Raw genomic sequence first — 94,560 nt, 5'->3', positions numbered from 1 at the left:
CGGTGGAATTTGCCGAGGGCAGTCTACCCGGTGCCCTCAATCTGCCGCTGATGGATGACGAGGAGCGCCACCTGGTCGGTATCTGTTACAAGCATCATGGCCAGCAGGCGGCCATCGAGCTTGGCAATCGTCTGGTGACTGGCGGTCTCAAGGCGTCCCGAGTAACGGCTTGGCAGCGCGCCATCGAAAAGCAACCAGGCGCGGCAATCTACTGCTTTCGCGGCGGACTGCGTTCAAAGATCGCTCAGCAATGGCTGCTTAAAGAAGGCATTGAGTTGCCCCGTATTCGCGGCGGTTGGAAGGCCATGCGTAGGGCACTGTGCGAGCGTATCGATGCGGCTGCGGAAAAGCCCATGCTTATCGTTGGTGGCCTGACCGGCTGTGCCAAGACCGAGCTGATACAGCGTCTGGAAAGCGGCGTCGACCTGGAAGGCTGTGCGCGACACAAAGGATCGGCTTTTGGCCGCCATCCGCTTCCGGCACCTTCGCAAATCGATTTCGAGCATGCATTAGCACATCAACTCATGGAGGTTTCAGGTGGCTGTGTGCTGGAGGATGAGTCGCGGCATATCGGAGTCGCCAATATTCCACTGACGTTCTGGCAGGCAATGGAGCAGGCACCTCGAATACGGGTGGAGATGCCGTTGGACTGGCGGCTGTCGCGGATCCACAAGGACTATATCGAGGATCTGTGGATGATCTATCGCCGCCAGTACGGTGAATGGCTGGGCTGGGCGCTAATGCGTAAACAGCTGAGTAATGCCCTTGGTCGCCTCAAAAAGCGTCTAGGTAGCGCCCGTCTGGCGCGGTTGTCACGACTACAGCAGTTGGCCTTTCGCGAGCATGAGCAAGGCAATACCCAGGCCCATGAAGCTTGGCTTGCGCCGCTGCTGACCGAGTACTACGACCCGCTGTATCGACATCAGCTTGAAAAACATGCTCGCACCTATCTGCATGTTGGCGACTGGGAAAGCTGCTTGTCGTTTGCAAGGGATTGGCAAGATCACCAGTAATACAAGCGGGCGCTACGCGGTGCTTGTTACCCAGCGCAGCAATACCCGATCGAGTAATGCGGCAAGACGATCAAACCGCCTAGAATCGGCAAATATTTCTTCCCGGCTCTGCACGAAGGACCCCTCTGCTTCGAATGCTTCAGGCATGTGTGCCAGTAGCGCTTCCACGCTGGCATGAGTGACCTCCAGACGACACTGAAGCCCGACCACTCTGCCTTGATCCCAGACAAAACCTTGTACTGGGCTTGCCGAGCTTGCGCCTAGCGGTAGCGCATCCTCGGGCAGGCCGAAGATATCGCGATGCCAGTGAAAAGCCTCGAACTGCTCGGGTAAATCAAAAGGGCTTTCTGGCGCCAGCGTGACCGGATGCCAGCCTATCTCGGCGTAGGTGCCTCGAGAGACGATAGCGCCTAGTCCTGCGGCGATTAGCTGCGCACCCAGACCAATGCCCAGCACCGGCTTGCCACTCTTCAAGGCGCGAGTGATCAGCTTTTTTTCTCGCTTGAGCCAAGGAAAGCGCTCCTCATCATCGAGATCCTGGGGGCCATCAAGCACGATTAGCCCGTCGCAATCCTCGAGTCGGGGCGGTGCTTCGTCAGCATAAAGATGACTGATGTTATGGCTATGCCCCATGCCGACGAGCCAGTCGGCCAGTCGTGCGGGGCCGTCGTAGGCGGCGTGCTGGAGAAAATAGATATGCATGATGAGCTCATGATGGATAAAGCGTCTGTTCCTGTCTAGCCAGTATTGGCTCAAGCGAAGATCGGTACGCTGCTTTTCACCATCGAGTGGACGAAAACGAAGATAGCGCCGGCCATTGTTGATTTTTGTCAAGTGAAGCTGGGCATGCGTCGCTTACTATTTGCTTGCTAAACGCAGCGTCGCTTGGCAACACGGCTGCGTCCAGCCTGCTCTACTCATAAGCATACAAGGCCTTTTCCATGTCCAATTTCGCTTACCGCCCACCGCTAATCTTTTTTGCCAGTGTCTCCTGCTTACTGCTGGCCGCAAGCGCTCAAGCCATCGATTTCGACGTCGAAAACACCAAGGTTACCCTCTACGGCTTCGCCAAGTTGAACATGATTTACGATGCCGACGCGGATTTGGGTAATGCGGGCAATAATCGCGCTATTCGATTGGACGACCAGAAAGGTTCAGATGGGCATACCACCATCCATGCCTATCATAGCCGTCTTGGCTTCACGACGGCGACACCGGTACAGGGCAGCACGCTGAAGACCCGCATGGAAATCGACTGGTTCGATGAAGGCGGTGGCGATGCGCGGCTACGCCATTTCTACGGCGAATGGAACAACATACTGGCGGGCAAGACCTGGACCAACTTCGGTACCGTGGAGACCGGCCCCAAAATCATCAACGTGCGACCGGCACCGGGTCAGAGCAAGGTGGGCCGCAAGGCACAGCTACGCTATAGCTGGAACAACTGGCACGTGGCGCTGGAAACACCGGATCCGGAATATTACACCGACGAGGTTGCGGTAGGCTTCAATGCAAACAGCGGTGGCTATCAAACCAGCAGCGATTACAAGGAAGGGCTACCGGATTTGACCTTGCGTTACCAGAATGCCTGGAACGGTTTTTCCTATGCTGTATCGGGCATGGTGCGTCAGCTGGAAGTCGACGATGGCGGCGCCAACGACGACAGCGCCGTTGGTTGGGGTTTGAACCTGGCCGCGAAATATGCGCTCGGAGAGCGAGTGACGCTGCGTGCCGAACTCTCCCACGGCGATGGCATCGGGGAATACATGCAGGGTAACCCGAGTGCCCCTGCCTACTACGATGGTGACAAGGTCGAAACCATCAAGGCCACCGGTGGTATTCTGGGCACCAGTGTCGCAATCGGCCCGGGGGAGGCGCATCTTGCCTACTCGATCACCAATGCGGATCTCGACGATCTCAAGAAAACCGATCTACCCAACGTCGACGCCGCCAACAAGCGTTTCGAGAACGTCTATTTGAACTATATCTGGACCCCGGTCAAGAATATCGATTACGGCCTGGAAACCAGCTACCAGACTCGTAAAGTAGCGGATGGGCGCGACGGCGACGCTCTGCGTTTTCAAGGCATGGTGCGCTATCGTTTCTAGACGCTCTGTTCTCAATCGTCGCTGTGGCCGGTCTTTCCTTGGAGATTCAGAAAGGCGAGAATTCCAGTTCGAACTCAAACAGTGCAGGATCGAGAGACAATGAGAAGCGAGCTGCGCGAGCAGATCTATACCATCGTCGCGCAGATTCCCCCCGGGCGAGTGACTACCTATGGGCGTATCGCCAAAATGACCGATGGTGCAACGGCCCGTGCGGTCGGCAGTGCCATGGGCCACCTGCCCAGCGGCCATGAGTTGCCCTGGCATCGGGTGATCAATGCGGGGCTTAAGGTCACCGAACATGGCGGCGCCGTGCGCCAGCGGGAGAAGCTGCGCGCCGAGGGTGTTGTCTTCGATGCCAAGGGCTGTATCAATTCTGAACTGCTGTGGCCATGAAGAAAGCTGAAGTAACACCCGATGAGCGAAGGAGCCCATGAGTCAAGTATCCCCTTTAGGTTTCAAGACACGACTGCGCCAGCTGAATCGGCGTCAGCAGTTGGCGTTCATGGCCGCCCTCTGTGAACGGCTGCTGCCTAACTACGCGCTCTATGTTCAGATGACGGGGCAGGGTGACGTGCAGGGGCTGCGGGTCATTCTGGATCTAGTGTGGGAAGCGTTGCAGGTGCGGGACGCACGCATCGATTTTGCCCGTCAGGCGGAGAAGCTAGCGGGATTCGAGCCGCCGGACGATGATGACAGTTTCGGCGCCCGCCGAGCCACGGAGGCCGTCGTGGCGCTGTCGGCGATACTTGATGCTCTGCAGGGCGACGCCCCGGAGGCGCCCTTGGAAGTCAGCCAGGTGTCCCGTAACGGTGTGCAGGCCTTTATCGAAATGACCGAAGGCAGTGACGACGACGACGCCGAGCGCAATGCTGCCCGGCTGCGGGATCATCCATTGATGGATGAAGAACATGACTTTCAGGCAATGGTGTTGGAGCACGCGGAGACAACGCTGGATCGTGAGGCGCTCAAGTCTCTACGCCGCCAAGGGCATAATGAAGGTGTCAGTAATTTGGGTTTGGGCCTGGAATGATTTCCTGAAACGTCTAGCTAAAAACTTATGCCACCAGTAAACATCATTCCGGCAGTTCCGAAGACGATCAAATCTCCCTCCAGGCGTTTCCAGCTTAATCCTATGGTCGGCAGTATGGCCGGCGCGATGCCCAGATGATTGAGAGGAATGTTGTCGCGTTTATCACCATCGTAGCCGCGCAGTAGGCCGGCGGTGAGTTTGGCGCGGACATTGACGTCATGGCTGAGCTGCCATAGCGGAATTTCACGCCCGGCATAGAAATACCAAGTGGGCTGATCAAAGGAGTTCTTGAACCAGGCGGTGCCGGCGAACCAGCGCTGGGGGTTGTGCAGCTCGATGCCGATCAGATTTTGCTGCTCGTCGTAGTCCGAGTCCGAGCGGAAATGCTCAGTAAAGAGGCTGGTTTGCACCAGGCCGTGATCATAGCGCCAAAAGGACGAGGCCGTTTCGGCGTGAGCAGAGCTGACAGCTGTCAACAGCACGGTTAGAGTCAGTGTAGCGGCCTTGTGCATACAACCCTCATAAACGCATTTCGATACCGTGTTCGGCTAAGTAGCGCTTGGCGTGAGGAATACTGTATTCGCCGAAGTGGAAAATGCTGGCGGCCAGCACCGCGTCGGCGCCCCCTTTAGTAATGCCCTCTACCAAATGATCGAGATTGCCTACGCCCCCGGAGGCGATCACTGGTACCGGTACCGCCTCAACAATCGCCCGGGTCAATGCTAGATCGAAGCCAACCCGAGTGCCATCCCGGTCCATGCTGGTCAATAGAAGTTCGCCGGCACCCATATCCACCATCTTGCGCGCCCACTCCACCGCATCCAGCCCGGTGGGCCTGCGTCCGCCATGAGTGAATATTTCCCAACGAGGCGTTTCATCTTCCGCGGATACGCGTTTGGCATCGATAGCCACTACGATGCACTGATTGCCAAAACGTTCCGCCGCTTCACGTACAAAATCAGGATTGGTCACGGCGGCGGTGTTAATCGAGACCTTGTCCGCCCCGGCGTTTAGCATGGTGCGGATGTCGTCGCAGGTGCGAATGCCGCCGCGACGGTCAAGGGAATGAACACCTCGCCGGCAATATGACTGACCATTTCTACCGTGGTGGCGCGGTCCTCGTGACTGGCGGTGATATCAAGAAAGGTGATTTCATCGGCGCCCTGCTGATTGTAGCGTTTGGCAACCTCCACCGGATCGCCCGCATCCCGGATGCCGACGAAGTTGACCCCCTTGACCACCCGCCCGGCATCGACGTCCAGGCAGGGAATGATGCGTTTGGCCAGTCCCATGATCAGCCCTCCCGTAAAGCAGTAGAATTGAACTCGTCGCACAGGCGCTGTGCCTCGGCGACATCGAGACTGCCTTCATAGATGGCGCGCCCGGTAATGGCGCCCAGGATGCCTTGGCCGGCGACTTCGGCGAGCTCTCGAATGTCATCGAGATCGGTCACACCGCCGGAGGCGATCACCGGCAACCCGCCTTGCCGGGCCATTTCCAGGGTGGCCTCGATATTGACACCCTGCATCATGCCGTCCCGGGCAATATCGGTGTAAACGATCGAAGAAACGCCGGCGTCAGCGAAACGCTTGGCCAATTCGGTGGCCTTCACGCTCGAAACCTCTGCCCAGCCATCGGTTGCCACGAAGCCGTCCCGAGCATCCAGGCCGACGATCACATGGCCCTCGAACAGGCGACACATCTCGCTGACGAAGGCAGGCTCCTTGACCGCCTGGGTGCCGATGATCACATAGGTTACCCCGGCTGCCAGGTAGTGTTCGATGGTGGCCGCCGAGCGGATGCCGCCGCCGATCTGAATGGGCAGATTCGGGTAGGCACGGGCAATGGCGGTAACCGCTTCACCATTGACCGGCTTGCCTTCGAAGGCACCGTTGAGATCCACCAGATGCAAACGGCGGGCGCCGGCTTCGACCCAGCGCGCCGCCATGGCCACCGGATCATCGCCGTAGTCCGTGGCGTCATCCATGCGCCCCTGCTTTAAGCGGACGCAGTGACCATCCTTTAGATCGATGGCGGGAATAACCAGCATGTCGTGTCCTCGTCAGTGCGGGATCCTGGAGATCGTCGCTTGGATATTCTTGGCAGCCTGTCGCGAACTTGGTCTCAGGGCGCCCAGTTCACGAAGTTCTCAAGCAGTCTCAGGCCGCTGCTGGCGCTTTTCTCAGGGTGAAACTGTACCGCGAAAACCGCATCGCGTCCTGTCGCCACATGAGCGTCGACACCGGCGTAGTGCGTAGTGCCAAAAACGTCGCGGTCGTGCTCGGTATCGACATAGTAGCTATGCACGAAATAGAAACGCGTGCCGTCCTCGATGCTTTCCCAAAGGGGGTGATCCTGGCACTGGCTCACCTGATTCCAGCCCATGTGAGGCACCTTGAGACGTTCGCCATCCTTGCTCAACAGGTTCTGACCGAAATAGCGTACCTTCCCTGTCAGAAAGCCCAGGCAAGCCGTGCCGCCATTCTCTTCACTTTCGTCCATCAGCATCTGCTGGCCGACACAGATGCCCAGCAGCGGCTTGGACTGAGCAGCGAGTAACTCTTGTACCAGGCCCTTCAATTCCGTGCGTTCAAGCTCCCCCATGCAATCGCGAATAGCGCCTTGACCCGGCAGCACTAGTCGAGTCGCGCCACCGATGACCCTTGGGTCACGCGTGATCACCACATGCTCATGGGTCACGTGTTCCAGTGCCTTGGCAACGGAGTGCAAATTGCCCATGCCATAATCAATGACGGCGATCGTCATGCTCGCTCCTTGAAGGTAAAGGTCAGAGGCTGCCTTTGGTAGAGGGCATCTGCCCGGCCATGCGGGTATCGCGCTCCACCGCCATGCGCAGTGCCCGACCGAAGGCCTTGAAGATGGTTTCGATCTGGTGATGGGCGTTAAAGCCTTTCAGGTTGTCGATATGTAGCGTCGCCTGGGCGTGATTAACGAACCCCTGAAAGAACTCCCGAAATAGCTGGGTGTCCAGGCGTCCGATGGCGGCGCGGGTGAATTCGACGTCCATGAACAGGCCCGGCGCCGGAAAGTCGATCACCACTCTCGAGAGTGCCTCATCCAACGGTACATAGGCGTGGCCATAGCGACGAATGCCGCGTTTATCGATGAGCGCCTTGGCAAAAGCCTGACCCAGAGTAATACCGATATCCTCGACGGTGTGATGTTCGTCGATATGCAGATCGCCCTTGGCGTTAATGTCCAGATCAATCAGACCGTGGCGGGCAATCTGTTCGAGCATGTGATCGAGAAACGCCACGCCGGTCTCGGCAACAAAACGACCCTGGCCATCCAGGTTCACACTGACCGTGATCTGAGTTTCCAAGGTGTCGCGGGATACCGTAGCAATACGCTCGGCCACATCCGAGCTATCCAGCCGGGCTGATTCCATCGGGGTCTCCATCCGGATACTCACGCAAGGCAAATGGTGAATGATTGTGAATTGGAACAGGAACAAGTGCTTCGAAAGAACGCTTCTTTAGCCTGACCTGTCATTATAGAGAATCGCCATGGCCATCCGCTACAATGCGGGTCAGGAACCTCAGGGCGATAGCGGCATCAAGGAGATAGAGCATGGCGGTAACGCTCACGGAAGTCGATCATGGGTGTTGGGAAGCCAATGATCAGATGAAAGTCGATCTTTCACACATTTATCATGATGCGCCTAGTGAGCGTTTGCCCCAGAATGCTAATACGTTCGTTCAATCGCATCTAAGCGGCGGCGGCGTATTCTGTTGTGCGCTGTTTGATGATCGACTATTGGCGGCGGTTAGCGTGCAGAAGGAAACAGACGCTTGGTGGCTTGCCTATTTCTGTGTGCGCAAGAGCATGCGTCGGCGCGGTATCGGTTCGCGGCTAATGGCGCTCATTGCTGAGGCGGCGCGTGAGCAGGGCAAGGCGCTGCGCGTCGAGGCGACGCAGTTGCAGTTGGAAGATCAGCTGTTGTTAACCCGTCTGGGCTATCGTCCGAAGGCCGACGGTGTCTATTTCGAACTCAATCCGTTGGCTGCAGGAGGCTATTGATGAAAAGGTTGGTGCGGACACTATTGGCCGTCGTTGGCATATTGGGGCTGATAGTGGTGGCCGCCGTGGTCTATATGACCACATTCTTCGATCCCAACGACTTGAAGCCTAGGCTGGTTGAGGCAGTGCGCGAGCAAAGCGGTTTAGAGCTTGCCCTGGAAGGCCCCCTTAGCTGGTCATTCTATCCGCGGTTGGGAGTCAGCGTTGAAGATGCTCGTGCCTGGCTGCCCAAGCAATCCCAGGAAGATACGCCTTTCGCAGCTATCGATAGCGCCGAAGTCAGCCTGGCATTCGCGCCTCTGCTCTCGGGTGATATCGCCATCGATGGATTGATGCTAGACGGCATGCGCCTTGATCTCGTGCGCGATGAGCAAGGTCGCGGCAACTGGGAAACGTTATTGGAGCGCCTGCAGGATGAAAAGACCGAAAAAGCCCTGGCACCTGCGTCCGCAGGGCCGGCCATGAAGCAGGACGGCCCGGATGTAGCCCTTGATATTGCCAGTGTCGAAATAAACAACAGTCAGGTCAGCTATGCCGACCGGCGCAGCGATCTGGATGTTACGGTACGCGATCTCTCGATCAGCAGCAGTAACGTCAACCCTGAGAAAGCGTTCCCGATCAAGAGTCACTTCCTTATAGATAGCGTGGCACCACAGCTTTCCAGCAAGGTCGATCTCAAAAGTAAGGTGCGCCTTGGCCTTGACGATGGACGCTATGTGCTCGAGGGCTTGAGTCTCGATTCTCAAACTGAAATGGCACAGTGGCCAGATCGCAAACAGACACTTTCGCTAAAGGCCAAGCAGGTGCTGGGCGAGATCAATAGTGGAGACTATCGACTCGAAGGTGCTGAACTCAAAGCCAACCTTGCTCATCCCACGCTGGGGGAAAAACCACTGCCACTGAATCTGACCTTCGAAGGTGAGGCGAATACCGAGCAGCAAACCGCCCAGATACATGATCTGCTGTTGACCAGTGAGAAGGGGCTCAAGCTTACGGGGACACTATCGTTCACCGAGCTTTTGAGTTCGCCAAACTACACCGGGCAAATCAAGCTGGCGCCACTATCGCTAAGACCCTGGCTCGAGCGCTTCGGTAGCAAATTGAACACCGCCGACGACAAGGCTATGTCCCAGGTAGCGCTTACGAGCCCGATAAAAGGCGATATGCAGAAAGCCAATCTGACCAATCTGACCCTGGTGATGGACGATAATACCTTCGGCGGACAGTTGGGAGTCGGTCTGGATGGCAAGGCGTATACATTCGATCTCGAGGGCGAACGCCTGAATCTTGATGACTATCTACCTCCGGTTGAGAAGGATGCCGCCAAAGAGAGTGCGGCTTTTTTTGGGCCGCTGGGGATCGACTCCGCCTATGCTCAGGAAGAAACGAATGAGCTGGTGCCGGTCGAAGCATTGCGGGATCTGACGGTGGACGGCAAGCTTTCCCTAACAGAGCTCAAGATCAAGAACCTGACGCTATCTCAACCCTCTTTGAGTTTAAAGGGCGATGACGGGCGTCTAGCACTGGAACGCTTTGACGCCAGGCTCTACGACGGCACTCTCAACGTCGGGGCCAAGTTGAACGTTCGAGAGCCCCCTATTCGTTGGGCATTCGCGCCGCAGTTGAAAGATGTGCAGATCGTACCCCTGGTCGAGGATTACAGCGGCGAGCCATCGCCTTTGCGTGGACGCCTCAATCTTGACGGCGACTTCACGTCTCGGACCAACTCCTCGGATACCCTGATCAGCAATCTCAACGGCAATGCCAATTTCCAGGTGGCGGATGGGGCGGTGTTCGATGTCAATGTCTCTCAAGAGCTGTGTACCGCAGTCGCTATGCTCGAGGGCGAAAGCACGACTCGGGACTGGAGCAAAGACACCCAGTTCGAACGCTTGTCCGGCAGCATTCGAGTGATCAATGGTGTCGCTCATAACGATGATCTCAAGATCGTCATTCCCGGTATCGAGCTTACAGGAGACGGCCGGCTGAACCTGCCCACCCAGCGTTTTGATTACGATGCCAGGGCGCGTTTTGTCGATACAGTAGATGCCGCCTGCAAGGTCAACCCTCGCCTTGAGCGTGTGCCGCTTCCCTTGCACTGTGAAGGTGCCCTTGAAGGTGAGCCAAAGCAGTGGTGTGGCTTTGATCGCCAGGCCTTCCAGCAATCCCTGACCGAGCTTGCGCGAGACGAAGTCAAGCGCAAGGCCAGCGAGAAGATTAGCAAGAAAATCGAAGAGCGACTGGGAAAAGATGCCAGCGAGGAACTTGGTGATGCGCTACGTGGTCTATTCAACTGAGCATCACTAGCAAGCCAGTTGTTGCGCCGACTAATGAGTCGGCGCTTTTTTATGCCGTTTTCACGTTCGGGAGCCATGAGCCAATCACATTCTATTGATCTGACGGCGAATACGTTTCAAGCGCGTCTGTTCGAGTGGTTCGAACGTCATGGTCGCAAGACATTGCCCTGGCAGCAGAACAAGACGCCTTATCGGGTCTGGATTTCCGAGATCATGCTGCAGCAGACTCAGGTCGCGACCGTCATTCCCTATTATGAGCGCTTCATGGCGCGCTTTCCGCGAGTCGAGGACTTGGCCGAGGCTGCCCAGGACGAGGTGCTGCATCTATGGACCGGACTTGGCTATTACGCCCGGGCACGCAATCTGCATCGTGCGGCCCAGGTTGTCGTAGCAGAACACGACGCTGAGTTTCCGGTGCATAGCCTGGAGGCCATGATGGCGCTTCCCGGTATTGGTCGCTCTACCGCCGGGGCCATCATAAGCATCAGCACCGGACGCCGCGCAGTGATTCTCGATGGCAACGTCAAGCGCGTGCTGAGTCGCCTGCATGCGGTCGAGGGTTGGCCAGGCCGACCCGTAGTGGAACGTAAGCTGTGGCAGCTTGCGGAGCACTACACGCCTGACACGCGCCTTTCTGACTATACCCAGGCGATGATGGATCTGGGGGCAACGCTTTGCACTCGCGGCAGACCCAGCTGCCTGCTCTGTCCCTTTGTGGACGTCTGTCAGGCACATGCCCGGGGCGAAGAAAAGCGTTTTCCAGAAAGCAAGCCGCGCAAGACGCTGCCTGAGCGCAGCACCCAGATGCTGTTGCTGCAGGACGCCAAGGGGCATGTGCTGCTGGAGCAGCGACCGCCCAGCGGTATTTGGGGCGGTCTATGGTGTTTTCCGCAGTTCGACGACGAGCGGGCGCTGCAGGAATGGCTCGATCAGAATGCGCCCACAGCAAGGCTCGAGCCTTCTTGGAATGCATTCACCCATACCTTCAGCCATTTTCATCTGAAGATTCAGCCTCGGCCAGCAACGCTGGATACCGAGCCGGATGCCGTTGGCGAGACCGCTAGGCACTGGTATAACCCGCACGCACCTGCCAGCATTGGGCTTGCCGCACCGGTCAAGGCGCTACTCGAACGCTTGACACAACTGACCACCTACGCTGAGGAGAACGACCGTTGAGCCAGACCGTATTTTGTCGCAAGTATCAGCAGGAACTCGAAGCCTTGCCGTTTCCTCCGTTGCCAGGAGAAAAGGGTCAAGAGATCCAGCGCACCGTCTCGAAAAAGGCCTGGGACGAATGGCAGGCCCAGCAGACCCGTTTGATCAACGAAAAGCATCTCAATCTGCTAGAGCCTCAGACCCGGGAATACCTGATGGAGCAAATGGAGCGTTTTCTTGATAATCGTGACACCGATCAGGCCGAAGGGTATGTACCGCCTTCAGCATGAACACGCCGTTATCTCGGGCTTGGCATCTTTCTGGAATGGAAGGCTTGACCACTCTAAGGCTTTACGTTTAAATACGTCCCCGTTGGCAGCGGCCAGATAGCTCAGTCGGTAGAGCAGAGGATTGAAAATCCTCGTGTCGGCGGTTCGATTCCGTCTCTGGCCACCACACTGCTGGGGTATAGCCAAGTGGTAAGGCACCGGTTTTTGGTATCGGCATTCCCAGGTTCGAGTCCTGGTACCCCAGCCACGCCAACGCTTCGTTAGGCGCTGGCATAGCTCAGTTGGTAGAGCAACTGACTTGTAATCAGTAGGTCCCGGGTTCGACTCCTGGTGCCAGCACCACAACGAAGTTAGCAAGATCAAGCGTTTTGTTATTCGAAAAGTCGCCTAAAGGGCGGCTTTTTTGTTGTTTATGGAAAACGCTACGTAAGAATTTTGTCTCTTCTCATGCTCCTTACTGACACAACGCCCTCAGTCCAGCTTAAAATCAGGAGCTGTCCGATTATCCGCTAGCCAGTCGGAAAAGCGCTCATCATAATACTTTCGTAATGGCAAGTTTACGTTTGACTTTGGTAAGCGTTCGTTTGGCCTTGCTACTGCGGAAACTGGGGATCTTGTCATTGTAGCGTGTCGCGACGATGAGCTGGTTTTCGGCCTCGGCAAGTCTACGTTTTGTACCGGCAAGGAACATGGCAAGTTCATCACGCTCTCGACGTGCTCGGGAAAGCTCGATCTGCAGGCGGTGCACTGTGTCGTTGAGGCATGCAACCTCTTGTTCGTAATAGCTCATCTTGCGCCTCCAAACCGATGGCTAGTGATAGCACACACCTTTGGTAGACGTAGCAATGATCGATTCTCTGATCTCAAGGCTATGATGTCCATGCTTCGCTTCCTTCAAGAGTCGTATTCTTATTCGGCCAATGTCGAAGCTAAAGCGCATGAAGAGCCGCACCAAGTTTGGTTCGTTCCACGCAAACACCATGTTCTGGCCTCCTCGTGAAACCTGGTAATGCTCGACCCTGGCAGCATAGCGATCTAACGCTTGTCACCAGTCAACGCTAATACAACATTTTCGTAATATGTGACGATTCGGCCCCAATGGCGTTCCATGCGAATTCTCATCTTCCAAAATACAAAACCCCCAATGCACCGCATTGAGCGTTTCGATACCTATTGGTCCTAAAGTCGGCTATCTAGCAGCAAGACTTCTCCTATTGATCCAGATCAAGAAGCTTTCTTTGAATTACGCTAGATTGAATGATGAAGAACTCGCAATTGTTCATTTCGATTGATCCGGAGGCTCTATGTACAAGTCGATTCTTGTTCCCATCGATGGCTCAACTCAATCCCATAAGGCACTGACACTGGCCACCAATCTGCTCGATCCTGAGCAAGGCATGCTCTACATTCTCAGTGTTCAGGAAGCGCCCCTTGCCAAAGACGCACTTGGACGTTCCGCCGGCGTTCCAGCAACTAATGCCGAAGCGCTCGTGCAAGAATCTGGGCAGGCGCTCATCAAGCAGGCGTGCCAGGCAGCAAAGGTCGAGAGTGAACGCGTTAAGCACATCGTGCGTGCCGGTCAACCCGCCACCGGTATTCTTGCCGAGGCCAACCAGCTAGGCGTCGACGCCATCGTCATGGGGAGTCGTGGCAACAGCAACATAAAAAGTCTGGTGATAGGCAGTGTTTCTCACCGAGTGCTACATGTTGCCACCTGTGCCGTAGTCATCGTGCGTTAAGCAATACCTCCACACCTCTCCAAAGAGCATCCTTATCCGAATGCTCTTCTCTATGTTCTCTTGAGGTACGAGCCACCGATCGATATTTGACGTCCTATGGGTTCCCACCCATAGTTTCATTGCGCCTGGTGGAAATGCCTGAGCATCGACCTCTAGTCCTCACGACGCATCTTCGATGTGTAGTCCCCGTCTGCCGGCGGGATACATTTTCCCAGCCAGGACAACAATAAAATGCGCGATTATCGACGCTCCGACGGCGAGACCCTGTATTGGCCCCTTGGGCCTTTCAAACTGCGTTTGCCTTTTCTGCACTATCGCTTCGAATGGCCCGACTACTTTCAAGGGCTGCTCATGTGTGCAGTGGACTTGGCCGCCATTCCACTGATGACAGAACTTCTGGGAATGCCCTTCGAGGCGGCGCTGGCGGTCGTGCTACTCAATGGGTTCCTTTATCTCGCTCACCATTTGCTGGGCGACCCTGTGGTGCCAGGCTGGATCACCCCGGCTATTCCGCTGCTAATTGCGTATTGCACGACCTTCCCGGAGGGACCGGATCGTGTTCATGCCTTGATTGCTTTTCAGCTGATGCTAGGGCTGTTCTGTATCGCGCTGGGCTTGTCGGGCCTGTCCCGACGAGTGGTCAGTCTGGTGCCACCCGCCATCAAGGCCGGCATTATCATGGGCGCCGGTATTGCCGCGGTCATTACCGTTTTTGAAGTGGGCGGACGCTTCGAGAGTTTTCCCTGGACCATTTCGATCGCCATCGGTATCGCTTTTTATCTCATCTTTTCCCGGCATTTCAATACGCTGAAAACGCGCAACACGTTCTGGGCCACTCTGGGCAAGCTAGGGATCTTTCCTATCATCGCCTTGGCGATCGTGCTGGCTCCGCTGTTCGGTGAGGCGCCTTGGCCGACCATCGAATGGGGTATCACCTCGCCGGACTTCGTGACCTTATGGACCGAATACACCGTGTTCGGGCTGGGGTTGCCGTCTCCCGGCATGTTTCTGCAGGCCATCCCCACGGTGCTGGCGGCCTATATCGTGCTGTTCGGCGATGTGCTTCAGGGCAAGGCGCTGCTACGGGAAGCAGATGAGAGCCGACCGGATGAGGACGTAGACTACAACCCTGATCGCGCCCACATGATATTCGGCGGGCGTAACGCCACCATGAGCATCATCGGACCGGATGTGGCCATGTGCGGCCCGCTATGGGCGGCCATGCACGTGGTGATCGTCGAGCGCTTCAAGGAAGGACGCAAGGCCATGGACTCGATCTTCGGCGGCGCCGGTTCTTTTCGCTGGGGCACGAATACCGGGCTGCTGCTGATGCCCATTGTCAGCCTGGTGGAGCCGATCCTTGGCGTCGCCTTGGCCTTGACCCTGCTGATTCAGGGTTATGTGAGCGTGCGGATCGGCATCATGCAGGCACGCAGCCAGCGTGATCTGGGCATTGCAGGCGTCACTGCGGCAGTGCTCGCGGCGCAAGGGGCTACCTGGGCATTCGCCGTAGGAGTAGGCCTGTGTCTTTTGATCTACGGTCGCCACTTCTTTGGTGGTGAAAACGACGAGACGTTTACCAAGGATGCCGACCACTGAACATGTCCGAACTCAAAGCCGAAACCAGAAGCGACAGGAGGCGTTGTCATGAAAACCCGCGCAGCAGTACTCAGAGAAATGGGCACTCGAACGCCCTACAAAGATTCCCGGCCCCTGAAGATCGAAGAGGTGGAACTCGACGCACCGGGCAGCGGTGAGACTCTAGTGCGCGTTCATGCGGCGGGACTTTGTCACTCGGATCTATCGGTCATCGATGGCAATCGGCCTCGACCGCTTCCCATGGCGCTGGGCCATGAGGCCGCCGGGGAGATCCTCGAGATTGGCCCCGGGGTCAGCGATCTGGCGGTGGGCGATCATGTGGTTTTCTCCTTCGTGCCCAGCTGTGGCACCTGCGATTACTGTCTTGCAGGGCGTGCAGCACTCTGTGCCCCTGGCGCCAAGGCCAATAACGAAGGGGTGCTGCTAGGCGGCGACCATCGCCTGTACAAGGATGACGAGACGATCAATCATCATCTGGGCGTTTCGGGCTTTGCCGAACATGTGGTGACCTCACGCCGCTCTGCGGTCAAGATCGACAAGAATCTGCCTTTCGATATCGCCGCGGTATTTGGCTGCGCCGTGCTTACCGGTGTAGGCGCTGTCGTGCATACCGCAAAGCTGCGGGCCGGTCAGTCCGTGCTGGTGGTGGGGCTGGGTGGCGTTGGCCTGTCTGCCGTGCTGGGTGCCATTGCCGGCGGCGCTCGCCAGGTGATTGCAGCAGATATCGCTCAGGACAAACTGGACATGGCGAAACAGCTCGGCGCCACCCATGTCGTCAATTCGGCCGATGAGGACGCTTTGGAGCAGGTGCAATCATTCAGTGATGGAGGCGTGGATATTGCGGCAGAGTTCGCTGGCGTAGCATCGGCGCTCGAGTTTGCTCTGGCCGCCACGGGCAAAGGGGGCACAACCGTCACCGCTGGATTGCCGCATCCGGATACACGCCTGGAGCTCAGTCCCACCAAGATGGTGGCGGAAGAGCGCCGTTTCATGGGCTCCTATCTGGGCGGGCACGTCCCTGCACTGGATATCCCGGAATACATTGCACTGTACATGGCGGGCCGCCTGCCGGTGGATAAGCTGCTCACCCATCGCATCAAGCTCGATGACATCAATGAAGGGTTTGATCGTCTTGCCAACGGCGTGGCGATCAGACAGGTAATCCTGTTCGATTAGTGTTTAAAGACGAGAAAACGGGCACAGCATGACCGAAAAAGAGAAGATGCTCGCAGGTGCGCTTTATGATCCAGGGGATGAAGAGCTGGCCGGAGACAGCAACCGTGCACAACTGTTCGCACATCGCTACAACCAGACCACGGTGGAAAATCGTGGTTTGCGGCGAGAGTTGCTCGAGGCATGTCTGGGTAGTTTTGGTACACGTAGCGTTATCAGACCGCCTTTTTTCATCGACTATGGGTACAACCTCTTCATTGGCGATGGCGTATTCCTGAACTACGGCTGTGTGCTGCTCGACGTTTGCGCCATTCGCATCGGCGACAAGACACAGATCGGCCCCGGTGTGCAGATCTATGCGGCGGATCATCCTCGGGATGCGGCCAGTCGCGACAAGGGGCTGGAGTGTGGGCGCCCGGTGGTTATCGGCCGAAACGTCTGGATTGGCGGCCATGCGATCATCTTACCCGGCGTTACCATAGGAGACGATGCCATCGTAGGCGCGGGCAGCGTGGTCACGCGAGATGTTCCCGTAGGCACCACGGTGACGGGTAATCCTGCCAAGCCGTGCTGAAAAACTGGGATAAAGTGAATTTGACCAACATTTTTTTGCATTGTTTTACATTCCTGGTGCAATTTCCTGACCAGAGGCAAAGCCTTGTCATGGCATGGTTTGCTAGACTACTCATGCTCGCCATGAGAGATGGCATCCCCCAGTGGACATTACGGAGATCGGGTAGGAATGACTGAGCTTGAGTTGGAAGAGGCACGTCTTGCGGATTGCGATGCCGAAGCATACCTGAGGTTAGCAAACGCCATGAAAGAGGCGGGCATTGCTTCCGTGACGCCCGGTTACTTATACAAGCTCGCCGAAAAGATACGCAGTGAAAACTCAGAAGGTGATGATTGATCCTTCTTCGGTATTCCTGAACCGATTTTTTCCCCACATTAGCCAGGCATGCCGGCGTAGCTCAGTCTGGTAGAGCAACGCACTCGTAATGCGTAGGTCGGTGGTTCGAGTCCACTCGCCGGCACCAAAAGGTATAATTATTTCAGTAGGTCGCCAGAATACTTCAAAAGAACCTGTTGTCTATTTTGTCTCTAGGTGACATATAGGTGACACTCGTCTGGGTTTGATAATCCTTACTGCTGATCTGGTTGTTGCCACTTCTCCCGTCCTGCCAGCAGCTTGAGAAACAACAACGCAAACTGTAGTCCGCCGTCCTCGCCCTCTAGCAGCGGCAGTGAAAGCTTCTCGTGTTCACTCAGGACGTCTTGTAACGCATCGGTGGCCTTTTCTTCTTAAAAATAGGCAGTGCATCACCTATCCACCGTCGCGACTGCATATCTGGGCCGTTACCGCTTCGTCGCGCTCGGTGCAGTAGACGGTGCCGTTGGCGAAGTACAGCTTGTAGTCGTCGCTGACCTCGGCGCCGTAGAGGTTGTTGAGCCGGTCTATGATCTTGGCCAGGCGTTTCTCCTAACGCTTGGTGAGGCGGCAGTTAGCCAACCTGGGTTCGCTGATATCACTGCGCTCTCTTGATGTAGGTCGTGGTTGTGCGGGGAATGGCGATATGGAACAGCCCTTGACTGGCCAGGTAAGCATTAGCAGTTGGCGATCATATTCCTTGATCTATAGGTAGCATGTAGTATGTCCCCGCTGAGCCTGCTGCGGCCTACCGAGGCTGCGATCATGGCTTTTCTAACCTCTAGGACGTAACTAGACAGGACCTAAATACCTGTTGTCAGCCTTAGCGAAGCAGTGTGTCCTGTTTGGTTCGCATGGCAGTCACTATTCAGCAACTCGCTCAGCGACCCTGCATCGGTTAAGGAAGATATCGGATGACATCCAGCAAGCAAGGCGCCAACAATCACGAACTTGGCGTTGACCCCGAATCCCTCTGGCAAACTGCCGACAAGTTACGCGGTTCTATCGATGCCGCCGAATATAAGCACGTAGTCCTCGGCTTGATCTTCCTCAAGTACATCTCGGATGCCTTCCAGGCACGCCGGACGAAGCTGACGGAGGAGCTCGCTGAGGACGGCATCGAGGGTAAACAGGCGGAAGACCTGCTGGAACAGCGCGACGAATACACCGCCGAGGGCGTGTTCTGGGTGCCCCAAGAGGCGCGCTGGGAACAGATCCAGGCAAAGGGCAAGACGCCCAACATTGGCAAGCTGATCGACGATGCCATGTATGCCATCGAGCACGACAACCCCAAGCTCAAGGGCAAACTGCCGCGCGACTATGCCCGACGCGGCATCGCCCCACAGCGACTAGGCGGACTGATTGACCTGATCGGCTCAATGACTATCGGCAGCGACGAAGCCCGCGCCAAGGATGTGTTGGGCCGGGTCTACGAATATTTTCTCGGCAAGTTCGCTGCTGCCGAGGGCAAGCTGGGCGGCGAGTTCTTTACCCCGCGCTCGGTGGTGCGGCTGCTAGTAGAGATGATTGAGCCCTATGAGGGCCGCGTTTACGACCCTTGCTGCGGTTCCGGCGGCATGTTTGTGCAGTCCGAGAAATTCACCCAGGCCCACGGAGGCAACAAGCGCGACATATCCATCTTCGGCCAGGAGTCCAACCCCACCACCTGGCGGCTGGCGCACATGAACCTGGCTATCCGTGGCATCGAGGCCAACCTGGGCGAGCAGCCGGCGGACAGCTTCACCCGTGACTTACATCCGGACGTGAAAGCCGACTACATTCTGGCCAATCCGCCCTTCAACATTTCCGACTGGTCAGGTGAGCTGCTGCGCGAAGACGTGCGCTGGAAGTTCGGCGTGCCACCCACCGGCAATGCCAACTACGCCTGGATTCAGCACTTCATCCACCACCTGGCCCCACCCAACGGACGCGGCGGGGGTATCGCCGGCTTCGTTATGGCCAATGGCTCGTTATCGAGTAACAGCTCAGGTGAGGGCGATATCCGCAAGGCTATCATCGAGGCTGACCTGGTGGACTGCATCGTTGCCATGCCGGCCCAGCTCTTTCTTACCACCGGCATTCCCGTCTGCCTGTGGTTTATTAGCCGCGACAAGACAGGTCGCAACATCAAGCACGGCGGCCGCGATCGCCGCGGTGAGACCTTGTTCATCGACGCCCGCCAGATGGGCACCCTGCAAACTCGCGTGCTGCGCGTGCTCTCCGGCGCCGATGCCGAGGGCAACCCGCCTCCGGAAAGCGACATCGGCCGGATCGTGCGCACCTATCACGCCTGGCGCGGCGAAGAAGGTGTAGGCAAATACTTTGACGAAGCTGGCTTCTGTAAGGCAGCCAGCCTGGGGGAAATTGAAAAGCATGGATATGTGCTCACCCCCGGCCGCTACGTCGGCGCCGCCGCTATCGAGGACGACGGCGAACCCTTCGAGGACAAGATGCAGCGGCTCACCGCCGATTTGCAAGCGCAGTTTGCGGAATCCGATGTGCTGGAAGCGCGTATTAAGACCAATCTGAAGGGGTTAGGTTATGGGGGATGAGTTGCCTAGAGGGTGGCAATCCACTGAACTCGCACAAGCGATGGAAGCTATCATCGATTACCGTGGGAAGTCACCTAAAAAGACCACGAGTGGCATACCGCTTATCACCGCAAAAATAGTCAAGAATGGCCGTATCGAAGATGCGCAAGAATTTATTGCTACCGAAGACTATGACTCTTGGATGCGCCGTGGCCTACCTAAAGTCGGAGATGTGCTTCTTACTACTGAAGCGCCTCTAGGTGAGGTGGCCCAGGTTCGAGATTCAAGAATTGCTCTAGCCCAACGATTAATTGCTCTACGCGGAAATGATAAAACGCTCGACAACAGCTTCCTTAAATATCTGTTGCAGTCGGCTGCCGTACAAAATGAGTTGCTCTCCCGATCCACTGGGACGACGGTAGTGGGTATTAAGCAAAGGGAGCTCCGAAAAATAACTCTCCAGCTTCCTCCGATAGACGAGCAGCGGACAATCGCCGACATTCTCGGCACCCTCGACGATAAGATAGAACTTAACCGCCAGATGAACGGTACTCTAGAGGCCATGGCGCGGGCCATCTTTAAGGCCTGGTTCGTGGATTTTGAGCCAGTTAAAGCCAAGGCCGCTGGCGCCACGGGTTTTCGCGGCATGCCCCAGGCTGTCTTCGACCAGCTCCCCGACCGCTTCACCGACTCCGAACTGGGCCCGGTGCCGGAGGGGTGGGAGTATGCCCCGATTGGTGAGCTCGTTGATGTGATTGGTGGAGGCACGCCCAGCACGAAGAACCCCGATTTCTGGGAGGGCGGTGAACATGCTTTCTGTACTCCTAAAGATATGTCTAGGCTATCGACACCGGTGATTTTAGATACCGACCGTTATATCACCCAGGCAGGCGTTGACAGAATTAGTTCGGGTCAATTGCCGATTGGTACAGTTATTCTTTCGTCGCGTGCGCCGATCGGTTATCTCGCATTAGCGGAAACGCTAGTCTCAGTGAACCAAGGAATTATTGCGATGGTGACCGGCGAAATTCCGAATACTTATATTTTGTTGTGGACGGAAGCAAACATGAAGGCCATCGAATCGAGGGCCGGTGGAAGCACGTTTGCCGAGATTAGCAAGAAGAATTTCAGGCAGATTCCAGCATTACGACCTGATGACACAACTCTTTTCGAATTTGGCAATCTCGCCAATCCTTTTTTTAAACGCATCGCTTCCAACGAGCGAGAAACGCAAACCCTCACTGCCATTCGTGACACCCTGCTCCCTGAACTAATTTCGGGAAAACTACGTGTCCCTGCCGCCGAGAGAGAAGCCAATGGCAGATGAGTACGCCCAAGCTAGTTTCCAGCTCGCCGCATGTCGGGAGTTACTAGAAGCTCATCCCGAATCGCTGCGCATTCGTGAACAAGTGGAAGCGTTGGAGAACGCTATGCCGGATCGACCTGGCATAGTCGTCTCATTCTGCCGCTCGATTATCGAGACTACATGTAAAACGATTCTGAATGATCGTAGCGTCAAGTTAGATAACAATTGGAAAGCACCGAGGTTGGCGTCTGAGACTATAAAGTGTCTCAATGTTTCTACCACCACCGAAATTGATTCCAAGCTTCAAAATGCTACAAAGTCGCTTTTCGCAGGCTTGAGTCAGATTATCGACGGGGTTGTACAGATCCGTAACGCTCACGGCTCTGCAGCCCATGGCGCTGATGCTTACGCGCCTTTGTTGGACAGCCGCTATGCCGAGATTTTGGCGCGTTCCACTGATGCGGTAGTGGGCTTGCTGTTTCGCACCCACCTGCAATCTGCCCACCGCGACCCGTTGACGCGATTTTCCTATGAAGAGCACGCCGATTTTAACGAATACATCGACAATGGCCATAGCATGTTTGAGGTGTTGGAAACGCCGTTGCTTGCCAGTGAGGCTCTTTATCGCACGGATTTTCAAGCCTATCGAGCAGCGCTGGTGCAATTCAAGCAGGAGCAAGCGATGGCGGAGAATGATACCGGCGAGGAGGGGGCATGAACGAAGATATTGTCGAACAAGCGGCCTTGGGCTGGTTCGAAGCCTTGGGTTTCGATACCTCCTGGGGCGCGGACATCTCCCCCGGGGCGGATTTGTCCCTACGCAACAGCTATGAACAGGTGGTTTTGGAGCCACGGCTGCGCTTGGCCTTGCGCAAGATCAATCCCAACCTGCCCTATGATGCCATTGATCAGGTGGTGCAAATTGTGACGCGCCCACCGGAACCGGCGCTTGAACAGAACAACCGCTGGTTTCATCACCTGCTGACCGATGGTGTCGATGTGGAGTACCGCTCTAAAGACGGCGAAATACGCGGTGACAAGGCCTGGCTAGTGGATTTTTCTCACCCTGCGGCCAACAACCGGCTAGCGGTTCAGCAGTTCGCCGTACAATGCGGTAATGCTACGCGGCGACCGGATCTAGTGGTGTACCTCAACGGTTTGCCGCTAGTGGTGATTGAGTTAAAGGATCCCGCCAATGAACAGGCGGACCTATGGGTAGCCTATCGGCAGTTGCAGGATTACAAGAAACAGATCCCGCCGCTATTTGCCTATAACGCGCTACTGGCGGTCAGCGACGGCGATCGAACACGGGTAGGAGCGCTCACCGCCGGCTCCGATCGTTTCGCGCCCTGGCGCAGTCTGGACGATGCAAGGGCGCCAGGGGAGCCGACTCTAGAGGCGTTCATCCGGGGGCTTTTCAAACAGGGTCGGTGGGAAGATTATCTTCGCCACGCCATCGCCTTCGAGGAAGACGAACGTAGCGGCACTATCATTAAAAAGGTGGCCGCCTATCATCAGTTCCGCGCTGTGCTACGGGCTAGGGCAACGGTCAAGAGCGCTCTGAAGGCGCCGGCCGGTCAGGGCGATGGGCGCGGGGGTGTGATCTGGCATACCCAAGGCTCAGGTAAGAGCCTGACCATGTTGATGCTTGCCAGCGCATTAATCGGCGACGAGCAATTCGCTAACCCCACCGTTGTGGTGGTAACTGACCGCAATGATCTGGACGGGCAACTTTTTGGTACCTTCGCAGATGGGCGCGCACTGCTGCGCCAGGATCCGGAGCAGGCCGAAAGTCGGGAAGATCTGGCCGCCCGACTTAACCGAGCCTCTGGCGGAGTGGTGTTTACGACTATCCAGAAGTTCGGCGAGCGCGGCGCGGCGGTCAGTGAACGGGCCAATATCGTGGTGCTGGCGGACGAAGCTCACCGCAGTCAATATGGTTTCCTCGATGGCGGTGCGCGCTGGATGCGTGATGCCATTCCCAATGCCACCTTCGTTGGTTTCACTGGCACACCATTGGAGGGCGATGACAAAAGCACGGAAGCGGTATTCGGAAAGTACGCGGACATTTACGACATTCGCCAGGCGATCTCCGATGAAGCCACGGTGCCGATTTTCTACGAAATGCGTCTGGTCAAGCTGGTGCCCGATGAGCAGGGGGTCCGTGAGGCGGAAGACAAGCTGACAGAGCAAGCCGCTGAGGCCGACAAGGTGGGCCAGCCCGCGAACGACTACGTCCGTGTGGAACTGGAGGCACTGGTTGGTGCCAAGAAACGCCTGGAGTTGGTCGCTCAGCACATTGTCGAGCACTTCGAGCAGCGGCGGCAGGTAATCGAGGGAAAGGGCATGGCGGTGTGCATGAGCCGCAACATCTGTATGAGTCTGTACGACGAGATTGTTGCTCTTCGTCCGGACTGGCACGCGGACGAAGACGACGCTGGCTTTATCAAGGTAGTTATGACCGGCTCGAAAGCTGAGGGCGAGCAGGTCATGCACCACGCGCGCACTAAGGCACGGCGTGAGGCTTTAGCTCGTCGCTACAAAGACCCGGACGACGACCTACGCTTGGTCATTGTGTGTGATATGTGGCTGACCGGCTTCGATTGCCCGCCCATGCACACTATGTATCTGGACAAGCCTCTGGCAGGGCATAACTTGATGCAGGCCATTGCGCGCGTGAACCGTGTCTTCGGTGACAAGCCTGGTGGCGTAGTGGTGGACTTTCTCGGGATTGCCGATCAACTGCGTGATGCCGTTCAGACTTACACCCAAGCCGGCGGGGAAGGTAGCCCGGTAGAGGACATCCAAAACGAGGCTGTTCCTTTGATGGAGCGCCAGTTTGAGGCGCTTCGAGATTTCTTCAACGGCTTGGATTACAGCGGCTTTGCCGGAGGCGATAAGGCGGCACAGATGCGGGCCGTTACTGCGGGCGCCGATTATGTTTTCGAACAGGATGACGGCAAGCGTCGTTTTATGAATATGGTGGCGGGGCTGTCTAAAGCTTTTTCGCTGGCTGTGCCGCGGCCGGAAACTGAGGCCATCCGTGACGACCTGGCTTACTTCCAGTCTGTGCGAGCAGCCATCCGCAAACGTCTAGCAGACGATGGCCCGCCGCCGGCCCCGGACAACAGAGCCGCTGTGCGCCAGGTGCTTTCGGGCGCTATTGCCTCGGATGGTGTGATCGACCTGTTCCAAGCTGCTGGTCTTGGTGGACAGAACGTTGGGATTCTATCCGAAGAATTTCTTGGTCAGTTGGCAGGCATGCCACAAAGAAACTTGGCATTGGAGACACTGCGTAAGCTACTGACCGACCAGATTCGCAGTCGTGAGCGAGTGAACATCGTCCAGTCGCGGAGCTTTCGCGAATCGCTGGAAGCCGTGCTCACGAGTTACACCAATCGCGCTATTACTACTGCTCAGGTAATCGAAGAGCTGATCGGCCTGGCACGCACCATCCGTGAGGCAGTGAATCGCGGCGAAGAAACGGGGTTATCAGAAGACGAACTGGCATTCTATGATGCGCTGGCCAGCAATGAGTCTGCTCGTGAAGTGATCGCCGACGATACGCTACGCAAGATTGCACATGATTTAGCCGAAAAGATTAAGGCTAAAGCAACACTTGACTGGACTCAGCGCGATACCGTACGGGCTGATATGAGGAGAACCGTGCGGCGCCTGTTGGCTAAGTATGGCTATCCACCCGATGCTCAAGAGGCAGCTACCCGGCTGGTTATCCGCCAGGCTGAGCTGATGGCTGGCGGTATTGCTAATTAGTATAGTGAATCGTCCTGGGGTTCGTAGACAGCTCAGCAAATGCTGATATGACAAATAACTTGTCGTTCGATGGCTTACTGGTGGCGATTTGTCAGCGATGGCCGCCAGTGACCAAAATGGAATACTCGGGCCAGTATGATTAGTTCAGCAGCGCCGCCAGTTAAGAGCTTCTTGAGCGTGGTCGAACATCAGGAGGGATATGCGTATGGACCCAACGTCACCACGCGAGCCGTTGGCACCATCAAAGACGTCTACTACCCAACCGCCCGACGACTCGTACCTGCCGCTGCCGACCTTCGTGACGCTGGAGACGCGAAAGATACCCTGGCCCACGAAATTCTCGAACATTACGGGCTCAATACCTTTACGTCTGGCTGAAAGCGTGCGCTCTTGGATACGGTTCTTGCGCTGGAGAACAATGAATCGCCCTTGTTGACCCGGCCGTGGAAGTGCCACGCGACACCTTGATGATCGGCGCTGCATTGGGGAGTACACCATGCAAGAGCCGTCTTATGACCGAAGCCAAGCCACTATCCCGTTGGGAAGGCTGTCTGCTAGGCCTGGCAGTTGGAGATGCCTTGGGAGCGCCGTTGGAGTTTCAGCGGCGCGAACGGATCATCCCAATTACGGGGATGATTGAGGGAGGCAAGTTCCGCATGCGTCGCGGTGAGTGGACAGACGACACGGCGATGGCGCTGTGCCTCGCTGACAGCCTGCTTGCTTGCGATGGCCTTAATGCCGCCGACCAGATGGCCCATTACTGGCGCTGGGCTAACGATGGTGAGAACTCAACACGCCAGCGTGCGTTCGGCATCGGAAAGACCGTCGCTAAAGCCGTAGCACGTTACCAGCGTTCCGGTGAGCCTTGGTGCGGCAGCGATGCCTTGTCCGCTTCTGGAAACGGCTCAATCATGCGTCTTGCACCGGTGGCGATGCGCTATGCCGGTGCTCCTTCGCTGACAGTCCATGCCGAAGCCAGTTCGCGAACGACCCATGCTTCCCCGCTGTGCCTCTCTGCCTGTCGTCTCATGGCCCTGCTGCTTGAGCGAGCGCTGCTGGGTGAGACCACCAAGTCGAGGTGGTTGGATACCGTCGGGCTGGAGAGTGGTGATTACCACAGTATGTTCATGCCATTGCTCGCCGGTGAGTACCGCGACAAGGCTGAGGAGGAAATCCGAGGTAGCGGTTACGTCCTGGAGAGCTTGGAGGCGGCGCTGTGGTGCCTGTGGCACAGCGACAATTTCGCAGATGCGGTGCTCAAGGCCGCCAACCTGGGAGACGATGCCGATACCACAGCAGCCGTTACGGGTCAGCTGGCTGGCGCCTTCTACGGAGTGACTGCCATTCCAGCATTATGGTGTCGTCAGCTGCATGCTTATGATCGTATCCGCGACAGGGCGGTCAAACTGCACGCTGCATGGCAGGGTGACTATCAGGCGTCTTTGAAGAAAACCTAACAGCAGGCGAGCCTGTAGGCCCGCCTGCATGAAATACGCATCAGCTCTCCAAATGCTTCACATGTAACCAAGACTGACTGATAGCTCGCGGATGCGTGCATCCAGTTCTTCGTCGCTGAGGGCGGCTATAGCGTCCTTCGGGCTTTCACCGCGATCATCGTCCAGGCTATACGCCTGACGCTCGCCCTTGACGGCCTTCATCAGGGCATCGATGCCAGTATTCAAGCTGCGCGCGAACCTATCGTGTTCCTCATTAGAAATATCCAATGTGCGAAGATGATCCGCCAGGCGTACGGCAAGATCGCGCCATTGGCCGATAGCCTTGCGATGAATCTCGATAATTGAAGCGGCATCGTTGCTGGCGTCATCGATGATCCGCGCATCGTCCTGCGCGGTTTTGCTGCGCGACCCCTGCGCTAACTTGGCACGCGTCGCCGCCTGAACCTGGCGGGTCAGGTCACGGCTCCAGCCCAAGTTGCGGGCTCTGGTGCGGACCGTTGATTCGGGTACGCCATGATTGGCGGCAAGATGGCGGATGGAGAGCTGACCGGCGCGGTAGTCACGCTCGATAGCTTCCCAGTCGTACTTACTCATTGTGCAATCCTCTTGAAGAAATGGGTTCCTAGAAGTGGCCGGGATGTAGTGTTGATACGCATTGCGGTAATAGATTTAGCCATCTGTCAGTATCTCTATGTATGCAACAGGCCAGCGGCCTCTCGCCGATTGAAGTGCTTCATCCTGGGTGCTGCATAGTGAAAGCATCGTGATGGGCTTGCCGTCGATCTTGATCCGCCAGACGTTCAAATCTCCTCTTGGCTTCAGTTCCAGCAGCAACTGGTTCTTGTGCTGCTGTATCCAGGCGCGGATCTGCGGAGTGATATTGTGCTTGGGCCAGACAGTTATCCGCCCATCGCGTCGTGCTCCGGCGTACAATTCGCGCTCCCTGAGATAGTCGATAGCCGTCATCAGAACACCTCTTCTTCATCTTTCATTGACGCGCGAACGCTTCTGTCGTCTGACAAAGAATTATTCTGAGAGCATGTCCTGGAAGTCTTAATGTCCTGCTGCTGAGTGTCGCTTGTCAGGACATCAGGACGTTCAGGACCTTCATTCTGAGACTTTTCCTGGCCGATATGCCATTTCACTACGCCACCCACTTTTCCGAGGCACTTACATTTGATGCCTAATTGGCGTAGCGCTGGAGCAGCACGGCGCATCGCGTCGCCTAACCCCTTGGCAGATCGCGGCCAGGAATCACGACCTCGGGGCTTGTAATCCTCGAGGATCGAAAGCCACTGCTTTGCGGGCAGTTCTCGTGTTTCGCCGGGGTGAATCTCTGCCCAATCGCGGATGGCGGTAGCTACCGGGCTGGCATCCAGGGTGCGCTCCAATCCGTCCTGACGCGCATCATTGAATTGCCGCATGAAGTCGGCAGGCTCTTTGCCCATCGCCTTGGCCACGGCCATGCCAAGATAGGCGAACTCCACCAAGCGCGGACGCTCGGCATCAGATAGCGTCATCTCGGGCAGGTATTCCAATGCCTTGGCGGCAATATCCAACAAGCCACCGATGATGCTGGCGCGGTTCTCCTTGAACTCGACTTCCAGCTTGTCTTTGGCCTGGGCGCTCTTGATTACCGGCATCTCGATAGTGAGCGTCCGGCTTACAAGGTCTTGCTGCGTCACGGCAGCGGCGATCCCGTTCAGGATGATAGGACGCTTGAGCGTGATAACTGACTCATCGCTATCCGAGTACAGCTTGCGCTTGGCAAAGCCTCCTCCTGTCGCCACGATACACATGGCGTCTTGCAGTGGTGACGGTAGGTGACTGACGTTCTCGATGCTGATGATGTGATTCGCGCCACCAGTCACAAACAGGTCTTCTGCTGACTTGGGTACGCCACGTAGATCGGCGGCGTTGGGGTCGATCAATCGGCGCATCGTTGTCTGCGCGGTAGACTTGGCACTTCCATGTTCGCCTAAAAGCTCTACGATGGGATAAGGCGTGTCGGGACGCAGGCACTCCACCAGCCAGGCCACGATCAGCAGGTGCGATCCCTCGGGCACGTTGGCAATACGCCATAGCAGATCAATGTCGCCGCCGTGTATTGGCTCGGGCAGCGTCTGGCCACTATTGGAACGGCAGAACATCAGGCCAGATTCTTCGATAGTCCAATGGCCAGGGCGTAGGCGAATGGCGCGACTGCTACCGGTCAATCCAAGATCGAGCCAGTAGTCGCCGCCGACACCGCCAGCACGAATATGCACCGGACGATGCTCCTGCATGGCCAACCCTTCCAGGGTCATCTTGGCTTCACGCAGCGACTGGTCACGGACAGCCTTTTCTGTCTGCTCATAGAATGCAGCGGTCAGCCAATTACGAAAGGCACGGCTACTCAACGAGCGGACTTCGCCGGTCTCCCGATTCTGGGCATAGCCATTGTCGTTATCGTCATGGAACAGGTCGTTCCAAGTGCGCACGAAGGCAACGATCTTGTCGGCTTGGGACTCACGCTTATCATCGCCCTCAGCCTGATCCCTCTGGCCGTCATCGGTCTGAGACTCGCGTTTATCTTTACTCTCGGACTGGGCTTCCTGCCCAATACTGCTCTGCCGATTTTTCTGCTGAGCCCGCTCCTCGAGGGACAGGGACGGCTTATGCTGCTTTGGCTGTGACTCGCTCAAGCTGTCCAGCCAGGCGGCACCGCGGTCGATGGCATGTTCACTCATGGCCGCCAACCTCCCTAGCGACGTTGCGCAGCCGGCCGATCGCCAAGGCAAAACGATTCATGTCAGCTTTGGATAGCGCGTTGCCTTGGTAAACCTCTTCAGCCACCAGTAGCACAATCAAGTGCTCACTGGTGAGCGCCGACAGCACGTCACGCGGTATCCAGCGCTGGCTAGGAGAAACAGGCTTGCTCCAACTGTCGCGCTCTCGCTTAGGAAATAGGTCGGACAAATCCATGCCTATGGCAGCCAAAATATCGATAGGTTGGCATCCAGCCCAACACTTCATCAGTAGTTTACCGTCGTCAGCCAGGCGAACGTTTAGGCTCGGATCTCGATCATCATGTGCCGGACAACAGGCTTTCCAAGCATCACTGCGCGTTTGCTTCACGTTATCCAGCCGTGACAACAGGGCGTGAACATCAGCGGGGCCGGTGGTAGTATGCTGAGTAGTTTTAACGCTCGAACTGCTTTGAACTGCCCGGTTGCCGCCGGGCTTTTTCTTACTTTTCATTTGGCCTCTCCACTCCGTGCTACCACTTCAGCAGTGCTACCGTAATCATCAGCATTCTCAAGCCAGTCCAGAACGTCTTTGAGTCTGTAGAAGACGGCACGGTTTCGCTTGACGAAGCGTGGGGCGGGTCTACCAAGCAGAATGCCGGTACAACGAGATTTTCTTCCGGTAGTAGGCGCGGCAGGAATCAGGCCAGGAAATACAGCCTGCTCAGGCAACTCAATTAGCTTTGGGTCATGGCCATCTCGGTAGCGAGATAGGGCTTGAGAAAGCAGGTTGCTGGACAGTTGGTTCTTGGAAGGCATTGCAGGCATCCTTTGTTGCGTATTGGTGCCTGCAATTTTGTTGCAGCAGAATATAGTTGTGGTCCAATTGGACTTACTGTCAGTCCAGCTCAGCCTTCTGGACTGGTGGGAGTTGCGTAAAAAGTCCACCTAGTGTAGAGCGACTAGCTGGCGCCCGGATGCCTTGTTTTCGGCAGTCATCAAGAAACTCGTCCGCCAACGCATAGGGCTCGGTCTGTTCTCCATACTGCAACGCCAAAAGTGACTTTATGATGCGATGATAAGTTTCCTCCCTTCTTGGATGGACATCGACCTCATCACCTTTAGGAGTTGACGCAATATTAAAAGCATCAGGGATATCCGCCTCAGAGACGCCGACCGTTTTTAGCCAGTGAAAAACGTCTTTTCGCAGGAAGATAGCATTCATTTCGTGTCTGCTAGGATCATAGTTACGGAGTGGTGGTGGCCCCAAGTCTCCTCCACAAATCATATTTTGAGTGATCCAGGCTACACCGTCAGTAGTTTGTAACGATCTGTCGATAATTGCGTAAACAATGGCCGTTCGCCATTCATACAAACGTGAAAGCTCGTCTGCACTGAGCGAGGCATTTGAAACTGTTTTTGTATCTATGCCAGCTAATATGCGGGCTGTCTCTTCAAAATTTAGCAACTGAATAATATTTTTTGGTCTTAACGCCATTGCGCAACTCCGTAAGAGCTCCAAATGAATGGGGGGGCAACGCACGGAATACGCCGTACGTTCGGGTATGATCCTTAGACCAGTCGAAGGGTGCGGCAATTGCCTTGCACACTGTGTGATGGTACGTCTGGATACAGTGAGATGCGAGCGTCTACCAGAAGCTACAGAGCGACGTACCGGGCAAATAGGAATGGCGGAATCTGATGAGGCCGACATGAACTGTGCCAACACCATAGTCGTCGGGGCGGAACTGTCGGGCATAACATTAAATAAACCTCATCGGATCGCTGATGTATTTATGGTCCACTAATGACAACCCACTATTTAAATTTCATGTTGCCGGATGTCAGGAGGATGCCTATGGACCCAATGGAATCTAGGGCTTCACCGGAAAGGTCATCAAAGACACCTACTATTCTTCCATCGGACGACTTGTACTTGCCGCTGCCAACCTTCGTGACGAGGGAGACGCGAAATATACTCTGGCCCACGAAGTTCTCGGACACTACGGGCTCAATACCTTTACGCCTGGCGAAAAGCTCGCTCTCCAGGGCGCAATACTGGCACTGGAAAGTGATGTATCGCTCCAACTAGCCGTTGGTTGTGCCGAGTAGAGAGTGCCAAACTCTCGCAGAGTATCGCTGCGAAATTGTGTCAGGCGCCGGGACGCTTCTGGTCACTTCCAGCCTGCGCTATCTAGCAGCAACGCAGCTTCGTAGGTATTCATCGACTATGGCAAAAGTCGGTAAAGCGGCTCACGTCCATTGTGCCGCGCATATAGGTCTGCTTAGCAAACACTTCGACAGCATCGCGGGTGTGGTCGGGGCGTAGGTGGGCATAGTGCGCGATCGTTGTTTGGATATCGCTATGAGCCATCAGCTTGGAAACAGTGAGTAGATCGGTGCCTGCCATTACCAGTTGACTGGCAAAGTTATGGCGCAAGCTGTATAGCAGCAAGTCGTCCGATAGCTGTGCCAGCTGGCGCACTGCAGCCCAAGGCTTTTGCATGGCAGTGGCGCTCATCCGCTGACCGGTCTTCTGGCTCGCGAAAACCAGCCCTGTTTTGGGCTCACCTTGCTGGCGATGCCACGCCGAGAGAATATTAACGACAACTTGAGACATTGGGAAAGCCATCGGCTCAGATCGTTTATGTGCGGTTTTCTCGATCACTTTGCGGATGGTGCGAAAGGTCAGGTTGACGTGTTCCCAGCGCAGTCCGAATAAGTCACCTGGACGAAAGCCGGTGTAGTACATGGTTAGAATCCATGGCGCGACGTGATCCACATAGATCACGTTCTCTAGACTCGGCAGATACGCTTTGCCATGTGCGCGGCTGTGACGCCGCTGATCGCGTTTGCGCTCTTGATAGGCATCTAGACCTGCGAAAAGAGCTTTTACTTCTTCTTCTTCCAAGTAGCGACGACTAGCGGACTGCTTGGCCATTGCCTCATCGGTCATCGTTGGGCGTTGTAACTTGATGCCTTTGAGTGGATGAGCCGGTATCACTTTTCGTTCGGTTGCATGGGAAAGTAGGCCATACAGAGCATCATAGGCGCGTTTATGAGTGCCATAGGTGCAAGGTCTGGTCTTGGCTTCCTGGATTGCTTGCCAACGCTCTACGTCAGCGCGGGATAACTCGCTCATTGGCCTGTCTAGCCATTCAGTAAAGGCATTGCGGATGCGCCGCAGGTTGGCTTGCCCATCTTTCTTGCGATTCTGGAACGCAGTATAGGGACCATCGAGGTAGGCACGTAGCGTTTGCTCTTGCTGGCGCTGGGCTTCGGCTTTGGCGTTTTCCAGTACAGCACGTGGATCACCACCCTGGGCCACGATAGCCAGTGCTTCCTGTGCGCTTTTACGAGCCTGAGCGGCGGTCAGGGCGCCATAGCCGCCAAGGGTCAATAGGCGGCGCTGTCCGGTTTTGGTGCGGTAATAAAGCCGAAAAGTCAGGCCACGCTTACCAGGACGAACGTGATAACCCGCCAACTCGTTATCCCATACATCGACTTCGGGCGGTGCTTTGGCAAGCTGCTCCATCGCTCTAGCGGTCAGCTTCATTTTAGTGGGGACTGACATGATGGCTCGTTTCTAGGTGACAAATAGGTGACAGCAGGAGGGTATAACGAGCTATGCTGAGAAACAATAGAGAACAAGCTTTGTTTATATAAGTATATGATATTAATGGTTTGATTGATTATATTTGTTCTTGGGTGTTTCTGTCCGAATATGGCGTAAACGCACTCGTAATGCGTAGGTCGGTGGTTCGAGTCCACTTGCCGGCACCACCTATCAAGAGGTTTGTAAAAGAGTCTTCTACTTCTTCTATGAAATTTCCCCGGTTTGGTCGTCGATAAACTCGGAAGTAATAGGGTTCATTACCTCGATCGCCTGTTGCTAGTTAATAGGCAAGTTCTTTTCATCCCACTGGATCTTCAGATATCGCTCATCGAATGCTGCGACTTCCTTGAGCCTATCGGCATCAAGAATGGTCAGCTGGAAAAAACGACGCTGTACCAGTCCATCCGCGGCAAATTGACTGAAGATGCGGCTGACGTGCACGGCACTCATACCCAGCGTATCCGCAAGATCCTGCTGGGTCAGTGGTAACAGGAACTCATCTCGATAGATCTCACCAGTTTCAAGCAGTCTTGCGTGGCATTCGCAGACGAAATGAGCCAACTGCTGCTTGGCGCTTCGATGGGTCATGATGATCTGACGTTCGACGAGCATTGCCTGGCGCTGATTTGCAGTGGCAAACAGCAATGCGGCCATCATTGGCGAATCGTTGAACATTCTTAAGAGCAATGAATGGGGTAGTTCGCATACCCAGCCATCGGTCAGCATCACGGCATTGGTACGACGATTTCCCAATGCGAGCTGACACAGCCCGAGAATATCGCCAGGTAAATAGGTTTCAAGTAGTTGTCGGCTACCGTCTTTGTGATAATGAGCCGAATAGGCCCAACCGCTGCGTAAAACAAACAAAGAAGTGGCATTCTCGCCTTCCTGCCACAGCGAGTCTCCTGATCGTAGATAGCGCAGTTCGTCTTCTGGAAGACATTCGAGTAGCGCCGCGACCTCTTGTTCGAGAGTACGGTGAATATCGAAGCGTTTAAAAATGCTATCGAACACGGCTCGATTCACTATAACTCCCCGGCAACAAAGCAATCTTTCCCGGAAAGAAACCATGCGGAGTTAATGTAGCGCTATAACCTAGGTTTACTTTGCCAATTCGAGGTTGCAGCAGGCGCGAGAAACCCGCGAACAGATGATAGGATTCGCCGCTGCCGTGATCTCTATGTGCCCATGTGTCATTTAAACAGGAGGAAGTTGTGTTGATGCGTAAACTGACAGCAAGCGTTGTGTTATCCGTATTGATGACCGTATTCGGGCTTGGCATGGTCTGGGCGGAAGACGACACTACCTACGGCTGGATCGAGAAAGCCGGCATCGGTTCATTAGGCGCGGTTGCCAAGGCCAAGCTCGATAGCGGTGCGCTGACCTCATCGATAAACGCCAAGAATATCGAGCGCTTCGAGCGTGACGGTGATGAGTGGGTACGTTTTACCTTGACGCTAGAGGATCAAAAGACCGAAGAGCGAGTCGCGGAGCGCATGGAGCTGCCGCTTCAACGCAACCTGACGGTGCGCGGTGCCGGGGGCAAGGACGAGCGCCCGGTGGTGCTGTTGAAGATCTGCATGAACGATACAATTTATGAAGAGCAGTTCAGCCTGAGAGATCGCAGCGACATGCTCTATCCGGTACTGCTCGGTCGGCGCACGATTCAGCACCTGGGCAAGCTCGATGTGACACGGACCTTCCTGCACGATCCCAAGTGCAACGCGGACTCCCCGGTCAAATACTTCGACGAGCAAGAGGCGCAAAACGACATCGACGCCTGACTTGAGCGCCCGATCTAGCGGCCTGGCTCAATGAGCTGGGCGCTTTGGGGTGGAAAACTCACTCACCCAATAGGCTTATCTCATCTGTTGATGCGTCGAACGCCTGAGGCGTAATACCGAAAAAGAGACTGTAAAGCACTGGCACTACCCCCAGGGTCATGATGGTCCCTACCAAGAGGCCAAATGCGATGACACTGGCCATGCCGAAGAACAGCGGGTCCCGAGATACGATCAGCGGCAGCAGGCCGAGCACGGTGGTTACCGTGGTCATAAGGATCGGACGCAGTCGGCGCACGGATGCGGATATCACCGCCTCGAAGGCATCGGTGCCTTGCGCGGTAGGTTCCGGATCGGCGCGTTCGAGATCGATACGATCGATCAGCACGATGGCGTTGTTGATGATGATGCCGCCCAGTGAGTAAAGCCCCAGGATGACCATGAAGCCGAAATCCGCCCCCATGACATAGAGTCCGACGGCCGCGCCGGTCACGACTAGGGGCACGGTCAGTAGAATGATTGCCGGGCGTTTGAAGGAGTTGAACTGGGCCACCAGCAGCACGACGATGGCCATCAGACACAGGGGAATATTGGCGGCCAGCGCCGCCTGGCCCTCCGCGGAATCCGTCACCACGCCATCGAATTCGACACTATGGCCCGGGGGTAAACGTTCGTTCAGGGCCTCAAGCCGGGGTGCGACGAAGGGCACCATGTCCTCCGGGGAGAGGCGAGTATTGCGGGCTTCTATCGTCATCGTGCGGGTCATGTCCTCGCGTTCGATGCGAGCGAAGTCGTTGCGCAGCCTGACATCCGCCACTTGAATAAGCGGTACCGAGTTTTCGCTTTGATGGGAATGAATGCTCAGCGTCTCGACCCGGTCGAGACTGCTGCGCTCTGCGTCGTCGGCGCGGGCGACGATCGGGACGATGTCATCACCCTCGCGAAATTCCGAGACGGCGCTGCCGGAAAAATAGCGCGTCATCGAGTCGGCTATATCCGAGGAGGTGACGCCTGCGCGGCGTGCTCGGGCCTGGTCGATCTCCACCACAAGCTTGGATACGCGATTCTCCCAGTCATTCCAGATATCGATGGTGTTGGGCACTCCGGCTAGGATGGCCTCGAGTTCCGCTGCCGCCTGAGTAATGACCTGAGCGTCCGGGCCACGCGCCTGGACTTGAATCACCCCGGGGTCGGTAGGGCCCAGGAACATGCCGGATACCCGAGCGGCAAGACCGGGGAATTCCTGACCCAAGGCGGTGCGCAGTTCGGCGATCGCTTTGCACATGTTGTCGAACTCGTCGATATTGAGCACCAGAAAGCCCTTGTTGGGCGCCGGGTCAATGGGGGTGAGGGAGAGCACGAAGCGTGGGCCGCCGTAACCCACATAGCCTGCAAAATCATCGATATAGGGAAAGCGCTCTTCATCCTTGAGCAGTGCGAATACCTCCCCCAGGCGCGCATCCGTGGTGCGGGTGGTCACCCCTGCGGGCAGGTCGATATAGACGAGCACCTGAGTACGGTCGGAGTTGGGAAAGAACCGGGCCGGGGCGTTGGCGATGGCAAAAATCGACCCGGCGAGAGTCGCCAGCATCACTGCAAGAAACAGCCCCCGTGCGTGCATCACTCGGCGCAGCAGCCATTCGTAGCCGCCGTTCATGCCGGCGAAAAGGCGCTGGGTGATATCACGGCGCTCGCTGTCGCCTGTCTTGTACGGGTCGGGCAACGCGATGAAGCGATGGCAAAGAATGGGTGTAACGGTCAGCGCCAGCAGCCAGGAAACCGACAGGGTGATCAATATCACCAGAGAGATCGCCCGGGTGTACTCCCCGGCCTGATGCTGGGCAAGCATCAAGGGTAGAAAGACTAGGATCGTGGTCAGCGTGGAAGTAAGCAGGGGAATCGCCAGCTCGCCGCCGGTCTGTTTCAGCGCCGTGTCGCGATCTTCTCCCTCTTCCAGGCGGCGCTTGAAGTCCTCGGCGATGACGATGCCGTTGTCGACCAGAAGCCCCAACGCGATCACCAGGGTCGCCAGGCTCATGCGCTGCAGATCCATCTCCGCAAAGCCCATGATCGCCAGGGTGATCAGCATTACCGCAGGCACGATGGCACCCACGATCAAGCCAATGCGCAGACCCAGAAACAGGATGACCACCCCCAGTACGATAGCCAGGGTCTGCAGCACGTTGGCGGTTACGCCATAAACGGCATTCTCGACCTGCTCCGCCTGGTAGGTCACCAGATCGATCGAATACCCCACGGGCAGCGTTCTTTCGATCTCATTCAGGCGCGACTTGATCCGTGGTGCGTAGTCCAGCACGCTCTGGTCATTGAGCATGGCCACGGCGAAGATGATCGCCGGGCGTCCGTTGAAATAGGCCTTGGTCCGGGGCGGGTCGAGATAGCCCCGCGTGATCGTTGCCATGTCCCTGAGCGGTACCAGATCGCTTTCGGAGACCCGAATCAGGGTCTCGCCGATCGCTTCCACGCTCTGGTAATTGCCGCTGGGTTCGATGATGAAACCGCGCTCGCCGGTGTCGATCTCGCCGCCGGGGCGAATGATGTTCTGATCGCGCAGCGCCGCGGTGATGGCGTCCGGAGAAACGCCAAGTTGCGCCAGTCGGGCATTGGACATCTCGATATAGATGCGCTCGTCCTGTACGCCATGCAGATCGACGCGCTTGGTGCCGGCCACTGCGTAGAGTTGATCGCGAACGTGCTTGGCCATGTCGAACAGATCCCGCATGGGGAAGTCATCCGCGGTCAGGGCAGCGGTGACCACGGCGACATCTCCGAAGTCATCGTTGATCTGAGGAGCGCTGGTGCCCTCGGGCAGCTCTGCGGTGTCGGCTTGCACCTTTTCGCGCAGGTCGTCCCAGATCTGATCGAGCTCGAAGTAGCGCGCATAGACCTGGGCATGAATGATGGACACCCCGGCCATGGAGCTAGAGCGAATTTCCTCCACCTCCGGTACCTGACGCACGGCCTCTTCGAGAGTCTTGGTCACCAGTCGCTCCATGCGCTGTGGGGACAGCCCCGGGTAGGAGGTGGTGATGACCGTTTCACGAATGGTGAGTTGCGGATCTTCACGAGCAGGCAACGAGAAGTAGCTGAAGGCGCCATAGATCATCAGCGAAAGCGTCAGCATGGTGACAACCGGACGGAAGCGGAAGGCGATCTGAGTGAGATTCATCATCGCCGTATCCTCAGGGGTTGTAGCGGGTCGGACCGACACCGAGTCGCGTGACTGCCTGGCCGTCCTGCAAAAACGCCAACCCTTTGGTGGCAATGATCTCGCCAGGCGTCAGGCCGTCGCTGACCAAGGCGTGATCATCGGTGAACTCCGCGATCAGAATGTTCCGCTGTGACAGGCGGCCGGTCGCGTCGTCATAAACGAAAGCAGTGGTCTCGTCATCGGTTCCAGAGAGATAGGCCGTGACCGGTATGGTCATGCTGTCGTGTGCCGGGGTGTCGGTAGAAAGGTGCAGGGCAACCTCGGCGGTAAGACCGCTGCGCAACACCCCGGGTGCGTCCTCGAGGCTCAGAGTGACGGGAAAGGCGTTGCCGTCCACTGCCCGAGTGCCGATCTCGCGCAGCGTACCAACAAGATCTATATTCGGGCGCACGGGGAACGCGACAGGATGTTGTGAACCCAGCTCGAGCCGATCCACGAAGGTTTCCGGCACGGAGGCGACCACCTCGAGCCCTCCACCGTTGCCCTGTACCTCGATCGCGGTTTGTCCGGCGGCGATCTGCTGGGATGGCTCGATCAGGCGCCGGGCAACGCTGCCCGCATAGGGCGCTTTGAGTACCGTATCCGCCAAATCGTCTTCGGCAATCGAGACCCGGGCCCGGGCCATGTCGACCCGACTGCGGGCACTGTCCCGGGCTGACAGGGCCTGGTCGAAGGCAGCCTTCGAGACCCAGTCCTTGGCGTAAAGCTTGCGATGTCGCGCGTAATCGCTCTCGGCCTCCGTGAGAGCGGCGAGGGCTTCATTCAGCTCGCCTTTTCGCTCACCCAGAACAAGCTGATAGGTGTTCGATTCCAGGGTGGCCAACACCTCGCCTGGCTCAAAATGCTCGCCGATCTTCATCTGAACCGTCTCGACGCGGCCTCCCACTTCAAACCCCAGCTCGGCGCGCTGTATGGCGCGGAGTACCCCGGGAAGCGTGCGCACGATGGGCCGGTCAGAGCGCTCGACGATCGTCCAGGCAATCGGGCGTGGTGCAGTCTCCTGCGAAGGCACGTTGTCCTGACAGCCTGGGAGCAAGGTTCCGCAAAGAACAGCAGCGCATAGGAACTTCAATGAAGCGGTCATGGCAGGCACCTTCGGCAATCTTTTATGACTGAACCGTTCGGTCATTTGTTTAGTTATAGGCTTCGAATTACATCCATGTCAATATGACTGATGGGTTTACTTTGAATGAAAGGTCAGGTTGGAGCGGCAAATAAAAAGGCCTCAGGGTCGCCCTGAGACCTGTAAAAACATCAGAATTATTTTAAGCCGGTGTCAGAGGGCGAGCGCTTTCCTGCCATTCCCGATCCGCCGCTGCTCCATCGGGGGATTCAATCGATTGCCTGAAAGCGTGCTCCTGAAGCGTTGATGTCTGAGCGGTTTCGTTTTCCAGATGGAAGTAGCCGATGGTCGTCGTTAGATACTGCGCCGCTTCTTCCAGGCGTTCCGCGACTCCTTTTGTGCTGTCGATGGAGCTGGCGGAGAGGGTGAGCGCCTCCTGCATCTCCAGAATACTGGCGTTAAGGGTTTCGATGCCTTGATTCTGCTCGTGGCTGGAAGTGGTGATCTCATTCATGCGGCTAGAGACCTGCTGGAAAGCTTCCACCACCCGCTGCATCAACTCGCCAGTGGTACTTACCTGCTCGACGCCGGATTTTACTTGTTGGTTGGAATGGTCGACCCGTTCGCGGATCGATTGCGCCGTATGCGCCGTGCGCTCGGATAGCCCTCTAACTTCGTTGGCCACTACCGCAAAGCCGCGCCCTTGCTCGCCGGCTCTGGCCGCTTCCACGGAGGCATTCAGCGCCAACAGGTTGGTCTGAAAAGTGATGTTGTCGATCTCACCCAGCAGCTTTGCGATATCGCGAGCGCCTTCGTCGATATGCGACATGGTCTCGCTCAACTTGGCAACGCTCTCCGCACCTTGGCGCACGGTTTCCCCGGTCTTGGAGGCAAGTTGATTGGTACGCTCCGCCTCTGCCGCGTTCTGGCGCGTGGTGGTCGAGAGCTCCTCGGTGCTTGAAGCGGTACGCTCGATCTGCTCCGCGCTACGCTGGGCCTGCTGATGAAGGATCTGCTGCGCCTCGGTGGTCTCGGCGCTCAAAGTGTGTACCGTCACCGCAGTCTGGCGCACCTCCTTGAGCACACTGGTCAGCTTGGCCTGCATGCTGGCGATGGCTTCGATGGCCGGACGACGGCGCTGTTCCTGGGTGAACTCCGCGTCGAGCTTGCCCTGTTCGGCTTCCCGAGCGAAATCTGTGATGCTCAGCCCATCCCCAATGACCTGGCGCAGGGTGTTGCTCAGATAGCCCAGAATGACGGTGTGAACCACGACGGCGCCGGCATGCATCGCCAGACACATGATGAGATGCATGACGTTGCTGGGTGTGACGCCCTGGTAGATATGGACCCAGCCAAGATACTGCAGATAGGTAAAGCCAACGTGATGGGCGGCAATCACCCCGGCCCCAGCCAGAATCACCTGCCAGTCGCAGTAGAGAATCAGCGTCGAGAGCATGATGAAGATGCTGAAATGCGCCTCGATCATGCCCTGAGTCTGATCGATCAGCAGTGCGGCAAAACCCATGAATAGGGCTGCCATGGTCATGCCGCTGAGCAGCGTGCCGGCCCAAGTGCGAGTGATCAAATAGGCCAGCGGCACTGCGGTCAGGGCAAAGCCTGCGACCGTTGGCCAACTGCCGTTGAGCACACCCACCGCCAGACAGATGACGAGATTGAGTAGTGCAAGCGTCCACATCACACGGTCGATGCGCTGCCGATAGCTGCTGGGGATTTGATTCGATGTCGAATGATTCATGCTGTTTCCTGTCGGATAAGCCGGTCTTGTTCACGAGTTGTACGAAGATCTGTTCTAGTAGGATGATCGGCAGCCAGGTATCTAACTTAAGGAAGCAACTACTCATTGCTGTACTTGTTTCAGGTCCATGGAAAAGTAGAGTCATGCATTGGACGAAACTGAAATAAAAAATTGTGCAAACGTTGTACGGTTTGGCAGATGCTGATGCTGTAGCCATGCCTTGAAAGATAAAATGTTTCCCTTGGCGTTAAAGCAGAAAGCGGTCTCGGATAGACTCATGGGAAAGTCATAGCGTCGCTTGACGCTTATCCGATCATGCAGGAGACCCCATGCGCTTCGTTTCCCGTTTCACTGATGGCCGATCCTTCGATCAACCCCTAGGCAAGATCGTCTGCGTGGGGCGCAACTACGCGGAGCACGCCAAGGAACTCAATAATCCGGTGCCCAGCACGCCGCTTCTGTTCATCAAGCCGGCGACCAGTGCCGTGATGCTTGAGGAGCCGATCACGATACCCGCCGAGCGGGGCGAGGTGCATTTCGAGACCGAGCTTGCGCTGTTGATCGACGAGACCTTGACTGGCGCTTCGGCTCAAGAGGCGGAAAAGGCGGTAGCGGGGATTGGTCTGGCGCTGGATCTGACCCGGCGCGACGTTCAGGCCCGGTTGAAAGAGAAAGGCCACCCTTGGGAGATCGCCAAGGCGTTCGATGGAGCCTGCCCGCTGTCGTCTTTTGTGGCGATCGAAAGCGCTCCGGACTGGAACAGCCTGGCATTTAGCCTGGATATCGACGGCGAGCGGCGTCAGAGCGGCTACACCAGCGACATGCTGTTTCAGATACCGACATTGCTAGCGGAAATGAGCCGGCATTTCACTCTGGAACCGGGCGACGTAGTGCTGACCGGCACCCCGGCAGGGGTCGGGCCGCTACCGCCTGGTGCCGAGCTGCACTTCATTTTGGAGGCAGGGGAAAGTCATGCGGGGCTCGATATCAGAACCCATACCGCTGGCTGACGGCCACTTTCATTCAAGATAGGTATACCCCTCGAGCCCCGCGACCAGTTCGGTCATGAAGCTCAAGCGTTCCTCCTGGCTCAGGTGGCTATTGTGCAACTGAGCCTGCAGCCGCTCTTGCAATACCTGGGCATCGAAATCCACGTAGCGCAGCACCTGGGCCACGCTATCGCCCTGACGCAGGGTCGATAGCCGCCAACGGCCTTGGGCATCCAAGGCCACATCCACGGAATCCGTGTCACCGAACAGGTTGTGCAGATCGCCCAGGATTTCCTGATAGGCGCCTACCAGGAACAGGCCCAGCAGCCGATCCTCGCCATTCTGCCACTCCGGCAGCGGCAGAGTGGCTTCGAGCCCCTGGCCGTCCACGTAGCTATCGATACGACCGTCGGAATCGCAGGTGATGTCCTGAATCACCGCTCGCCGGGTCGGTTCCCGGTCGAGTCCGGAGAGCGGCAGCACTGGAAAGACCTGATCGATACCCCAGACGTCCGGCACGGACTGGAACAAGGAGAAGTTGACGAACAGCTTGTCGGCGAGTTTTTCCGCGAGTTCGTCGATGATTTCGCGATGGGCGCGGTTGCGGCTATCGAGCTTGGCTCTCAAGCGCTGACAGGCGGCAAAATAGACCGCTTCGCCTTCGGCCCGCGCCTCGATGCCCGCCAAGCCCAGCACGAAGCGTACCTGCAGCTCGCCTATCGCCTGTACCAGATCATGATAGGCCTCGACCTGGCCCCGAGGCTCGGCTGTCGTTGCCAGTCGATCGAAGACCTCCCATAGCTCCCCGACCTGGACATCCTGCATGGCCAGACGCCGCTCCGGGGGCTTCTCACCGATGCGCTCTTCATCGATCACGTTAGTGATCAGCACCGCATGATGGGCGGTCAGGGCGCGACCGGATTCGGAAATCAAATGGGGATGGGGCGCGCCTTCGGCTTCGCAGGCTTGCCGGAAGGCCCACACCACGTTGCTGGCATACTCACTCATGGAATAGTTGATCGAGCAGAAGCTGCGAGAGCGAGTGCCTTCGTAGTCAATGCCAAGGCCGCCGCCTACATCCACGGTATCCACCGGTGCGCCGAGTTCCCGCAGGCTCTGATAGAACCGCGCGCACTCCCGCAACCCGCGCTGAATGTCGCGAATATTGGCGATCTGAGAGCCAAGATGAAAATGCACCAGCTGCAGGCTATCCAGGGACTTGGCCTGGCAGAGCCGCTCGACCACGTCAAGGATCTGGGTCGCGGTCAGGCCGAACTTGGATTTCTCGCCACCGCTATTTTGCCACTTGCCCTTGCCAACGGAGGCCAGCCGCGCCCGCAGACCAATGCGCGGGCGCACATCCAGGCGCTTGGCCTCCTCCAGGATCAGCGCAAGCTCCGAGAACTTCTCCACCACCAGATAGACCCTGTGGCCGAGTTTCTCGCCCATCAGGGCCAGACGCACGTATTCCCGATCCTTGTAGCCGTTGCATACGATCAAAGAGGATGATCAGAAAGGCTGCCACCGGACAGCGCCAATACCGCCAGCAGTTCCGGTTTGCTGCCGGCTTCAAGCCCGACCCGACCATGGCCGCGCTCCTGGGTGGCGAGTATCTCCTCCACCACTCGGCGCTGCTGATTGACCTTGATCGGATAGACCGCGGTATAACCGCCGGAGTAGGCCGCTTCCCGCATGGCGGCATCGAAGGCCGCACACAGCTGCTCGACCCGGTCGTGAAGAATATCCGTGAAGCGCACCAGCACCGGCAGGCGCAGCCCCGCCTCGCGCAGCTGATCGACCAGGGCGTTCAAGGGCAGGGCAGGGCCTTCGGTCTCGCTGCCCAGCGGCCTGACCACGGTATTGCCCTGATCGTCTACATCGAAATAGCCGCTGCCCCACTGATCGATGTTGTAGGTGCGGCGGGCCTTGGCAGCGGGGGATGTCATGAAGGGGTCTGCTCCGGTAGCGCCAGGGCGCCGTGTTCGATGCGGTGAAGGAGAATGCGGCGAAACTGCTCCGGGTCGTGAGGGGTCAGATCAAAGGCCGGCGGGTCCACATGAACCACCAGCAGCCGAGAAAGCCAGTAACGCAGGGCAGTCATGCGCAGCATCAGCGGCCAGCACTGTCGTTCGGTTTTATCGAGCGGACGGCGCGCCACGTAGGCATTGAGCAGGGCATCGTGGCGTTCCTGGTTCAAGCTGCCATCCGGGTTGCAGGCCCAGTCGTTGACGACGATGGCCAGATCGAACAGCAAATCCCCGGTGCAGCCATTGTAGAAATCGATGAGCCCGCCAAGTGTGTCACCATCGAACAACGTGTTGTCGCGAAACAGATCGCCATGAATGGCGCCTTGGGGCAGCACGTCCTGGCTGTCGAATGCCGCCTGATAAGCCGCGATCTCTTCGCGCATCAGTGCCTGATCCTGGGCTGACAGATAGGGCATCACTCGAGGATGGGTCTCCAGCAGCCAGTTCAGATCCCGCGGGTTGTCACGCTGCCTGGGGAAGTGTTGCGACACATGATGCATGCGCCCAAGTGCATCCCCTAGAGCGCGGCACTGGACCAGATTAGGGGATTTGGGGTGTTTGCCCGGCAGGCGTGGGAACAGCAGCGCTGGCTTATCCGCCAGACTTTGTAACGCAATACCTTGGCGATCGTGGACAGGTCCGGGAACCGGCAGATGATGCTCAGCCAAGTAGTCCAGCAGCTCGACGAAGAACGGCAGCTCATCGTGCTCGCCCTGTTCGAACAAGGTCAGCACCAAGGACGCGCGATCCGTGGTGACAAAGAAGGTGGAGTTTTCGGTGCCGCTGGCGACGCCTTCAAGTATCTCGAGACAGCCTATGTCAAAGCGCTCGAGAAAATTGGCGACCTGAGAATCGCTCAACGGGGTGAATACAGCCATGGTGGTCTCGCGCTGGATGTCGAGGGGGCATTGTAGCGGCTCGACTCTTCATCGTGCAGGGGCCTGCGGTGATTACGCTACCGCAGGCAAAGAGGGATGTTCAGTGAGGCGTTCTGGCAAGAACTTACCAGGAGAACAGTACCCAGCTGGGAACGGCGATACGCTCGTTGTCGCTACGCTGGAAGTCCCCATCGCCATCGTCATCCACCAGAAAATAGGCAGGGCCTACCTTTGGTTCGATTCTGATGGCGTAAAGCTGGCCGTTGACCCGGTATTCCCGAATGGTGCGGTCCTCTTCCTGACGCACGGTGATATCCGGGGCATCGGAATCTTCCTGAGCCGATACCAATGGCGTCGAGCCTAGTAGCACGAGAGCGAGAAGCGCGCTTGGAACAAGACGGTTTAGGATCATAAAGTTCTCCCGAATGGCGAACAGGGCATCTGATGTTCACGTCATAGTACCAGTGTATTCATAATATCGGCGATTGTGCATCTAACTTGATCTGCGGTGGCGCTGTAGTCATTGCGTTCTTCCGCCGAGGATACCTGACGCTTCGAGCGTGCTTGCGTATCATGTTCGCATCGTACGCGCTATCAGGACGCCTTTTTTATGGCCGCAACCCCCATCGTTCTCGTCGACGGTTCTTCTTATCTCTACCGCGCTTTTCATGCGCTGCCACCGCTGACCACGTCAAAGGGCAAGCCCACCGGGGCGGTCAAGGGCGTGATCAACATGCTCAAGAGCCTGATCAAGCAGTATCCAAACAGCCCTATGGCGGTGGTGTTCGACGCCAAGGGCAAGACTTTTCGCGACAAGCTGTTTGATCAGTACAAGGCCCATCGCCCACCGATGCCGGACGATTTGCGCGAGCAGATCGAGCCCCTGCACGCCTGCGTTAAAGCCCTTGGCCTGCCGCTTCTATGCATCGAGGGGGTCGAGGCGGATGACGTCATCGGCACCCTGGCCCGCCATGCCACCGAAGCCGGCCGGGACGCGGTAATCTCCACCGGGGACAAGGACATGGCGCAACTGGTCAACGGCCATGTCACCCTGGTCAACACCATGAAGGGCGAGACCCTGGATGTTGCCGGCGTCGAGAACAAGTTCGGCTTGCCCCCAGAGTTGATCATCGACTTTCTGGCGCTGATGGGGGACAAGGTCGATAACATTCCCGGCGTGCCCGGGGTGGGCGAAAAGACAGCGCTTGGCTTGCTCCAGGGCGTCGGCAGCATGGACGCCATCTATGCGGATCTCGACAAGGTGGCAACCCTGCCCGTGCGCGGCGCCAAGTCCCTGCCCAAGAAGCTCGAGGAGAACAGGGAACAGGCCTATCTTTCCTACCAGCTTGCCACCATCAAGACCGACTGCGACCTGCCCGTGGGGCTCGACGATCTGGATATCGCCCACCCGGATCGGGAAGCGCTTTCAACGCTCTACCGCGAGCTCGAGTTCAAGAGCTGGCTGTCCGAGCTGCTCGAGGGCAGGGACCAGGGCGTCGATGACGTTGAAGGCAAGAATACACGCAGTGACGAAGCGATCGAGGAGGATACTACTCTCACCGCCCCGGAGCGGGATGATCACACTCTCTTGACCCAGGCCGAATTCGACGACTGGCTGGAACGCCTGAAGCAGGCGGAGGAGTTCTGCTTCGATCTGGAAACCACCAGCCTGAACTATATGGACGCGGAGATCGTGGGTATCGGCCTGGCGCTGAAAGCGGGTGAGGCCGCCTATATTCCCGTGGCCCACGACTACCTCGACGTGCCGGATCAGCTTGATCGCGAGGCGGTGCTCAAGGCGCTCAAACCACTGCTGGAAGACCCGAGCAAGACCAAGATCGGCCAGAACCTGAAGTACGATATTTCCGTGCTGGCGCGCTACGATATTCGCGTGGTGGGGCCGCTGACCGATACCATGCTGGAATCCTACGTGCTCAACTCCACCGCCACCCGGCATGACATGGACTCCCTGGCGCTGAAATATCTGGGCCAGAAGACCATCAGCTTCGAGGAGGTGGCCGGCAAGGGGGCCAAGCAGATCACCTTCAATCAGGTGGCCCTCGAACAAGCGGTGCCCTATGCCTGTGAGGACGTGGATATCACCCTGCGCTTGCACCAGGCGCTGCGGCCCAAGGTGGAGGCGGAAGGGCGGCTAAGTGAGGTGCTGGACAGCATCGAACGCCCGATGATTCCGGTGCTGTCGCGCATGGAGCGAAACGGCGTGGCACTTGACGTCACTCGCCTGCACAACCAGAGCCAGGAGCTTGAAACACGCATTCGCGAACAGGAAAAGGAAGCTTTCGAGATCGCCGGCCGGGAGTTCAACCTGGGCTCGCCCAAGCAGCTGAGCGAAATCCTGTTCGACGAGCAAAAGATCCCGGTGATCAAGAAGACGCCCAAGGGCGCGCCCTCCACCGCGGAAGCCGTGCTGGAAGAGCTGGCTCTGGACTATCCGTTGCCCAAGGTGATCATGGCCCATCGCGGGCTTTCCAAGCTCAAGTCCACCTACACGGATAAGCTGCCCAGGCTTATCAACAAGAGCACCGGACGCATTCATACCAGCTATCATCAGGCGGTGACTGCCACCGGGCGGCTGTCGTCATCGGACCCCAACCTGCAGAACATTCCTATCCGCACCGAAGAGGGGCGCAAGATTCGCCAGGCCTTCATCGCCCGGCCCGGCTACAGGATCGTCGCGGCGGATTACTCCCAAATCGAGCTTCGCATCATGGCGCATCTGTCCGAAGACAAGGGGCTGCTGGATGCCTTCGCCAACGACCGGGACATTCACGCCGCCACCGCCGCGGAAGTCTTCGGCGTGGCCCTAAACAAAGTGCTCCCCGACCAACGACGCAGTGCCAAGGCGATCAATTTCGGGCTGATCTATGGCATGAGCGCCTGGGGCCTGGGGCGGCAGCTGCATATCGAACGTGGCCAGGCCCAGACCTACATCGATCGCTACTTCGATCGCTATCCGGGGGTAGCCCGCTTCATGAACAACATCCGCTTCCAGGCCGCGGAAGACGGCTTTGTGGAGACCGTGTTCGGTCGGCGTCTTTATCTACCGGAGATCAACTCTCGCCAGCACGCCCGCCGTCAGGCCGCGGAGCGCACCGCCATCAACGCCCCCATGCAGGGCACCGCCGCGGACATCATCAAACTGGCCATGATCGACGTCGATGCCTGGCTCAATCCTTTAAAGGGCGAGAGCGAGTTCGACGCTTTGATGGTCATGCAGGTCCACGATGAGCTGGTGTTCGAGGTCAAAAACGAACAGGTCGAAGATTTCATTGGCAAGGTGAAGGCGCGCATGCAGAACGCCGCTGAGCTCAAGGTGCCGCTGATCGTCGAAGCGGAGGCGGGGGATAACTGGGACGAAGCGCATTGAGGCAGTGACATGAAGACAGCCCGATAGAGGTCGGGCTGGTAGAGAATCGAGAGCGTAGCGCGAACATTAGGCAGGTTACGTCAACTGACCTTCAAGACACCTTGGTGTGTAGCGTAAAGCCTAATGCTTTCATCACTTTCATGATCGTTGCAAAGCTTGGATTGCCATCGGCGGATAGCGCTTTGTACAGCCCTTCGCGCGTCAGCCCTGTATCGCGAGCCAACTGGGCCATGCCGCGCGCCCGGGCAATGTCGCCTAGCGCCGCTGTTGCTAGTGCCGGATCGTTCTCCTCGAGGCAGGCCTCCAAATAGAGCGCCATGTCTTCTTCGCTATTGAGATGGTCGGTGACGTCCCATTTCCGCAATGTGCTCATAATTCCTCCTTCAGGTCCCGGCTTAGTTGCCGTGCCATATCGATATCCTTGCTCTGGCTGGATTTATCGCCTCCTGCCAGCAGAATGATCAGCTCATGCCCGCGTTGCATAAAGTATAAGCGATAACCTGGCCCGTAATGGATACGCATCTCCGATACGCCCTCGCCGATCGGCTGGCAATCGCCGAAATTACCCAGCTCTGCCCGGCGCACCCGAGCTAGGATTCTCGCCTTGGCTCGCTGGTCACGCAGCATGGCAAACCAGTTCGCGTAGGCTGGTGTCTCACTAATCATTTTCATGATCACTAGTGTAAACCATGGTTAACAAAAGGCAAGGGCAGCTTCAGATGCCAACCCGCCCTTCGACTTGATGTAGCTACAAGGGGCACACCTGAGACGTTCATATCAGCTAATATTGAAAGCGATCAGCCTTGGAAAGGACCATGTCGAGTTATAGATCGGATTGAAAGAGTCAGGAGTGACGATATGGCCAAGCAGCCTGCAAAACCCGCCGTACATATCCCTGGCGGCGACAAGCGTTCAGGGCAGTTCGACTGGCGCGGCGCCGTCGAGGGGGCCGACCTCAACAGCGACGTGACGATTCTTTTCTTCTTCACCGACGAGGTAGGCAAGGGGCCCAGGTGGCACGTGCACCCCTATGACGAGATATTCATCATCAAGCGCGGCAAGGCGCGGTTCAAGATCGGCGAGCAGTACATCGACGCCGAGGAGGGCGACGTGCTCGTCGGCCCCGCCGCCGTGCCCCACAAGTACGAAAATCTCGGGCCCGGGCCGCTGGAAAGCATCGACATCCACCTGAGCCGCGAGTGGATACAGACTGACCTCGAGGACCCCGACGAGTGCGCGAAGTAAGCGCTTCGACGCAGCCCTTCGGGGCCGCTCATCAACTCAGCGTTTTCGACGCCGAGAAGGCTCGGATCGAATCATCTTGACCCGAGCTTTAAATCGAGCCGACGATGATGGATTGGCGCGAGCATTCTTTTTCGGCCCTATTGGACTCTCTACCCAAGCAAAGGTTGGCAGCGAAATGCCCCAATAAATAGCCGCTAGTCGTATGCTCAGGATAATGACAAGAGTCACGCCAATACCGAATATGTTGTTAAGCTCCGATACGAATAGGATGGCGTAGGCGATGCCGCCGGCAATCGAGGCGGTGGCATACACTTCCCGGCGCAACACCATGGGCACCCGGTGCGCCAGCACATCGCGAATCATTCCCCCGGCGACGCCGGTCATCATTCCCATCAATACCGCAACGATACCGAAATGACCCAGCATCAGCGCCTTATGTGCGCCGATTACCGTGAACAGGGCCAGTCCGAAGGCATCCGTCACCGGCAGGAAAGTGCGGGTCAATCGATGAATGTAGTGAAACCCCAGCACTGACAGAAGTACCGTGGCAAGAATGATCCAAAGATAGCTCGGTGCGGTCACCCAAAAAACCGGCACGCCCAGCACCAGGTCCCGCAAGGTGCCGCCACCTATTCCGGTCACCGCGCCCAACACGAACATGCCGAAAGGGTCCATGCGGGATTGACAGGCGACGATCACCCCGGAAAAGGCGAAGACGACGACGCCCGCCAGGTCCAGCCAATAAACCAACTCGCTCATCGAATCCTCCGAATTTATTCGCTACCAGTCTATCTCAGCAGCAACGCGGCATCATCGACCTCTAGAACCTGGCGCACACTGTGAATATCCACGACACCTACAATTGATACATGACATTGAGGAATCGCGAAATATGAACACTCAAGGATCAGTAGAAGTCCTCGCCTTTGACGTCTTCGGCACCGTGGTCGACTGGCATAGCTCGATCGCCCGGGAGGTCGAAGCGTTAGGGCTAGGCGTCGATGGCGGCGAGTTCGCGCTGGCCTGGCGAGCAGGCTACAAGCCGGCCATGCAGCGGGTGATGGCCGGGAAGCAGGGCTGGACATTGCTCGATGACCTGCATCGCGGCATTCTGGATGAGGTGCTGGCCCAGTTCGGCGTGACATCGCTGACGGAAGCGCAGAAGCGCGATCTCAACAAGGCCTGGCATCGCCTGGACCCTTGGCCGGATGCGGTGGAAGGGCTTACGCGCCTCAAGCGTCGCTTCACCCTCTGCACGCTTTCCAACGGTAATCTAGGGCTGCTGGCCAATATGACCAAGCGCGCCGGTCTGCCCTGGGACTGCATCCTCGGCGCGGAGGTATTTCGCCAGTACAAGCCACATCCGGACACCTATCTAGGCGTGGCGCGGGTGTTCGATGTGGCCCCAGAAGCGGTGATGATGGTGGCGGCCCACCAGAACGATCTGGATAGCGCCCGTTCTTTTGGTCTGAAAACGGCTTATATCGAGCGGCCCTTGGAATTCGGCGCTGCCAATCCCAAGGACGTTTCAGCGTCGCCTGCCAACGATCTTCATGCCACATCGCTGTTGGACTTGGCCGACCAGCTACGGTGCTGAAGCGCATGGTCATGTACTTTTATCACGCAGCGGACAACTTCTTGACTTGTAGCTCATGGCGGCGCTGCTCTGCATGCCAGAGCTCATACTGGGATTGCTGATTGAGCCAACTTTCGGCCGAGGTATCAAAAGCGATAGACAGCCGGATAGCCATTTCCGGGCTAATGCCCGCATTTCCGTTGATAACCGCACTTAACGTCTTGCGACTGACACCGAGTGCTTTCGCTGCAGCAGTAACGGAAAGGCCAAGCGGCTCAAGACAGAGTTCTTTTATCACTTCACCAGGATGGGGAGGATTGTGCATCAACATGGCAGTGCCTCAATGGTAGTCTTCGTAGTTCACAACCTCGGCGTCATTACTATCGAAGCGAAATGTCACGCGCCAATTACCACTCACTGTAACTGACCACATGCCCGAGCGATCGCCCTTTAGTTCATGTAGTCGGAGACCAGGCAAATCCATATCCTTGGCGTCTGAAGCGGCATTTAGCCGACCGAGGATGAGCCGAAGCCTCTTGGCGTGAGCGGTCTGAATCCCAGCTGTACTACCGGACTCGAAGAATTTGGCCAAGCCCTTATGTTTGAAGCTTCGTATCATGCCTTAACTGTACCCTGTAACGTGTCAGGTATCAATAAGCGGGGCGGCTGAGCACCTGCAAAAGGTTTCTTCCTTGAGTCCAATCAATAGCGCCGCCTTTACCGGGTTCGATAGGCCACGCCTCACGCCGGCGGTGGGCTGCCGCCATCACGCCATGACCGGCGTCGACGCCACCATGGTCATGCAGGTCCACGACGAGCTGGTGTTCGAGGTCAAGGAAGGATAAGTCGATGATTTTATCGATGCAGTCAAGCAGCGTATGCAGAATGCCGCGATCTCAAGGTGGCGCTGATCGTCGAGGCTGGGGCACGGGTAATTGGGATAAAGCACATTGAGGCAGTGAAAGAAAGACAGCCCGACAGAAGAAGGGCGGTGAAATAAAAACATGTATGCACTTCTGGAAAGCCCACCTCTATTAAAGCATGGGCTATTCTTCGATCTTACAATATGTTTTCTAGTAAAGTAGAAATGGGTTCTGCCTTCTTTCGCTTGACATCTTTAATGTAAGACGCTTTTAATTTTCCACACATAGCGCGGCACCATTTGGAGCTCTTTAGATCACGTTTGTAGTCGAAACCGTCTTCTTCTCGAAGATCTTCGATTTCAGCATTTAGGTCTGCAACTGTAGTGCTTGCAAGAGAAGAAAAAACATCTAGAAATTCTTGTAACTTCCCGTTTTCAACAACCTTATCGATATTTTTAAACACATTTTTCCCAGTGTCATCGCTCTTAATTATCTCCGACACTACATACCCAAGAAAGTAAGTCGTCAATGTGTAGTACCCGAACAGTTTGTCTTCGAACGAGCCAAGTGAGCCGGTAATTACTTCTAACGCTGAATGAAGGGCGATTATTTTTGCTCCGGTAACATCTAATCTACCAAAAATCTTGGAGTAAGAGTCGTCCATAACCTTATACTTTTGATGACAGCTCCACGGCTCGCCTAAGTCCATAGCGAGCAAGGCAAGCCCTACTTTCTCATTGGATATTGCCGTTGTGCCCTTCGTAATTGTTTCGCCTTGTTTGACTTGTAACTCATAATTCCCATTTTTAATATTTGCAACCTCCCTCTTGAGCCTTTGCTGGATGCCATGGTTTGAGCGCATGTCACGAGCTTTGATCGCATTTTGGTTGTTGCTATTTTGCGTGATCTTGTCGGTCAACATTTCATCTCCACCAAGCGCAATAACTTTTACCAATATTTTTAGGTCAGCTGAAATCTTGGCTTTTGCGTTGACTAGCGAGGTTAAACTCTGAGCGCCGTTAACAACCATATAGCGTGAAATTTCTAATTTATCTTCACTGGGGGCATTCATGTGGTCGCAAAGTATGGTTATGCCATTATGATATAAAGGGAAGTTTTTGTGTTCCCTCGTATCTCTAATACTGGAAATTAAGCTTTTATTGACTTTGGTGTTGCCGAGGGAGTATCTAACATTTCTACTGAAAAGGCTGCTGTCGGAGATTCCTTTCATATGGGTTAGTTGTAATGCGTTTGCTAAAAAAATTTTTACCGCAACACCGTCTGCAGTCTGATAGTCAATTACTTCACTATCCGAGGTGTTTAGTTCAAATGTGTCATTAACGCCCGCGTTTGCATCAAGATCAACAAAGTCGGAGGCGATTTTTTTTGAATCATATACAGTAATTTCGTCGACATTTTTAAGATAATCAACCCCCTCACCATTCAGGCTAGCGTTTGTACAAAAAACGCCTTCAACAGAATATCCAGCTTCAATTTTTTCCTTCAGATTTATTCTGCGAATAGCTGCTTTTAACCCCTCATGGGCCTTCCCTGAAAGAAGAGTATCGATTCCTTCTGAAGTTTTAAATTGAGTGAGGGTCCCAGTGAATTCCTTCAGATCAGTGTCGCCAAGAGTGGCTTTTTCTGAATTATGAAATTTTGACTGAAAAACATAAACGGTTTCCAATGTGTCGCTAACGAGCAAGGCATCAACACCCTTGTCTTGTTTTTGATCAACACATGCATCATCAGCATCTTGGGCATCCAGCCGGAAGATGTTCTCAAGAATCCATCTGAGGAATTGCATCGTCTCTGTAGGAGATCTTTTTGTATAGGGCTTAAGGTACTTTGCGGTAATTGTTTTGAATTTAAGATCTTCAATATCCATGTTTTTATCGCCGGTGATTGGTGTAAGAGGTAGATGAATTTAGTTGCATAAAAACTCAAAGAAAAACTGGTTAAATTTCAGTAACCGATCGCTTTACCATATAAGATAAACTATATGTGGTCTTCCAGATACGTCCGCTTAGAGCGAAAGCCGCCATCTTCCTCTTTATGCACCATACCTTATGTAAATGTCGAAAGTCACAGGAGGAAGTGAGAAGGCCAGAGAAATCGAATAGCGGCTCTTACCTGAGGCGGCCGATAGGGCTGCTAGGCTAGGCTCACACTGGCGGCAAACTCGGCACCCAGTCGACGACGCCAAAGGTTTCCAGGCTGATCCATATCAGGAAGGCGACGTAGATGACGAGCAGGGCGACGGATTCACGCCTCGAAAGAATCATCTGGGTGCGCATCATCAAGAACAGCACGATGGTTGCGGCGGTCAGCACTGCCATCATTGGCGCCGCCACAGAGAAGTTGATGACTGCCGTGCCGGCGATGAGCACGCCGATGGGAATGCATATCAGCAGGTCGAAGGTGTTGCTGCCGAGCACGTTGGCGATGCTGGTGACGCCGCGACCGTCCCGGGCCGCACGTATTGATACGAAGGCATCTGGAATCGAGGTGCCCGCGGCGACCACGGTGATGCCCCACAGAAAGCTCGGCGTACCGAAGATGTCACCGAAGTTGATGGCGGCACGCACCAGCCCTTCGACACCCACCACGATCACCACCAGCGATAAAGCAAGCATGGCCCATTCCCGGCCCGGGCGGATGTCGCCTTTGTCCACATCTGCCTCGTGGTCCAGGGTGTCTTGGTATTGCACGAAGATATACAGCGCATAGAGGGCGATGGGCATGAGCGCCAGCCAGCGGGTTATTTCGCCCTTGATGGCACTGCCTTCATCCGCCACGGGATGATAGATGGCCGCAAAGGCAAAGGTGAGGGTGAGCACCGCCACGGCAATCATGTAGAACTGGGCTTCCTTGTAGACCAGATCGCGATTGGCATGTAGCTGCTCTCTAGAACTGAGCCCGCACAGGGCCGGAATCACCATGATATTGAACAATGCAGAGCCGACGATGGCGGCAACCCCGAGTTCGAACTCGCCGTGCACCAGGGTCGAGATAACCGTGGTAGAAAGCTCTGGGAAGCTAGAACCCACCGCCACCACGATTGCCCCTTGCACGATTTCCGGCAGTTCGTAATAAGTCGAGAGACGTTCACTGGCGCGTTCGAGCAGACCGCTGCCTTTCCAGATGATAGCCGTCGAGAGAATGGCAACGAGCGTCCAGATCAGTATGCCGGTCATGCAGCGTCCTTTTGCAATGGATGAGGTTGCCCTTTCGGAGCCGCTAGGTTACCTGTTTTTTTCGATCAACAAGAACAGGCCGTGATATGAATGAGGCGCCGATACGAGCTGCAGGAAATTTCGCCCATGAGCAATGACCCTCTTTCTCCACTGTTGCTGCTGCAAGGGCTCGATGCCATGAGCGAGTGGCTGGTGGTGGTGGATGATGATGCCCGTATCGTCTATCTGAACACGCCCTATGCAGATTTTCTCGACGTGGATGCGACGTCAGTGATCGGTCGGCCTGTCGCGGAGATCATCGAGAATACGCGAATGCCGGCGGTGCTGGCCTCTGGCAAGGCGGAGCTTGCCCAGCTTCAGATGCTGCGGGGGCATCACATGATTGCCCATCGCTACCCCATTCTTAGCGATGGCAAGGTCATCGGCGCTTTGGGCACGGTGATCTATCACGATACCTGGGAGTGGCGACAGATGGATGCTCAGGTCAAGGCGCTGGAAGCCCAGGTCGACTACTATCGCGAAGCCCTGGATGCGCGAGTCGGGGCGCGCTGGCGACTGGCTGATGTGATCGGTGAAAGCGAAGCGATCGCGTCTCTCAACACTCAGGTGCGCAAGATTGCCCCCGGCGATGCTGTGGTATTGATTCGCGGTGAAACCGGTACTGGCAAGGAGCTTTATGCCCATGCCCTGCACCGTTTGTCCGAGCGGGTCAACGGACCCTTCATCAAGCTCAACTGCGCTGCCATTCCGGAACAACTACTCGAGGCGGAGCTGTTCGGCTACGAGGAAGGTGCCTTTACCAGCGCCCGTAAAGGGGGCAAACCGGGCAAATTTCAGCTTGCCCATGGCGGGACGCTATTTCTCGACGAAATCGGCGACATGCCGCTGGCGGTGCAGGCCAAACTGTTACGAGTATTGCAGGATAAAGAGGTTGAAGCGATAGGGGCGGCTCGTTCGCGACCGGTGGACGTACGGATAATTGCCGCCACTCATCGCCCCTTGGAAAACCTGGTGAAGCGAGGCGAGTTTCGAGAGGATCTGTTCTATCGCATTCATGTAGTGCCCCTGATTATCCCGCCTTGCGGGAGCGACCTGAGGACATTCCGGCACTTGCCCGTCACCTTCTCAAACGCTTCGCCGAGCGACGTGGCCGGCGTTGCCCGGTGCTTAGCAAGGCAGCGCTTACCCTGTTGCGCCGACATGACTGGCCGGGCAATGTACGAGAGCTTGAGAACGTACTGGAAGCAGCCTTTTATTTAGGTGGGTCGCGGCTCGGAACAGACGACCTGCCCGAAACCCTGCGCCGCGGATCGGCCTTCATGCCGGGTGAACCACTCAAGCAGACGCTGATGCGGGCCGAGCGTGAGGCTATCAAGAAAGCGCTGGCAGTGTGTGATGGCAACCGGACTCGCGCTGCGAAACGACTTGGCATTGCCAAGTCGTCTTTATACGAAAAGCTGGCACGCCATTCCCTTGAAGTACCTGAAGCTTGATTGTCTCGAAGGCTGAAAACCGTCCGGATTTTCGGACGGTTTGGCTACTCTTTGACGCCCTGTCTAGAGCATTAGTCTAATAATACGCATAAAAACATTTTAAACGTTTGTTCTTATTATATTGTTTGGAAGGGCAACAACAACAACGTTCAAGGAGTCACACATGCGAAACAACGTTTTCTCTCGTACATTGATCGCAAGCGCCATTGGTGCGGCGGCCACTGCACTGCTGAGTGTGCCGGCGCTGGCCGAAGGGCCAAAGCGGCTCGATGTGGCCAGTACCTTCTCGACTCAGAACTTCCTGGGTGAAGGGGCGGTTCGCTTGTCCAAAGAGCTTGAGACGGCGACCGGCGGTGCGGTCAGCTTGCGCGTCCATGAGCCTGGCGATTTGGTGCCGCCTTTCGAGGTCTTTAATTCGGTCTCCTCCGGTGCGGTTCAGGCAGGCTGGGACTGGATGGGCTATTGGGCTGGCACGGTGCCGATCACCAATCTTTATGGCGCGCTCCCCTTCGGCCCGTCGCCTGAAGCCTTCATGTCTTGGATGTGGTCCGATGAAGGGACCGAACTGGTTCAGAAGGCCTACGATCCTTACGGCGTCAAGGTGCTGCCGTGTTTCATCTCACCCCAGGAAACCGGTGGCTGGTACAACAAGGAAATCAATACGCCGGAGGATTTCGATGGGCTGTCCGTGCGTATCTCCGGGCTGGGTGCCAAGGTACTCAACAAGCTCGGCGCATCCACCCAGCTTGTGCCGGGTAGCGAGATTTATCTAGCCCTGGAAAGAGGCCGGGTCGACGCCACGGAATTCTCGGTGCCCCAGGTCGATGCGGCCATGGGATTCGACGAAGTGGCGGAGTATTACTACTTCCCGGGTTGGCACCAGAGCGCCAGCTGGTTCTCGCTGCTGGTCAATCAGCAGGTCTGGGACGAGTACAGCGACGAGCGCAAAGCGCAGTTCGAGACCGCCTGTCGTGCCACGTTGCAATGGGCCATGGCCGAGGCGCCCCCGGAGCAGATGCGCACCATTCGCAAGCTCGAAGAGAAGGGTGTAAAGGTCAAACGCTTCCCGGATGAAGTCGTAAGCGCCCTGCAGGATGCCTGGGTCGAGGTGCGTCAAGAAGAGATGCAGAACAATCCGGATTTCGCCGAGGCTTATAAGTCGTTGATGAAACACGTGAAACTCATCGATGACTGGTACGAGCTGCAGGCCATGCCCGCACCCGAGCCGCTGCAGGATGAAGGAGAGAGCTGATGCCGCACTCCCACCTTGCTCCCTGGCGCGAGCGTGGTGCGCGGCTGTGTGACGCCCTGGCCCGACCGTTGATCGGGCTGGGGGTCGTCGTCGGGCGCATCAGTAGCTGGCTGGTGCTGCTGGTGATGCTGGCCGTGCTCACGACGATCACGCTCAATGCCCTGGGCATCAATGAGATCGCGCGCTGGAACGATAGCGTTGTGCTGTTCGGCAAGGCGCTGACCATCAATAGCGTGACCGAGCTGCAGTGGCACCTGTTCGGCATTCTTACGCTGCTCGGCGGCACCTACGCACTGCATCGCGATACCCATGTACGGGTCGATCTGATCTATCAGAAGCTTTCGCCCCAAGGGCGCGCCGTCATCGATATTCTCGGTCATCTACTGATGCTGATTCCGTTTTGCCTTCTCATTGCCTGGCTGTCCAAGCATTTCGTGAGCATGTCCTATCTGTCCAACGAACAATCCAACTACGGCGGCCTGACGGATCGCTATTTGATCAAGGCGATGCTGCCTATCGGTCTGGTATTCCTGGCTCTCGGCGCTCTAGGGCAGATACTGCGCAATCTGGCCGGGCTTTTCGATCCTGCGCGCCTAGAGCCATCGTCCACTAAAGAGGAGCCGATTCATGGCTGAGTTTCTGGCCGAGTATGCCCTGGCCATCGCCATGGTCGTTGCGCTGCTGGTGGGGATATTTTCCGGCTATCCGGTGGCATTTCTGCTCGGGGGTCTGGGCATCGCCTTCGCCTTTATCGGCGACATTCCCATTCCCTTTCTGGGCACGGTAGGGTCGCGCATTTTTGGTGGCGTCATCGAAAACTGGCTGATGATCGCCATTCCGCTATTCGTCTTCATGGGGCTGATGCTGGAGCGCTCCGGCGTCGCCCGACGCCTGTTGCTGACGCTGCAGCGACTGTTCGGTCGCACCCCCGGGGGGCTTGCCATCTCGGTGGCGATTCTTGGGGTGGTCATGGCAGCGAGTACCGGCATCATCGGCGCCTCGGTGGTCATGCTGGGCCTGCTGGCGCTGCCGGTGATGATGAAGCAAGGCTACCGCGCGGAAATGGCCTGCGGCGTGATTGCCGCCTCGGGTACTTTGGGCATTCTGATTCCGCCTTCCATCATGCTGGTACTGATGGGCTCGATCCTGCAGATATCCGTCGGCGCTTTGTTCAAGGCCGCGCTGCTACCCGGGCTCCTGCTGGGTGCTTTGTATGTCGCCTATCTGCTGATCACCGCCTGGATAAAGCCCGAATGGGCGCCGCTTGCCGACCCTGACGCACATGATGCGGACGATACGCCCCTGGCCCTGGCGCTATTGCGGGATCTACTCGGACCGGTGCTTTTGATCACCGCCGTGCTCGGTTCGATCATGGCAGGTATCGCCACGCCGACGGAGGCGGCCGCCATCGGTGCCGTGGGTAGCCTGCTGCTGGCACTGGTCATGCGCAGTCTGGACTATGCAACCCTGCGTGACGCGGTGCGGGAAACCTCACGTACCTCCGCAATGATTCTTTTCGTGGTGATCGGCGCGACCTGTTTCTCGGTGGTGTTCAAGCGCCTGGGCGGGGATTACATGATCGAGGAGATGATCACCGGTACCGGCCTTGGGCCTTATGGCCTGCTGCTGCTGATAATGGGGCTGATCTTCGTGCTGGGCTTTTTCCTCGAATGGATCGAGATCAGCTTCGTGGTGCTGCCCTTGGTGGCACCGGTGGTAGAACTGCTCGACTTCGGTCTTGGCTTGTCAGGGCAAGGGCTTTTAGTTTGGTTTGCGATTCTGGTGGCGATCAATCTGCAGACGAGCTTTCTGACGCCTCCTTTCGGCTATGCCCTGTTCTATCTCAAGGGAATCACGGAAGGACAAATCGGCATCGGTACCATCTATCTCTCCATTATTCCCTTCGTGCTGCTGCAGTTGATTGGGCTGACCCTGTGTATCGTCTTCCCGTCGTTGGTGCTGTGGTTGCCGGGTCTAATGCCTTAGAACCAGATCTCCATCTGGGTACCGAAGCTCCACTGCCCGCCGGTGAAGCCTTCGGTACCAAAGGAGTCCTCCTCGCTGTAGGCGTTTAACTCGTCATCCCAGTCGGAATAGGAGGCAAAGACCCGAACCTCCGGACGCGCCCAGAAGCCGCCCACTAGAGGCTTGAAGGTCGGGGCAATGGTGAACTTGCTGTAACCGCCACTCACCGAGCTGCGCTCTCGATAGCCCTTGGGATCGAGATCCATGTATTGGTAGCTTGCCTCGTACTGCATCTCGAAATTCTCGGTTAGCTCGTTGGCCAGGCGAAAATTGACGGTGGCCCACTGATAGTCGTCGCCTTCCACATAGCGGTCGTCGCTGACTTCGGCAAGCAGCATTGGTGCGATGCGCCAAGTGGGTGCGATGTAGGTGGTGCCATAGACGGCGACCCGGGTCGCCGTGGCATCGTCGGTCAGGTTGCCGTCGGCACCGATATTCTTGACCTCGGCCCCCAGGCCCTGGCCATGCAGTATGGCGGCCTTGAAGGTGCCCTCGCCGATGCCGAAAAACGTATCGCCATGATAGGCCAGCATGGTGTGAAAGCCGTCGTCAGCTCCTTTTTCGCCACGATTGGTCACCGTCGTCTCGTCGGTCACCGTCATGTCACCGGTGTCCGGGTCCGTCGTCACTATCTGGCGGCTATCGGTTCTGACGTCGTTGAAGCGATCGTCGTTGTCCGCGGCGGACAAGCCGCTGACCATCCACTGCCAGTTGCCGAAGTAGTTGTTGGCGGTCAAGGTCAGGTTGTCGGTATCGCCGTTGATGGCCGTCTCGTCGGTAACGATGTCGAAATCGCTGTAGCTGCGACCGTAAAGGGAGAAGTTGGCTTTCCACTGATCGGTCAATTGAACGTCGTAGACCCCGCCACCGGTACCCGCTAGAAAAATGAAATCGCTGTCGAGCCAGTGGATATCGTAGTTGTCGCGATCGAAGCGCTTACCGGCCCATACCGAGGCGTTTTCGAAGGCGCCGGTGAAACTTGGCAGCTCGCTGAGCTCCACGAAGGCCTGGCGCAGGTTAAGATTCGATTCTTCGGCGGTCCAGTCGTTGCTGGTGGTCAATGAGTCCGCCAGCATGATGCTGTAAAGGGATTTGGCGCCGTTATCGAAGTTCTGCCGGTAGTTGAAGACGGCTTCGATGTAGGTGTCCGGCTCGTTGCCCAGTCGTCCCACCGCGCCACCGAGCGGACCTGCCGGCGAAATGTAGGGGCCGCCGGGACTGCTCTTGCCATCTTCGCCGATCAACAGTCCCGAGCGGGCGTAGGCCTCATAGGACAACCCTTCCTCGCCCTCAGCGTGGCGCATTGCCTTGGCAAGACTTTCGTCGCCTGATCCTTCGATACGCTTGGCGTGACGGCCTGTTCCTCGCTCTCATTATTGGCAGGTGCTTGGCGCTGAGCCACCGGCTGCTCGCTTTCTGCGCCGGTCGGTGCCTGACGCTGGGCCATTTGATTCTCGGCGCGAATGGCTCGCTGCTCTGCCTGCTCGGCACGCCTTTCGGCAGCGGCGACACGTGCCTCGAGGGCGGCCAAGCGCTCTTCGAGACTTGCCTCCTGTGCCAGGGCTGGATCGATTGCATTGAACACTACAAGTGCAACGGCTATTGCCAAGGGAGCCTTGCGTATGACTGTGTTCATGTTGTTGTCCTTTTGGGCTTTTGTCATCACGTTGCGTTTGCCGATCGGAGACGATGTTTTCGGCAAAGCTTAATCGTTTAAGTGAAAACTCAAAAAAATACCGATCAGCCAGATTACCGGAAAGGCGGTCGGAATCAGTGTCGATATATTGAAGTTAGACGATCAAGTTGTACGAATACAAAATGTTTCGTGAGGCATTTCAACTAATGTCTAGTCCTTGAATCTCGCCTCTTCAGTATGTCCACGAGATGATCATTTCTCTGGACAGGAAAGCGACCGGCTTGATGCTTCAAGAGCGGGTTCTAGGTTGATGACGGGCAGGTCTCGCCTAGGATCAGCTCGGTTTCCAGCCATTTTGTGGACATGGGTTCCTTGCCCAGAATCATTGATGCCGCAAGACGCCCCTTGGCGACGCTATCCTGGCGCACGGTGGTCAGGCGCGGAGCGCGGTATTGGCCTTCAGCAATGCCATCGAAACCGGTGATGCGCAAATCGTCGGGAATGCGCAGGCCGCGCTGCTCCGCCAGGGTCAGCGCCGTCAAGGCAATACGATCCGACATGCAAAGCAAGAGATTCGGACGCTTATCATCCGGCAAATCAAGAATTTCCTCGATCACCGGCACGCAGACCGCAAAGGTATTCTCCTCGATGTTCCACATCGGCACGCCGGCCGGATCGAGACCGTGTTCCTGGAAGGCGCGTTGGAAACCCTGCAGGCGATGACGGGTGATCGTTTGAGCAGCCGTCAACAGCTCTTGCTCGTCAGTGACACGGCCGTTGCAAGGGTTTTTGGTGAGTCGTAGGCTGATCACCGCCGGTCGCTGCGGTAAATGGGCGAGGGCATGGCAGGCAATCGCATAACTTGCCTGCTCGTTGTTCACGTGTACCGTCGGGCAGCCTTCGAGATCGTAATCGATCGTCACGAAAGGGTGTCGTGAGGGCAGGTCGGCGAGCATCTTCTGGTTGGGCATCAAGCCGTAGACGATGAAGCCGTCCGCCATGCTTGCGGAGTCGGGAATCCGGTTGCTGTGTTGACGCCCCGAGACCAGTAGCAGCGTATGGCCATGGGCATCGAGCACTTCGGCAATACCTGACAGCAACTCGCTTGCCACGGCATCGTTCAGGCTATAGGTAAGACTCTCGGAGAGTACGACAGTGACGATGCGTGAGCGACCGGTGCGTAGGCTGCGTGCCGTGGCATCCGGGCCGCTGTAACCCATGGCCTTGGCTTCTCGCAGAATGCGATCGCGCAGCGCCGTCGATAGCTGGTCGGGACGATTGAAGGCATTGGAGACCGTTGCGATAGAAATATCGAGCCGTGTAGCCAGCTCCTTCAGGGTAGTGCGGCGAGGCGGTGGCGGCACGGGCATTCACCATTGCAAGCAGTGCGTGACAAGTGCCGCCATTTTATCAGCTAAGCACCAGCCAAGCAGCCGTGCCCGGCGCAAGCAACAGGGTATTGCCCTTGCGCTGAGCGGCGACGGGCTCGGGTAGCGGCAATGGCTGCCAGTCTTGAACACCTTCGATCAGCGTGGCGGGCTCAATGCAGTGCGCCTGTTCCCGGTCTAAATTGGCCAAACACAGCAGGCGCCGCTGCCCCAGCGTGCGCAGCAGGGCGAAAACGTTTTCAGGCAATGTGTGGGGCAACAGGATCTGCTCGCCGTGGCGCAAGATTTCCTCGTTGGTACGCAAATGCAACAGCCGGCGGACCTGCATCAGCAGGCTGTGCGGATCGTTGTCCTGGGCTTCGACCGTCAGCCGAGGGTGGCGGGGATCAATCGGCAGCCAAAGCGGTTCAGGGGAGGCGCTGAAGCCGCTATTGATGCCGGTGTTCCAAGGCATGGGGGTACGGCTGCCGTCGCGCCCCTTGATATCGGGCCAGAGATTGATTCCGAAAGGGTCCTGCAAATCCTCGAAGGCAATTTCCGCTTCCGGCAGCCCAAGTTCCTCGCCCTGATAAAGCCCTAGACTGCCCCGCAGGGAGCAAAGAATGGTCAAGGCCAGCAGGGCGCGAGGCTCACTCCAGCGGCTGGCGCTTCTGATCACGTCATGATTGGAGAGCGACCAGCAGGGCCAGGTGTTGTCGCCGAGTTCGGCAAAACGAGCCAGCACCCGATAAAGCTGACCCGCATCGCCTTCGGAGCCGAGTAGATCGAAGGTGTAGGCCATGTGCAGACGCGAATCCCCAGCGGTGTAGGCGGCCATGGTGACCAACTGATTGTCACCGGCGATCTCGCCGATGCTGGTCGAGCCCGGATATTGATCGAGCAGGTCACGAACACGCTCGAGAAATGCCAGGTTTTCCGGCTGCTCGATATTATGCTGCTGACATTGATAGCTTTGCGGGTTGGCGGGGCTGATACGATCCGGCGGGGCGGGCGGATTATCGGTCAGGGCTTGATCATGGAAATAGTAGTTGACCACGTCGAAGCGAAAACCGTCGACTCCAAGCTCCAGCCAGAAGCGCAGGTTGTCGAGCTGAGCATGCTGTACTTGAGGATTATGGAAGTTGAGATCCGGCTGAGTCGGCAGGAAGTTGTGCAGGTAATACTGGCGCCGCCTGGAATCGAAGGACCAGGCCCGACCGCCGAAGGCAGCCATCCAGTTATTGGGCGCATTGCCGTCGGGTTTGGGATCCGCCCACACATACCAGTCCGCCTTGGCATTGTGGCGATTCTGACGGCTTTCCTGAAACCAGGAGTGCAGGTCCGAGCTGTGAGACAAGACCTGATCGATGATCACCCGCAGACCCAGCTCGTGGGCTCGGACGATCAGCGCACAGAAGTCGTCGAGGGTGCCGAACATGGGGTCGACGTTGCGATAATCCGCCACGTCGTAGCCGAAGTCCTTCATCGGCGAGGTGAAAAAGGGCGACAGCCATATGGCATCGACTCCAAGGCTTGCCACGTAATCAAGCCGCAGGGTGATGCCGGGCAAATCGCCTATGCCATCTCCATTGGCGTCCATGAAGCTGCGCGGATAGATCTGATAGATCGTGGCCCCGCGCCACCACTCCAGGTTCTCGTCACCCCGCAATTGAGATAGCGTCATGCAACAACCTCCTTGTTCGTGAATGTCAGGCAACGCCGCAATGGTCAATCGAGGGCGAAGAAACCGGCCTGATAGGGTGGCAGGCGTAGTTCATTGTTCTGCAGCTCGACACCGAAATCATGGTTGTCGAACTGTTTGCCGACACTCATCGATAGCGGCGTCGATTGAGATTCACCGGTTAGATTGAAAACGCACAGCAGCCGTTCTCCCCCATTCTTTTCGTCGGCTTGGCGCACGAACCCCAGTAGATGCTCGCCTGCATCGATTAGTTCGATATCGCCGTCCACCAAGGCCGGATGCGCGGCGCGAAAGCACAGCATGCGCCGCACCGTATTGAGAACGGAATGAGTGTCCTGCTGCTGGCGACTGATCGCCAGGGCCAGGTGGCGCGGATCCATCGGCAGCCAGGGGCCTACCTGGGAGAAGCCGCCGTGGTCGATATCGTCCCAGGGCATCGGCGTGCGCGAGCCGTCCCGGCCCTTGAACTCCGGCCACAACACTTTGCCGTAGGGGTCTTGAATGTGTTCGAAGGGCACGTCGGATTCCGGTAGCCCCAACTCCTCACCCTGATACAGACAGACGCTGCCACGCAGGGAGAACAGCATTGCCAGCGCCACCTTGGGATAGGCAAAGGGGTCCTGGTCGAGTCCCCAGCGAGAGGCGCTGCGCATGACGTCGTGATTGGACAGCGCCCAGCAGGGCCAGGCATCCCCGGCGACCCGCTCGAAGCGGTTGATGACTTCGCGAATGTAGGCCGCCGAGTTCGGCGCGTTGAGCAGATCAAATGTGTAGGCCATATGCAGCTTGTCACCGCCGGCCATGTATTCCGCCATGCGCTCCAGCGGATTGTCGTCACCGATCTCGCCGACCGTGGTGGTGCCGGGGAATTCGTCCATCAACGCTCGCATTTCTTTTAGAAAGCCGATGTTTTCTGGACGGCTGATATCGTACAGGTGGCGCTGCCAGGTGTAGGGGTTGCTGTCCGGGGCGCCCAGGGTCTTGCTCTCGTGGGGCGCCACCGGCGGATTATCCCGAAGCTCGAGATCGTGATAGTAGAAATTGACCGTGTCCAGGCGAAAGCCATCGACTCCCAGTTCCAGCCAGAAGCGCATGTTGTCGAGCTGGGCGGTGCGCACCTCTGAGTTATGGAAATTGAGGTCCGGCTGGCTGGTCAGGAAATTGTGCAGATAATATTGGCGGCGCCGGGAATCAAAGGTCCAGGCAGGTCCGCCGAAAATCGACAGCCAATTGTTGGGCGGGGTGCCGTCGGGCTTGGGGTCTGCCCACACATACCAGTCCGCCTTGTCGTTATGGCGATTCTGACGGCTTTCCTTGAACCAGGGATGCTCATCCGAGCTATGGCTCACCACCTGATCGATGATGATCTTGAGTCCTAGCTCGTGGGCCCGGCTCAGCAGCGCCTTGAAGTCATCAAGGGTACCGAACATCGGATCGACGCCGCGATAGTCGCTGACGTCGTAGCCGAAATCCAGCATCGGCGAAGTAAAGAAGGGCGACAGCCAGATACCGTCTACCCCAAGGCTTGCCACATAGTCGAGGCGATGAATGATGCCTCGCAGATCACCGATTCCGTCGCCGTTCGCATCCATGAAGCTGCGTGGATAGATCTGATAAATGACGCCACCGCGCCACCAGGTCAGATTGTCTTGCATCTATGGTTCCTTGAGTTGATAAGGCACGATCCTGTGCGAAAACCCAGCGTCCATTGCGAATGCTCAGGCGTTGCTCAGCCTTTAGTAGGGTGAAGATGGTGTGGCTGAGTATCAACCCTTCTGGATGATTATAAAGCTCGAGGGCATAGATGACCTCGAACAATCCTGAAAGTACCGCGATCTGGAGGAATGAAGACGCCGAGAATGCTCAGCATCACCGGAGGGCGCCTACGCAGCATGAGCTTCGACCTCGCGGAATTGTGGTTATCGAACAGACAAAGCCGGGTGATTCATTGACGCTTACTTAATCCTTTAAGTTTAAGTTAACGTAGTGGTCCTTATCCTTGCCATCAATATAGACTTTGGATGCAATGCCAGCCTGCGCATCAAGGCCGACTTGCTGGAAGCGCCTTGATCATGTACATAGACGCACAGCGGCGGTTGGCCATGAAGCTATGGATATGCCGGTCGTCGTCGTTGCGAGCAAGCTGGTTGCGATTAAAGGAATCGGTAGCGATGGTCGCTATTACGACAAGTATTGGCGGCAAGTATCTAGGGAGCAGGCATGAAAAAGGGCGTAAAGATGACGATGGCAGTGATCGTCGTGGTAGCCCTTGCCGGCCTGGTTTGGTGGGGCATTCACTGGTGGTTGACCGGGCGCTTCATCGAAGAGACCGACAACGCCTACGTACATAGCGATAGTGTCGCGTTGCGCCCGGAGCTCTCGGCGCGGGTCATTGAAGTCGCGGTTGACGACAACCAGTCAGTACAAAAAGGCGACTTGTTGGTGCGTCTGGATGCCAGGGATGCCCAGGATCGAATAGCCAAGGCCGAAGCCCAGCAGGCCGTGGCGGCGGCCAATATTGTCGAGGCGCGGCGCCAGGTGGCACTGCAACAGGCTGCCATCGACGAGACCCAGGCCCAGGTCAGCGCTGCGGAAGCGGATGTGCAGCAGGGACGTCAGAACCTGGAGCGCTCCACGTCTCTGGAATCGCGTCAATACGTCTCACGGCAGAAGCTCGAGGATGATCAGACTGCTCTCACCGTCGCGCAGTCGACCCTGGCCATGCGCCGTGCCGCCGTGAATTCCGCCAAGCGGCAGCTGGCCGTCGCCGAGGCCAGCGTTGAAAGCGCCCAAGCCAATTACGAAGCGGCAGCGGCGGATCTTGCCTATGAACGCAACCAACTCGACAAGACACGGCTTGTGGCGCCGCGTAGTGGCGTGGTGACCAACGTCGATGTCGAAAACGGCGATCTGGCTCAGCCATCGATGACGTTGATGCAGCTGGTGCCGATCGAATCCGCCTACGTTATCGCCAACTATAAAGAAACCCAGATTACCCGCATGCGGATCGGTCAGCCGGTGGATATCGAGATCGACGCCTATCCTGGCATTGCGTTCAAGGGCGTGGTGGAGAGTCTGGCACCGGCGACCGGCAGCGAGTTCAGCCTGCTGCCTCGAGACAACGCCACCGGCAATTTCAACAAGATCGTGCAGCGCCTCCCGGTGAAGATTCGTGTCACCGGACCCGTTCAGGCCCTTGATCGTCTGCGGGCCGGGCTTTCCGTGGTGCCACAGATCGATACTCGAAATCTCGATCCCGATATCGAAGCCGCCCCAGATAAGGCGCCTGTCGCTACCGAAAATCCCGCGCCATCTCCCGCCTCGTGAGTGATGCCGTCGCAGCAACGCCGACTCCTGGCGTCAGCGACATGCCTCCCTGGATTCAACGCTGGGGCTTTATCGCGGCGGTATTCGGCATGTTCATGGCGATCCTGGACATCCAGATCGTGGCAAGCTCCCTCAACGAAATCCAAGCTGGAGTGTCCGCCAGCGATGACGAAATCTCCTGGGTCCAGACTTCCTATCTGATTGCCGAAATCGTCATGATTCCGCTGTCTGGCATGCTTACCCGCATTCTCTCCACCCGCATCGCCTTCGTCATTTCCAGTGCCGGCTTCACCTTGGCAAGCCTGGGCTGTGCCCTGGCGGGCAGCATCGAACAGCTGATCGTGCTACGTGCCATTCAGGGCTTCATGGGCGGGGCGATGATCCCCATCACTCAGGCAATAAGCTTCTCGATCTTCCCCCGCCGGGTGATGGGCAGCGTACAGGCGGTGATCGGCATGGTGGTGACCATGGCGCCTTCCATTGGGCCGACGGTGGGCGGCTATATCACCGAGTTCGCCAGCTGGCACTGGCTGTTTCTGGCCAATCTGATTCCCGGCATTATCGTGACTTGGGCCGCCTGGAAGTGTCTTGATATTGATAAAGGCGACCGAGAGGCGGCGCGACGACTGGATATATTTGGTTTGACGCTACTGGCGATATTCCTGGGTAGCCTGGAATTCGTGCTGGAGGAAGGCCCCGGCGACGACTGGTTTGCCAGCAGCCTGATTCTGACCATGACGATGATCTGTGCCGCGGCCTGCATCGGCTTCTTTTACCGCACACTGACCGTCGATCATCCCATCGTCGATCTACGTGCCTTCGCCAATCGCAACTTCGCACTCGGGGCGGGGCTCGGGTTCGTCATCGGCATCGCACTCTACGGGCTGGTCTACATCATGCCGCTGTTTTTTGGTTACGTACGCGGCTACTCGAGTCTGCAGATTGGCGAGGTGATGTTCGTCACCGGGGTAGCGATGTTCTTTTCTGCCCCTCTCGCAGGCAAACTATCCAACCATGTGGATCTGCGGGGGCTGCTGTTTGTTGGCTTGGCTCTGGTGGGAATCGGCACGGTGATGAATGCCAATCTGACCTCAGAGTCGGGTTTCTGGCAGTTTTTCTGGCCTCAGGTCGTGCGGGGCGTGGGCCTGATCATGTGCTTGATTCCCGCCTCCCGTATCGCGTTGGGGACGCTGCCGCTACATGAAGTGGGCAACGCCAGCGGCTTGTTCAACGTGATGCGCAATCTCGGCGGCGCCGTGGGGCTGGCACTGCTCGATACGGTACGCGATATTCAGGTGGACTATCACTGGAACCAGCTGATTCCGGCGCTGGATACCGGCCGCGCCGTGGTCATCGAGGAACTGGCCCGCTATCAGACGCTGTTCGAAGGCCATGTTGCCGACCCCTATCGCAGCGCCGTGGCCATGCTGGGTCAGCGCGTCTATCTACAGGCCGAGGTGCTGGCCTTCAACGACATCTTCCTGTGGCTGGGACTCATCTATTTGGGCTGCGTGCCGCTGGTGTTGTTACTCAAGCGCATCGATGCCTGAGAATCTATCCATGACCTGCTGCGTGTCGGTCATACAGCGTTGAAACCGATCTGGTGCGCTAGCCCGGTCCACATGCTCATTTACCCCAGTAAACTCCGCTATGTCGCCCGGTTTCGCCTTGTCTGATCCTAACTCGCTAGCTCATGAACAGATTCTGGAATTCGAGAAATTGTTCTGTTTCCGATATTCCCCTAGTTTTAATAAACCCTCGAGCAAGCGAACCGTGACGTTTGCCACGAGTCGTAGTATGGCATCGACAAGGAGATGGCTATGAACATGAAGGAGTATTCCACCCAGACCAAGGCGGTGGAAACCGATACGACGGTGACACTGACCGTCAACGGCGAGCCGCGCCAGCTGAGGGTTCCCCCCAACGTGGGGCTGCTGGATGCGCTGCGCGATCGGCTCGGCCTCACCGGCACCAAGAAAGGCTGCGATCACGGCCAGTGCGGGGCCTGCACGGTGCATCTCGACGGCCAGGCAATCAACTCCTGCCTGATGCTTGCGGTGATGTGTGAAGGGCACGAGGTGACCACAGTTGAAGGCTTGGCAAGCGATGCTGGTCTGCATCCTGTGCAGCAGGCTTTTCTCGAAAACGACGCCTATCAGTGCGGTTTCTGCACCCCAGGGCAGATGATGTCTGCCTCAGCGCTGCTTGAAGACGATCGGATCGGCACCGACGATGCAGCGGTGCGCGAGGCGATGAGCGGCAATATCTGTCGCTGCGGCGCTTACAAGAACATTCTCGCGGCCATTCAGACGGCGCGTGAGCAGATGCAAGATGCACAAACAAAGGGCAAAACCTCATGAGAACCTTTGCCTTCTCCGCCGCCGAGAACGTCGATCAGGCGATCATTGCCTGCGAGAGCAACAATGCGGAGGCGTCCTATATCGCTGGCGGCACCACCCTGATCGATCTGGTCAAGCTCGATGTGATGCGCCCCGAGCGCGTCATCGACCTCAACCGCCTGCCCCTCAAGGAAGTCGAGCGGCTCGATGACGGTCGGCTGCGCATCGGTGCGCTGGTCAGCAATACCGACCTGGCGCATCACCCGCTGGTAACGCAGCACTATCCGCTGCTCTCCCAGGCGCTGCTTGCCGGCGCCTCCACCCAGCTGCGCAACATGGCCACCACCGCCGGCAATATCATGCAGCGCACTCGCTGCCCCTATTTCCGCGACGTCGCCGCGGCCTGCAACAAGCGTGACCCCGGCAGCGGCTGCGATGCCCTGGGGGGCATCAATCGCATGCACGCCTTGCTGGGTACCAGCGAACACTGCATCGCCACCCATCCGTCGGACATGTGCGTGGCCATGGCGGCTCTCGGCGCGACCTTGGCGCTCGAAGGACCAAACGGTGTCCGGGAGATTGCCTTTGGTGATTTCCACCGGCTGCCCATGGATCGCCCGGATCTCGAACATGAGCTCGAACCGAATGAACTGATTACGCACATTACCCTGGATACGCCAGTTGTCGGTGGCGGTTCCCACTATCTCAAGCTGCGCGACCGGGCGTCCTATGAGTTTGCCCTGGCATCCGCTGCGGTGGTGGTGGCCGTTGAAGACGGCGTGATTCGCGACGCGCGATTGGCCTTGGGCGGTGTCGCTACCAAGCCTTGGCAGGCGATGGAAGCCGAACAGGCGCTCACCGGTCAACCGGCGAAAACCGAGAGCTTCGAAAAGGCAGCAGAGATAGCGCTGGCGGATGCGCTGCCCCGAGAGCACAACGCCTTTAAGGTGCCGTTGGCGCGTCAGGCCATCCTGCGGGCGCTTGAAAAGGCCACCCAGGCGGCCATGAACAGCTAAAGGATTGCGAGTATGGATACACAAGTTATCGGCCATCGCACCCCGCGGGTGGATGGCGAGTTCAAGCTGACCGGCCAGGCGGACTACACCGTGGACTGGCAGGTCCGGGATATGCTTTATGGCTACCCGGTGCCGGCAAGTATTGCCCACGGCACGCTCAAAACGTTGCATCTGGACACCGCCCGGGCCATGCCCGGGGTGGTGGATATCTTTCACCACGGTCACTTTCCCGAGCTCTATCGCGCGTCCAAGAGCCAGGTCAGCGAAATGCGTCTGCCTTTTGAAGACGAACGCATTCACTATGACGGTCAGTACATTGCGCTAGTGGTAGCTGAGAGCTTCGAGCAGGCTCGGGCGGCGGCCCATGCGGTGCAGGCGGACTATGACCAAGAAGACGGTGCCCGCACGAGCCTGCTCGACACGGATAAGGAAGGACAACTGCTTGAATCCGAAGGTGTCTCCCGGGGCGACCCTGAAAAGGCGTTTGATAAGGCGCCGGTCACGATCGATCATACCTATGATATTGCCGCCGAAAGCCACATGCAGATGGAGATGCACGCGACCCTGGCCGAATGGCGGGACGAACGGCTGATCGTCCACGAATCGAGCCAGGGGGTGGTCTATCAGCACAAGGCCATGGCCCGCATCTTCGGACTGCCGGAGGAAAGCGTCGAGGTGGTGTCTCACTACATCGGCTCGGGTTTTGGCAACAAGCTCTTCATGTGGCCCCACGCGGTAGCCACCGCCGGCGCCGCCCAGATGCTGGGGCGCCCGGTCAAGACGATCCTGCCGCGCCAGCAGGACATGGAAAGCGGCGGCAATCGTCCTGCGTCCCGTCAGCGTCTGCGCCTTGGAGCTAAGCAAGACGGCACGCTGCTCTCGATTCGTCATGACAGCACCACGGAAACCTCCTTCGTGCACCCCTATGTGGATTCCCTGGGGTCGGCGACCCCGAGCCTGTATGCCTGCGACAACGTCGCCATCAGCCAGCGTCTGCTGGAGGTCAACCACGGCACCCCTTGCCCCATGCGCGCGCCCGGAGAGACCTCGGGTATTCATGCTCTAGAAACCGCTCTGGACGAGCTGGCCGTCGAGCTGGGCATGGACCCGCTGGAACTGCGCCGGCGCAACTATGCCAAAAACGACCCGGCCTCCGGACTGCCCTGGTCCAGCAAGCATCTGGACGACTGCTATACCAACGCCGCCAAACGCTTCGGCTGGGAAAAGCGCAATCCTACCCCGGGCGCCATGCGCGACGGCGACGAGATTATCGGCTGGGGCATGGCCACCGCCTGCTGGCCAGCGATGCGCCTATCCTGCAGCGCCCGGGTCGAGCTGCGCGACGACGGCAGCGTGATGGCCGCCTGCGGCACCCAGGACATCGGTACCGGCACCTATACCATCGTGGCCCAGACCGTCGCCGAACTATCCGGTGTGTCCTTGAAGGACATCGAAGTGCGTCTAGGAGAATCCACTCTGCCCGCGGGCCCGCTCTCTGGGGGCTCCATGGTGACCGCCACCGCCTTGCCCGCCGTGGCAGCCGCGCTGCGAAACGCCTTTGACGCCCTGAAGAAAGTCGCCACCGGCGAGAACGGAGCGTTTGAAGGCAGCGATCCGGACAATCTCGAGATCGAGGCCGGCGCTCTGGTAGACAAGCAGGGCAAACGGGTCAGCTTCGGCGAGATCCTGAGCCAGCAGAAACTTGGCAGCGTCAGCGGCGAAGGCCAGGCAGCACCGGGAGATGAGAAGAATCAATACAGCTTCCGCTCCTTCGGCGCGCATTTCGTCGAGGTGCGTTGGGACCCGGGTATTTCCCGGTTGAGAGTGGCGCGGGTAGTCAGCAGCATCGATATCGGACGAGCGATCAATCCATCCACGGCACGTAATCAGGTCGAGGGCAGTATTGTCATGGGCATCGGCATGGCCCTGACGGAAAAACTCGACTACGACCCGCGAGACGGACGCCTGATCAACAACAACTACGCGGACTATATCGTGCCCTGCCATGCGGACATGCCGGAGATCGACGTGGAGCTGCCGGACAATCCGGACTACATCCTCAACGAGTTCGGTGCTCGTGGCGTGGGGGAGATCGGCCTGACCGGTATCGCCGCCGCCATCGGCAACGCGGTCTATCACGCCACCGGCAAGCGCATTCGCGAGTTTCCGATCACCCTGGAGAAGGTGATGGACATCTGACGGGAAGTGGCACCCTCGTCGCGCATGACGCATTCTATGGTCCATGAGCGATGACGACCCAACAAACCTTGAGCATTTGATCGACTGCCTGATAAAAGAGCTCGGTGCGCGACGCCACCGAGCGCTTTTATGGCTCTATGGCCGCGAGCGGGAGGCTTTCACGCATGCCTTGAAGCTATGGCAGGCTCGTTGCTGGCAGGCTCCGCTATGGCTGGGATCGTCTCCTCCGACAGCGAACATTCCCGTGCTGCCCATGGCCAAGGCCCGGACTCGCCTGGGCGGTGAGCAGGATCTGGTAGTGTTTGATGCGGTATCAAAGGATAGCGGCTTCGACCCGGATGCCTTTGGCGCCGTGTCGGGCACCCTGCGGGCGGGTGGCCTGCTGGTGCTGCTGACGCCGGATTCCTGGCACAAGGGCGATCCTGAACCGGATGCGGACTATGCCCGGCTCGCCACCTGGCCTTATCACCCCAGTGAATTGAGTGCGCGTTATCTTGCGCGATTGGCGCGGCGACTAAGTGCGTCGCCTCGGGTGCTGCATTGGCCTACTGGCCAACCCTTTCCATCAGTGCAACTACCTGCCACGCCTTCTACATTGCCCGCTTTATCCAAGGATAGAGATTGTTCGAGCGCGGATCAGGCGGAGGCGGTCGAGCGCTTGACCCGCGTGCGTCGCAGGCGACCTCTGGTGCTCAGCGCCGATCGAGGTCGGGGCAAGAGTGCGGCCCTCGGCATTGCTGCGGCCCGGCGACTGCTGGCCAAAGAGAAGCAGCTATGGATCACCGCGCCGCGCCCGGCGGCGGTCGAGCCGGTATTCGAACGGCTTGCGGCGTTGTTTCCCCAAGGGCAGCGCGAGAACAACGGTTTCCGGGTAAGCATCGACGGCAAGCATGCCGAAGTGCGTTTTATTGCCCCGGACGCGCTGCTCAATGCCTTGCAGTCCGAAGCTATCGATCCGCGTTCGCCGCCGACCCTGTTCGTCGACGAGGCGGCAGCAATCCCGGCATCGCTGCTGGGTCGCTGGCTCAATACGTTTCCACGCATCGCTTTCGCCACGACCGTTCATGGTTACGAAGGCACCGGACGCGGTTTCCAGCTGCGTTTTCGCGCCCGGCTCGACAAGGAAGCCCCGGACTGGCGGGAGTATCATCTGCGCCAACCGATTCGCTGGGCCGAGCACGACCCCTTGGAAGCAGTGACCCATGACTTGCTGTTACTCGACGCAGAGCCTGAGAGCAGCGAACGCACCGTTCAGGCACTCGATCGTCACGAACCGCACCTGGTTTCACTTGATCGCACAGCGCTGGCAGAGGATGAAGCCGCCTTGGGCGAACTGTTCGGGCTGCTGGTGCAAGCCCACTATCGCACCACCCCGGCGGATTTGCGCCAGCTGCTCGACGCGCCGAATGTGCGCCTGATCGCCGCCTATGCCGGCGATACCTGTCTCGGTGTCTGTCTGGGCCAGATCGAGGGTGGCTTTCCAACGGAATTAGCGACGGCGATTTGCCACGGTGAGCGCCGCCCCCGGGGGCATCTGTTGGCCCAGTCCCTGGCCACCCACGCAGGGCATCCTGAGGCTGCGACAGTGCGCTGGTGTCGAATTCTGCGCATCGCCGTTCATCCGTTAGCCCGCCGCCGTGGTCTCGGGGGCGGGCTGGTCGACTATTTGGGCGAACGAATGCAGAAAGAGGGCATTCCGCGCCTTGGGGTCAGCTTCGGCGCGCAAGAGAGCCTGACCGCCTTCTGGCGCGACCAAGGGTTCGTTTCGCTACGACTCGGGCTCTCTCGAGAAGCCTCCAGCGGCGAACATGCATTGATGATGGGTCGGGCACTGAATGAAGGGGCCACTGGCTTGATCGAGAGTCTGAGTCGGGATTTTCAGAAGCTGCTGCCGAATCTGCTGGCCTTCGATCTCAAACGCATCGAGCCTGCTCTGGCGGCGGCGCTTCTATGGGAAGGACCGGCGCCAGAGATCAATGAAGATGATGCGGCGCGAATCGCCTGGTTCGCCGCAGGGGGCGGAGAGCTAGCCCTGGTTCGGCCCTGGCTTTCCAAGGCCTGGCTGGCCTGGTGGCGGAATACGTCTCGAGTGTCGTCAGGCGATGAGCTACAAGAACTGGTAGCGCCACTATTCCTGGGAAATGAGTCAATTGCTTCAGGAGAAGGGCGCAAAGCGCGTTTGCGCTGTTGGCGAGCGTTGGCTCTGCGCTTGTATGATCATCACAGGTCGCGCAATCGTTGACCGTTATTTCAAGTAGGGAATCTATTGTGAACGAACACCTGGAATCCTTGGCGCCAGCCATCGTCTGGCGCCATTTTCGTACGCTGTGCAACACGCCCCGCCCCTCCGGTCATGAGGCTGCACTGGTGGCGCTGATCGAAAACTGGGCAGAGACGCGTGGCCTCGTCCACGAGCGGGACGAGATTGGCAATCTGCTGATTCGCAAGCCCGCCTCGCCGGGATGCGAGCAAGCGCCGGGCGTGGTGCTGCAGGGCCATCTGGACATGGTGGCCCAGGCTAACGCGGATCACTCCCACGACTTTACTCAAGACCCGCTCGACACCTATGTGAAGGACGGCTGGCTGTATGCCCGAGGCACGACCTTAGGCGCTGACAACGGGCTGGGTGTCGCGGCGGCCCTGGCGGTACTGGAAGACGATTCGCTGACCCACGGGCCGCTGGAGGCGCTTTTTACCCTTGAGGAGGAGTCCGGCATGGGCGGCGCCCTCAATCTGGCGGAAAACTGGCTCGAGGGACGCATCCTGCTCAATCTTGATTCCGAGGATCGGGGGCAGGTCTATATTGGCTGCGCCGGCGGCGCTGACGTGCTGGTCTCCGCTGACTTGCCCATGAGCGCACTGAAAGACGATGAGCGAGTCTGGCAGCTGTCACTGACCGGGCTCATGGGTGGGCATTCGGGCATCGATATTCATAAGGGGCGGGGCAATGCCAACCGTCTGCTGATGCGGGCGCTGCGTGCCTTGGAGCCTTTTGGTGTGCGATTGATCGACTATCACGGGGGAACGCTGCGTAATGCGCTGCCTCGGGAAGCCTTCGCGACGCTGGCGCTGGATGCCGACGAAGCCGAGACCGCTCAGGCGCGCCTGAGCAAATTGCAAACGAAGTTTGCCACTGAGCTGGCCGGCGTGGATGACGGTTTGAAGCTTTCCCTGGAAGCACTAACGTCGCCCCCCGGCGAAGCTCTGACGGATGCCGCCAGTCACCTGCTGATCGCCGCCCTGCATGCTGCCCCCTATGGAGTGGAGCGCATGAGCGTTGAGGTACCCGGCGTGGTGGAAACCTCCAACAATTTGGGCGTGGTAACACTCAAGGAAGGACGCTTCGAGCTGTGTGCCTTGGTGCGCTCCCTGCGGGACAGCGCGACCCAAGATATGGCGGATCGCTTTCGTGCGCTGTTTGGTCTGATTGGCGCCACTACTCGGATCGAGAACGCCTATCCAGGCTGGACACCTAACCCTGACAGCCGCCTGCTGAAGCGCTTTCGAGACCTGCACCAGCACCGTCTGGGCGTCAAGCCCGAGGTCAAGGTCATTCACGCGGGGCTCGAATGCGGCATTCTCGGCGGCAAATACCCGGCGCTCGACATGATCTCCTTCGGCCCGCAGATTCGCGGCGCTCATTCGCCAAATGAGCGCGTCGAGATCGATTCCGTAGAGGAGTTCTGGGGCCTGCTGCGTGCGCTGATCGAGGAGCTGGCTGAGGATTCAGCCGAGAGCAAGGCATGATCGAGTGATTCAATCGTCGCTGGGCGCCTGGCGTACCGCCTGTAGCCCGGCGGCGGAAATAAGCCCTTGCTCATGAGCGTGTTCGGCCATGCTGACGCTGTCCGCGGCCAGCAGTAGCGAACAACCATCATCAGTGACCTCTTTGGCAAGATCCTCGATTGCTTCGTCTCGAGAGGCGTCCTGATTGACATTGCGAATATAGATCGTCTTTATGCGACCCGGATAGTCCCGCACGATGCGGGCATAGGTTTCCGGGTCGTGCTGGCCGCTATCGCCGATTAGTACGAAAGGCAGGTCGTCGTAGAGTTCGAGCATCTTCTGGATCAGATTTGACTTGTGATCCTCTGCTTTTTGCGGCAAGGGCCGCTGCAGGGTCATTCCCCACTCGCGCAGAAACAGGATGGGTCCGACAGGAATGTTGTTGCGCTGGAAGAACTCCTCGAGCACTTCGTAGATGCTCCAGGGGCCTCGGGAAACATAAAGAAGCGGCCGTCTTCGCTGGCCGTCGGCGCCGGCAAACAGTGCCTGATAGAACTCCGCCACGCCGGGAAATGCAACCCGCTGATGCGCTTTACGAAAGAACAGCCGATACATCATCATCAGCTTGTTGGCGACCCCGGTATACATCACGGTATCATCAATATCGCTGATGACCACCAGGTCCACTGCTGCCGGCGGTATGTAGATGTCCACCTCGGCGCAAACGGTGCGCTCGTCGCGCATGATGATGTCGAGAGTGCCCGTATGCCAGCTTTGATCCGGGACCAGCGGCTTGTTCAAGGGCAAGTGAATATCGAAATAGCCGTCCCGGTCCGTGGTTACCTGGATTCGGTTGCCTTCCACATCAAGCGTAACCTCCACGTGCTTGGCACCCCAGCGCAGCATGCGACGGAAAACATCGACGATATCCCGATAGAGGGTGCCCTCCGCGCCGGCAATCCGATACGTAGCTGCCGGAACACACGCCCCATGACAAACACTTCGCGTTGGGAGCCATAACCACGATAGGCGTTGACCACGATACCGCCATGGCCCTTGTCCGACTTCATTGGGCGCGCCAGGACGTGCAATAACTTTCTTAGCGCCTTGCTGATCGGGCGAGGGGTATGTGGCATGAATGACTCTCCGGATTGAACCTGTAATCGTGAATACAAGACAAGCATACATAAAAACGCCTGTCTCCCGGAGAAGACAGGCGAAAATCAAAAAGGAACTACTGAAAAAGCGGTACGAATCGATCAGGTATGCTGATCGGAATGGCGTCCTTCGTTGATCTCTTCAACCAGCTTGTGACAAAACGCATCGAGATCATCCGGCTTGCGGCTGGTAACCAACCCGCTGTCGACGACGACCTGTTCATCGACCCACTCGGCGCCCGCATTTTTGAGATCCTGAGAAACGGACGGGTAGGACGTCATCTTGCGACCTTCAACGACACCTGCGTTGATCAGAATCCAAGGCGCATGACAAATGGCACCTACCGGCTTGCCCGCCTCGAAAAAGTGGCGCACGAAATCCAGCGCCTTGTCGTTTTGACGCAAGGTATCTGGATTGAACAGACCACCCGGCAGCATCAGGGCGTGATAGTCCGTGGAGTCCGCGTCGTCGAGGCTTTTATCGACCTCATAGGTCTCGCCCCAGTCAGTCTCTGTCCAGGCGCGGATGCCTTTGGTATCCGGTGCGATGACATGCACCGTCATGCCCTGATTTTCCAGCTTGGCCTTGGGTACCGACAGCTCCGACTCTTCGAAACCATGGGTGGCGAGAATGGCGACACGCTTACCTGAAGATTGCTGGCTCATGCTACCTCCTTGCGGCATATTGGCGAACAAATTATCTAGCACGATATTTCGTGTGCTGCCCATTGAGTTGGGGACGTGAGCGAACGAGTACAAGGCGTTGAACGTTTCAAAATGTAAGCAATACGCTTTTAAAGCCACTCGTTCAGAAGCGTCAATCGATTGACGCTTATTTCATGTCTTAGCCCAGATAGGCGTTCAGCATCCACACGGTCTTTTCCTGCTCGCGAATGTAATCGCTGGCCATCGAGGCGGTGCCTTCATCGTCGGCGTCCGAGGCCAGGCTGAGAACCTCACGCTGCAGCTCGATCAACGTCTGATAGCCTGCCAGAATGCCGCGTACGCAGGCATCGCCTTGATGAACGTGCTTGTCTTCCTGGATCGAAGCATTTTGTGCATAGTCGCTGTAGGCGTGCATCGGCTCGTAGCCTAGGGTCAGGATGCGCTCGGCAACCTCATCGACCTTGGTCAACAGGTCCGTATAAAGCTCCTCGAACTTGTTATGCAGCTCGAAGAACTGCGAGCCTTTCACGTTCCAGTGATAGCCACGCACGTTCATGTAGAAAACCTGGTAGTTGGCCAATAGCGTATTGAGCTTGTCGGCCAGCTGCGTGGCGCTACTTTCGTGCAAACCGATTGCATTGATGTCGGACATGAACACTCTCCGTGATTGAATTTGGCAGGTAATCAGCATAGGGCATTTGTTTTTAAATAAAAAAGCAATCATGTTTATTTATTTGATAGTGGTTCTCTATGCCCGTCTTGGCGGTTCTCAATGCGGAATCAGGCTGGATTCGCACCAACGTTCTGTCAGCGCGCGGTTGCGACTATGCTTTACACAATAGAGATTGCCCAGCAACGAGTCATGGACCGTAAGGAAGCGTCATGTTCCAACCGTCACGTTTTTTACTATCGACACTGCCCGTCCTCGTGCTTGCATTGACCGGATGCCAGTCATTGGCGCCCGCAGATCCCTTGGCGCGCAATGCGGAGCCACTGCCGGCCCCCTGCACCTGGACACGCAACGACCAGGCCCCACAGGAGCTCTGGCTCAGAGCCACGGTGGAGGCCCTCGAAGCCCGGGACTATGCCATTCGCAATACGGATGCCCAGCTCGGGCTCGTTAGCGCCGAACGCAGCACGCGCCAACCAGGGCTCGGTGCCGTGGACAGGCCACTTTTGGGAGGCAGTTCGGTATGGGGTAGCGTCGGGCGACGATCAGGCTTCTCGGTCGGCTTTGGAACAGGGTTCGGCGGGGGTATTGGAGGCGGGGGGTATTATGACGACCCGGTCGAGATCGAACGCCTGTCGGTGATTATTGACGGACAGAACGTCAGCATCACCCGGGACGCCAGCATCGTCGATCCCGGCGGCTACGTGGTGGATTCCCGCTCACGAAACCGCAGTGAATTCTGCCGCGAACTCAGCGCCTCCATCGAGTCCCGGGTACGGGTGCTGGAGAATCAGCAATGAGACGTATACCCGGCGCCATTGCACTACTGGCCTTGATGACAGTCTTGTTGACCGGGTGTGCCAGCGGGCAACGAACGCTGCCGGAGCGTCAGATTGCCCTTGAGGCAACCAGTGAGCAGGTGTTGAATGCCGGGCTCGACGCGCTGGTGGAGCGCGGCTTTGTGATTCGCTTTGCCAATACGGAGCTTGGACGCATCAATGCGGTATTTGCCGCTCGTCCGGGCTATGAGGTGCGCCTGACCACCAGTACGATACCAGCGGGCACCCGATTGACGCTATCGGGTCATCAGGGCGGACGTGCCATCGACCCCCAGCGCTTCGATTCTTTGTTAGTGGAAATTACCTCGCGAATCGAGAGCGAACGATGAGTCGTACTCCTAATGATCAACCGTCGTCGAAAACGGATGCGATCAGAGTGAGAAGGCGATCTTGCATCTTCTCCAATGCGTCCTGGGTATAGGGCCGTGGCGTGCCCACACCCCACACGGGGCCGGGCCAGGCATCGTCGTTCTGGCGTCTTAGAATGACATGGAGATGCAGCTGCGCCACCTGATTGCCCAGCGTTGCCAGATTGAGCTTGTCTGCGCCCAAGGTTTCTTGCATCCCGCGACCCAACATCGTAGCTTCCTGCCACAGCCTTGCCTGATCGCTCTCCTCGAGTTCGTAAACCTCGCGGATAGCGGCACGACGCGGCACCAGTATCACCCAGGGAAAGCGCGCATCGTTCATCAGGCGCACCTGACACAACGCCAGATCCGCTATCTGGTGCGTATCCGCTGCCAGACGTGGATGAAGTTCAAAGTTGTTCATGAGACTCCTGGGATAGTGATCCAAGAAAACCGATGATGACATCATCCGGGAAGCGGCAGAGGCAAACAACAAGGAGAGAAGATGACGCTGCTTGAGGCACTTGCGCTGGTAGCAATAGGAGCGTTGCCGGGTTCATCAATGTGTTGGCGGCCGGAGGCTCGATGCTGACGCTGCCGCTGCTGATGTTTCTGGGCTTGCCGGCTCAAGAGGCCAATGGCACCAATCGGGTGAGCATCGTGCTGCAGAGCCTGAGTGCCGTCGGCAGCTTCTTTCGCGCCGGCGCCCGGGAAATCGGCATTAGTCTACGTTTATCGATTCCGGCGGTGATTGGCTCGCTATGCGGTGCCTGGCTTGCCCTGCAGGTATCGGATGCCCTGTTCGAGGCGGTATTGATCGTTGCGATGGTGGGCGCTTCGATCATGATGCTGTTGCCCCAGCCCAAGCTCGATACCCGAGCCCTGACCCCGGAGCGCCTGACGCCGGCGGTCTATCTCGCCATGTTCGGCATTGGATTGTATGGCGGTTTCATTCAGGTCGGGGTCGGCATTTTATTCATCGTCGTGCTCTATCGGCTGCTCAAGATCGACCTGGCCCAGGTCAACGTGTTCAAGGTTTTTATCATCTTGATCTACACATTACCGGCGCTTTTACTATTCATGGTCAATGATCAGGTGCGCTGGAACTATGGTTTACTGCTGGCGCTGGGCAGCATGAGTGGCGCCTGGCTGGCAGTGAAAGTCAACATGGGGCCGCAAGGGGCTTACTGGGTCAAGCGGCTGACGCTCGTAGTCATCGCTGCCATCATTGTACGGCTGCTGTTCTTTTGATCCGCGAACGAAGGTTTGCTCTCTTGCCGCAAAGCGGTACTTGGGCGATAACAGACTTGAGTCGGCTCGTTTTCCATTGCGTCTTCGCTTCATCGAATCAGGAGAAGCGAATCAGGAGAAGAAGAATATGAAACATGTGCTGTTGCTGTCAGCGTTGCTGCTGCTGGTGTCACTGGCCGGATGCAACACCATGCGAGGGTTTGGTCAGGACATCAGCAAGGTGGGATCGGAAATCGAAGAGGCCGCGAACTAGACAGGCGTATGTGTTTGAATGTGCGTAACCAATCGCTACCTGTTAGGCTTCGTAAGGTGGTCATACCACTAAATTTATTACCTCAGAAGTAAATCAACCAATGTTAAGGAGAACATGATGAAAAAGCTTTTGATGCTGACATTTACGCTACTCGTAAGCGCTAGTTTGCTGGCCGGATGCAACACCATTGGCGGTGCGGGCGAAGACATCGAGAAAGGCGGTGAAGCCATTCAGGATTCAGCCAGCTAAGCCAGTTAGTCAAGCCAGCTTGCCGCTCGGTAACCCCCGGGCGGCAAGTCATTTGTTTACCAATCTGCTTGTCTATCCCCAGCTTGGCACTCTCTCTAAGCGCTAACCTCCGACACTGAATCGTCGTTCCAGGCGTTCAAAGAACAGATCCGTCACGATCGCAAGTAACCCTACCAGTACGGCCCCTTGAATCACGTAAGCGATGTTATTGCCCACGAGCCCAGCGATGATCGGTGTGCCCAGACTCTGGGCGCCTACCGTCGAGCCGATCGTGGCGGTACCGATATTGATGATCACCGATACCCGCACCCCGGCAATGATGACCCGCATGGCCAGGGGCAGCTCTACCCGCAGCAGCACCTGGGTTCGGCTCATGCCGGTGCCTCTGGCGGCTTCCAACGTGGTGGCGGGTACGGTGCCGAGCCCGGCGATGGTGTTCTGCACCACCGGCAGCAAGCCATACAGCGTCAGTGCCACGATGGTGGGTATGAAGCCAAAGCCGGCTAACGGTACGACGATGGCAAGCACCGCTGCCGGGGGAAAGGTTTGTCCGATGGCGGCCAGGGACGATACCAGCGGCTCGAATTCCCGGCCATTGCGCCGGGTCACGAAAAGCCCGGCTCCCACGCCGACGCTGACGGAAATGACCGATGACACCAGCACCAGCAAGAGATGATCCAGGGTCAGCTGCAGGAAGCTTTCGCGATCGTAAAGCGGCGATCTCAGATCCGGAAAAGCCGCCTCGAATAGCGGCTTGAGTTCTTTCATGAAAAGCACCAGGACCACCAGCAGGACGCTGAGTGCAATCAACAACCAGGTGCGGGTTTGCGTCGGTGCACGCAGGGTCACTGCTCTCATCCTTCTTGCCCCAGGCTTGCTGTCCGCTGGGCTCATGACCCATCACACCCTGCATGGCCACCTCGCCGATGAGACGCTTGTGTTCATCAAGCACCGGAAGCACCAACACACGAAACCAGACCATTCGCGACAAGGCTTCTTTCATGCTCATATCCGGGGTAGCGCTCCACTCCTGGGTAACCTGAGTACGCTGTTCGCTCTCCTCGGCGTGTAGACGCCCGCCATGCAGGCATAGCGGGCGTCCTTGTGCATCGACTTCCCAGCCATAGGCTGCCGACGCCGCATCATTATCGAAGGAGGCAGGGTGTTCCAGAACCCTGGCGGGCTGCTGATACTGATGTACCCAGCGCCGAGACAGCAGCTTCAGCCCCAGATCCGCCTTGCCGATGAAACTACGCACGAAGTCATCGGCAGGTTGAGTCAGAAGCTCGATGGGGCGATCGTACTGCACCAGCCGTCCGGCATTGAGAATGGCGATGCGGGAGGCCAGCTTGAGCGCCTCGTCCATATCGTGAGTGACGAAGACGATGGTCTTGCCGGTCTGCTGATGGACTCGCAGCATCTCGTTTTGCAGCACGTCCCGGGTCAAAGGGTCGACGGCGCCGAAAGGCTCATCCATCAGCAGCACTTCCGGATCCGCCGCCAGCGCCCGAGCAACGCCGACCCGCTGGGCCTGACCACCGGAGAGTTGGTGCGGGTACTTGTCGCGAAACTCGCCGGCATCCAGGTGAAACAGATTCAAAAGCTCATCGACCCGTGCCGAAGTGCGGGATTTGTCCCACTTGAGAAGACCCGGTACCACGGCGATGTTTTCCGCCACGGTCCAGTGAGGGAACAATCCCGTCGACTGGATGGCGTAGCCGATGCGCCGGCGCAGCTGTTCCGCGGGCAGCTCCATGACATCTTCCTCTCCCAGGAAAATGCGCCCCTGGGTCAAGGGAATCAGCCGGTTGATCATGCGCAGCGTAGTGGATTTGCCGCAGCCGGAAGGGCCAATCAACACGCCGAACTCGCCGCTTTCGATGCGCAGCGAGACATCCTTGACCACATCCTTGCCGGCATAGGTCTTGGTCAGTCCTTGTAGCTCGATCATCTAGCCCCCGGGGGTCTACTCAATGCCACTAGAATCTGCAAAAGAAAATCCGCTACCACCGCCAGGGCAATGGTGGGTATCGCTCCCAACAGCACCAGGTCGATGGCGTACTGTCCTAGCCCTTGGAAAATGAAGGCGCCGAGCCCGCCCGCGCCGATCAAGGCAGCCACCACCGTAAGCCCAATGGCCTGCACGGTCACGATGCGAAGCCCGGCAAGGATCACCGGCAGGGCCAGCGGGATCTCGACCCGCCACAGGATCTGAGCGGAGGTCATGCCCATGCCACGGGCTGCTTCCAGGGTCGTTGCGGCGACGCCATCAAAGCCGGCATAGGTATTGCGTACGATGGGCAGTAGCGCATACATGATCAGTGCAATGACAGCCGGGGTGGCGCCGATGCCCTTGATACCGAATTCCCGTAGCAGCGGGAATGCCGCGCTCAGTGCCGCCAAGGGACCCACCAGCAGCGCGAACAGGGCAATCGAGGGAATTGTCTGAAAGAAGTTGAGTACGCCAAAAAGCGCGCCCCGAGTACCGGCGCGGCGATGGGCAAGCAAACCAAGGGGCAGGCCGATGATCAGCGCGGGGCCCAGGGCCGAGGCGACCAGACGCAGATGCGCAATGAACTGCACCGCGAACTGATCGCGGTTGTTGGCATACTCGTGCATGATCGCCAGCCCATCGAGATGACCCGTTACGAACAGGAAAGCGACAACCGCAACGAGGCTTAACGTGTAGAGGCCGCGTAACCCCAGATTGGTATGCAGGCGCTGGAAGGCGTCCAGTATCATCAAGGTCGGACAGAAAACCAGAATCCAGAAGGCTGCGCCTTGAGAGACCCGAGCCGATGGCGAGGCCTCCTGCAATGCGCGGTTGGCATAATCACCCAGCCCATAGAGCACCAGAATCAGCCACAGAGGGGCCGCGATCAGCGTCAGATAATGACTGCTCGGTGAGGAAAACGGGCGCGTCAACGCGCAGGATGCCAACAGAAGAGCCAGCAGTATCAGGATGATCCACTGCCAGGGCCGCAGCGCCACAATCAGGTTGATCGATTCTCCTGATACAAGCCGATTGGGCGCCATGGCAACAAAAGAGAGCAGCGCCGCGGCTATCGCCGCGGCGATCACCAATGTCAGCAGAACACGATTTGCCACCAGAGGCCTGGTCCTTCCATTGGACACTTGGGTCGACAACACCTTGAGTCGAATCCTTATTTCAAGAAGTCATTCTCTTCGAGGTAGCTCTGGGCGACCTGCTTGGCGGGCTGGCCATCGACCTGAATACGGCTATTGAGCTCTTGAAGTGTCTCGCGATCCAGGGATTCGAGAACCGGCGCAAACAATGCTTCGAGCTTGGGGTTTTCATCCAGCACCGGCTTGCGAATGACCACCGTCGGGGCATAGACCATCTGTACGCCTTGGGTATCGTCCATGACTCGCAGGCCCGCCGGCTGAATGGCCCCGTCCGTGCCGTAGACCATGGCGGCGTTGGTGCCGCTGGTGCCTTCCGCGGCGGCTCTGATGGTGGCAGCGGTATTGCCGCCGGAGAGCACCAGCAGCTGATCCTGGCTCAGCTCGAAATCGTAGGCCTGCTGGAAGCTGGGTAGCGCAGCTTCGCTGTCGACGAACTCGGCGGAGGCAGCCAGTTTCACCTCGCCACCCTCATTGATCCATTTGCCGAAGTCTTCCATGGTCTTGAGATCGTTCTCCTCGGCCAAATCCTCGCGCAGGGCGATAGCCCAGGTATTGTTGGCTGGCGCTGGCGGCAGCCAGACCAGATCGTTCTGTTCGAGATCCATCTGATGAATCTTTTCGAACCCCTTGTCGTGATCCTTCCAGGCAGGGTCATCGGTGGTGTCGGTGAAGAAAGCGCCATTGCCGGTGTATTCCGGGTACAGATCGATCTCGTTTTCAACAAGCGCCGTGCGCACGATGTTGGTTGGCCCCAGTTGCAGCTTGTTGTCCACGGGGTAATCGCTATTTTCCAGTAGCGCGATCACCATGTTACCGAGCAGGGCGCCTTCGGTATCGTTCTTGGACGCAACCCGTAAAGGGTCCGCGGCCAGGGCTGAATTCAGGGTCAACGTTGCCCCTAGGGTAATACCGATCAAGCTGGCGAACCTGAGCATAAGCTTCCATCCTCTTGGCAGTGCGATTCAAACGCGAAAGATACCGAATTCGGGCCGAAGCAATTCGCTTGATATGGCCGTCCTTGTCCTGCTCGTCATCCAGACTAGCCTATCCTGAGCGTGAAAGACCACACTTCAATATCGTGATAATCAACATGATATTAACGTCACATGCGTTTAATGTGTTGCAAGAAGAGGAGAATACGATGATCACGAAACTGATATCAGGAATGTGTCTGGCAGCGTTGGCGGCTGGTTGCGCGAGTGGTCCTGCACCGGAAGATGCCCCGCGACCTCCGGGCATGAATGAACCGGGTAATCATGCAAAGTGCGACACCAGCGCGGTGCAAAGCTATATCGGACAAAACTACAGCGATGCCCTGCGCCAGGTTCTCACCAGCCAGAGTGATTCGGAGAACGCGCGCGTTTTGGAACCAGGGCAGCCCTTCACCCTTGATTACCGCCAGGAACGGTTGAACATCTATCTGGACGAAGATGGCCGTATCAGCGATCTGCGCTGTGGCTGACATGGCGGAACCAGCGGTTACGCTGGTTCTGTCGTTTTCATAACTGCATGTTAGCCATGCCGACGGCGGATTGCTGAGCATGGCTGATGCGTTCCACGGGCAGACCGAGCGCATTGAGCGCCGGCCAATCGATGGCATCCAGTTCGCCACGTTCGATATGTAGCGCTGTTGCCAACACCAAACCCATGGGGCCGCGATGTTCGAGAATTGCTTCCTTGAGCGAGGCATGCAGCGGAAGTTCTTGTAGCACGTCTCCCAAGGGTCGATCAAAGAAGGCATCAAGGCTGGAAAACAGCCCAACGGTAAAGCCGGAAATCGAGTCATCCTGAAGGTTGGCGGCAAGCCCCTCACACAGATAGCCCCGGGTCAGGGCCAGCTTCTGTAGCGCATGGGGTTTGTCATCCAGCTTGGAAAGCGCCAGCATGCTGGCCAGGTTACGGATGCGTCGCTGGCCCAGCAGGGCCACGGCCATCTCCACGGATGTAATATCCTGGGGGCGTTGATAATAGGCGCTATTGGCCATCTTCATCAGTCGCACGCTCATGAAGGCATCCCGCTGTATGGTCTCGGTCAGCTCTCGAATGCTGGCATCATCGCGGTTGAGCTCGGTCAGCAGTGCCAACACCGTCAGGCGGCTATGGGGCATGTGTTGACCCTCTACCGGTACCGGGCGCGACAGGAAGTAACCCTGGAAAAGATCGCACCCCGCCTGCTGGCATATCAAGAAGTCTTCATGGGTTTCGATCTTCTCGGCGATGATCTTCAAATGCGGATGAGCGCGTTTTAGCCGCGTCACTACCTGCAGCAACTCTTCCGCCGTGTAAAAGGGATAGTCGAGCTTGACGATATCCGCCAAGGGCAGAAGTGGATGGTCCGCGGTCTTTGAGCGGTAATCGTCCAGGGCAATCGGATAGTCTCGTTTGCGGTAGCGCTTGATGGCCGCCACGACTTCTTCGTCGGCTTCCACGGTCTCGAGCACTTCGATGACCATCTCACTAGGACTAAAGGGAATCTCAGCCTTGAGCGTATTGGCAGTAAAGTTGATGAACGCCGGCGTGTTCTCGCACACCTCGCGAATGTTGGTTTCCGTGAAGGCACTGAGCATGACCTGCTGAGTGGCAAGATCCACATCGAAAGGTTCGATTAGTGCATTGACGCCGGCAGTGGGGCGAAACAGCAGTTCATAACCCGCGATCTGACGCTGGCGGTCGTAGATAGGCTGACGGGCAAATAGCACGGTGGTACCGTTGGATGCCTTGGGTATGTCCATTGAGGGAATCCGAAAAAAGATCAACAGTTGTTCATTGTTATCGGACGGTCTCAAGAGAACTTTAAAGGAGCGCGCGGACGTATTTTTAGCCGAGAATGAACACCACGCAGGCAGCGGTCATTGCCCCCATGGTGCCATTGAAGATGCGCCAGCTGCGTTCGCTACGCAAAAGCCGGCCAATGGCGATACCGAATCCCGCCCATAGCGAAATGCAGGGCAGTGCTATCAGCTCCGCAAAGCCGGCAAGCAAGAGGGCGTTCAGTAAGGTGCTTCCTCCTTCCGGCAAGAAACCGGCCATCAACGCCAGACCCATGACCCAAGCCTTGGGATTGGCGAACTGGAAACCCGCGGCCTGCCAAAAGGTCAATGGATGCCCTTGGCCCTGGGAACTCAAGTCTGGCGGGGGCGCATTGGCAATCTTCCAGGCCAGATAGAGCAGATAAATGCTGCCGATGATCTTGAGCAGACTCTGAAACAGCGGATAGCGCTCGAACAGCAGACCAAGCCCTAGCGCAATGGCGGCAAACAGCACGAAACACCCCGCCATGATGCCAAGAATATGGGGCAGGGTGCGCCAATAGCCATAGTTGGCCCCAGAGGCCGTGAGCATCACATTGTTAGGGCCCGGTGTAATGGTCATCGAGATCATGTACAACGCTGCCGGCCCCAAAAACGCCAAACTCTCCATCGATTTATACCCGTGTCATCCAGTGAATCGTTTCCGTTGTAGGACTCTACCTTAGATTGCCAGTCAATGTGTCTCACGACTTGCATTCAAGATGGCGAACCCGCAGCGTGAAGAAAACCCGCAAGCGAAGAGGCGCTCATGACTCAGGCCACCATTGTTTCCCATGGCACCATGCACTGCTTTCCTACAGGGCTGCGGGATGAGCAGGACAAGCTCGTCAACGTCGAAGTCTCGGCGGTGGTCTACGATGGCCATCGTCTGATCCTCGCCAGCGATAAGCCGATTCCTGGCGCCGAGCGCTCTGCGGTATTTGCCATGAATATCAGCGATCAGGGCATTCCCGACGACAGCACTCTTGAATATTTCACCGCTCGGGCCATTCAGCAGGCAACCAAGTATGAGGACTTCGCCCTAACCGCGGATAACAAGCACGTGTTGGCGACCACAGGCTTCGATCGTATCGACGCCGAGAGTCACGATCTCAATGATTACAATCATTTGCTGATCTGGCCTCTAGGCGAACCGGCCAAGGTGCAAACTGTCGATCCGGACCCTCGGGACGGTGTCGAAGGCTCATTGGAGCTGCGCAACAAGCTCGATGCTGCCATCGGTACGCCCTACTACAAGATCGAGGGGCTAGCGGCGATTCCCGGAGACCAGGGCGATGGCCTGCTGCTGTTCGGCGTGCGTGAGCAGGGCAATGCCCACGATGACTTCAATTACGTCTGCCGAGTGGTGAGGGCGCATTACAAGATCAATGAGCGCGATAATCTGGAATTCGTCGACGAGCTGCGCAGCTTTTATCACTTCGATCCAGGGCAATATGACCAGGTGCGTCATGTCTGCGGACTGTCGAGCCTTGAATACGATCCCTATAACCACCGTCTCTATCTGCTGACCAGCTTCGAGACCGAAGACGATGGTGTGGAGCATATTGGTGGCTATTTATGGGTCATGTCCCTTGAGGATTTCGCCGCGAACAAGTCACCGGCGCTGGTCACCGATGATCATGGTGCGCCCTTGGAGTTCGAGCACAAGGCCGAAGGGCTTGCCGTACTGGACAAGACGCGGCTGTTCGTCGCCTACGACAACGATCGTCACATGGGGCTCGGGTCGATCGACGAGCGGGATGAACGTCATGCCTGTGAGGCGCCTTATACGCTGCTTGAAATGCGCGGCTGAATTGGAACGCGCAGCTGAAAACCCTTAGTCGTAGCGCTGCTGCCACTGCTTCACGGCCACCTGATCCTTGACGAGTTCCAGGCAGTCGATCAGCACCTGTTCGGTAATTTGATTGGTGCGCTGATCCGTCTCGAGCATCACATCGAAGCCGCTGTCCGCCAGGTGCTGTAGAAGCGTTTGGAATTCCGGCGATTCCAGGCTGGTGACGGCTTCGTGCACCAGCTGAGCCGCCACGCCGCTGATGGTGTGGTCCACGGCGTTGGTCAGCGATTCGCCGAAAGGCAGCCGGCGCAGGCGCTGGATCTCCGGATTCTCGTTCATGGTGCGCCCCACTAATGCGCTGATGTAGCGAGAAATCAGCGCGCGGTTGTCGCTATAACCATCACTTAGAATGCTCTGCAAGCGCTGGGTAAGTTCCGCCACCAGCTGCTCCTTACGGGGCATGATAATTTCATTGATGAGGCGCCCGGAGAGTGCGCCGCTGTTGCGTATCTCGTCCTGCACGTTATCGATCAGACGGATCGCCACCCGGTCGGAGATCTCCTCGAGGGCGATCTCGTAGTACTTGGCCAGAACCTGAAACAGCGACCAGTGACGTACATCGATCAGCCCCAGGCGCTGCAGACGATAGATCAGCGAGAACACGCGCAGGATACGCAGCCAGCGCAGCCCCGCCAAAGGAATGCAGCCCAGTACGTCGTACCAGTGAGCGAAGGGGTAGATGAACCAGCGCTGGTAGCGCCGCTCGGCAATTGCGATCGACCAGCCCAGCAGTACGTCGAGCACGAAAATGCTGACGAAGGCCAAATCGATGGCATAGAAATTGTCGTGAATGCGCTGCTCATAGGCCTGCTGCAACCCCGGCGCGATGGCGGCGAAGCTCTCGCGCAGCGGATCGATCAAATATAGGCTGTCGACGATCAGCAGGCCCAGGTTGAGCATAACCAGGACGATAATGAACAGATCCCAAGCGAGCAGGGCGTTTTCCTTGGGTGTGCGTTCGGCGCGCGGCGGCAGCGTCGATCTCATATCACCTCCTTGTGGTGCACCAGAGTACCCGTCACTCAGCGTGGCTGAACGCTATAGTGGTTCTCGTGAGTTCGTCGAGCCTCTTCTTCGGCCTCCTTGCGCAGCTTCTTGCGCAGGGCTGCCTTATCGAAGCGCAGCTGCTGCAGCGAGGTCTCGAGCGGCAGCGGTGGCACTCGCGCCGGCCGACCCTCCTTATCCACCGCCACCATGGTCAAATAGCAGCTGTTGGTATGGCGAATGACCTTGTCCTGGATCGACTCGGCGATGACTTTGATGCCAATCTCCATCGAAGACTTGCCGACATGATTGACCGAGGCCAGAAAGGTGACCAGTTCGCCCACGTGGATCGGCTGCTTGAACAGCACCTGATCCACGGACAGCGTTACCACGTAGCTGCCTGAATAGCGGCTGGCACAGGCGTAGGCGGCCTCATCGAGCTTCTTGAGGATGGCGCCGCCGTGCACCTTGCCGCTGAAATTGGCCATATCGGGAGTCATCAATACGGTCATGCTCAATTCATGTTGGCCGGACAAGGCATCGTTCATTGCGTCGCGCTCCTTCAAGGGAAAATCGGTCGAGTCGTTTAGAGAAAGGTGAGCCCCAAACTGATGATCACCCCGGTGATGAATAGCTGAATCAAGCAAAACCCCATGATGTCCTTGGCCTTGAGTCCCGCGATGGCGAGTACCGGCAATGCCCAGAACGGCTGCAACAGGTTGGTCCAGGCGTCCCCCCAGGCCACTGCCATGGCAATACGTGGCACGCTGGCCCCTAGCGCTTCCGCGGCGGGTAGCATGACCGGCGCCTGTACCGCCCATTGACCGCCCCCGGAGGGCACGAACAGGTTGACCACGCCGGCGCTGATGAACGACCAGAAGGGTAGCGTATCGGCGGTAGCGATGGAAACGAAGCCTTTCGAGAGGGTTTCCGCTAGGCCAGACTGCACCATGATGGCCATGATGCCGGCATAGAACGGAAACTGAATGACGATGCCCGCACTGCCTTTCACCGCTTCATAGAGGCTGTCGAGCAGATGCCGGGGCGTACGGTGCAGCACGATGGCCAGAAACAGGAAGGTGAAGTTGACCACGTTCAGGTTGAGACCGCCGCCGCGTAGCAGGAAGTGATCGAGAAGATACAGCAGTCCAGGAATGCCCACCAGCCAGGCCAAGGTCATGCTGTTCTCGAGGTGTTCCGCCGGACGGGACGCCCTGAGCCTGCGCGGCGGGCCATCATCGAGTTTGCTGGCCTCGACGTAAACGCTGTCCTTTTCATCCGGCAGCATCAGGCGATTGACCAGCGGCATGACGATGAACAGCGCCAGCGTAATGGCAAGATTGAACCAGGAAAAGATCGTCTCGGAGGTGGGCACGACGCCAATCCGGTCCATGGCGAAGTGGCCTTCGGTCGCGATGACCAGGGGGATGGAGCCGGCAAGGCCCCCATGCCACACCACGAAACCGGAATAGGCGCTGGCGATCAGCAAGCGGTAATCGACGCGAATCTGCTTGGCCAGCTCCTTGGCAAACAGCGCCCCGACCACCAGGCCGAAGCCCCAGTTGATCCAGCTTGCCGCAAGCGACACCAGGGTGACCAGGATGATAGCCCGTGCTGGAGTTCCCGCCTTGGTGGCAAGTTTCGCCAGTTGGCGTTTGACCGGAGGCGAACTTGCCAGCATGAACCCCGTGACCAGCACCAGCAGCATCTGCATCGAGAAGGTCAGCAGATCCCAGAAGCCATCACCCCAATAGCGCAGTACCGCCAAAGGCGTCTGACGCTCTACGCCAATAGCCGCGGCGGCAGCGACCAGGGTCAGCAACAGCACGAAAATATAAGGGTCCGGCAGGTAACGTTCGACCAGTCTGACCGCTGGCCGAGACAGAAACTTGAGCATGGGGGTGTCTCACCTTTGTCGTTGTTTGAGTAACCTAGCGTAAAAAACGGCGGCTGGCTTCACGACTCTTGTCGCATTCACCCAGCGCCATGTCGAGCTGCTGATGCAGCACCGTGCCAATAGTGACGACGATAGTACAGGTAGTAACCTCCCAGGGTCAGTGAGCGCACCAGCATGAAGGTCGAAAACGCAAGCCACAGGCCGTGATTGCCCATTCCCGAGCCGATGTTCTGGGTCAGCCACCACACGGCAGGTAAACCGCCAGGGCGATGAAGATACTGTTACGCATTTCCCGGGTAGCGGTGGCGCCAATGAAAACCCCATCGAGCAGATAGCTCCATACCGCCAGCGCCGGCATCAAAATCATCCAGGGCATGAACTCGGCGGCGGTATCGCGGACGGCGGGTAGATCCGTTAGCAGAGCAATGAGGGCGTTGCCGCCGAGGGCGAATACCAGCATGGCGCCACCGGAGGTAAGCAGGGAAAACCGTGTCGCCGCTCGGACGGACTCGCTGAACTCGTCCCAATCACGGCGCCCGATGGCACGACCGGTGAGGGCCTCGGCGGCATGGGCGAAGCCGTCCAGCCCGTAGGAGGTGAGCATGATGAACTGTAGAAGCACTGCGTTGGCGGCAAGGACGACGTCCCCTTGGCTTGCGCCCTGGGCAGTAAAGAAGGCCATGGCGAACAGTAGCCCGAGGGTCCGTATGAACAGGTGCACGTTGACCTGAAAGAGCTGCTGATACGCTTTGAGTTTCATCAGCTGTTCCCGCAGGAAGCGCCCATCAAGGCGTTTCAGCTGTCGCGCAACCAGGGTGACCCCGAGCGCCAAAGCGGTGTAATCCGCAATCACCGTAGCCCAGGCCACGCCGTTGCTGGTCATGCCCATGCCCACCACGAAGAGCAGGTCGAGCAGAATATTGACGCTGTTGGTCGTGACCATGATCAAAAGCGTCACCCGGCTGTTCTGCTGGCCGAGAAACCAGCCCAGGATGGCATAGTTGGCCAGCACTGCCGGGGCTGAGAGAATACGGATGCCGGCATATTCACTGGCTAGCCGAGTGGCCTCAGCGCTGCCGTCCAACAGCCATAAGCCAAGGGCAATCAGCGGTTTCGAGAGCAAAATCAACAGCACCCCGATGATCAGGGCCATGATCAGCGCCTGCCCCAGCAGGTTGCGCACCGAGCTATGATCCTCCCGGCCAGCGGCTTGGGACGTCAGTCCGGTGGTGCCCATGCGCAGGAAACCGAATCCCCAGTAAAGAAAGCTGAACAGGGTCGCTCCCAGGGTCACCCCGGCCAGATAGCGTGAATCTGGCAGATGACCGACAACTGCGGTGTCCACTAGCCCCAGCAAGGGCACGGTAATATTCGAGAGAATGATCGGCCAGGCCAGTAGCCAGACACGCTTGTCGGAGGGAGTAATGATCAAACCGCTGACCTATGTATTGGCGAAACCAGTTTGGTAGCCTAGGGTTTATAAACGACCAACAATGATAGCTCAGGGACGATTATCATATGAAATATCTACCCCGCTCGCCGGAAAGGCTAATCTCGACGCGCCATGGTGCATGGCTATTGGGTTGCATGACGGGA

The 94,560-nt window shown here is 57.4% G+C and carries 87 protein-coding genes, 4 tRNA genes and 5 pseudogenes; 48 read left to right on the top strand and 48 right to left on the bottom strand.

The window, feature by feature from the left end; genetic code table 11:
* Window positions 1-1,013, top strand: a 1,013-nt coding sequence (gene mnmH / locus CH74_RS05630) for a tRNA 2-selenouridine(34) synthase MnmH (protein WP_048306489.1), incomplete at its 5' end; no start/stop codon positions are given.
* Window positions 1,014-1,025: 12 nt separating this feature from the next.
* Here mnmH and CH74_RS05625 read toward each other — a convergent pair.
* The gene (locus tag CH74_RS05625; RefSeq protein ID WP_048306488.1) at window positions 1,026-1,715 is read right to left on the bottom strand and encodes a type 1 glutamine amidotransferase; all 690 of its coding nucleotides are present in this window, start codon (window positions 1,713-1,715) and stop codon (window positions 1,026-1,028) included.
* Window positions 1,716-1,954: 239 nt separating this feature from the next.
* On the opposite strand from CH74_RS05625, the gene CH74_RS05620 reads away from it, so the two are divergent.
* The 3 genes from CH74_RS05620 (at window position 1,955) to CH74_RS05610 (ending at window position 4,151) form a co-directional block, all read left to right on the top strand.
* A complete protein-coding gene (locus tag CH74_RS05620) occupies window positions 1,955-3,121 on the top strand; it encodes a DcaP family trimeric outer membrane transporter (RefSeq protein ID WP_048306487.1) in 1,167 nt (388 codons plus the stop codon).
* A 99-nt stretch (window positions 3,122-3,220) separates the two neighbouring features.
* Complete coding sequence (locus CH74_RS05615) at window positions 3,221-3,514, top strand: MGMT family protein (protein ID WP_048306486.1); 294 nt, start codon at window positions 3,221-3,223, stop codon at window positions 3,512-3,514.
* Window positions 3,515-3,551: 37 nt separating this feature from the next.
* A complete protein-coding gene (locus tag CH74_RS05610) occupies window positions 3,552-4,151 on the top strand; it encodes a YjaG family protein (RefSeq protein ID WP_048306485.1) in 600 nt (199 codons plus the stop codon).
* A 17-nt stretch (window positions 4,152-4,168) separates the two neighbouring features.
* On the opposite strand, the gene CH74_RS05605 is transcribed toward CH74_RS05610, so the two are convergent.
* The 5 genes and pseudogenes from CH74_RS05605 to hisB all read right to left on the bottom strand — a co-directional run bounded on the left by CH74_RS05605 (window position 4,169) and on the right by hisB (window position 7,530).
* A complete protein-coding gene (locus CH74_RS05605) occupies window positions 4,169-4,663 on the bottom strand; it encodes a hypothetical protein (protein WP_048306484.1) in 495 nt (164 codons plus the stop codon).
* 7 nt (window positions 4,664-4,670) lie between these two features.
* Window positions 4,671-5,443 (bottom strand): annotated as a pseudogene (gene hisF / locus CH74_RS05600) (imidazole glycerol phosphate synthase subunit HisF).
* Between the two features lie 2 nt (window positions 5,444-5,445).
* Window positions 5,446-6,201 carry a 1-(5-phosphoribosyl)-5-[(5-phosphoribosylamino)methylideneamino]imidazole-4-carboxamide isomerase gene (hisA, locus tag CH74_RS05595; RefSeq protein WP_048306483.1) on the bottom strand — a complete coding sequence of 252 codons (756 nt, stop codon included), beginning with the start codon at window positions 6,199-6,201 and terminating at the stop codon, window positions 5,446-5,448.
* Between the two features lie 74 nt (window positions 6,202-6,275).
* A complete protein-coding gene (gene hisH, locus CH74_RS05590) occupies window positions 6,276-6,917 on the bottom strand; it encodes an imidazole glycerol phosphate synthase subunit HisH (RefSeq protein WP_048306482.1) in 642 nt (213 codons plus the stop codon).
* Between the two features lie 22 nt (window positions 6,918-6,939).
* Complete coding sequence (gene hisB, locus CH74_RS05585; protein WP_048306503.1) at window positions 6,940-7,530, bottom strand: imidazoleglycerol-phosphate dehydratase HisB; 591 nt, start codon at window positions 7,528-7,530, stop codon at window positions 6,940-6,942.
* 212 nt (window positions 7,531-7,742) lie between these two features.
* Between hisB and CH74_RS05580 the strand changes: the two genes are divergently transcribed.
* From CH74_RS05580 to CH74_RS05550, 7 genes are all read left to right on the top strand, one after another.
* A complete protein-coding gene (locus tag CH74_RS05580) occupies window positions 7,743-8,192 on the top strand; it encodes an acetyl-CoA sensor PanZ family protein (protein ID WP_048306481.1) in 450 nt (149 codons plus the stop codon).
* Entirely contained in the window at window positions 8,192-10,489 is a 2,298-nt protein-coding gene (locus CH74_RS05575; protein WP_048306480.1) for an AsmA family protein, read from the top strand. Before CH74_RS05580 ends, CH74_RS05575 begins: the two co-directional genes overlap by 1 nt.
* 75 nt (window positions 10,490-10,564) lie before the next feature.
* Complete coding sequence (gene mutY / locus CH74_RS05570) at window positions 10,565-11,665, top strand: A/G-specific adenine glycosylase (protein WP_048306502.1); 1,101 nt, start codon at window positions 10,565-10,567, stop codon at window positions 11,663-11,665.
* Complete coding sequence (locus tag CH74_RS05565) at window positions 11,662-11,934, top strand: oxidative damage protection protein (protein WP_048306479.1); 273 nt, start codon at window positions 11,662-11,664, stop codon at window positions 11,932-11,934. Before mutY ends, CH74_RS05565 begins: the two co-directional genes overlap by 4 nt.
* Window positions 11,935-12,024: 90 nt before the next feature.
* A tRNA-Phe gene (locus CH74_RS05560) sits at window positions 12,025-12,100 on the top strand.
* 6 nt (window positions 12,101-12,106) lie between these two features.
* Window positions 12,107-12,181, top strand: a tRNA-Gln gene (locus CH74_RS05555).
* A gap of 19 nt (window positions 12,182-12,200) precedes the next feature.
* Window positions 12,201-12,276: transfer RNA gene (locus tag CH74_RS05550), tRNA-Thr, on the top strand.
* Window positions 12,277-12,466: 190 nt separating this feature from the next.
* On the opposite strand, the gene CH74_RS05545 is transcribed toward CH74_RS05550, so the two are convergent.
* Window positions 12,467-12,724 carry a hypothetical protein gene (locus CH74_RS05545; RefSeq protein ID WP_048306478.1) on the bottom strand — a complete coding sequence of 86 codons (258 nt, stop codon included), beginning with the start codon at window positions 12,722-12,724 and terminating at the stop codon, window positions 12,467-12,469.
* Window positions 12,725-13,238: 514 nt separating this feature from the next.
* On the opposite strand from CH74_RS05545, the gene CH74_RS05540 reads away from it, so the two are divergent.
* From CH74_RS05540 to CH74_RS05485, 12 genes are all read left to right on the top strand, one after another.
* A complete protein-coding gene (locus CH74_RS05540; RefSeq protein WP_048306477.1) occupies window positions 13,239-13,673 on the top strand; it encodes a universal stress protein in 435 nt (144 codons plus the stop codon).
* Between the two features lie 231 nt (window positions 13,674-13,904).
* Complete coding sequence (locus tag CH74_RS05535; protein ID WP_048306476.1) at window positions 13,905-15,272, top strand: membrane protein; 1,368 nt, start codon at window positions 13,905-13,907, stop codon at window positions 15,270-15,272.
* Window positions 15,273-15,320: 48 nt separating this feature from the next.
* Complete coding sequence (locus CH74_RS05530; RefSeq protein WP_048306475.1) at window positions 15,321-16,448, top strand: zinc-dependent alcohol dehydrogenase family protein; 1,128 nt, start codon at window positions 15,321-15,323, stop codon at window positions 16,446-16,448.
* 28 nt (window positions 16,449-16,476) lie between these two features.
* Window positions 16,477-17,019 (top strand): sugar O-acetyltransferase, encoded by a 543-nt coding sequence (locus tag CH74_RS05525; RefSeq protein ID WP_048306474.1) that lies wholly within the window; start codon window positions 16,477-16,479, stop codon window positions 17,017-17,019.
* A gap of 168 nt (window positions 17,020-17,187) precedes the next feature.
* The gene (locus CH74_RS18600; protein ID WP_156181390.1) at window positions 17,188-17,355 is read left to right on the top strand and encodes a hypothetical protein; all 168 of its coding nucleotides are present in this window, start codon (window positions 17,188-17,190) and stop codon (window positions 17,353-17,355) included.
* Window positions 17,356-17,405: 50 nt separating this feature from the next.
* Window positions 17,406-17,482: transfer RNA gene (locus tag CH74_RS05520), tRNA-Thr, on the top strand.
* Window positions 17,483-18,287: 805 nt separating this feature from the next.
* A complete protein-coding gene (locus CH74_RS05510) occupies window positions 18,288-19,925 on the top strand; it encodes a class I SAM-dependent DNA methyltransferase (protein WP_048306472.1) in 1,638 nt (545 codons plus the stop codon).
* On the top strand, window positions 19,915-21,231 hold the full coding sequence (locus tag CH74_RS05505) for a restriction endonuclease subunit S (RefSeq protein ID WP_048306471.1): 1,317 nt from the start codon (window positions 19,915-19,917) through the stop codon (window positions 21,229-21,231). The genes CH74_RS05510 and CH74_RS05505 overlap by 11 nt, the downstream gene beginning before the upstream one ends.
* Entirely contained in the window at window positions 21,221-21,928 is a 708-nt protein-coding gene (locus CH74_RS05500) for an abortive infection family protein (protein ID WP_048306470.1), read from the top strand. Before CH74_RS05505 ends, CH74_RS05500 begins: the two co-directional genes overlap by 11 nt.
* Complete coding sequence (locus CH74_RS05495) at window positions 21,925-24,984, top strand: type I restriction endonuclease subunit R (protein ID WP_048306469.1); 3,060 nt, start codon at window positions 21,925-21,927, stop codon at window positions 24,982-24,984. Before CH74_RS05500 ends, CH74_RS05495 begins: the two co-directional genes overlap by 4 nt.
* 135 nt (window positions 24,985-25,119) lie before the next feature.
* Window positions 25,120-25,362 carry a hypothetical protein gene (locus tag CH74_RS18595; protein ID WP_156181388.1) on the top strand — a complete coding sequence of 81 codons (243 nt, stop codon included), beginning with the start codon at window positions 25,120-25,122 and terminating at the stop codon, window positions 25,360-25,362.
* Between the two features lie 134 nt (window positions 25,363-25,496).
* Window positions 25,497-26,441, top strand: coding sequence for an ADP-ribosylglycohydrolase family protein (locus CH74_RS05485; RefSeq protein WP_048306467.1), 945 nt, complete (start codon window positions 25,497-25,499; stop codon window positions 26,439-26,441).
* Between the two features lie 57 nt (window positions 26,442-26,498).
* Here the strand turns inward: CH74_RS05485 and CH74_RS05480 are convergent, their stop codons facing one another.
* The 8 genes from CH74_RS05480 to CH74_RS05435 form a co-directional block, all read right to left on the bottom strand.
* Entirely contained in the window at window positions 26,499-27,035 is a 537-nt protein-coding gene (locus CH74_RS05480; protein ID WP_048306466.1) for a helix-turn-helix domain-containing protein, read from the bottom strand.
* Window positions 27,036-27,110: 75 nt separating this feature from the next.
* On the bottom strand, window positions 27,111-27,407 hold the full coding sequence (locus CH74_RS05475) for a hypothetical protein (protein WP_048306465.1): 297 nt from the start codon (window positions 27,405-27,407) through the stop codon (window positions 27,111-27,113).
* The gene (locus tag CH74_RS05470) at window positions 27,407-29,170 is read right to left on the bottom strand and encodes a hypothetical protein (protein ID WP_053070643.1); all 1,764 of its coding nucleotides are present in this window, start codon (window positions 29,168-29,170) and stop codon (window positions 27,407-27,409) included. Before CH74_RS05470 ends, CH74_RS05475 begins: the two co-directional genes overlap by 1 nt.
* Window positions 29,163-29,681: a hypothetical protein gene (locus CH74_RS05465; RefSeq protein WP_082140303.1), complete on the bottom strand. Its 519-nt coding sequence runs from the start codon at window positions 29,679-29,681 to the stop codon at window positions 29,163-29,165. The genes CH74_RS05470 and CH74_RS05465 overlap by 8 nt, the downstream gene beginning before the upstream one ends.
* Window positions 29,678-29,986, bottom strand: a complete 309-nt coding sequence (locus tag CH74_RS05460; protein WP_048306464.1) for a hypothetical protein — start codon at window positions 29,984-29,986, stop codon at window positions 29,678-29,680. The genes CH74_RS05465 and CH74_RS05460 overlap by 4 nt, the downstream gene beginning before the upstream one ends.
* A gap of 79 nt (window positions 29,987-30,065) precedes the next feature.
* Window positions 30,066-30,665 (bottom strand): hypothetical protein, encoded by a 600-nt coding sequence (locus CH74_RS05455; RefSeq protein ID WP_048306463.1) that lies wholly within the window; start codon window positions 30,663-30,665, stop codon window positions 30,066-30,068.
* A 723-nt stretch (window positions 30,666-31,388) separates the two neighbouring features.
* Window positions 31,389-32,741 (bottom strand): integrase family protein, encoded by a 1,353-nt coding sequence (locus CH74_RS05445; RefSeq protein WP_048306461.1) that lies wholly within the window; start codon window positions 32,739-32,741, stop codon window positions 31,389-31,391.
* Window positions 32,742-33,059: 318 nt separating this feature from the next.
* Complete coding sequence (locus CH74_RS05435) at window positions 33,060-33,809, bottom strand: Crp/Fnr family transcriptional regulator (protein WP_053070642.1); 750 nt, start codon at window positions 33,807-33,809, stop codon at window positions 33,060-33,062.
* Window positions 33,810-34,003: 194 nt separating this feature from the next.
* On the opposite strand from CH74_RS05435, the gene CH74_RS05430 reads away from it, so the two are divergent.
* Window positions 34,004-34,567, top strand: a complete 564-nt coding sequence (locus tag CH74_RS05430; RefSeq protein WP_048306498.1) for an ATP-dependent zinc protease — start codon at window positions 34,004-34,006, stop codon at window positions 34,565-34,567.
* A 58-nt stretch (window positions 34,568-34,625) separates the two neighbouring features.
* On the opposite strand, the gene CH74_RS05425 is transcribed toward CH74_RS05430, so the two are convergent.
* The 3 genes from CH74_RS05425 to CH74_RS05415 all read right to left on the bottom strand — a co-directional run bounded on the left by CH74_RS05425 (window position 34,626) and on the right by CH74_RS05415 (window position 40,615).
* Complete coding sequence (locus CH74_RS05425; RefSeq protein WP_253272962.1) at window positions 34,626-37,757, bottom strand: efflux RND transporter permease subunit; 3,132 nt, start codon at window positions 37,755-37,757, stop codon at window positions 34,626-34,628.
* 10 nt (window positions 37,758-37,767) lie between these two features.
* Complete coding sequence (locus tag CH74_RS05420) at window positions 37,768-38,880, bottom strand: efflux RND transporter periplasmic adaptor subunit (RefSeq protein ID WP_172656303.1); 1,113 nt, start codon at window positions 38,878-38,880, stop codon at window positions 37,768-37,770.
* A gap of 181 nt (window positions 38,881-39,061) precedes the next feature.
* Entirely contained in the window at window positions 39,062-40,615 is a 1,554-nt protein-coding gene (locus tag CH74_RS05415) for a methyl-accepting chemotaxis protein (protein ID WP_053070640.1), read from the bottom strand.
* Window positions 40,616-40,944: 329 nt separating this feature from the next.
* Here CH74_RS05415 and CH74_RS05410 point away from each other — a divergent pair, with 329 nt between their 5' ends.
* Entirely contained in the window at window positions 40,945-41,625 is a 681-nt protein-coding gene (locus tag CH74_RS05410; RefSeq protein ID WP_048306460.1) for a fumarylacetoacetate hydrolase family protein, read from the top strand.
* A 9-nt stretch (window positions 41,626-41,634) separates the two neighbouring features.
* Here CH74_RS05410 and speA read toward each other — a convergent pair.
* The 3 genes and pseudogenes from speA to CH74_RS05395 form a co-directional block, all read right to left on the bottom strand.
* Window positions 41,635-43,550, bottom strand: a pseudogene (speA, locus tag CH74_RS05405) (biosynthetic arginine decarboxylase).
* Complete coding sequence (locus tag CH74_RS05400; protein WP_048306459.1) at window positions 43,547-44,509, bottom strand: homoserine kinase; 963 nt, start codon at window positions 44,507-44,509, stop codon at window positions 43,547-43,549. Before CH74_RS05400 ends, speA begins: the two are co-directional and overlap by 4 nt.
* A gap of 124 nt (window positions 44,510-44,633) precedes the next feature.
* Window positions 44,634-44,921 carry a DUF2782 domain-containing protein gene (locus tag CH74_RS05395; protein ID WP_048306458.1) on the bottom strand — a complete coding sequence of 96 codons (288 nt, stop codon included), beginning with the start codon at window positions 44,919-44,921 and terminating at the stop codon, window positions 44,634-44,636.
* A 198-nt stretch (window positions 44,922-45,119) separates the two neighbouring features.
* Between CH74_RS05395 and polA the strand changes: the two genes are divergently transcribed.
* Window positions 45,120-47,897: a DNA polymerase I gene (gene polA / locus CH74_RS05390; protein WP_048306457.1), complete on the top strand. Its 2,778-nt coding sequence runs from the start codon at window positions 45,120-45,122 to the stop codon at window positions 47,895-47,897.
* A 91-nt stretch (window positions 47,898-47,988) separates the two neighbouring features.
* Here polA and CH74_RS05385 read toward each other — a convergent pair whose 3' ends face one another.
* Together CH74_RS05385 and CH74_RS05380 are read right to left on the bottom strand one after the other, a co-directional pair.
* Window positions 47,989-48,273: an addiction module antidote protein gene (locus CH74_RS05385; protein WP_367379097.1), complete on the bottom strand. Its 285-nt coding sequence runs from the start codon at window positions 48,271-48,273 to the stop codon at window positions 47,989-47,991.
* The gene (locus tag CH74_RS05380; RefSeq protein WP_048306494.1) at window positions 48,267-48,569 is read right to left on the bottom strand and encodes a type II toxin-antitoxin system RelE/ParE family toxin; all 303 of its coding nucleotides are present in this window, start codon (window positions 48,567-48,569) and stop codon (window positions 48,267-48,269) included. Before CH74_RS05380 ends, CH74_RS05385 begins: the two co-directional genes overlap by 7 nt.
* Window positions 48,570-48,755: 186 nt before the next feature.
* Here CH74_RS05380 and CH74_RS05375 point away from each other — a divergent pair, with 186 nt between their 5' ends.
* Window positions 48,756-49,142, top strand: a complete 387-nt coding sequence (locus CH74_RS05375; protein ID WP_082140300.1) for a cupin domain-containing protein — start codon at window positions 48,756-48,758, stop codon at window positions 49,140-49,142.
* A 36-nt stretch (window positions 49,143-49,178) separates the two neighbouring features.
* Here CH74_RS05375 and CH74_RS05370 read toward each other — a convergent pair whose 3' ends face one another.
* Complete coding sequence (locus CH74_RS05370) at window positions 49,179-49,901, bottom strand: trimeric intracellular cation channel family protein (protein WP_082140299.1); 723 nt, start codon at window positions 49,899-49,901, stop codon at window positions 49,179-49,181.
* A gap of 133 nt (window positions 49,902-50,034) precedes the next feature.
* Here CH74_RS05370 and CH74_RS05365 point away from each other — a divergent pair, with 133 nt between their 5' ends.
* Window positions 50,035-50,739: a haloacid dehalogenase type II gene (locus CH74_RS05365; RefSeq protein WP_048306455.1), complete on the top strand. Its 705-nt coding sequence runs from the start codon at window positions 50,035-50,037 to the stop codon at window positions 50,737-50,739.
* A 22-nt stretch (window positions 50,740-50,761) separates the two neighbouring features.
* Here CH74_RS05365 and CH74_RS05360 read toward each other — a convergent pair whose 3' ends face one another.
* Window positions 50,762-51,049, bottom strand: coding sequence for a HigA family addiction module antitoxin (locus tag CH74_RS05360; protein WP_048306454.1), 288 nt, complete (start codon window positions 51,047-51,049; stop codon window positions 50,762-50,764).
* Window positions 51,050-51,058: 9 nt separating this feature from the next.
* On the bottom strand, window positions 51,059-51,337 hold the full coding sequence (locus tag CH74_RS05355) for a type II toxin-antitoxin system RelE/ParE family toxin (RefSeq protein ID WP_048306453.1): 279 nt from the start codon (window positions 51,335-51,337) through the stop codon (window positions 51,059-51,061).
* 73 nt (window positions 51,338-51,410) lie between these two features.
* On the opposite strand from CH74_RS05355, the gene CH74_RS18590 reads away from it, so the two are divergent.
* The gene (locus CH74_RS18590) at window positions 51,411-51,563 is read left to right on the top strand and encodes a hypothetical protein (RefSeq protein ID WP_156181386.1); all 153 of its coding nucleotides are present in this window, start codon (window positions 51,411-51,413) and stop codon (window positions 51,561-51,563) included.
* A gap of 214 nt (window positions 51,564-51,777) precedes the next feature.
* On the opposite strand, the gene CH74_RS05350 is transcribed toward CH74_RS18590, so the two are convergent.
* Together CH74_RS05350 and CH74_RS05345 are read right to left on the bottom strand one after the other, a co-directional pair.
* Complete coding sequence (locus CH74_RS05350; RefSeq protein WP_048306452.1) at window positions 51,778-53,469, bottom strand: AIPR family protein; 1,692 nt, start codon at window positions 53,467-53,469, stop codon at window positions 51,778-51,780.
* A gap of 277 nt (window positions 53,470-53,746) precedes the next feature.
* Window positions 53,747-54,778, bottom strand: a complete 1,032-nt coding sequence (locus CH74_RS05345; protein WP_048306451.1) for a sodium:calcium antiporter — start codon at window positions 54,776-54,778, stop codon at window positions 53,747-53,749.
* 126 nt (window positions 54,779-54,904) lie between these two features.
* Here CH74_RS05345 and CH74_RS05340 point away from each other — a divergent pair, with 126 nt between their 5' ends.
* The 5 genes from CH74_RS05340 (at window position 54,905) to CH74_RS05325 (ending at window position 59,509) form a co-directional block, all read left to right on the top strand.
* A complete protein-coding gene (locus CH74_RS05340) occupies window positions 54,905-56,038 on the top strand; it encodes a sigma-54-dependent Fis family transcriptional regulator (protein WP_253272961.1) in 1,134 nt (377 codons plus the stop codon).
* Window positions 56,039-56,097: 59 nt separating this feature from the next.
* Window positions 56,098-56,271 (top strand): helix-turn-helix domain-containing protein, encoded by a 174-nt coding sequence (locus CH74_RS19400; protein ID WP_253272960.1) that lies wholly within the window; start codon window positions 56,098-56,100, stop codon window positions 56,269-56,271.
* A gap of 163 nt (window positions 56,272-56,434) precedes the next feature.
* On the top strand, window positions 56,435-57,523 hold the full coding sequence (locus CH74_RS05335) for a TRAP transporter substrate-binding protein (RefSeq protein WP_048306450.1): 1,089 nt from the start codon (window positions 56,435-56,437) through the stop codon (window positions 57,521-57,523).
* Window positions 57,523-58,158 (top strand): TRAP transporter small permease subunit, encoded by a 636-nt coding sequence (locus tag CH74_RS05330; RefSeq protein ID WP_048306449.1) that lies wholly within the window; start codon window positions 57,523-57,525, stop codon window positions 58,156-58,158. The genes CH74_RS05335 and CH74_RS05330 overlap by 1 nt, the downstream gene beginning before the upstream one ends.
* Window positions 58,151-59,509 (top strand): TRAP transporter large permease subunit, encoded by a 1,359-nt coding sequence (locus CH74_RS05325; RefSeq protein ID WP_048306448.1) that lies wholly within the window; start codon window positions 58,151-58,153, stop codon window positions 59,507-59,509. Before CH74_RS05330 ends, CH74_RS05325 begins: the two co-directional genes overlap by 8 nt.
* On the opposite strand, the gene CH74_RS05320 is transcribed toward CH74_RS05325, so the two are convergent.
* The 6 genes and pseudogenes from CH74_RS05320 to CH74_RS19395 form a co-directional block, all read right to left on the bottom strand.
* Window positions 59,506-60,852 carry a carbohydrate porin gene (locus CH74_RS05320; protein WP_367379095.1) on the bottom strand — a complete coding sequence of 449 codons (1,347 nt, stop codon included), beginning with the start codon at window positions 60,850-60,852 and terminating at the stop codon, window positions 59,506-59,508. The genes CH74_RS05325 and CH74_RS05320 overlap by 4 nt on opposite strands.
* Window positions 60,789-61,184 (bottom strand): hypothetical protein, encoded by a 396-nt coding sequence (locus CH74_RS19970; RefSeq protein WP_367379094.1) that lies wholly within the window; start codon window positions 61,182-61,184, stop codon window positions 60,789-60,791. Before CH74_RS19970 ends, CH74_RS05320 begins: the two co-directional genes overlap by 64 nt.
* Before the next feature lie 302 nt (window positions 61,185-61,486).
* Window positions 61,487-62,548, bottom strand: a complete 1,062-nt coding sequence (locus CH74_RS05315; protein WP_253272959.1) for a LacI family DNA-binding transcriptional regulator — start codon at window positions 62,546-62,548, stop codon at window positions 61,487-61,489.
* Between the two features lie 46 nt (window positions 62,549-62,594).
* Complete coding sequence (locus tag CH74_RS05310; protein ID WP_048306446.1) at window positions 62,595-64,235, bottom strand: alpha-amylase family glycosyl hydrolase; 1,641 nt, start codon at window positions 64,233-64,235, stop codon at window positions 62,595-62,597.
* A 44-nt stretch (window positions 64,236-64,279) separates the two neighbouring features.
* Window positions 64,280-65,908, bottom strand: a complete 1,629-nt coding sequence (locus tag CH74_RS05305; RefSeq protein ID WP_048306445.1) for an alpha-glucosidase — start codon at window positions 65,906-65,908, stop codon at window positions 64,280-64,282.
* 85 nt (window positions 65,909-65,993) lie between these two features.
* Window positions 65,994-66,126: pseudogene (locus CH74_RS19395) on the bottom strand (carbohydrate ABC transporter permease); the annotation flags it as partial.
* Window positions 66,127-66,473: 347 nt separating this feature from the next.
* Here CH74_RS19395 and CH74_RS05300 point away from each other — a divergent pair.
* The 7 genes from CH74_RS05300 to CH74_RS05270 all read left to right on the top strand — a co-directional run bounded on the left by CH74_RS05300 (window position 66,474) and on the right by CH74_RS05270 (window position 76,881).
* Window positions 66,474-67,580 carry an HlyD family secretion protein gene (locus CH74_RS05300; protein ID WP_048306444.1) on the top strand — a complete coding sequence of 369 codons (1,107 nt, stop codon included), beginning with the start codon at window positions 66,474-66,476 and terminating at the stop codon, window positions 67,578-67,580.
* 41 nt (window positions 67,581-67,621) lie between these two features.
* The gene (locus tag CH74_RS05295) at window positions 67,622-69,130 is read left to right on the top strand and encodes a DHA2 family efflux MFS transporter permease subunit (protein ID WP_048306443.1); all 1,509 of its coding nucleotides are present in this window, start codon (window positions 67,622-67,624) and stop codon (window positions 69,128-69,130) included.
* 270 nt (window positions 69,131-69,400) lie between these two features.
* Window positions 69,401-69,940, top strand: a complete 540-nt coding sequence (locus tag CH74_RS05290) for a (2Fe-2S)-binding protein (protein ID WP_253272958.1) — start codon at window positions 69,401-69,403, stop codon at window positions 69,938-69,940.
* The gene (locus tag CH74_RS05285) at window positions 69,937-70,935 is read left to right on the top strand and encodes a xanthine dehydrogenase family protein subunit M (RefSeq protein ID WP_048306442.1); all 999 of its coding nucleotides are present in this window, start codon (window positions 69,937-69,939) and stop codon (window positions 70,933-70,935) included. Before CH74_RS05290 ends, CH74_RS05285 begins: the two co-directional genes overlap by 4 nt.
* 12 nt (window positions 70,936-70,947) lie before the next feature.
* The gene (locus CH74_RS05280; RefSeq protein ID WP_048306441.1) at window positions 70,948-73,134 is read left to right on the top strand and encodes a xanthine dehydrogenase family protein molybdopterin-binding subunit; all 2,187 of its coding nucleotides are present in this window, start codon (window positions 70,948-70,950) and stop codon (window positions 73,132-73,134) included.
* A 43-nt stretch (window positions 73,135-73,177) separates the two neighbouring features.
* Entirely contained in the window at window positions 73,178-75,376 is a 2,199-nt protein-coding gene (locus tag CH74_RS05275; protein WP_048306440.1) for a tRNA(Met) cytidine acetyltransferase TmcA, read from the top strand.
* Between the two features lie 26 nt (window positions 75,377-75,402).
* Window positions 75,403-76,881 (top strand): aminoacyl-histidine dipeptidase, encoded by a 1,479-nt coding sequence (locus CH74_RS05270; protein ID WP_048306439.1) that lies wholly within the window; start codon window positions 75,403-75,405, stop codon window positions 76,879-76,881.
* 9 nt (window positions 76,882-76,890) lie between these two features.
* On the opposite strand, the gene CH74_RS05265 is transcribed toward CH74_RS05270, so the two are convergent.
* The 3 genes from CH74_RS05265 to CH74_RS05255 form a co-directional block, all read right to left on the bottom strand.
* A complete protein-coding gene (locus CH74_RS05265) occupies window positions 76,891-77,742 on the bottom strand; it encodes an App1 family protein (RefSeq protein ID WP_367379093.1) in 852 nt (283 codons plus the stop codon).
* Between the two features lie 377 nt (window positions 77,743-78,119).
* Window positions 78,120-78,683 (bottom strand): type 1 glutamine amidotransferase domain-containing protein, encoded by a 564-nt coding sequence (locus CH74_RS05260; RefSeq protein WP_048306438.1) that lies wholly within the window; start codon window positions 78,681-78,683, stop codon window positions 78,120-78,122.
* A 178-nt stretch (window positions 78,684-78,861) separates the two neighbouring features.
* Complete coding sequence (locus CH74_RS05255) at window positions 78,862-79,335, bottom strand: Dps family protein (protein ID WP_048306437.1); 474 nt, start codon at window positions 79,333-79,335, stop codon at window positions 78,862-78,864.
* Between the two features lie 230 nt (window positions 79,336-79,565).
* On the opposite strand from CH74_RS05255, the gene CH74_RS05250 reads away from it, so the two are divergent.
* Window positions 79,566-80,153, top strand: a complete 588-nt coding sequence (locus CH74_RS05250; protein ID WP_048306436.1) for a hypothetical protein — start codon at window positions 79,566-79,568, stop codon at window positions 80,151-80,153.
* Entirely contained in the window at window positions 80,150-80,521 is a 372-nt protein-coding gene (locus CH74_RS05245) for a hypothetical protein (RefSeq protein WP_048306435.1), read from the top strand. Before CH74_RS05250 ends, CH74_RS05245 begins: the two co-directional genes overlap by 4 nt.
* Window positions 80,522-80,537: 16 nt before the next feature.
* Here CH74_RS05245 and CH74_RS05240 read toward each other — a convergent pair whose 3' ends face one another.
* Entirely contained in the window at window positions 80,538-80,963 is a 426-nt protein-coding gene (locus tag CH74_RS05240; RefSeq protein WP_048306434.1) for an HIT domain-containing protein, read from the bottom strand.
* 161 nt (window positions 80,964-81,124) lie between these two features.
* On the opposite strand from CH74_RS05240, the gene CH74_RS05235 reads away from it, so the two are divergent.
* The 3 genes from CH74_RS05235 (at window position 81,125) to CH74_RS05225 (ending at window position 82,292) form a co-directional block, all read left to right on the top strand.
* Complete coding sequence (locus CH74_RS05235; RefSeq protein WP_253272957.1) at window positions 81,125-81,790, top strand: sulfite exporter TauE/SafE family protein; 666 nt, start codon at window positions 81,125-81,127, stop codon at window positions 81,788-81,790.
* 127 nt (window positions 81,791-81,917) lie between these two features.
* On the top strand, window positions 81,918-82,043 hold the full coding sequence (locus CH74_RS05230; protein ID WP_048306433.1) for an entericidin A/B family lipoprotein: 126 nt from the start codon (window positions 81,918-81,920) through the stop codon (window positions 82,041-82,043).
* Between the two features lie 117 nt (window positions 82,044-82,160).
* Complete coding sequence (locus tag CH74_RS05225; protein WP_048306432.1) at window positions 82,161-82,292, top strand: entericidin A/B family lipoprotein; 132 nt, start codon at window positions 82,161-82,163, stop codon at window positions 82,290-82,292.
* A 102-nt stretch (window positions 82,293-82,394) separates the two neighbouring features.
* Here the strand turns inward: CH74_RS05225 and CH74_RS05220 are convergent, their stop codons facing one another.
* From CH74_RS05220 to CH74_RS05205, 4 genes and pseudogenes are all read right to left on the bottom strand, one after another.
* Window positions 82,395-83,060: an ABC transporter permease gene (locus tag CH74_RS05220; RefSeq protein ID WP_367379096.1), complete on the bottom strand. Its 666-nt coding sequence runs from the start codon at window positions 83,058-83,060 to the stop codon at window positions 82,395-82,397.
* Between the two features lie 706 nt (window positions 83,061-83,766).
* Window positions 83,767-84,243 (bottom strand): annotated as a pseudogene (locus tag CH74_RS19390) (ATP-binding cassette domain-containing protein); the annotation flags it as partial.
* Entirely contained in the window at window positions 84,240-85,400 is a 1,161-nt protein-coding gene (locus tag CH74_RS05210; protein WP_253272956.1) for an ABC transporter permease, read from the bottom strand. The gene CH74_RS05210 and the pseudogene CH74_RS19390, both read right to left, overlap by 4 nt.
* A 56-nt stretch (window positions 85,401-85,456) precedes the next feature.
* Complete coding sequence (locus CH74_RS05205) at window positions 85,457-86,374, bottom strand: ABC transporter substrate-binding protein (RefSeq protein WP_048306429.1); 918 nt, start codon at window positions 86,372-86,374, stop codon at window positions 85,457-85,459.
* Window positions 86,375-86,580: 206 nt separating this feature from the next.
* Here CH74_RS05205 and CH74_RS05200 point away from each other — a divergent pair, with 206 nt between their 5' ends.
* Window positions 86,581-86,901, top strand: a complete 321-nt coding sequence (locus tag CH74_RS05200) for an I78 family peptidase inhibitor (RefSeq protein WP_048306428.1) — start codon at window positions 86,581-86,583, stop codon at window positions 86,899-86,901.
* Between the two features lie 37 nt (window positions 86,902-86,938).
* Here the strand turns inward: CH74_RS05200 and CH74_RS05195 are convergent, their stop codons facing one another.
* Both CH74_RS05195 and CH74_RS05190 read right to left on the bottom strand, forming a co-directional pair.
* Complete coding sequence (locus CH74_RS05195; RefSeq protein WP_048306427.1) at window positions 86,939-88,171, bottom strand: EAL and HDOD domain-containing protein; 1,233 nt, start codon at window positions 88,169-88,171, stop codon at window positions 86,939-86,941.
* An 85-nt stretch (window positions 88,172-88,256) separates the two neighbouring features.
* On the bottom strand, window positions 88,257-88,859 hold the full coding sequence (locus CH74_RS05190; RefSeq protein ID WP_048306426.1) for a LysE family translocator: 603 nt from the start codon (window positions 88,857-88,859) through the stop codon (window positions 88,257-88,259).
* A 138-nt stretch (window positions 88,860-88,997) separates the two neighbouring features.
* Between CH74_RS05190 and CH74_RS05185 the strand changes: the two genes are divergently transcribed.
* On the top strand, window positions 88,998-90,041 hold the full coding sequence (locus CH74_RS05185) for a hypothetical protein (protein WP_048306425.1): 1,044 nt from the start codon (window positions 88,998-89,000) through the stop codon (window positions 90,039-90,041).
* A gap of 24 nt (window positions 90,042-90,065) precedes the next feature.
* Here CH74_RS05185 and CH74_RS05180 read toward each other — a convergent pair whose 3' ends face one another.
* The 4 genes and pseudogenes from CH74_RS05180 to CH74_RS05165 all read right to left on the bottom strand — a co-directional run bounded on the left by CH74_RS05180 (window position 90,066) and on the right by CH74_RS05165 (window position 94,393).
* Entirely contained in the window at window positions 90,066-91,070 is a 1,005-nt protein-coding gene (locus tag CH74_RS05180) for an ion transporter (protein WP_048306424.1), read from the bottom strand.
* A gap of 35 nt (window positions 91,071-91,105) precedes the next feature.
* The gene (locus CH74_RS05175; protein ID WP_048306423.1) at window positions 91,106-91,615 is read right to left on the bottom strand and encodes an acyl-CoA thioesterase; all 510 of its coding nucleotides are present in this window, start codon (window positions 91,613-91,615) and stop codon (window positions 91,106-91,108) included.
* A 38-nt stretch (window positions 91,616-91,653) separates the two neighbouring features.
* Window positions 91,654-92,964: a short-chain fatty acid transporter gene (locus tag CH74_RS05170; protein ID WP_048306422.1), complete on the bottom strand. Its 1,311-nt coding sequence runs from the start codon at window positions 92,962-92,964 to the stop codon at window positions 91,654-91,656.
* Window positions 92,965-93,041: 77 nt separating this feature from the next.
* Window positions 93,042-94,393 (bottom strand): annotated as a pseudogene (locus CH74_RS05165) (MATE family efflux transporter).
* Between the last annotated feature and the right edge of the window lie 167 nt (window positions 94,394-94,560).

This window comes from Halomonas sp. PR-M31, from assembly GCF_001039575.1.
GTDB lineage: Bacteria > Pseudomonadota > Gammaproteobacteria > Pseudomonadales > Halomonadaceae > Modicisalibacter.
The sequence above is the reverse complement of the archived record's forward strand: the minus strand, read 5'-3'. Positions and strand labels throughout refer to the sequence as shown.

Coding starts and splice junctions, on each gene's coding strand:
- CH74_RS05625 (WP_048306488.1), bottom strand. CDS start 1,715: ATGCATATCTATTTTCTCCAGCACGCCGCCTACGACGGCCCCGCACGA.
- CH74_RS05620 (WP_048306487.1), top strand. CDS start 1,955: ATGTCCAATTTCGCTTACCGCCCACCGCTAATCTTTTTTGCCAGTGTC.
- CH74_RS05615 (WP_048306486.1), top strand. CDS start 3,221: ATGAGAAGCGAGCTGCGCGAGCAGATCTATACCATCGTCGCGCAGATT.
- CH74_RS05610 (WP_048306485.1), top strand. CDS start 3,552: ATGAGTCAAGTATCCCCTTTAGGTTTCAAGACACGACTGCGCCAGCTG.
- CH74_RS05605 (WP_048306484.1), bottom strand. CDS start 4,663: ATGCACAAGGCCGCTACACTGACTCTAACCGTGCTGTTGACAGCTGTC.
- hisA (WP_048306483.1), bottom strand. CDS start 6,201: ATGCTGGTTATTCCCGCCATCGATCTAAAGGATGGTCACTGCGTCCGC.
- hisH (WP_048306482.1), bottom strand. CDS start 6,917: ATGACGATCGCCGTCATTGATTATGGCATGGGCAATTTGCACTCCGTT.
- CH74_RS05580 (WP_048306481.1), top strand. CDS start 7,743: ATGGCGGTAACGCTCACGGAAGTCGATCATGGGTGTTGGGAAGCCAAT.
- CH74_RS05575 (WP_048306480.1), top strand. CDS start 8,192: ATGAAAAGGTTGGTGCGGACACTATTGGCCGTCGTTGGCATATTGGGG.
- mutY (WP_048306502.1), top strand. CDS start 10,565: ATGAGCCAATCACATTCTATTGATCTGACGGCGAATACGTTTCAAGCG.
- CH74_RS05545 (WP_048306478.1), bottom strand. CDS start 12,724: ATGAGCTATTACGAACAAGAGGTTGCATGCCTCAACGACACAGTGCAC.
- CH74_RS05540 (WP_048306477.1), top strand. CDS start 13,239: ATGTACAAGTCGATTCTTGTTCCCATCGATGGCTCAACTCAATCCCAT.
- CH74_RS05535 (WP_048306476.1), top strand. CDS start 13,905: ATGCGCGATTATCGACGCTCCGACGGCGAGACCCTGTATTGGCCCCTT.
- CH74_RS05530 (WP_048306475.1), top strand. CDS start 15,321: ATGAAAACCCGCGCAGCAGTACTCAGAGAAATGGGCACTCGAACGCCC.
- CH74_RS05525 (WP_048306474.1), top strand. CDS start 16,477: ATGACCGAAAAAGAGAAGATGCTCGCAGGTGCGCTTTATGATCCAGGG.
- CH74_RS18600 (WP_156181390.1), top strand. CDS start 17,188: ATGACTGAGCTTGAGTTGGAAGAGGCACGTCTTGCGGATTGCGATGCC.
- CH74_RS05510 (WP_048306472.1), top strand. CDS start 18,288: ATGACATCCAGCAAGCAAGGCGCCAACAATCACGAACTTGGCGTTGAC.
- CH74_RS05505 (WP_048306471.1), top strand. CDS start 19,915: ATGGGGGATGAGTTGCCTAGAGGGTGGCAATCCACTGAACTCGCACAA.
- CH74_RS05500 (WP_048306470.1), top strand. CDS start 21,221: ATGGCAGATGAGTACGCCCAAGCTAGTTTCCAGCTCGCCGCATGTCGG.
- CH74_RS05495 (WP_048306469.1), top strand. CDS start 21,925: ATGAACGAAGATATTGTCGAACAAGCGGCCTTGGGCTGGTTCGAAGCC.
- CH74_RS18595 (WP_156181388.1), top strand. CDS start 25,120: ATGATTAGTTCAGCAGCGCCGCCAGTTAAGAGCTTCTTGAGCGTGGTC.
- CH74_RS05485 (WP_048306467.1), top strand. CDS start 25,497: ATGACCGAAGCCAAGCCACTATCCCGTTGGGAAGGCTGTCTGCTAGGC.
- CH74_RS05480 (WP_048306466.1), bottom strand. CDS start 27,035: ATGAGTAAGTACGACTGGGAAGCTATCGAGCGTGACTACCGCGCCGGT.
- CH74_RS05475 (WP_048306465.1), bottom strand. CDS start 27,407: ATGACGGCTATCGACTATCTCAGGGAGCGCGAATTGTACGCCGGAGCA.
- CH74_RS05470 (WP_053070643.1), bottom strand. CDS start 29,170: ATGAGTGAACATGCCATCGACCGCGGTGCCGCCTGGCTGGACAGCTTG.
- CH74_RS05465 (WP_082140303.1), bottom strand. CDS start 29,681: ATGAAAAGTAAGAAAAAGCCCGGCGGCAACCGGGCAGTTCAAAGCAGT.
- CH74_RS05460 (WP_048306464.1), bottom strand. CDS start 29,986: ATGCCTTCCAAGAACCAACTGTCCAGCAACCTGCTTTCTCAAGCCCTA.
- CH74_RS05455 (WP_048306463.1), bottom strand. CDS start 30,665: ATGGCGTTAAGACCAAAAAATATTATTCAGTTGCTAAATTTTGAAGAG.
- CH74_RS05445 (WP_048306461.1), bottom strand. CDS start 32,741: ATGTCAGTCCCCACTAAAATGAAGCTGACCGCTAGAGCGATGGAGCAG.
- CH74_RS05430 (WP_048306498.1), top strand. CDS start 34,004: ATGCGTAAACTGACAGCAAGCGTTGTGTTATCCGTATTGATGACCGTA.
- CH74_RS05425 (WP_253272962.1), bottom strand. CDS start 37,757: ATGATGAATCTCACTCAGATCGCCTTCCGCTTCCGTCCGGTTGTCACC.
- CH74_RS05420 (WP_172656303.1), bottom strand. CDS start 38,880: ATGACCGCTTCATTGAAGTTCCTATGCGCTGCTGTTCTTTGCGGAACC.
- CH74_RS05415 (WP_053070640.1), bottom strand. CDS start 40,615: ATGAATCATTCGACATCGAATCAAATCCCCAGCAGCTATCGGCAGCGC.
- CH74_RS05410 (WP_048306460.1), top strand. CDS start 40,945: ATGCGCTTCGTTTCCCGTTTCACTGATGGCCGATCCTTCGATCAACCC.
- CH74_RS05400 (WP_048306459.1), bottom strand. CDS start 44,509: ATGGCTGTATTCACCCCGTTGAGCGATTCTCAGGTCGCCAATTTTCTC.
- CH74_RS05395 (WP_048306458.1), bottom strand. CDS start 44,921: ATGATCCTAAACCGTCTTGTTCCAAGCGCGCTTCTCGCTCTCGTGCTA.
- polA (WP_048306457.1), top strand. CDS start 45,120: ATGGCCGCAACCCCCATCGTTCTCGTCGACGGTTCTTCTTATCTCTAC.
- CH74_RS05380 (WP_048306494.1), bottom strand. CDS start 48,569: ATGAAAATGATTAGTGAGACACCAGCCTACGCGAACTGGTTTGCCATG.
- CH74_RS05375 (WP_082140300.1), top strand. CDS start 48,756: ATGGCCAAGCAGCCTGCAAAACCCGCCGTACATATCCCTGGCGGCGAC.
- CH74_RS05370 (WP_082140299.1), bottom strand. CDS start 49,901: ATGAGCGAGTTGGTTTATTGGCTGGACCTGGCGGGCGTCGTCGTCTTC.
- CH74_RS05365 (WP_048306455.1), top strand. CDS start 50,035: ATGAACACTCAAGGATCAGTAGAAGTCCTCGCCTTTGACGTCTTCGGC.
- CH74_RS05360 (WP_048306454.1), bottom strand. CDS start 51,049: ATGTTGATGCACAATCCTCCCCATCCTGGTGAAGTGATAAAAGAACTC.
- CH74_RS05355 (WP_048306453.1), bottom strand. CDS start 51,337: ATGATACGAAGCTTCAAACATAAGGGCTTGGCCAAATTCTTCGAGTCC.
- CH74_RS05350 (WP_048306452.1), bottom strand. CDS start 53,469: ATGGATATTGAAGATCTTAAATTCAAAACAATTACCGCAAAGTACCTT.
- CH74_RS05345 (WP_048306451.1), bottom strand. CDS start 54,778: ATGACCGGCATACTGATCTGGACGCTCGTTGCCATTCTCTCGACGGCT.
- CH74_RS05340 (WP_253272961.1), top strand. CDS start 54,905: ATGAGCAATGACCCTCTTTCTCCACTGTTGCTGCTGCAAGGGCTCGAT.
- CH74_RS19400 (WP_253272960.1), top strand. CDS start 56,098: ATGCCGGGTGAACCACTCAAGCAGACGCTGATGCGGGCCGAGCGTGAG.
- CH74_RS05335 (WP_048306450.1), top strand. CDS start 56,435: ATGCGAAACAACGTTTTCTCTCGTACATTGATCGCAAGCGCCATTGGT.
- CH74_RS05330 (WP_048306449.1), top strand. CDS start 57,523: ATGCCGCACTCCCACCTTGCTCCCTGGCGCGAGCGTGGTGCGCGGCTG.
- CH74_RS05325 (WP_048306448.1), top strand. CDS start 58,151: ATGGCTGAGTTTCTGGCCGAGTATGCCCTGGCCATCGCCATGGTCGTT.
- CH74_RS05320 (WP_367379095.1), bottom strand. CDS start 60,852: ATGCGCCACGCTGAGGGCGAGGAAGGGTTGTCCTATGAGGCCTACGCC.
- CH74_RS19970 (WP_367379094.1), bottom strand. CDS start 61,184: ATGAACACAGTCATACGCAAGGCTCCCTTGGCAATAGCCGTTGCACTT.
- CH74_RS05310 (WP_048306446.1), bottom strand. CDS start 64,235: ATGACGCTATCTCAATTGCGGGGTGACGAGAACCTGGAGTGGTGGCGC.
- CH74_RS05305 (WP_048306445.1), bottom strand. CDS start 65,908: ATGCAAGACAATCTGACCTGGTGGCGCGGTGGCGTCATTTATCAGATC.
- CH74_RS05300 (WP_048306444.1), top strand. CDS start 66,474: ATGAAAAAGGGCGTAAAGATGACGATGGCAGTGATCGTCGTGGTAGCC.
- CH74_RS05295 (WP_048306443.1), top strand. CDS start 67,622: ATGCCTCCCTGGATTCAACGCTGGGGCTTTATCGCGGCGGTATTCGGC.
- CH74_RS05290 (WP_253272958.1), top strand. CDS start 69,401: ATGAACATGAAGGAGTATTCCACCCAGACCAAGGCGGTGGAAACCGAT.
- CH74_RS05285 (WP_048306442.1), top strand. CDS start 69,937: ATGAGAACCTTTGCCTTCTCCGCCGCCGAGAACGTCGATCAGGCGATC.
- CH74_RS05280 (WP_048306441.1), top strand. CDS start 70,948: ATGGATACACAAGTTATCGGCCATCGCACCCCGCGGGTGGATGGCGAG.
- CH74_RS05275 (WP_048306440.1), top strand. CDS start 73,178: ATGAGCGATGACGACCCAACAAACCTTGAGCATTTGATCGACTGCCTG.
- CH74_RS05260 (WP_048306438.1), bottom strand. CDS start 78,683: ATGAGCCAGCAATCTTCAGGTAAGCGTGTCGCCATTCTCGCCACCCAT.
- CH74_RS05255 (WP_048306437.1), bottom strand. CDS start 79,335: ATGTCCGACATCAATGCAATCGGTTTGCACGAAAGTAGCGCCACGCAG.
- CH74_RS05250 (WP_048306436.1), top strand. CDS start 79,566: ATGTTCCAACCGTCACGTTTTTTACTATCGACACTGCCCGTCCTCGTG.
- CH74_RS05245 (WP_048306435.1), top strand. CDS start 80,150: ATGAGACGTATACCCGGCGCCATTGCACTACTGGCCTTGATGACAGTC.
- CH74_RS05240 (WP_048306434.1), bottom strand. CDS start 80,963: ATGAACAACTTTGAACTTCATCCACGTCTGGCAGCGGATACGCACCAG.
- CH74_RS05235 (WP_253272957.1), top strand. CDS start 81,125: ATGCTGACGCTGCCGCTGCTGATGTTTCTGGGCTTGCCGGCTCAAGAG.
- CH74_RS05230 (WP_048306433.1), top strand. CDS start 81,918: ATGAAACATGTGCTGTTGCTGTCAGCGTTGCTGCTGCTGGTGTCACTG.
- CH74_RS05225 (WP_048306432.1), top strand. CDS start 82,161: ATGAAAAAGCTTTTGATGCTGACATTTACGCTACTCGTAAGCGCTAGT.
- CH74_RS05220 (WP_367379096.1), bottom strand. CDS start 83,060: ATGAAAGAACTCAAGCCGCTATTCGAGGCGGCTTTTCCGGATCTGAGA.
- CH74_RS05205 (WP_048306429.1), bottom strand. CDS start 86,374: ATGCTCAGGTTCGCCAGCTTGATCGGTATTACCCTAGGGGCAACGTTG.
- CH74_RS05200 (WP_048306428.1), top strand. CDS start 86,581: ATGATCACGAAACTGATATCAGGAATGTGTCTGGCAGCGTTGGCGGCT.
- CH74_RS05195 (WP_048306427.1), bottom strand. CDS start 88,171: ATGGACATACCCAAGGCATCCAACGGTACCACCGTGCTATTTGCCCGT.
- CH74_RS05190 (WP_048306426.1), bottom strand. CDS start 88,859: ATGGAGAGTTTGGCGTTTTTGGGGCCGGCAGCGTTGTACATGATCTCG.
- CH74_RS05185 (WP_048306425.1), top strand. CDS start 88,998: ATGACTCAGGCCACCATTGTTTCCCATGGCACCATGCACTGCTTTCCT.
- CH74_RS05180 (WP_048306424.1), bottom strand. CDS start 91,070: ATGAGATCGACGCTGCCGCCGCGCGCCGAACGCACACCCAAGGAAAAC.
- CH74_RS05175 (WP_048306423.1), bottom strand. CDS start 91,615: ATGAACGATGCCTTGTCCGGCCAACATGAATTGAGCATGACCGTATTG.
- CH74_RS05170 (WP_048306422.1), bottom strand. CDS start 92,964: ATGCTCAAGTTTCTGTCTCGGCCAGCGGTCAGACTGGTCGAACGTTAC.